94 protein-coding genes, 2 tRNA genes, 2 rRNA genes, 1 other RNA gene and 3 pseudogenes (2 of these 102 running past the window's edge) are annotated in these 115,343 nt (G+C 72.0%); 59 read left to right on the forward strand and 43 right to left on the reverse strand.

Features of this window, described 5'->3' with window-relative positions:
• Positions 1–1,407 (forward strand): 23S ribosomal RNA (locus RV983_RS22420) (it extends 1,716 nt beyond the left edge of the window).
• 84 nt (positions 1,408–1,491) lie between these two features.
• Positions 1,492–1,608: ribosomal RNA gene (gene rrf / locus RV983_RS22425) — 5S ribosomal RNA — on the forward strand.
• A gap of 83 nt (positions 1,609–1,691) precedes the next feature.
• On the opposite strand, the gene RV983_RS22430 is transcribed toward rrf, so the two are convergent.
• The 6 genes from RV983_RS22430 to RV983_RS22455 are packed head-to-tail and all read right to left on the reverse strand — an operon-like array spanning position 1,692 to position 7,173.
• Positions 1,692–3,002, reverse strand: coding sequence for a DUF58 domain-containing protein (locus RV983_RS22430; RefSeq protein WP_475987532.1), 1,311 nt, complete (start codon positions 3,000–3,002; stop codon positions 1,692–1,694).
• A 17-nt stretch (positions 3,003–3,019) separates the two neighbouring features.
• A complete protein-coding gene (locus RV983_RS22435; RefSeq protein WP_475987533.1) occupies positions 3,020–3,988 on the reverse strand; it encodes an AAA family ATPase in 969 nt (322 codons plus the stop codon).
• The gene (locus tag RV983_RS22440; protein WP_475987534.1) at positions 3,985–4,851 is read right to left on the reverse strand and encodes a DUF4350 domain-containing protein; all 867 of its coding nucleotides are present in this window, start codon (positions 4,849–4,851) and stop codon (positions 3,985–3,987) included. The genes RV983_RS22435 and RV983_RS22440 overlap by 4 nt, the downstream gene beginning before the upstream one ends.
• A 32-nt stretch (positions 4,852–4,883) precedes the next feature.
• Positions 4,884–5,225 carry a DUF4350 domain-containing protein gene (locus RV983_RS22445; protein ID WP_475987535.1) on the reverse strand — a complete coding sequence of 114 codons (342 nt, stop codon included), beginning with the start codon at positions 5,223–5,225 and terminating at the stop codon, positions 4,884–4,886.
• Positions 5,226–5,266: 41 nt separating this feature from the next.
• Positions 5,267–5,923, reverse strand: a complete 657-nt coding sequence (locus RV983_RS22450; protein ID WP_475987536.1) for a DUF4129 domain-containing protein — start codon at positions 5,921–5,923, stop codon at positions 5,267–5,269.
• Positions 5,924–5,928: 5 nt separating this feature from the next.
• Complete coding sequence (locus tag RV983_RS22455; RefSeq protein WP_475987537.1) at positions 5,929–7,173, reverse strand: DUF7544 domain-containing protein; 1,245 nt, start codon at positions 7,171–7,173, stop codon at positions 5,929–5,931.
• A gap of 143 nt (positions 7,174–7,316) precedes the next feature.
• Between RV983_RS22455 and mtnA the strand changes: the two genes are divergently transcribed.
• From mtnA to RV983_RS22495, 8 genes and pseudogenes are all read left to right on the forward strand, one after another.
• Complete coding sequence (gene mtnA, locus RV983_RS22460; protein WP_475987538.1) at positions 7,317–8,453, forward strand: S-methyl-5-thioribose-1-phosphate isomerase; 1,137 nt, start codon at positions 7,317–7,319, stop codon at positions 8,451–8,453.
• Between the two features lie 266 nt (positions 8,454–8,719).
• A pseudogene (locus RV983_RS22465) lies at positions 8,720–9,484 on the forward strand (SDR family NAD(P)-dependent oxidoreductase).
• A gap of 273 nt (positions 9,485–9,757) precedes the next feature.
• Entirely contained in the window at positions 9,758–10,447 is a 690-nt protein-coding gene (gene mtrA / locus RV983_RS22470; protein WP_078620260.1) for a two-component system response regulator MtrA, read from the forward strand.
• Position 10,448: 1 nt separating this feature from the next.
• The gene (gene mtrB / locus RV983_RS22475) at positions 10,449–12,449 is read left to right on the forward strand and encodes an MtrAB system histidine kinase MtrB (protein ID WP_475987539.1); all 2,001 of its coding nucleotides are present in this window, start codon (positions 10,449–10,451) and stop codon (positions 12,447–12,449) included.
• A complete protein-coding gene (locus RV983_RS22480; protein ID WP_475987540.1) occupies positions 12,449–14,275 on the forward strand; it encodes an LpqB family beta-propeller domain-containing protein in 1,827 nt (608 codons plus the stop codon). Before mtrB ends, RV983_RS22480 begins: the two co-directional genes overlap by 1 nt.
• 131 nt (positions 14,276–14,406) lie before the next feature.
• Complete coding sequence (locus tag RV983_RS22485; protein WP_475987541.1) at positions 14,407–15,132, forward strand: ComF family protein; 726 nt, start codon at positions 14,407–14,409, stop codon at positions 15,130–15,132.
• A 504-nt stretch (positions 15,133–15,636) separates the two neighbouring features.
• Complete coding sequence (hpf, locus tag RV983_RS22490; protein WP_475987542.1) at positions 15,637–16,320, forward strand: ribosome hibernation-promoting factor, HPF/YfiA family; 684 nt, start codon at positions 15,637–15,639, stop codon at positions 16,318–16,320.
• Positions 16,321–16,503: 183 nt separating this feature from the next.
• Positions 16,504–17,274 carry a response regulator gene (locus RV983_RS22495; RefSeq protein ID WP_475987543.1) on the forward strand — a complete coding sequence of 257 codons (771 nt, stop codon included), beginning with the start codon at positions 16,504–16,506 and terminating at the stop codon, positions 17,272–17,274.
• A gap of 33 nt (positions 17,275–17,307) precedes the next feature.
• Here the strand turns inward: RV983_RS22495 and RV983_RS22500 are convergent, their stop codons facing one another.
• The gene (locus tag RV983_RS22500) at positions 17,308–18,468 is read right to left on the reverse strand and encodes a winged helix-turn-helix domain-containing protein (protein WP_475987544.1); all 1,161 of its coding nucleotides are present in this window, start codon (positions 18,466–18,468) and stop codon (positions 17,308–17,310) included.
• Positions 18,469–18,604: 136 nt separating this feature from the next.
• Positions 18,605–19,195 (reverse strand): GNAT family N-acetyltransferase, encoded by a 591-nt coding sequence (locus RV983_RS22505; RefSeq protein ID WP_475987545.1) that lies wholly within the window; start codon positions 19,193–19,195, stop codon positions 18,605–18,607.
• 217 nt (positions 19,196–19,412) lie between these two features.
• Here RV983_RS22505 and secA point away from each other — a divergent pair, with 217 nt between their 5' ends.
• On the forward strand, positions 19,413–22,214 hold the full coding sequence (gene secA / locus RV983_RS22510) for a preprotein translocase subunit SecA (RefSeq protein ID WP_475987546.1): 2,802 nt from the start codon (positions 19,413–19,415) through the stop codon (positions 22,212–22,214).
• Positions 22,215–22,292: 78 nt separating this feature from the next.
• Here secA and RV983_RS22515 read toward each other — a convergent pair whose 3' ends face one another.
• On the reverse strand, positions 22,293–22,700 hold the full coding sequence (locus RV983_RS22515) for an Rv3235 family protein (RefSeq protein WP_475987547.1): 408 nt from the start codon (positions 22,698–22,700) through the stop codon (positions 22,293–22,295).
• A 135-nt stretch (positions 22,701–22,835) separates the two neighbouring features.
• Here RV983_RS22515 and RV983_RS22520 point away from each other — a divergent pair, with 135 nt between their 5' ends.
• Both RV983_RS22520 and RV983_RS22525 read left to right on the forward strand, forming a co-directional pair.
• Positions 22,836–23,342, forward strand: coding sequence for a DUF6912 family protein (locus RV983_RS22520; protein ID WP_475987548.1), 507 nt, complete (start codon positions 22,836–22,838; stop codon positions 23,340–23,342).
• A gap of 116 nt (positions 23,343–23,458) precedes the next feature.
• A complete protein-coding gene (locus RV983_RS22525; protein WP_475987549.1) occupies positions 23,459–24,112 on the forward strand; it encodes an HAD family hydrolase in 654 nt (217 codons plus the stop codon).
• A gap of 51 nt (positions 24,113–24,163) precedes the next feature.
• On the opposite strand, the gene RV983_RS22530 is transcribed toward RV983_RS22525, so the two are convergent.
• Positions 24,164–24,730 (reverse strand): DJ-1/PfpI family protein, encoded by a 567-nt coding sequence (locus tag RV983_RS22530; RefSeq protein WP_475987550.1) that lies wholly within the window; start codon positions 24,728–24,730, stop codon positions 24,164–24,166.
• Between the two features lie 250 nt (positions 24,731–24,980).
• On the opposite strand from RV983_RS22530, the gene RV983_RS22535 reads away from it, so the two are divergent.
• On the forward strand, positions 24,981–29,966 hold the full coding sequence (locus RV983_RS22535) for an NAD-glutamate dehydrogenase (RefSeq protein WP_475987551.1): 4,986 nt from the start codon (positions 24,981–24,983) through the stop codon (positions 29,964–29,966).
• Positions 29,967–30,081: 115 nt separating this feature from the next.
• On the opposite strand, the gene RV983_RS22540 is transcribed toward RV983_RS22535, so the two are convergent.
• The 8 genes from RV983_RS22540 to RV983_RS22575 all read right to left on the reverse strand — a co-directional run bounded on the left by RV983_RS22540 (position 30,082) and on the right by RV983_RS22575 (position 46,909).
• Positions 30,082–31,608 (reverse strand): hypothetical protein, encoded by a 1,527-nt coding sequence (locus RV983_RS22540; protein WP_475987552.1) that lies wholly within the window; start codon positions 31,606–31,608, stop codon positions 30,082–30,084.
• Positions 31,609–31,730: 122 nt separating this feature from the next.
• Entirely contained in the window at positions 31,731–34,019 is a 2,289-nt protein-coding gene (locus tag RV983_RS22545; protein ID WP_475987553.1) for a bifunctional glycosyltransferase/CDP-glycerol:glycerophosphate glycerophosphotransferase, read from the reverse strand.
• Between the two features lie 46 nt (positions 34,020–34,065).
• Positions 34,066–37,677 carry a CDP-glycerol glycerophosphotransferase family protein gene (locus RV983_RS22550; RefSeq protein ID WP_475987554.1) on the reverse strand — a complete coding sequence of 1,204 codons (3,612 nt, stop codon included), beginning with the start codon at positions 37,675–37,677 and terminating at the stop codon, positions 34,066–34,068.
• A 130-nt stretch (positions 37,678–37,807) separates the two neighbouring features.
• Positions 37,808–40,123 carry a bifunctional glycosyltransferase/CDP-glycerol:glycerophosphate glycerophosphotransferase gene (locus RV983_RS22555; RefSeq protein WP_475987555.1) on the reverse strand — a complete coding sequence of 772 codons (2,316 nt, stop codon included), beginning with the start codon at positions 40,121–40,123 and terminating at the stop codon, positions 37,808–37,810.
• Positions 40,124–40,240: 117 nt separating this feature from the next.
• Positions 40,241–41,158: a carbohydrate ABC transporter permease gene (locus RV983_RS22560; protein ID WP_475987556.1), complete on the reverse strand. Its 918-nt coding sequence runs from the start codon at positions 41,156–41,158 to the stop codon at positions 40,241–40,243.
• An 82-nt stretch (positions 41,159–41,240) separates the two neighbouring features.
• Positions 41,241–43,427 (reverse strand): protein kinase domain-containing protein, encoded by a 2,187-nt coding sequence (locus tag RV983_RS22565; RefSeq protein ID WP_475987557.1) that lies wholly within the window; start codon positions 43,425–43,427, stop codon positions 41,241–41,243.
• Positions 43,428–43,574: 147 nt separating this feature from the next.
• Entirely contained in the window at positions 43,575–44,936 is a 1,362-nt protein-coding gene (locus RV983_RS22570; RefSeq protein WP_475987558.1) for a glycoside hydrolase family 16 protein, read from the reverse strand.
• Between the two features lie 203 nt (positions 44,937–45,139).
• Positions 45,140–46,909, reverse strand: coding sequence for a serine/threonine-protein kinase (locus RV983_RS22575; RefSeq protein WP_475990423.1), 1,770 nt, complete (start codon positions 46,907–46,909; stop codon positions 45,140–45,142).
• Between the two features lie 348 nt (positions 46,910–47,257).
• Here RV983_RS22575 and RV983_RS22580 point away from each other — a divergent pair, with 348 nt between their 5' ends.
• The 3 genes from RV983_RS22580 (at position 47,258) to RV983_RS22590 (ending at position 52,799) form a co-directional block, all read left to right on the forward strand.
• The gene (locus RV983_RS22580; protein WP_475987559.1) at positions 47,258–50,356 is read left to right on the forward strand and encodes an FtsK/SpoIIIE domain-containing protein; all 3,099 of its coding nucleotides are present in this window, start codon (positions 47,258–47,260) and stop codon (positions 50,354–50,356) included.
• A gap of 106 nt (positions 50,357–50,462) precedes the next feature.
• On the forward strand, positions 50,463–51,581 hold the full coding sequence (prfB, locus tag RV983_RS22585) for a peptide chain release factor 2 (protein WP_475987560.1): 1,119 nt from the start codon (positions 50,463–50,465) through the stop codon (positions 51,579–51,581).
• A 318-nt stretch (positions 51,582–51,899) separates the two neighbouring features.
• Positions 51,900–52,799 carry a hypothetical protein gene (locus tag RV983_RS22590; RefSeq protein ID WP_475987561.1) on the forward strand — a complete coding sequence of 300 codons (900 nt, stop codon included), beginning with the start codon at positions 51,900–51,902 and terminating at the stop codon, positions 52,797–52,799.
• A 75-nt stretch (positions 52,800–52,874) separates the two neighbouring features.
• Here RV983_RS22590 and RV983_RS22595 read toward each other — a convergent pair whose 3' ends face one another.
• The gene (locus RV983_RS22595) at positions 52,875–53,066 is read right to left on the reverse strand and encodes a hypothetical protein (protein ID WP_475987562.1); all 192 of its coding nucleotides are present in this window, start codon (positions 53,064–53,066) and stop codon (positions 52,875–52,877) included.
• A 274-nt stretch (positions 53,067–53,340) separates the two neighbouring features.
• On the opposite strand from RV983_RS22595, the gene ftsE reads away from it, so the two are divergent.
• The 5 genes from ftsE to ssrA all read left to right on the forward strand — a co-directional run bounded on the left by ftsE (position 53,341) and on the right by ssrA (position 57,317).
• On the forward strand, positions 53,341–54,030 hold the full coding sequence (gene ftsE / locus RV983_RS22600; RefSeq protein WP_319664533.1) for a cell division ATP-binding protein FtsE: 690 nt from the start codon (positions 53,341–53,343) through the stop codon (positions 54,028–54,030).
• Between the two features lie 40 nt (positions 54,031–54,070).
• Positions 54,071–54,988 (forward strand): permease-like cell division protein FtsX, encoded by a 918-nt coding sequence (gene ftsX / locus RV983_RS22605; RefSeq protein WP_475987563.1) that lies wholly within the window; start codon positions 54,071–54,073, stop codon positions 54,986–54,988.
• A gap of 67 nt (positions 54,989–55,055) precedes the next feature.
• Positions 55,056–56,222 carry a S41 family peptidase gene (locus RV983_RS22610; protein WP_475987564.1) on the forward strand — a complete coding sequence of 389 codons (1,167 nt, stop codon included), beginning with the start codon at positions 55,056–55,058 and terminating at the stop codon, positions 56,220–56,222.
• Between the two features lie 73 nt (positions 56,223–56,295).
• Positions 56,296–56,778 carry an SsrA-binding protein SmpB gene (gene smpB / locus RV983_RS22615; RefSeq protein WP_475987565.1) on the forward strand — a complete coding sequence of 161 codons (483 nt, stop codon included), beginning with the start codon at positions 56,296–56,298 and terminating at the stop codon, positions 56,776–56,778.
• A 152-nt stretch (positions 56,779–56,930) separates the two neighbouring features.
• Positions 56,931–57,317, forward strand: a transfer-messenger RNA (tmRNA) gene (gene ssrA / locus RV983_RS22620).
• Positions 57,318–57,416: 99 nt separating this feature from the next.
• Here the strand turns inward: ssrA and RV983_RS22625 are convergent.
• Positions 57,417–58,550, reverse strand: coding sequence for an MFS transporter (locus RV983_RS22625; RefSeq protein WP_475990424.1), 1,134 nt, complete (start codon positions 58,548–58,550; stop codon positions 57,417–57,419).
• Between the two features lie 207 nt (positions 58,551–58,757).
• Between RV983_RS22625 and RV983_RS22630 the strand changes: the two genes are divergently transcribed.
• From RV983_RS22630 to RV983_RS22650, 5 genes are all read left to right on the forward strand, one after another.
• Positions 58,758–59,735, forward strand: coding sequence for a LysR family transcriptional regulator (locus tag RV983_RS22630; RefSeq protein ID WP_475987566.1), 978 nt, complete (start codon positions 58,758–58,760; stop codon positions 59,733–59,735).
• 694 nt (positions 59,736–60,429) lie between these two features.
• Positions 60,430–61,041: a CGNR zinc finger domain-containing protein gene (locus tag RV983_RS22635; protein ID WP_475987567.1), complete on the forward strand. Its 612-nt coding sequence runs from the start codon at positions 60,430–60,432 to the stop codon at positions 61,039–61,041.
• A gap of 97 nt (positions 61,042–61,138) precedes the next feature.
• On the forward strand, positions 61,139–63,400 hold the full coding sequence (locus RV983_RS22640; protein WP_475987568.1) for a HelD family protein: 2,262 nt from the start codon (positions 61,139–61,141) through the stop codon (positions 63,398–63,400).
• A gap of 365 nt (positions 63,401–63,765) precedes the next feature.
• Positions 63,766–65,187: an NAD-dependent malic enzyme gene (locus RV983_RS22645; RefSeq protein WP_475987569.1), complete on the forward strand. Its 1,422-nt coding sequence runs from the start codon at positions 63,766–63,768 to the stop codon at positions 65,185–65,187.
• Between the two features lie 194 nt (positions 65,188–65,381).
• Positions 65,382–65,663 carry an HU family DNA-binding protein gene (locus tag RV983_RS22650; protein ID WP_018564081.1) on the forward strand — a complete coding sequence of 94 codons (282 nt, stop codon included), beginning with the start codon at positions 65,382–65,384 and terminating at the stop codon, positions 65,661–65,663.
• A 139-nt stretch (positions 65,664–65,802) separates the two neighbouring features.
• Here RV983_RS22650 and murA read toward each other — a convergent pair whose 3' ends face one another.
• Complete coding sequence (murA, locus tag RV983_RS22655; protein WP_475987570.1) at positions 65,803–67,137, reverse strand: UDP-N-acetylglucosamine 1-carboxyvinyltransferase; 1,335 nt, start codon at positions 67,135–67,137, stop codon at positions 65,803–65,805.
• A 252-nt stretch (positions 67,138–67,389) separates the two neighbouring features.
• Here murA and RV983_RS22660 point away from each other — a divergent pair, with 252 nt between their 5' ends.
• The 6 genes from RV983_RS22660 to RV983_RS22685 all read left to right on the forward strand — a co-directional run bounded on the left by RV983_RS22660 (position 67,390) and on the right by RV983_RS22685 (position 74,957).
• The gene (locus RV983_RS22660; protein ID WP_475987571.1) at positions 67,390–67,968 is read left to right on the forward strand and encodes a YqgE/AlgH family protein; all 579 of its coding nucleotides are present in this window, start codon (positions 67,390–67,392) and stop codon (positions 67,966–67,968) included.
• 11 nt (positions 67,969–67,979) lie between these two features.
• Positions 67,980–68,270 (forward strand): DUF3039 domain-containing protein, encoded by a 291-nt coding sequence (locus tag RV983_RS22665; RefSeq protein ID WP_475987572.1) that lies wholly within the window; start codon positions 67,980–67,982, stop codon positions 68,268–68,270.
• A gap of 146 nt (positions 68,271–68,416) precedes the next feature.
• Positions 68,417–70,102 (forward strand): beta-N-acetylhexosaminidase, encoded by a 1,686-nt coding sequence (locus tag RV983_RS22670; protein WP_475987573.1) that lies wholly within the window; start codon positions 68,417–68,419, stop codon positions 70,100–70,102.
• A gap of 262 nt (positions 70,103–70,364) precedes the next feature.
• Positions 70,365–71,258 carry an FAD binding domain-containing protein gene (locus tag RV983_RS22675; protein WP_475987574.1) on the forward strand — a complete coding sequence of 298 codons (894 nt, stop codon included), beginning with the start codon at positions 70,365–70,367 and terminating at the stop codon, positions 71,256–71,258.
• Entirely contained in the window at positions 71,255–72,562 is a 1,308-nt protein-coding gene (locus RV983_RS22680) for a (2Fe-2S)-binding protein (protein ID WP_475987575.1), read from the forward strand. Before RV983_RS22675 ends, RV983_RS22680 begins: the two co-directional genes overlap by 4 nt.
• A gap of 61 nt (positions 72,563–72,623) precedes the next feature.
• Positions 72,624–74,957 carry a xanthine dehydrogenase family protein molybdopterin-binding subunit gene (locus tag RV983_RS22685; protein WP_475987576.1) on the forward strand — a complete coding sequence of 778 codons (2,334 nt, stop codon included), beginning with the start codon at positions 72,624–72,626 and terminating at the stop codon, positions 74,955–74,957.
• Between the two features lie 375 nt (positions 74,958–75,332).
• Here the strand turns inward: RV983_RS22685 and RV983_RS22690 are convergent, their stop codons facing one another.
• On the reverse strand, positions 75,333–75,533 hold the full coding sequence (locus RV983_RS22690) for a hypothetical protein (protein ID WP_475987577.1): 201 nt from the start codon (positions 75,531–75,533) through the stop codon (positions 75,333–75,335).
• 530 nt (positions 75,534–76,063) lie between these two features.
• On the opposite strand from RV983_RS22690, the pseudogene RV983_RS22695 reads away from it, so the two are divergent.
• Positions 76,064–76,222: pseudogene (locus RV983_RS22695) on the forward strand (site-specific integrase); the annotation flags it as partial.
• 163 nt (positions 76,223–76,385) lie between these two features.
• Here RV983_RS22695 and RV983_RS22700 read toward each other — a convergent pair.
• Together RV983_RS22700 and RV983_RS22705 are read right to left on the reverse strand one after the other, a co-directional pair.
• Positions 76,386–76,460, reverse strand: a tRNA-Cys gene (locus RV983_RS22700).
• Between the two features lie 91 nt (positions 76,461–76,551).
• Positions 76,552–77,421 carry an alpha/beta fold hydrolase gene (locus RV983_RS22705; RefSeq protein WP_475987578.1) on the reverse strand — a complete coding sequence of 290 codons (870 nt, stop codon included), beginning with the start codon at positions 77,419–77,421 and terminating at the stop codon, positions 76,552–76,554.
• Between the two features lie 114 nt (positions 77,422–77,535).
• Here RV983_RS22705 and RV983_RS22710 point away from each other — a divergent pair, with 114 nt between their 5' ends.
• The 6 genes from RV983_RS22710 to RV983_RS22735 all read left to right on the forward strand — a co-directional run bounded on the left by RV983_RS22710 (position 77,536) and on the right by RV983_RS22735 (position 83,367).
• Positions 77,536–78,948, forward strand: a complete 1,413-nt coding sequence (locus RV983_RS22710; RefSeq protein ID WP_475987579.1) for an MFS transporter — start codon at positions 77,536–77,538, stop codon at positions 78,946–78,948.
• Between the two features lie 31 nt (positions 78,949–78,979).
• Positions 78,980–79,180, forward strand: coding sequence for a hypothetical protein (locus RV983_RS22715; RefSeq protein ID WP_475987580.1), 201 nt, complete (start codon positions 78,980–78,982; stop codon positions 79,178–79,180).
• A gap of 2 nt (positions 79,181–79,182) precedes the next feature.
• Positions 79,183–79,563 (forward strand): type II toxin-antitoxin system death-on-curing family toxin, encoded by a 381-nt coding sequence (locus RV983_RS22720; RefSeq protein ID WP_475987581.1) that lies wholly within the window; start codon positions 79,183–79,185, stop codon positions 79,561–79,563.
• A gap of 159 nt (positions 79,564–79,722) precedes the next feature.
• A complete protein-coding gene (locus RV983_RS22725; RefSeq protein WP_475987582.1) occupies positions 79,723–81,525 on the forward strand; it encodes a DEAD/DEAH box helicase in 1,803 nt (600 codons plus the stop codon).
• Positions 81,526–81,851: 326 nt separating this feature from the next.
• A complete protein-coding gene (locus tag RV983_RS22730; RefSeq protein WP_475987583.1) occupies positions 81,852–82,517 on the forward strand; it encodes an IclR family transcriptional regulator in 666 nt (221 codons plus the stop codon).
• A gap of 61 nt (positions 82,518–82,578) precedes the next feature.
• Entirely contained in the window at positions 82,579–83,367 is a 789-nt protein-coding gene (locus RV983_RS22735) for a S16 family serine protease (RefSeq protein WP_475987584.1), read from the forward strand.
• Positions 83,368–83,392: 25 nt separating this feature from the next.
• Here the strand turns inward: RV983_RS22735 and RV983_RS22740 are convergent, their stop codons facing one another.
• From RV983_RS22740 to RV983_RS22770, 7 genes and pseudogenes are all read right to left on the reverse strand, one after another.
• Positions 83,393–84,676: an MFS transporter gene (locus RV983_RS22740; protein WP_475987585.1), complete on the reverse strand. Its 1,284-nt coding sequence runs from the start codon at positions 84,674–84,676 to the stop codon at positions 83,393–83,395.
• A 29-nt stretch (positions 84,677–84,705) separates the two neighbouring features.
• Positions 84,706–85,325 (reverse strand): annotated as a pseudogene (locus RV983_RS22745) (winged helix-turn-helix domain-containing protein).
• 79 nt (positions 85,326–85,404) lie between these two features.
• Positions 85,405–86,385, reverse strand: coding sequence for a glycine betaine ABC transporter substrate-binding protein (locus RV983_RS22750; protein WP_475987586.1), 981 nt, complete (start codon positions 86,383–86,385; stop codon positions 85,405–85,407).
• Positions 86,382–87,254, reverse strand: coding sequence for an ABC transporter permease (locus RV983_RS22755; RefSeq protein ID WP_475987587.1), 873 nt, complete (start codon positions 87,252–87,254; stop codon positions 86,382–86,384). Before RV983_RS22755 ends, RV983_RS22750 begins: the two co-directional genes overlap by 4 nt.
• Positions 87,251–88,492 (reverse strand): betaine/proline/choline family ABC transporter ATP-binding protein, encoded by a 1,242-nt coding sequence (locus tag RV983_RS22760; RefSeq protein WP_475987588.1) that lies wholly within the window; start codon positions 88,490–88,492, stop codon positions 87,251–87,253. The genes RV983_RS22755 and RV983_RS22760 overlap by 4 nt, the downstream gene beginning before the upstream one ends.
• Complete coding sequence (locus RV983_RS22765; protein WP_475987589.1) at positions 88,485–89,132, reverse strand: ABC transporter permease; 648 nt, start codon at positions 89,130–89,132, stop codon at positions 88,485–88,487. Before RV983_RS22765 ends, RV983_RS22760 begins: the two co-directional genes overlap by 8 nt.
• Positions 89,133–89,178: 46 nt before the next feature.
• Positions 89,179–89,655 (reverse strand): Lrp/AsnC family transcriptional regulator, encoded by a 477-nt coding sequence (locus RV983_RS22770; protein ID WP_475987590.1) that lies wholly within the window; start codon positions 89,653–89,655, stop codon positions 89,179–89,181.
• A gap of 147 nt (positions 89,656–89,802) precedes the next feature.
• Between RV983_RS22770 and hppD the strand changes: the two genes are divergently transcribed.
• The gene (gene hppD, locus RV983_RS22775; RefSeq protein ID WP_475987591.1) at positions 89,803–90,948 is read left to right on the forward strand and encodes a 4-hydroxyphenylpyruvate dioxygenase; all 1,146 of its coding nucleotides are present in this window, start codon (positions 89,803–89,805) and stop codon (positions 90,946–90,948) included.
• Positions 90,949–91,070: 122 nt separating this feature from the next.
• The gene (locus tag RV983_RS22780) at positions 91,071–92,438 is read left to right on the forward strand and encodes an FAD-binding oxidoreductase (protein ID WP_475987592.1); all 1,368 of its coding nucleotides are present in this window, start codon (positions 91,071–91,073) and stop codon (positions 92,436–92,438) included.
• A gap of 22 nt (positions 92,439–92,460) precedes the next feature.
• Here the strand turns inward: RV983_RS22780 and RV983_RS22785 are convergent, their stop codons facing one another.
• On the reverse strand, positions 92,461–92,952 hold the full coding sequence (locus RV983_RS22785) for an SsgA family sporulation/cell division regulator (RefSeq protein WP_475987593.1): 492 nt from the start codon (positions 92,950–92,952) through the stop codon (positions 92,461–92,463).
• Between the two features lie 414 nt (positions 92,953–93,366).
• Between RV983_RS22785 and RV983_RS22790 the strand changes: the two genes are divergently transcribed.
• The 3 genes from RV983_RS22790 to RV983_RS22800 all read left to right on the forward strand — a co-directional run bounded on the left by RV983_RS22790 (position 93,367) and on the right by RV983_RS22800 (position 96,034).
• Positions 93,367–94,587, forward strand: a complete 1,221-nt coding sequence (locus RV983_RS22790) for an RDD family protein (RefSeq protein ID WP_475987594.1) — start codon at positions 93,367–93,369, stop codon at positions 94,585–94,587.
• Positions 94,588–94,650: 63 nt separating this feature from the next.
• A complete protein-coding gene (locus RV983_RS22795; RefSeq protein ID WP_475987595.1) occupies positions 94,651–95,304 on the forward strand; it encodes an RDD family protein in 654 nt (217 codons plus the stop codon).
• Positions 95,305–95,383: 79 nt separating this feature from the next.
• Entirely contained in the window at positions 95,384–96,034 is a 651-nt protein-coding gene (locus RV983_RS22800) for an RDD family protein (protein ID WP_475987596.1), read from the forward strand.
• Between the two features lie 78 nt (positions 96,035–96,112).
• Here the strand turns inward: RV983_RS22800 and RV983_RS22805 are convergent, their stop codons facing one another.
• The gene (locus RV983_RS22805; protein WP_475987597.1) at positions 96,113–96,394 is read right to left on the reverse strand and encodes a hypothetical protein; all 282 of its coding nucleotides are present in this window, start codon (positions 96,392–96,394) and stop codon (positions 96,113–96,115) included.
• Between the two features lie 355 nt (positions 96,395–96,749).
• Between RV983_RS22805 and RV983_RS22810 the strand changes: the two genes are divergently transcribed.
• Both RV983_RS22810 and RV983_RS22815 read left to right on the forward strand, forming a co-directional pair.
• Positions 96,750–99,071, forward strand: a complete 2,322-nt coding sequence (locus RV983_RS22810) for an immune inhibitor A domain-containing protein (RefSeq protein ID WP_475987598.1) — start codon at positions 96,750–96,752, stop codon at positions 99,069–99,071.
• Positions 99,072–99,146: 75 nt separating this feature from the next.
• Positions 99,147–99,476, forward strand: coding sequence for a hypothetical protein (locus tag RV983_RS22815; RefSeq protein ID WP_475987599.1), 330 nt, complete (start codon positions 99,147–99,149; stop codon positions 99,474–99,476).
• Positions 99,477–99,486: 10 nt separating this feature from the next.
• Here the strand turns inward: RV983_RS22815 and RV983_RS22820 are convergent, their stop codons facing one another.
• Entirely contained in the window at positions 99,487–100,080 is a 594-nt protein-coding gene (locus RV983_RS22820) for an isochorismatase family protein (protein WP_475987600.1), read from the reverse strand.
• 71 nt (positions 100,081–100,151) lie between these two features.
• Positions 100,152–101,486, reverse strand: coding sequence for a nicotinate phosphoribosyltransferase (locus RV983_RS22825; RefSeq protein WP_475987601.1), 1,335 nt, complete (start codon positions 101,484–101,486; stop codon positions 100,152–100,154).
• Positions 101,487–101,567: 81 nt separating this feature from the next.
• On the opposite strand from RV983_RS22825, the gene clpS reads away from it, so the two are divergent.
• The 8 genes from clpS (at position 101,568) to RV983_RS22865 (ending at position 107,346) form a co-directional block, all read left to right on the forward strand.
• Entirely contained in the window at positions 101,568–101,879 is a 312-nt protein-coding gene (clpS, locus tag RV983_RS22830; RefSeq protein ID WP_475987602.1) for an ATP-dependent Clp protease adapter ClpS, read from the forward strand.
• 41 nt (positions 101,880–101,920) lie between these two features.
• Entirely contained in the window at positions 101,921–102,496 is a 576-nt protein-coding gene (locus RV983_RS22835; protein ID WP_475987603.1) for a DUF2017 domain-containing protein, read from the forward strand.
• Positions 102,497–102,887: 391 nt separating this feature from the next.
• Positions 102,888–104,321 carry an amino acid permease gene (locus RV983_RS22840; protein WP_475987604.1) on the forward strand — a complete coding sequence of 478 codons (1,434 nt, stop codon included), beginning with the start codon at positions 102,888–102,890 and terminating at the stop codon, positions 104,319–104,321.
• 83 nt (positions 104,322–104,404) lie between these two features.
• A complete protein-coding gene (locus RV983_RS22845) occupies positions 104,405–104,830 on the forward strand; it encodes a M67 family metallopeptidase (protein WP_475987605.1) in 426 nt (141 codons plus the stop codon).
• A 66-nt stretch (positions 104,831–104,896) separates the two neighbouring features.
• Positions 104,897–105,001, forward strand: coding sequence for a putative leader peptide (locus RV983_RS22850; protein ID WP_475987606.1), 105 nt, complete (start codon positions 104,897–104,899; stop codon positions 104,999–105,001).
• A 124-nt stretch (positions 105,002–105,125) separates the two neighbouring features.
• Positions 105,126–105,413 (forward strand): MoaD family protein, encoded by a 288-nt coding sequence (locus RV983_RS22855; RefSeq protein WP_475987607.1) that lies wholly within the window; start codon positions 105,126–105,128, stop codon positions 105,411–105,413.
• Positions 105,413–106,363, forward strand: a complete 951-nt coding sequence (locus tag RV983_RS22860) for a PLP-dependent cysteine synthase family protein (protein WP_475987608.1) — start codon at positions 105,413–105,415, stop codon at positions 106,361–106,363. The genes RV983_RS22855 and RV983_RS22860 overlap by 1 nt, the downstream gene beginning before the upstream one ends.
• A gap of 230 nt (positions 106,364–106,593) precedes the next feature.
• Positions 106,594–107,346 carry an MBL fold metallo-hydrolase gene (locus RV983_RS22865; RefSeq protein ID WP_475987609.1) on the forward strand — a complete coding sequence of 251 codons (753 nt, stop codon included), beginning with the start codon at positions 106,594–106,596 and terminating at the stop codon, positions 107,344–107,346.
• A 97-nt stretch (positions 107,347–107,443) separates the two neighbouring features.
• On the opposite strand, the gene RV983_RS22870 is transcribed toward RV983_RS22865, so the two are convergent.
• Both RV983_RS22870 and RV983_RS22875 read right to left on the reverse strand, forming a co-directional pair.
• Positions 107,444–108,697: a PTS transporter subunit EIIC gene (locus RV983_RS22870; RefSeq protein WP_475987610.1), complete on the reverse strand. Its 1,254-nt coding sequence runs from the start codon at positions 108,695–108,697 to the stop codon at positions 107,444–107,446.
• 119 nt (positions 108,698–108,816) lie between these two features.
• Positions 108,817–110,142: a PTS transporter subunit EIIC gene (locus RV983_RS22875; protein WP_475987611.1), complete on the reverse strand. Its 1,326-nt coding sequence runs from the start codon at positions 110,140–110,142 to the stop codon at positions 108,817–108,819.
• Positions 110,143–110,282: 140 nt separating this feature from the next.
• Here RV983_RS22875 and RV983_RS22880 point away from each other — a divergent pair, with 140 nt between their 5' ends.
• The 4 genes from RV983_RS22880 to rdgB all read left to right on the forward strand — a co-directional run bounded on the left by RV983_RS22880 (position 110,283) and on the right by rdgB (position 112,440).
• Positions 110,283–110,516, forward strand: a complete 234-nt coding sequence (locus tag RV983_RS22880; protein WP_475987612.1) for a PTS sugar transporter subunit IIB — start codon at positions 110,283–110,285, stop codon at positions 110,514–110,516.
• An 88-nt stretch (positions 110,517–110,604) separates the two neighbouring features.
• Entirely contained in the window at positions 110,605–111,351 is a 747-nt protein-coding gene (rph, locus tag RV983_RS22885) for a ribonuclease PH (RefSeq protein WP_475987613.1), read from the forward strand.
• Between the two features lie 56 nt (positions 111,352–111,407).
• Positions 111,408–111,815, forward strand: coding sequence for a hypothetical protein (locus tag RV983_RS22890; RefSeq protein ID WP_475987614.1), 408 nt, complete (start codon positions 111,408–111,410; stop codon positions 111,813–111,815).
• A gap of 16 nt (positions 111,816–111,831) precedes the next feature.
• Positions 111,832–112,440 carry an RdgB/HAM1 family non-canonical purine NTP pyrophosphatase gene (gene rdgB / locus RV983_RS22895; protein ID WP_475987615.1) on the forward strand — a complete coding sequence of 203 codons (609 nt, stop codon included), beginning with the start codon at positions 111,832–111,834 and terminating at the stop codon, positions 112,438–112,440.
• A 43-nt stretch (positions 112,441–112,483) separates the two neighbouring features.
• Here the strand turns inward: rdgB and RV983_RS22900 are convergent.
• The 6 genes from RV983_RS22900 to RV983_RS22925 form a co-directional block, all read right to left on the reverse strand.
• A tRNA-Leu gene (locus RV983_RS22900) sits at positions 112,484–112,558 on the reverse strand.
• A 41-nt stretch (positions 112,559–112,599) separates the two neighbouring features.
• On the reverse strand, positions 112,600–113,451 hold the full coding sequence (locus tag RV983_RS22905) for an HNH endonuclease signature motif containing protein (protein ID WP_475987616.1): 852 nt from the start codon (positions 113,449–113,451) through the stop codon (positions 112,600–112,602).
• Positions 113,452–113,682 carry an HNH endonuclease gene (locus RV983_RS22910; protein WP_475987617.1) on the reverse strand — a complete coding sequence of 77 codons (231 nt, stop codon included), beginning with the start codon at positions 113,680–113,682 and terminating at the stop codon, positions 113,452–113,454.
• Between the two features lie 26 nt (positions 113,683–113,708).
• On the reverse strand, positions 113,709–114,089 hold the full coding sequence (locus RV983_RS22915) for a hypothetical protein (protein ID WP_475987618.1): 381 nt from the start codon (positions 114,087–114,089) through the stop codon (positions 113,709–113,711).
• Between the two features lie 138 nt (positions 114,090–114,227).
• Positions 114,228–115,085, reverse strand: a complete 858-nt coding sequence (locus tag RV983_RS22920) for a fumarylacetoacetate hydrolase family protein (protein ID WP_475987619.1) — start codon at positions 115,083–115,085, stop codon at positions 114,228–114,230.
• 35 nt (positions 115,086–115,120) lie between these two features.
• Positions 115,121–115,343, reverse strand: partial view of a YidC/Oxa1 family membrane protein insertase gene (locus RV983_RS22925; RefSeq protein WP_475987620.1) — the final stretch only. Its footprint extends 449 nt past the window's final position; the window shows 223 of its 672 coding nt (coding positions 450–672); its start codon lies off the right edge, out of view; it ends in the stop codon at positions 115,121–115,123.

The raw sequence follows: 115,343 nt of genomic DNA on the forward strand, positions 1-115,343 counted from the left end.
CGCCACTCATTAAGGCTGAGACCTGATGCCGAGCCGATTGTGGTGAAGTGGATGATCCTATGCTGTCGAGAAAAGCCTCTAGCGAGTTTCATGGCGGCCCGTACCCTAAACCGACTCAGGTGGTCAGGTAGAGAATACCGAGGCGTTCGGGTGAACTGTGGTTAAGGAACTCGGCAAAATGCCCCCGTAACTTCGGGAGAAGGGGGGCCATTGCTGGTGAGGGGACTTGCTTCCCGAGCTGGTGGTGGCCGCAGAGACCAGCGAGAAGCGACTGTTTACTAAAAACACAGGTCCGTGCGAAGCCGTAAGGCGATGTATACGGACTGACGCCTGCCCGGTGCTGGAACGTTAAGGGGACCGGTTAGCTCTGATTCGTCGGGGCGAAGCTGAGAACTTAAGCGCCAGTAAACGGCGGTGGTAACTATAACCATCCTAAGGTAGCGAAATTCCTTGTCGGGTAAGTTCCGACCTGCACGAATGGCGTAACGACTTCTCGACTGTCTCAACCACAGGCCCGGTGAAATTGCACTACGAGTAAAGATGCTCGTTTCGCGCAGCAGGACGGAAAGACCCCGGGACCTTTACTATAGCTTGATATTGGTGTTCGGTTCGGCTTGTGTAGGATAGGTGGGAGACTGTGAACTCCAAGCGCCAGCTTGGGGGGAGTCAACGTTGAAATACCACTCTGGTCGTGCTGGATGTCTAACCTCGGTCCGTGATCCGGATCAGGGACAGTGTCTGGTGGGTAGTTTAACTGGGGCGGTTGCCTCCTAAAGTGTAACGGAGGCGCCCAAAGGTTCCCTCAGCCTGGTTGGCAATCAGGTGTTGAGTGTAAGTGCACAAGGGAGCTTGACTGTGAGACTGACGGGTCGAGCAGGTACGAAAGTAGGGACTAGTGATCCGGCGGTGGCTTGTGGAAGCGCCGTCGCTCAACGGATAAAAGGTACCCCGGGGATAACAGGCTGATCTTCCCCAAGAGTCCATATCGACGGGATGGTTTGGCACCTCGATGTCGGCTCGTCGCATCCTGGGGCTGGAGTCGGTCCCAAGGGTTGGGCTGTTCGCCCATTAAAGCGGTACGCGAGCTGGGTTTAGAACGTCGTGAGACAGTTCGGTCCCTATCCGCTGTGCGCGTAGGAGTCTTGAGAAGGGCTGTCCCTAGTACGAGAGGACCGGGACGGACGAACCTCTGGTGTGCCAGTTGTCCTGCCAAGGGCATGGCTGGTTGGCTACGTTCGGGAGGGATAACCGCTGAAAGCATCTAAGCGGGAAGCCTGCTTCGAGATGAGGACTCCCACCCCCTTGAGGGGTTAAGGCTCCCAGTAGACGACTGGGTTGATAGGCCGGATGTGGAAGCCCAGTAATGGGTGGAGCTGACCGGTACTAATAAGCCGAGGGCTTGTCCGTAGGTTGCTCGCGTCCACTGTGTAGTTCTGAAACAACGAACCCCGGCTTTTTTGTGCCGGTGCCGGTTCGACAGTTTCATAGTGTTTCGGTGGTCATAGCGTTAGGGAAACGCCCGGTTACATTTCGAACCCGGAAGCTAAGCCTTTCAGCGCCGATGGTACTGCAGGGGGGACCCTGTGGGAGAGTAGGACGCCGCCGAACAATTTTTGAGCCCCGGCTCCCGAGTTTCATCACTCGGGGGCCGGGGCTTTTTTGCGTTCTGGCCACTCCCGGCGACAGCGCTTTTACAGGCGGCCGGCGGCCTTGAGTGCGAGGTACGCGTCTGCCAGGGCGGGGGCGATGTCGGCCGGTGGGGCGTCCACGACGGTGATGCCGTGGCGGGAGAGACGTTCTGCGACGCGTCGGCGTTCTGCGCGGGCCTGCTCCGCCGCGGCGGCCGCGTAGACCGCGTCGATGCTGCCGCGTCCCGCGGCCATGTCCTGAACGCGAGGATCGGCGACGGAGGCGACGAGGACCTCGTGGCGGTGCGTGAGCAGGGGCAGGACCGGCAGGAGGCCTTCTTCCATGGGGGCGGCGTCCAGGCCGGTGAGGAGCACCACCAGGGAACGGTGGGAGGCGCGTTGGAGGACGGTCGCGACAAGCCCCCGCGCATCGGATTCCACGAGTTCGGCGTCCAGCGGGGCCATGGCGTTGACGAAGGCGGGCAGTATGTCGCCGGCGGCGCGACCCTGTACGGAGGCCCGTACGCGGCGGTCGTAGGCGAGGAGGTCCACGCGGTCGCCTGCGCGGCCCGCGAGCACCGCGAGGAGCAGAGCCGCGTCCATGGCGGCGTCGAGCCGCGGTGCGTCGCCTACGCGTCCTGCGGAGGTGCGTCCGGTGTCCAGGACGACCAGGAGGTGCCGATCGCGTTCGGGGCGCCATGTGCGGATGGCGACGGTCGAGCGGCGGGCGGTGGCCCGCCAATCGATGGAGCGGGTGTCATCGCCGGGGATGTACTCGCGCAGCGAGTCGAACTCGGTTCCCTGCCCCCGGACAAGGACTGACGTACGGCCGTCGAGTTCCCGCAGGCGTGCGAGGCGGGAAGGTAGGTGCTTGCGGCTGTGGAAGGGCGGCAGCACGCGAACGGCCCAGGGCACCTGGTGCGAGCCTTGGCGGGCGGCCAGGCCGAGGGGGCCGAAGGAGCGGACGGTGACGCGTTCCGCGTGGCGGTCACCGCGGCGGGTGGGCTGGAGGACGGTGGTGAGGCGGCGGCGCTCACCGGCGGGGACGGTCAGGCTGTGGCGAGAGGAGGTGACCTCGGTGCCGGGGTGCCAGCTGCTCGGGGGCCAGGCGTCGCGCAGGGCGGCACGAAGGGTGCGGCGGTGCGGATTCGTCACGGTGAGCGTGATCTCCGCGATCTCGCCGAGTCGAACTGATGTGTCACCGGTTCGGGTGAAATGGAGCTTTCGCACTGGCGCGGCAAGGGCGAGGTCGCACACAATTCCGAGGAGAAGGAAGCCTTCGACGACCAGGATGCCGTTCCAGCCAGGGAGGAGCACCCCGACAACGAGGGCGCCGATCGCGGCGAGGAGGGCGGTTCGTCCGGTCAATGACATCGGGTCGGCCTGTCGTCTCAGCGGGGCACGGGGACGTGGGCGAGGACCGAGGTGATGACCGAGTCGGAGGTCGTGCCCTCCATCTCGGCCTCGGGGCGCAGTTGGATCCGGTGCCGGAGTGTGGGCAGGGCCAGGGCCTTCACGTCGTCGGGTGTGACGTAGTCGCGACCGGTGAGCCAGGCCCAGGCCCTGGCGGTGGCGAGGAGTGCGGTGGCCCCGCGGGGGGAGACGCCGAGAGCGAGTGAGGGGGAATCACGGGTGGCGCGGCAGATATCGACGATGTAGGCGGTGATGTCCAGCGAGACCGCTGTCTTGGCTACCGCTGCGCGCGCGGCGTCGAGGTCGGCGGGACCGGCGACGGGGCCGATGCCGGCGGAGCCCAGGTCCCGGGGGTTGAAGCCCTCAGCGTGTCGGGTGAGGACGTCGATCTCCGTCTCGCGGGAGGGCAGGGGCAGCACGAGTTTGAGGAGGAAGCGGTCCAACTGGGCTTCCGGGAGGGGATAGGTGCCCTCGTACTCGACGGGGTTCTGCGTGGCCGCGACCAGGAACGGTTCCGGCAGCGGGCGTGGGATGCCGTCGACGGTGACCTGGCGCTCTTCCATGGCCTCCAGGAGTGAGGCCTGTGTCTTGGGTGGCGTGCGGTTGATCTCGTCGGCGAGAAGGAGGTTGGTGAAGACGGGGCCGGCCTGGAAGGAGAACTCGGCGGTCCGGGCGTCATAGATCAGGGAGCCGGTGATGTCGCCGGGCATCAGGTCCGGTGTGAACTGGACGCGCTTGGTCTCCAGGTGCAGCGACGCGGCCAGCGCTCGCACCAGCAGTGTCTTGGCGACACCGGGTACGCCTTCGAGCAGTACGTGCCCGCGGCAGAGAAGGGCCACCACCAGACCGGTGACTGCCGGGTCCTGGCCGACGACGGCCTTGGCGATTTCTGTGCGCAGGGCCTCCAGGGAGGCGCGGGCACTGTCGGCAGTGGGAGCGGCGCTCACGGGGTTGCTTTCCTCTCGTTGCGCAGAATGCGGCGTTCGAGTGCGTCGAGGTCGTCGGCGAGGCGCAGCAGGGCGGCGTCGTCGGCCGGGGGAGGGCCGTACAGCGTGACGTGCGGATCCGTCGCGGGGTCGTCAAGGTGTGCGGCGACCGCTGAGGCGAGGGAGCTCGCGTCGTGCGCCTGGGATGGGGGGATCCCGAGGAGGGGAGCCAGTCGGTCCCGGGTCGCGGTCCGCAGCGCCTCGGCGGCGCGGGCGCGGGCGTTGCCCCGGCGGTAGAGACGGGCGCGCCCTTCGGTGGCCTCCGCGGCCCTCACGGTCGCCGGCAGCCGTTCGGAGACGATCGGGCCGAGTCGGCGGGCCCGCCAGAGTGCGGCAAGCGCGGCGGCGATGAGGAGTTGGATGAAGGTCCAGTTCCAGCCGTCAGGGATGAGGTCGAGGAAGCTCTGTTGGCCGCCGTCGAACGCGGCCGCGTCATCGAGAGAGGGGAGGTACCAGACGAGTTGCGAATGAGCACCGAGGATCTGCAGGGCGAGGGAGGCATTTCCCTGGTCGCCGAGGTTCTCGTTCTGCAGGAGTGCGTGGGTCCCCAGGACGATGACGTCACCGTCGGCTGTCGAAAGACGCACCAGGGTGGGGTTGCCCGCGCTGGTGCGGTAGCACCGGTCGGCATCTTCGGCGGTGGTCGTATAGGCGGTGCCGCCGAGATCGGTGTCGCCCGCGCGGACCGCGGCGGGCAGGTCGCATCCGGCCCTACGGGTCTTGACGGGGGTGGGGCCCGCGTAGCGGACCCCAGGGGCGAGCACGTCGACGGACGAGTCGCTCGGGTCCAGCAGGACCGTGCGGCCACCGCCGGCCTGCGTCATGGCCGTGCGGAGACGCGACTGCTGACGTCCCGTCAGAAGGTCCGGAACGGTGACGAGGAGGGTTGCGTCGGGGCCGACGGCGGCAGCTGACGTCCCGTCAGAAGGTCCGGAACGGTGACGAGGAGGGTTGCGTCGGGGCCGACGGCGGCAGCGGCGTCGTCGGTGGTGGTGACGACCGTGGTGGTCACGCCGCGGTCGAGGAGGAGTTGTGCCAGGGCCCGGCTGCCTGTCGGGTCGGGAGAACGGGGGTCCAGGGCATGGTGGTTCTCACCGGATTGCAGGGCGGCGTAAACGACGCCGAAGAGCGCGAGGGCGAGGCCCGCGGCCAGTACGGCACGCCAGCGGCCCCAGAGTTGACGTGCTGTGGGAGACACGGCGGTACTGGCAGGGTCCGGTGTCGTTGCCGGGGCAGTGGTCACGGGCGGGCGCTCCCGGACGGTGCCGCGGCGGTCTCGGCGAAGCGGGGCTTGGTGCGCCCCACGTGGGTGTCCAGATCGCGGAGGGCCGCGTAGGCCTCGGGACTGCCCGGCCGGTTGCCGTAGGTGACGTCGTCGAAGGTGCGGGCGGCGTCGCGGAGCGCCGCTGCGTGGGCGGGCAGGTGGCGGCCGGCGTCGGCCACAGCCTCGTGGGCGGTGCGGCCTGGGCGGGGGTCGATCACGGCGCGTTCCTCAAGGGAGCGCACGATCGCCCGCATCCGCTCCTGGACGGCCCCGGTCCAGGCGTTGTTGCGGGCGTGTTCCTCGGCCGCGGCCCGGTGCTCCGCGGCGGTGCGCGGCGCCTCGGCGAACAGGCCGCTGCCCGCGGTGGGCTGGGCACGCAGCTTGCCGAGGTGCAGGCGCAGGGCGACGACCAGTACGACGACCAGCACGGCCACCGTCACCAGGCCGACAGCGCCTCCGGGGGCGGACCCGGAGGCACTGTCCATCAGATCGGCGAACTTCCTCCACAGCCACCCCAGGGCGCGCTGGAGGAGGCCGGGGTCGTTCTGGTGGTAGACGGCCTTGGACAGTTCGTCCTCGGCCGCCTCGCGCGCCGGAACGCGCGGGATCGTGACCGGTACGTCCCCCGACACCGGCGTCAGGCCCCGGAGGCCGGACTCGCGCCGGGCGCGCCCGTCGGCTCTCCGTATCCGGTGACGCCGGCCGCACGGGCGAGGTCGATGTCCAGGGCCTCGCGGCGGATGCGCTGGTCCATGTAGAGCAGGGCGGTCACGCCCGCGCTGATCGGGAAGGTGATGGTGGATCCGATGACGGCGCCGATGCCGACGACGATCAGATAGGACCAGCCGAGACCGGCGGAGTTGCCCGACATGAAGGCGGAGAGACCGTCGCCGCTGACGGCAAGGCCCACGATCAGGAAGGGGATCTGGATGATCGACGTGATGAGGTAGACGAGCAGCGAGGAGAGCAACTGGATACCCAGGACCCGCCACCACGAGCCCCGCACCAACTTGACGGAGCGCGCCAAGGACTTGACCACGCCCTGCTTCTCCAGCATCAGCACGGGAGAGGCGAGGCTGAACCGGATCATCAGCCACACGACGACGACGATCGCCGCCAGACCGCCGAACAGCGCGAGGCTGAGCCCGGCGCCGACGGAGCCACCGACGGCCAGTGCCACCCCGGGGCCGATGCCGACGGCCACGATGCCCACCCCTATGAGGGCGATCAGGAGGGTCAGTCCGAGCAGCCGGGCCAGCTGGGGCCGGGCGTCGGACCACGCCTCTCCTGTGGTGACCTGGCGGCCCAGCACGGCTCTGCTGATGACCATGGTGAGCATCGCGGTGGCGATCACCACGCCGAGGAGCGTGATGATCAGGGTGACCCCGGCACCCGCGAGGCTGCCGCCGACGGCGTCCGCGACATCGCTGAGGCTGGGTTCGGGGTTGTTCTCCAAGGCGTTGATGTTGCTGTTGTCACTGAGGGCCAGTCCCTGCAGCAGCACCGAGGCGCCCTGGGTGACCAGGGAGACCACCAGCGCGATGCCCAGCACCGTCCGCCAGTGCGCGCGCATGGTCGAGACCGCCCCGTCCAGGATCTCGCCCACTCCCAGCGGCCGCAGCGGGATGACGCCGGGCTTGGGAGAGGGCGGAAGACCCCAGTGGGGCGGCTTCCAGCCGCGCTGTGCGGTGCCGCCCCAAGTGGGGGGCGGGGGCGGGCTGCCCCATCCTCCGCTTCCGGTGGCCTGCCACTGGCCGGCCGGAGGCTGCTGCTGGGTCCAGTTCGGGGGCGCAGAATCCTGCGGCGTGTCGGGCCCGTTCGGGTGGCCCGGCTCGTCGGAGGGGGAGGATCCGGGCGAGGCCCAGCCCGGAGAGTCGTTCATCATCGCTCCTTCGTTACTGCGCTACCCGATCGTTCAACGCCGGGACGGTGGCAATCGTGCCATGGGGTAAGTGGCCTTGTACCCGCGGATGCGGTATGCCGCAACCGTTCAAAACGTGCTGCCGTTCACGGCAGACTGGGCAGATGGGTGATCAGTACGTGGTATCTCTGGCCAACGAAACCAAGAGGAACCCCGACGAACCGCTTCCGGCGCTGCGCTGGGAGGAGCCGCCGGAGGGGCCCGTCCTCGTCCTGCTCGACCAGACACGCCTCCCCGCGGAGGAAGTGGAACTGGTCTGCACCGATGTGCCCGCGCTCGTCGAGGCGATCCGCACTCTCGCCGTGCGCGGGGCGCCGCTGCTCGGCATAGCGGGCGCCTACGGTGTGGCGCTCGCCGCAGTGCGCGGTTACGACGTCGACGACGCCGCCGAAACACTCGCGCACGCCCGGCCCACCGCCGTCAACCTGGCTTACGGCGTCAAGCGCGCCGTGGCCGCCTACCGCGCCGCCCTGACCGGCGACGCCCACGGCGCTCCCGACCGCGCCGCGGCCGCCGCTCTCACCGAGGCCCGCAGACTCCACGCCGAGGACGCCGAGGCCAGCATCGCCATGGGCAGGAACGGCCTCCAGCTGCTCTCCGAGCTCCTGCCCGGCGGCGGCTACCAGATCCTCACGCACTGCAACACCGGTGCTCTCGTCTCGGGCGGCGAGGGCACCGCCTTCGCCGTCGCCCTCGCCGCCCACCGGCGAGGCCAGCTGCGCCGGTTGTGGGTCGACGAGACCCGCCCTCTGCTCCAGGGCGCCCGGCTCACCGCCTACGAGGCCGCCCGTACCGGCATGGCGTACACGCTGCTCACCGACAACGCCGCCGGTTCGCTCTTCGCCTCCGGAGAGGTCCATGCCGTCCTCGTCGGCGCCGACCGCATCGCCGCCGACGGTTCCGTCGCCAACAAGGTCGGCAGCTACCCGCTCGCCGTCCTGGCCCGCTACCACAACGTGCCCTTCGTCGTCGTGGCTCCGACCACGACCGTCGACCTGGAGACCCCGGACGGGGCGTCCGTCGAGATCGAGCAGCGTCCCGGCCACGAGGTCACGGACGCGGCAGGACACGCCATGGCTCCGCTCGGCACCCAGGCGTACAACCCCGCGTTCGACATCACACCGCCGGGCCTGATCACGGCAATGGTCACCGAGAACGGAGTGATCTCGCCCGTTACCGCGGATGCCCTGGCGGCACTGTGTGCGCCGCGTTCTCCGGATCTCGATCAGGCACGGGGATGATCCCGGGCTGAAACGGGGAAACGGCCCCCTGACCGGCGCATCGACGCGGGTCAGGGGGCCGTCGTATGCCCAGGCTCGCTTCGACACCGCCCCGGCCGAGCGCTCCTCGCGGCAGCCGGCCGGCCCTCGTTCCGCGGCCTGGTACTGGCAGTCCGTGGAAAGCGGATGCACTGGCTGCGCGGGCCGCCCGCCCCTCCACTGGACATGGGGGAGGTCGCCGGCCACCGGCTCGGTCTCCACCGTCGAGCACCCACGAAGGAGTCACTGTGAGCACCCACCAGAAGATCGCCCTCATCACCGGGGCCAACCGCGGCCTGGGACGCGCCGGTGCCCTGTAACTGGCCGCGACCGGAGTCGACGTCGTGATCACGTACCGGAACAACCGGGCCGAGGCAGAGGACGTCGTGGCGGCCATCGAGGGTCTGGGCCGGTCCGCGGCCGCCCTGCGCCTGGACACCAGTGCCGTGAGCTCCTTCGCCGGCTTCGCCGGGCAACTGGGCGGCGAGCTGAAAACCCGCTGGGACAGGACGACCTTCGACTTCCTCGTCAACAACGCCGGTCACGACCTGACGGCCTCCTTCGCGGAAACCACCGAGAAGGACTTCGACGACCTGGTCGACGTCCACCTCAAGGGCGCGTTCTTCCTCACCCAGTCCCTGCTGCCGCAGCTCGCCGACGGCGGTGCCGTCGTGAACGTCTCCAGCGGTCTGACGCGCATCACCGCGCTCGGTCACGCCGCCTACGGCGCCATCAAGGGCGCGATCGAGGTCCTCACCCGCTACCAGGCAAAGGAACTCGGCGGACGCGGTATCCGCGTCAACACCATCGCCCCCGGAGCGACGGCGACCGACTTCGGCGGCGGTGGCATGAAGCACAACGAGCAGGTGCGGACCCGGATCGGCTCACAGGTCGCTCTCGGCCGTATGGGCGAGCCCGACGACATCGGTGCGGCACTCGCCGCGCTGCTCTCGGACGCGAACCGGTGGGTGACGGCGCAGCGCATCGAGATCTCGGGAGGCCAGAGCCTGTGACCCGGTCCGCTGACCGGGTCCCGCGAGGCCCCCCGCGAGTCGGAAGGGCCACAAAGTGACCTTCGTCGGAGAACAAGGCCATACGACCCGTCGCGCACCTCGGCATGAACCTGGCAGGGTGTTCACTGTCCGGAACCAGGTGTCCGGAGCCCGTACAGGCGAGTGACGTCGGCGGCTCCGAAACATCCCAGGTCAACGGCAGATGTCAGTGGACGGAGATCACGGCGGAGTGACGACAAACACCATGGTCAAAGCTATCGATGCGAAAATGGGATGATGGTCGCTATGAAGGGACGCGTCCTGGTCGTCGACGACGACACCGCACTGGCAGAGATGCTTGGCATCGTGCTGCGCGGCGAAGGTTTTGAGCCGTCGTTCGTGGCCGACGGTGACAAGGCCCTCGCTGCTTTCCGTGAGACCAAGCCGGATCTGGTTCTCCTCGACCTCATGCTCCCCGGGCGGGACGGCATCGACGTATGCCGTCAGATCCGTGCCGAGTCCGGGGTGCCCATCGTCATGCTCACCGCGAAGAGCGACACCGTCGACGTGGTGGTGGGCCTGGAGTCCGGCGCCGACGATTATGTGATCAAGCCGTTCAAGCCCAAGGAGCTCGTGGCCCGGGTACGGGCCCGGCTGCGCAGGGCGGAGGAGCCGACACCCGAGCAACTCACCATCGGTGACCTCGTCATCGATGTCGCCGGGCACTCGGTCAAGCGGGACGGGCAGCCGATCGCGCTGACCCCGCTCGAGTTCGACCTGCTGGTCGCGCTCGCCCGCAAGCCCTGGCAGGTCTTCACCCGCGAGGTGCTCCTCGAGCAGGTCTGGGGCTACCGGCATGCCGCCGACACCCGCCTGGTCAACGTGCACGTCCAGCGGTTGCGCTCCAAGGTCGAACGCGACCCCGAGCGCCCCGAGATCGTGGTGACCGTCCGCGGCGTCGGCTACAAGGCCGGACCGGGCTGACATGGCGACCTCGTACGAGCGTGAGCGGCAGGAGAGCCGGCACGCGGACCCGCTCACGGGCCTGCTGCCGGTGCTCCGCTCGTGCGTGCGCTGGGCCCGGCGGCCGCTCCAGCCCGCCACCCGGCTGTGGCGTCGCAACATCCAATTGCGCGTCGTCGCCACCACACTCCTGATGTCGCTGGGCGTCGTGCTGCTCCTCGGCGTGGTCGTGATCGGCCAGGTCAAGAACGGACTGCTCGACGCCAAGCGGCAGACCGCGCAGAGCCAGGCCGTCGGCGGCTTCGCCGTGGCCAAGGAGAAGGCCCGCAACGTCACCGACAGCGGTGACACCGGAACCGACGGGCGCAGCCAGACCGACACCGCGACCTGGCTCAACAACCTCGTCGAACAGCTCGCCAGCGGCGGCCAGGGCGTCTACTCCGTCGTCGCCCTCAGCTCCAACGCCCAGCAGCGGCCCTACAGCGCCCAGGCCGACAGCCCCGGCACCCACGGTCCGCGCGGCTCCGGCGGAGTGTGGCCCGAGGAGAGCGTGCCCGCCGATCTGCGGCAGTCCCTCGACGGCACGCTGGAGGTCTACGAGCGCTACACCTCGATGAAGAGCGACAGCGTCCCCCAGGGGGAACCCGCGCTCATCGTCGGACAGCGCCTCAACGACCCCAACGGCAAGCCCTACCAGCTGTACTACCTCTTCCCCTTCGACCAGGAGGAGAAGACGCTCGGCCTGGTCAAGGGCACCCTCGCCACCGCCGGCATCTTCGTCGTCGTGCTGCTCGGCGCGATCGCCTGGCTCGTCGTGCGCCAGGTCGTCACCCCGGTCCGCATGGCCGCCCAGATCTCCGAACGGCTGGCCGCCGGCCACCTGCAGGAACGCATGAAGGTCACCGGCGAGGACGACATCGCCCGCCTCGGCGAATCGTTCAACAAGATGGCCCAGACCCTCCAGGTCAAGATCCAGCAACTGGAGGACCTGTCCCGGATGCAGCGTCGCTTCGTCTCGGACGTCTCCCACGAACTGCGCACGCCGCTGACCACGGTCCGCATGGCCGCCGACGTCATCCACGAGGCCCGCGAGGACTTCGACCCGGCGACGTCCCGCTCCGCCGAACTGCTCCAGAACCAGCTCGACCGGTTCGAGTCGATGCTCTCCGACCTGTTGGAGATCAGCCGTTTCGACGCCGGTGCCGCGGCCCTGGAAGCCGAACCGATAGACCTGCGCGACGTCGTTCGCCGGGTCGTCGACGGCGCCGAGCCGCTCGCCGAGCGCAAGGGCAGCCGCATCGTCGTCCACGGCGACGAGCAGCCGGTGACCGTCGAGGCCGACGCCCGGCGCCTCGAGCGCGTCCTGCGCAACCTCGTCGTCAACGCCGTCGAGCACGGTGAGGGCCGCGACGTCCATGTCCGCATGGCGTCCGCCGGCGGCGCCGTCGCCGTGGCCGTCCGCGACTACGGAGTCGGCCTCAAGCCCGGCGAGGCCACCCGCGTCTTCAACCGCTTCTGGCGTGCCGACCCCGCGCGCGCCCGCACCACCGGCGGCACCGGCCTCGGTCTGTCCATCGCGCTCGAGGACGCACGGCTGCACGGCGGCTGGCTGCAGGCCTGGGGGGAACCGGGGGGCGGATCGCAGTTCCGGCTGACCCTGCCCCGTACCGGCGCCGACGGCCTGCGCGGCTCCCCGATCGCCCTGGAGCCCGAGGACTCCCGCCGCAACCGCGAACTGAACGCCGGCCCGGCCCACCGCGCCATGCCCGCCGGCGCCACCGCGCTCGGCGTGGCCCTCGAGGGCGCGCCGGTCCCGTCGCGCACCCCGGCCCTGCACGGGGTGCCTGTGTCGCGGTTCGCCGCGCCTGCCATCCCGAACATGCCGCTCAGCCCTCCCCGGCCTCCCGCCGCCGACCCGGCCGCGCTGCCCGGCAACGGCGCCCGCGTCGTCGGCCACCGCGCCGGCAGCGGCACGGCCACCCACACCACCACCACGGACCAGGCGCGGGAGGACGAGAGCTGATGCGCGCGACGGGGGGCGGCCGACCGCGGCCGGTCAAGGCGGGCATGCTCCTGGGCTGCCTCCTCGTGCTGCTCACGGGCTGTGCCTCCATGCCCGACAGTGGTGAAGTGCACCGGGTCGGCGGCGAGCAGCACGCGGACAGCGACCCCCAGGTACGCGTCTACGGGGTGAAACCGCAAAAGGGCGAGACGCCGCGGGAGATCGTCAGCGGATTCCTCGAAGCGACCACCAGTGACGAGGCGAAGTACGACACCGCCAAGCTCTACATGACCAAGGAGCAGGCCCAGCGGTGGAAGCCTGACTCCGGGATCACCATCCTCGCCGACGGCTCCACCCAGGTGCCGGAGCCGGATTCCACGGGCGACGGCAAGGGCGACGACGGCACCCAGATCAGCCTCACCGGTGAGAAGGTCGCCGCCGTCGACGCCCGGCACGCGTACCGCGCGGACGAGGGCACCTTCAGCACCGGCATCCGGCTGACCAAAGAGAACGGCGAATGGCGCATCGCCGGCGTCGGCGACGGGCTCGTGCTGAGCGAGGCCGACTTCAACCGCTTCTACCGCTCGGTGGACACCTACTACTTCGCCTCCCTGGGCCCCGACACCCTCGCCGGGGGCAGGCACCGCGAGGCCCTGGTCGCCGACCCCCTGTACCTGCGCAAGCGCATCAACCCGTTGGGCGCCACCGTCGACGCGCTGCTGACCGGGCCCACCGACTGGCTGGAGCCCGTCGTCGAATCGGCCTTCTCCAGCGGCATCCGCGCCACCAAGGTCACCCTCGACGACACTCAGCGCCTCACCGTCCGGCTCAACCGCGCGCCCGGCGACAGCCTCCGCTGCCGGCGGATGGCCGCCCAGCTCATCCAGACCGTGCAGGGCATGTCCTCCAGCCCCCTGCCGTCCGTGGAAGTGCAGGGCCCCGGCGGTCGCGCCGCCTGCTCCCTGCAGCGCGAGCAGGCAGCCCGTGACTACGCCCCGGAGGGGCTTGCCGGACAGGGCAACGAGCAGTACTTCATCGACGCCGACCACCACCTCGTCAGCCTCAGCGGCGACGGCACCCAGCCCATCACCGTGCCCGGGCCCTTCGGGTCGGGGCCGGTCAAGCTGGGCACCGTCGCAGTGCGCCGCGACGAGCAGTCCGCGGCCGGGGTCACGGAGGACGGCAGCAACCTCTACGTGGCCCCGCTGGACGCCGGCGGGCAACTCGGGGCGGTCGTCGCACGCAGTCGTGCCGTCGACAAGAAGAACCGGCTCAGCGCTCCCAGCTGGGACGGCTACGGCGGCCTGTGGGTCGCCGACCGCGACCCGCACCGGCCCCGGCTGCTCATGTTCCGCGACGGCGCCGGCACACCCGTCGACGTCGCCGTACCGGAGCTCGGCAACGGGCGCATCGAGTCGCTGCGCGTGGCCGCCGACGGCGTCCGTATCGCCCTACTGGTGAGCGAGGACAAGCACACCACGCTGCGGCTCGGCCGCATCGAACGCACCGGGCCCTCCGACGACCCGCAGATCGCGGTCGCCGACCTGCGCCGCGTCACCCCGCAGCTGGAGGACGTCATAGCGGCCTCCTGGGCCGGGGTGAGCCGCCTTGTAGTGGTGGGCCGGGAGACCGGGGGCGTCCCCCAGATCCAGTACGTCGACGCGGACGGCTCGGCCTCCTTCACCCCGAGCCTGCCCGGCATCAGCGGCGTCAAGTCGGTGGCCGCCTCCGAGAACCAGGACAAGCCGCTGCTCGCGGAACTGGACGGCGGCATCTTCCGGCTGCCTCCGGACGCGAACTGGAAGGAAGTCACCCGCAAGGGCACCGCGCCGGTCTACCCGGGCTGAGCCCTCGGACCTCGCTCGCGCGAGGTCTCTTCGCGGTCGTCCGGCCTCCCGCGAAGCTTTACCCACAGGAGTTATCCACAGACCTGTGGATGACCCTGGCGGATGGCGCCCCTACCCGGCATCGTTGAGTCATGCGAGGCCTACGGGGATGGTGGCGCGAAATCGCGGGTCTGGTGCTGCCGGGGGAGTGCGCGGGGTGCGGTGCGCCGCGTACCGGACTGTGCGAGGAGTGCGGGGCGACGCTGTACGAGCCGGGGGCGCGGCGCGTGTGGCCGGACCCGCCGCCCGCCGGGCTCCCGGAGGTGTGGGCGGCGGCCGTCTACGCCGACCAGCCACGCGCCGTGCTGCTCGCGCACAAGGAGCGCGGCGCCCTGGGGCTGGCGCGCCCGCTGGGCGCGGCGCTGGCGGGCGCCGTCTACGCGTCGGTGAGGGGAGGGGGTGGGGGAGGGGCCCCCGAGACCGGGCCGCTCCTGCTCGTCCCCGTCCCCTCCTCCCGCCGCGCCGTCGCCGCCCGCGGCCATGACGCCACCCGCCGCATGGCCCGCGCCGCAGCCGCCGAGCTGCGCAGGGACGGGCTGGCCGTGCGGGCCGCCGGGGTCCTGCGGCAGCGCCGCGCCGTCGCCGACCAGGCCGGCCTCGCCGCACCGGAGCGCCTCGCCAACCTCTCCGGGGCCCTGGAGGCCACACCGGGCGCCGCCGGGCTGCTCGGGCGCACCGCGGCGGTCCTGGTGGACGATCTGATGACCACGGGCGCCTCGTTGGTGGCATCGGCCCGGGCCGTCGAGGCGGCCGGCGGCCGTGTCCTTGCCGCCGCGGTGATCGGCGGCCCGGCTCCGCTGCGCCGCCGAACGGAGTAGCGGGCCGCGCGGGAGAGGGGTGCCGCATCGCAGACCGCGGCACACCGCCCGGGGGTGCGGGGGACCGCGCGCTCCGATGCCCCGGAGCGGGCCCGCGCACCCTCGTGCGCGGGTGGTCACCTCCGCGCGCCGGCAAGCGGAACCCTTCAGGCACCGGCGATGTTGCAGGTCGCGCAACCGCCGTTTCACCCGAACGGAGGTATAGCGCCCCTGGGGGTGCCGACCGTGGTACTCCGGGTCTATGTTCGGTTGTGAGGGACGGAGCTGCCTGAGATGGCCCGCCGTTCCGCGGACCGCGGGTTGTGGTTCACCCACCGTTCAGTGGATGTTGATCTTTCTCCCGGGGGAGGAGGAGGTGAGAGTCGCGGCTTCGCCGCCCCGGAGGAGTCCGGAGGTGCGCGGAGCGGCTACGAACGTCGACGCCGGGCGGGACCTGGTACCCGCCGGCCTCAGCGCAAGGGATCCGTCCTGTGCGAACGGGGCGATCCGGGAACGGAGTTCTGCGTGGACATCGTCGTCAAGGGCCGCAAGACCGAGGTGCCCGAGCGGTTCCGGAAGCACGTGAACGAGAAGCTGGACAAGATCCAGAAGCTCGACGGCAAGGTGATCAGCCTCGAAGTCGAGGTGTCCAAGGAGCCGAACCCGCGGCAGGCGGACCGCTCCGACCGGGTGGAGATCACTTTGCTCTCGCGTGGACCGGTGATCCGGGCCGAGGCCGCCGCTACGGATCCGTATGCGGCGCTCGACCTCGCGGTGAGCAAGCTCGAGGCGCGACTGCGCAAAGCCGCCGACAAGCGCAGGGTGCACCACCGCGGCGGGAGCCGCGCGTCCCTCAGCGTGGCGGAGGCGACGGCCGTCCTGGCCGCCGAGGAGTTCAACGGCACCCGGCCCGTGGAGGAGTCCGCCGCCGGCGTGCCCACCACCAAGATGGGTTCCCTGGAGGTCCAGGGCGAAGGCCCGCTGGTGGTACGCGAGAAGACGCATGCGGCAGCACCTATGACGCTCGATCAGGCGCTCTACGAGATGGAACTGATCGGGCACGACTTCTATCTGTTCATCGACTCCGACACGGAACAACCGAGTGTCGTCTACCGGCGGCACGGCTACGACTACGGCGTCATCCACCTCAAGGCGGACCCTTCCGTCATGGTGGCGCCGTCCGGTGCGGGAGGAGCGCTGCGCCGGTGATGTGACGGTCTCGGGTGGCGCCCCTGGGTGGGAAAGGACCTCCGCCTGGGGGCGTTGCCGTGCCGCGGCATGGAATCATGGCCGGGCAGCCGACTTTCGGGCCGCATCGCCCGATTGGCCTGGCACGAACGTGCACAAAAGCGTGCAACGACCACGGGCGGCCGGCCCGAGGGGGAGGAACCCATGGCCGACAGCTTCGAGCCCACGACGTCCGGCGCGACGGAACCCGGTGGCGGGGCCGTGCGGGACGCGGGCACGAACGGCGCGCACGGCGCGGCCGGTGCGCCGCGCAAGGAGCCCATCAGGGTCCTCGTGGTGGACGATCACGCGCTCTTCCGGCGGGGGCTGGAGATCGTGCTCGCGCAGGAGGAGGACATCCAGGTCATCGGTGAGGCCGGGGACGGCGCGGAGGCGACGGAGAAGGCCGCCGACCTGCTCCCGGACATCGTGCTGATGGATGTGCGGATGCCGAAGCGGGGCGGGATCGAGGCCTGCACCTCCATCAAGGAGGTGGCGCCGAGCGCGAAGATCATCATGCTGACGATGAGCGACGAGGAGGCGGACCTCTACGAGGCGATCAAGGCCGGCGCCACCGGCTATCTCCTCAAGGAGATCTCCACGGACGAGGTCGCCACCGCGATCCGCGCGGTTGCCGACGGGCAGTCGCAGATCAGCCCGTCGATGGCATCCAAGCTGCTCACCGAGTTCAAGTCGATGATCCAGCGCACCGACGAGCGCCGGCTCGTCCCGGCCCCCCGGCTGACCGACCGTGAGCTGGAGGTGCTGAAGCTCGTCGCGACCGGGATGAACAACCGGGACATCGCGAAGGAGCTCTTCATCAGCGAGAACACGGTCAAGAACCATGTGCGCAACATCCTGGAGAAGCTCCAACTGCACTCGCGCATGGAGGCCGTGGTGTACGCGATGCGCGAGAAGATCCTGGAGATCCGCTAGGGGCGGGCCGACGGGACGGGCCGCCCCGTGGGGTCACGCCACGGCGGCCCGGAGCGCTGCCGCCAGCGCGGGGTCGTCCAGCCGCTCGACGCGGACGCTGTCGCAGCCGACCCATTCCGCCGCTTCGCGCAGGGCCTGGGCCATGGGCTCCACGGCGCGCGCGGAGTCGAGGGCGACCTGACGGGCGATCAGGGTGCTGCCCTCGCGGGCCGGGTCGGCGCGTCCGACGAGCCGGCCGCCGGCCAGCAGCGGCATCGTGAAGTAGCCGTGGACGCGCTGGGGTTTGGGGACGTACGCCTCCAGGCGGTGCGTGAAGCCGAAGACGCGCTCGGTCCGCGGCCGGTCCCAGATCAGGGAGTCGAAGGGCGACAGCAGGGTCGTCCGGTGGCGCCCGCCGCGTGAGAGCTCCGCCAGGGCGGCGGGGTCGGCCCAGGCGGGCTTGCCCCAGCCCTCGACCTCGACCGGGAGCAGGCCGGTGCCGGCGATGACGGCATCCACCTGCTCGCCCTTGACGCGGTGGTAGTCGGCGAGATCGGCGCGGGTGGCGACGCCCATGGCCGCGCCGGCCTGGGCGACCAGGCGGCGCAGGCACTCGGCGTCGTCGATGTCGTCGTGGAACAGGGCGTCGGGGACGGCGCGTTCGGCCAGGTCGTAGACCCGCTTCCAGCCGCGGCGCCGGGTGCACACCACGTCACCGGTGTCGAGCAGCCACTCCACCGCGATCTTCGTCTCGGACCAGTCCCACCAGGGGCCGCCGTTCTTGGCGCCGCCGAGTTCGGTCGAGGTGAGCGGCCCGTCGGTCTTGAGCCGGTCCAGCACCGCGGCGACGGAGCGCTCGGCGTCCTGGAGCACGTGCCAGCGGTGGCCGCGAGCGCGGCGTGCCCTGCGGCGGAAGGCGAAGTGCGGCCACTCCTCGACAGGCAGGATGCACGCGGCGTGCGACCAGTACTCGAAGGCGTGGTCCTCGGTCCAGTACGCCGTTTCGACCGCGGTCCTGCCGACAGCGCCCAGCCGTGCGTACGGGATGAGTTCGTGCGAGCGCGCGAGGACGGAGATCGTGTCGAGCTGCACCGCCCCGAGCCGCCGCAGTATCCCGCGTACGCCACCGCGGCGGTCCGGGGCGCCGAGGAACCCCTGGGCGCGCAGTGCCATGCGGCGGGCTTCGTCGGCGGAGAGGGACGCGGGCTTGTTCATGCGCCCCAGCGTAGAAGCAGGGTCCGACAGTCCTTCCTGACGGGCTCGCCCCGGCCCTGTTCGGCTCGGCCCGAAGCGCCCCGGCCCCGTTCGGCTCGGCCCGAAGCGCCCCGGCCCCGTTCGGCTCGGCCCTGGGTCACTCGCCCGGGTACGGCAGGTATGCCGCTCCGCCGCCCATTCCGATGTCGGAGGGCAGCAGCGAGCCGGTCCAGGCGTCGCGCCGGGTCCCCCGGTGGGCGATCCGGGCGCGCAGGGTGCCCTCCATCCGGAAACCCACCTTGAGGGCGACCGCGCGGGAGCCGTGGTTGCCGGCCTCGGCGTGCCATTCCAGCCGCTCGACGCCGAGATCGCCGAGTGCCCAGCGGACGACGGCCTCGGCGGCCTCGGCGGTCAGGCCGCGGCCGCGGTGCTCCTTCACGGTCCAGTAGCCGAGTTCGGCCTGGCGCTGCGCGGAATGCAGGTGCTCCAGTCGCACCAGTCCCATGGCTCCCACGAGGCGTCCCCCGTCCCGGTTGACCACCGCGAAGTTGTAGACGAGGTCGTCGCGCCAGCCCTCGGGGCAGATGCGGCCGACGAAGTCCTCGGCGTGCTCACGGGTGTACGGGGACGGTACCGAGGTCCAGCGCGGGATCTCGGGGTCCTGGCAGGCGGTGAGGACGGCCTCCGCGTCGGCCGGCTCGAAGGGACGGAGCAGCAGGTGCGCGGTGGTGAGGGTGATCGGTTCCATGCGGCCTCCATGTGCGGGAGTATCCGGGAACGGGCGCCGGCCACGACCCGATATCGCCGCTGGGGGTGGCGGTTCGCGGGTGAGAACCGCCCGGCTTGCTGACGGACCTCCCGGCCTGCTGGGGTCCTCGCTTACGATGGCCGTTGCAGCGGGGTGTGACCTGCTGTGCCCAGCGCGAGAACCCGTGCCAGGCCCGACCGGCAAGGAGCCAGCCTACGTGTCCGTCCTCAACAAGATCCTGCGTGCAGGCGAAGGCAAGATCCTGCGCAAGCTGCACCGCATCGCGGACCAGGTCAATTCCATTGAAGAGGACTTCGTCAATCTGACGGACGCCGAGCTCAGGGCCCTCACGGACGAGTACAAGCAGCGTTTCGCCGATGGCGAGAGCCTGGACGACCTGCTCCCCGAGGCGTTCGCCACCGTCCGCGAGGCCGCCAAGCGCGTCCTGGGGCAGCGCCACTACGACGTCCAGCTCATGGGCGGCGCCGCCCTGCACCTCGGTTATGTCGCCGAGATGCGCACCGGCGAAGGAAAGACCCTGGTCGGCACGCTGCCGACGTATCTGAACGCGCTGTCCGGCAAGGGCGTGCACCTGATCACCACCAACGACTACCTCGCCGAGCGAGACTCGGAGTGGATGGGCCGGGTGCACCGCTTCCTGGGCCTGGAGGTCGGCTGCATCCTGGCGAACATGAATCCGGGGCAGCGCCGGGAGCAGTACGCCTGCGACATCACGTACGGCACCAACAACGAGTTCGGCTTCGACTACCTGCGCGACAACATGGCGTGGTCGAAGGAAGAACTGGTGCAGCGTGGTCACTTCTTCGCAGTGGTGGACGAAGTGGACTCGATCCTCATCGACGAGGCCCGCACCCCGCTGATCATCTCGGGCCCGGCGGACCAGGCCACCAAGTGGTACTCGGACTTCGCGCGTCTGGTGACCCGGCTGAAGCCGGGCGAGGCCGGCAGCATGGGCAAGCCGGAGACCGGCGACTACGACTTCGACGAGAAGAAGCGCACCGTCGCCATCCACGAGACCGGCGTCTCGAAGGTCGAGGACTGGCTGGGCATCGACAACCTCTACGAGTCGGTGAACACTCCGCTGGTGGGCTACCTGAACAACGCCATCAAGGCCAAGGAGCTCTACAAGAAGGACAAGGACTACGTCGTCATGGACGGCGAAGTCATGATCGTCGACGAGCACACCGGCCGTATCCTCGCGGGCCGCCGCTACAACGAGGGCATGCACCAGGCGATCGAGGCGAAGGAGGGGGTGGAGATCAAGGACGAGAACCAGACGCTCGCCACGATCACCCTCCAGAACTTCTTCCGCCTCTACGAGAAGCTCTCCGGCATGACCGGTACGGCGATGACCGAGGCCGCCGAGTTCCACCAGATCTACAAGCTCGGCGTGGTCCCGATCCCGACGAACCGCCCCGTGAGCCGGCAGGACCGCGCGGACCTGATCTACCGCACCGAGGAGGCGAAGTTCGCGGCGGTCGTCGAGGACATCGTCGAGAAGCACGAGAAGGGCCAGCCGGTCCTGGTCGGCACGACCTCGGTGGAGAAGTCCGAGTACCTCTCGCGGCAGCTGAACAAGCGCGGCGTGCCGCACGAGGTGCTCAACGCCAAGCAGCACGAGCGTGAGGCGTCGATCGTCGCGCAGGCGGGCCGCAAGGGCGCCGTCACGGTCGCCACCAACATGGCCGGCCGCGGTACGGACATCAAGCTCGGCGGCAACCCGGACGACCTCGCCGAGGCGGAGCTGCGCCAGCGCGGCCTGGACCCGGTGGAGCACGTCGAGGAGTGGGCGCACGCCCTGCCGGAGGCGCTGGAGCGCGCCGAGGCGGCGGTCAAGGCCGAGTTCGAGGAGGTCAAGGAGCTCGGCGGTCTCTACGTGCTGGGCACCGAGCGCCACGAGTCGCGGCGTATCGACAACCAGCTGCGCGGCCGCTCCGGCCGTCAGGGCGACCCGGGCGAGTCCCGCTTCTACCTCTCGCTCGGTGACGACCTGATGCGTCTGTTCAAGGCGCAGATGGTGGAGCGCGTCATGGCGATGGCGAACGTGCCCGACGACGTGCCGATCGAGAACAAGATGGTCACCCGTGCCATCGCCTCCGCCCAGTCGCAGGTCGAGCAGCAGAACTTCGAGATCCGCAAGAACGTCCTGAAGTACGACGAGGTGCTCAACCGGCAGCGCGAGGTCATCTACGGCGAGCGCCGCCGCGTTCTGGAGGGCGAGGACCTGCAGGAGCAGGTGCGTCACTTCATGGATGACACGATCGACGACTACATCACGATCGAGACCTCCGAGGGCTTCGCCGAGGACTGGGACCTGGACCGGCTGTGGGGCGCCTTCAAGCAGCTCTACCCGATCACGGTGACGGTGGACGACCTGGAGGACGCCGCCGGCGACCGGGCGGGCATCACCGCCGAGTTCATCGGCGAGATGGTCAAGGACGACATCCACGAGCAGTACGACGGGCGGGAGCAGCAGCTCGGCGAGGAGATCATGCGCGAGCTGGAGCGGCGCGTGGTGCTGTCGGTGCTGGACCGCAAGTGGCGTGAGCACCTGTACGAGATGGACTACCTGCAGGAGGGCATCGGCCTGCGGGCGATGGCGCAGCGCGACCCGCTGGTGGAGTACCAGCGCGAGGGCTACGACATGTTCAAGGCCATGATGGACGGCATCAAGGAGGAGTCCGTCGGCTACCTGTTCAACCTGGAGGTCCAGGTCGAGCAGCAGGTCGAGGAGGTGCAGGTGGACGCCGGTTCCGAGGACATGGTGCCGACGCTGATCAAGCAGGACGCCCGTCCGGAGATCCGCGCCAAGGGCCTGGAGGCCCCGAAGCGGGCGGACCGGCTGCACTTCTCCGCCCCGACCGTGGACGGCGAGGGCGGCGTCGTGCAGGGCGAGTTCGACAACGGCGACGGCGACAGCGACATCCCCGAGTCGGACGGCCTGACCCGGGCGGAGCGCCGCCGCGCGGCCAAGGGCGGCCGGCGCCGCAAGAAGTAGCGGCAGCTGTAGAGGCATCTCCGCGGCGACGCGGGCGGCCGGGGCCGGACTCCTGCGGGAGTCCGGCCCCGGCGGCGTTCAGCGTGCCTCCACGGCGGTGCAGCGCCAGCAGCCGATGCCGCCGCCCGGCCGGGTGCCGTCGCGCTCCAGGCGGAAGGCGAGGGCCCGCACGATGTCCGGGGCGAGGGCGACGGTAGCGGCGACCTCGATGGCCGTGCCGTCCGGGGAGGGTGACACCCGCGGCCTCCCGAGCAGCCGGGGCGCGTGCCCGCGGGCGACGTAGCCCCAGTCGGCGCGGGCGTTCACCAGGTCCCACAGGCGGTCGTACGCTTCCGGGCGCACGCGTCCCGCGAGGCTGGCGACCGGCCGCCGTCCGGTGAGGACGTCCAGCAGCCGCCCGGCGAACCAGACGTGGGGCGGCAGTGCGCTGACGGTGACGTTCTGTGCGCGACCGGTCGCGGTGGGTGACGGTGAGTTGACAGGCATGGGGACCCCCGTGGTCTACCGATTGGTAACCGGGTTGTACGGGAGCCGCCGCCAGGTGGGGAAGCCGGGCGGGGGCGGCGCGGGAGGCGGGCCGGGATTCACCTATCCGGGGTGCGGCGCACGTATGCTGACGCCATGCGCGTCTATATCCCCACGACCCTTCCCGGCCTGGCCGGAGCGCACAAGGCCGGCGAACTGGGCCCCGCCCCGCTGGACGCCTTCGCGGTCACCCCGAGCCTGCGCGAGTGGTACGTCTCCGACGACATCGAGGAACTGGAGTACGCCGCCCTGACCCGGGCCGCCCAGAGCTCGCTGCGGCAGCTGGCGCTCGCCCCGGACGCGCCGCGCCGCCGTGTGGTGCTCGTGGTGGACGTCGCCGACGCGGCCGTCTCCTTCGACCCCGACCGCGCCCTGGACCCCTCCGCCCTCGGCGCGGTCCGGCTGTCCGCGCCCGTGCCGATGGCGCGGGCCGCGGCCGTGCACGCGGACGCCGACGAGGCCGAGGCGGACATCTCCGCGGCCGCCGACGCCTTGGGCGCGGCCGATGCCGGGGACGACGACGCGCGCTTCACGGTCGACGGCGCCGAGGACCACGAACTGCTCTGGTACGCCACCCAGGAGATCCCCACGCTGATCGCGTGACCCTGGCCGCGAACCGTCTGGAGGCGTTCCCCATGGGCACCGATGTCTACGATGCGGCTTCGTATGTGACCGCGGCACTTGCCTTGGGCCGGGAGGGTCTGGGTACGGTTTCGCATGTGAACGCTCATCTGGTGTGGGACTGGAACGGCACGCTGCTCCACGACATCGACGCGGTGATCGAGGCGACCAACGCCTCCTTCGCCGAGATCGGTATTCCGCGGATCACGCTGGAGCGCTACCGCGAGATGTACTGCGTCCCCGTGCCGAGGTTCTACGAGCGGCTGATGGGGCGCCTGCCCACCGAGGGCGAGTGGGAGGTGATGGACGAGATCTTCCATCGCCACTACTGGGCCCTGGCCGGCACCTGCTGCCTCGCGGAGGGCGCCGCGGAGATCCTGGCCCGGCGGCGGTACGAGGGGCTCACCCAGTCGCTGTGCTCGCTGGCCCCGCACGAGCAGCTGATACCGATCCTGCGCACGCACGGCATCGAGAACCACTTCGTGCGCGTGGACGGCCGCACCGAGGGCAGCCACACCGGCAAGTCAGAGCAGATGGCCCGGCACCTGGCGGCGATGGACGGCATAGCGGCGGGTCGGGTCGTGGTCATCGGCGACGCGGTCGACGACGCGGTGGCGGCCCGGCACGTGGGCGCCCTGGCGGTGCTGTACACGGGCGGCTCGCACAGCCGGGCCAGCCTGGAGAAGGCCGGCGTCCCGGTGGTGGACACCCTGCTCGAGGCCGTGGAGACGGCCGAGGCCCTGGTCGCCTGAGGGCCCGGCCGTCCGGGCCGCACCAGGGCGGCCCCCGGTCCGGCGCCCGCCTCAGGTCACCGGCGCCTTGGCCCGCAGCACGGTCAGGAACTCCCGCATCCACGAGGGGTGGTCCGGCCAGGCGCGCGAGGAGACCACCATGCCGTCCACGACGACGGCGGTGTCCTGGAAGCCGGCGCCCGCCGCCTCCATGTCCATCTCCAGCGCCGGGTAGGCGGTGACACGGCGCCCGCTGAGGGCGCCCACGGCGGCCGTGAGCAGCGGCCCGTGGCAGATCTGGGCGACGGGCTTGTCGGCGTCGAAGAAGGCCTTGAGCACCTTGCGCAGCTCGGGGTCGTTGCGCAGGTACTCCGGGGCGCGCCCGCCGGGGATGACGACGGCCGCGTACGCGCCGGGGTCGACGTCCGCGAAGGACAGGTCCGCCTGCCAGGTGTAGCCCGGCTTCTCGGTGTAGGTGTCGAAGCCCTCCTCGAAGTCGTGCACGACGAACCGGAGCTTCTTGCGGCTGGGTGCCGCGATGTGCACTTCGTAGCCCTCTTCGAGGAGCCGCTGGTACGGGTACATGACTTCGAGCGACTCGGCGGCGTCGCCGGTGACGATCAGGATCTTGGTGGCCATGACCGGGTTTCCCGTCCCTTCCCGTGGCGTGAGTGAACGTCTCGCTACGACCTCCGTACGGTCACCTCCTCAACCTGCACCCACGCGGCCGGACTGTCCAGTTCGTCAAAGATTGGTTCGTGGTTTTGTACACAAAGAGCCCCTGACAGCCCCCCCGGCCGTAGCGATAGCCTTACAGCGTGATCAGCGCTGATCCATCGATCACCACGACCTACGTCACGCAACGGCGCGCGACAGGGAGCATGAGGACATGCAGACCAAGCTGGACGAAGCCAAGGCCGAGCTGCTGGAACGGGCGGCCCGCGTGGGCCCCGGACCTTCGGCGGGGGGAACGCCGGCTCCCGGCCAAGCAGGGACGAAGGACAGTCAGGGCCCGGTGAAGGAGGTGCTGGACTCCTTCCTCCAGCACTACTACCTGCACAGCGCCCCCGAGGACCTGGTCCACCGCGACCCGGTGGACGTCTACGGCGCCGCCCTGTCCCACTACCGCCTCGCCGAGGTCCGCCCGCAGGGCACCGCGAACGTCCGCGTGCACACGCCCTCGGTCGAGGAGAACGGGTGGACGTGCAGCCACACGGTCGTCGAGGTGGTCACCGACGACATGCCCTTCCTCGTCGATTCCGTCACCAATGAGCTGTCCCGGCAGGACCGCGCGATCCACGTGGTCGTCCACCCGCAGATGCTGGTGCGCCGCGACCTGACCGGCAACCTGCTGGAGGTGCTGGAGGCCGTCCCCGGTGACGGCGCCGAGTTGCCGCACGACGTGCTGACCGAGTCCTGGATCCACGTCGAGATCGACCGTGAGACCGACCGCGAGGACCTCAAGCAGATCGGCGCCGACCTGCGCCGTGTGCTGTCCGACGTCCGTGAGGCCGTCGAGGACTGGCAGAAGATGCGCGACGGCGCGCTGCGCATCGCCGACGAGCTGGCCGCGGCCCCGCCGTCGCTGCCCGAGCAGGAGGTCGGCGAGGCCTGGGAGCTGCTGCGCTGGCTGTCCGACGACCACTTCACCTTCATCGGCTACCGGGAGTACGCGCTCACCACGGAGAACACCCCCGAGGGCCAGGAGGACGTGCTCACCGCGGTGCCCGGCACCGGGCTCGGCATCCTGCGCTCCGACCCGCACCACCACGACGCCGAGGGCCGCCACAGCGCCCACCCGGTGTCGCCGTCGTTCAACCGGCTGCCCGTCGACGCCCGAAAGAAGGCCCGCGAGCAGCGGCTGCTGATCATCACCAAGGCGAACAGCCGGGCCACCGTGCACCGGCCGTCGTACCTGGACTACATCGGGGTGAAGAAGTTCGACGCCGACGGCAACGTCATCGGCGAGCGCCGCTTCCTCGGCCTGTTCTCCTCGGCCGCGTACACCGAGTCGGTGCGCCGGGTCCCGGTCATCCGCCGCAAGGTCGCCGAGGTGCTGGAGGGCGCCGGCGTCTCGCCGGACAGCCACGACGGCCGCGACCTGCTGCAGATCCTGGAGACGTACCCGCGCGACGAGCTGTTCCAGACGTCGCCGGACGAGCTGCGGGAGACCGTCACCAGCGTGCTGTACCTGCAGGAGCGCCGCAGGCTGCGGCTGTTCCTGCGGCAGGACGAGTACGGGCGCTACCTGTCCGCGCTGGTCTACATGCCCCGCGACCGCTTCACCACGGCGGTCCGGCTGCGGCTGACGGACATCCTCAAGGAGGAGCTCAACGGCGTCACGGTCGACTTCACCGCCTGGAGCACCGAGTCGGTGCTCTCCCGGCTGCACTTCGTGGTCCGGGTCGCCCCCGGCACACGGCTGCCGCAGCTGAGCGACGGCGACGTCGAGCGGATCGAGGGCCGGCTGACCGAGGCCGTGCGCTCCTGGGCCGACGGTTTCGCCGAGGCGCTGAACGCCGAGTGCGGCGAGGAGCGCGCCGCCGAGATGAACCGCCGCTACGCGCACGCCTTCCCCGACGGCTACCGCGCCGACTTCACCCCGCGCGCCGCCGTCGCCGACCTGCAGCACCTGGAGCGGCTCAACGGCGAGGACTTCTGCCTCAGCCTGTACGAGCCGGTCGGTGCGGCCCCCGGCGAGCGCCGCTTCAAGATCTACCGCACCGGTGCGCCGGTCTCGCTGTCCGCTGTGCTGCCGGCGCTGCAGCGCCTGGGCGTCGAGGTCACCGACGAGCGCCCCTACGAGCTGCGCCGCACCTCCCCTTCGTCGCAGGCCGGCGAGGAGGGCGCGGGCCGCGCCTGGATCTACGACTTCGGGCTGCGGATCGACCCCTCGCTCGGCGATCTCGGGGACGACGCCCGCGAGCGCTTCCAGGACGCCTTCACCGCGACCTGGACGGGTCAGGCCGAGAGCGACGGCTTCAACTCGCTGGTGCTGAGCGCCGGTCTGACCTGGCGCCAGGCGATGGTGCTGCGCGCCTACGCCAAGTACCTGCGGCAGGCCGGCACGGCCTTCTCGCAGGACTACATGGAGGACACCCTCCGCAACAACGTCCACACCACCCGGCTGCTGGTCAACCTCTTCCAGGCGCGGCTCTCCCCGGACCACCAGCGGGCCGGCAGCGAGCTGACCGACGCCCTGCTGGAGGAGGTGGACGCCGCTCTGGACCAGGTCGCGAGCCTGGACGAGGACCGCATCCTGCGTTCCTTCCTCACCCTGATCAAGGCGACGCTGCGCACCAACTACTTCCAGCGCGCCGGGGGCGGCAAGCCGCACGCCTACCTGTCGATGAAGTTCGACCCGCAGGCGATCCCGGACCTGCCCGCGCCGCGCCCGGAGTACGAGATCTGGGTGTACTCCCCGCGCGTGGAGGGCGTGCACCTGCGCTTCGGCAAGGTCGCCCGCGGCGGCCTGCGCTGGTCCGACCGGCGCGAGGACTTCCGTACCGAGGTGCTGGGCCTGGTCAAGGCGCAGATGGTGAAGAACACCGTCATCGTGCCGGTCGGCGCCAAGGGCGGCTTCGTCGGCAAGCGGCTGCCCGATCCGGCGGCCGACCGCGACGCGTGGCTGGCCGAGGGCATCGCCTCGTACAAGACCTTCATCTCCGGGCTCCTGGACATCACCGACAACCTGGTGGGCGGCCAGGTCGTGCCGCCGGCCGACGTGGTGCGCCACGACGGCGACGACACCTACCTGGTGGTCGCGGCCGACAAGGGCACGGCGTCGTTCTCCGACATCGCCAACGAGGTCGCGAACTCCTACGGCTTCTGGCTGGGCGACGCCTTCGCCTCCGGCGGCTCGGTCGGCTACGACCACAAGAAGATGGGCATCACCGCCCGCGGCGCGTGGGAGTCCGTCGAACGGCACTTCCGCGAGATGGGCCACGACACCCAGAACGAGGACTTCACCGTCGTCGGCGTCGGTGACATGTCCGGCGACGTCTTCGGCAACGGCATGGTGCTCAGCGAGCACATCCGGCTGGTCGCCGCCTTCGACCACCGGCACATCTTCATCGACCCCACGCCGGACGCGGAGACCTCCTTCGCCGAGCGGCGCCGGATGTTCGAGCTGCCGCGGTCCTCGTGGGCGGACTACGAGGCCAAGCTGATCTCGGCCGGCGGCGGGATCTTCCCGCGCAGCGCGAAGGCGATCACGCTCACCCCGCAGATCCGCAAGGCGCTCGGCATCGAGCAGCCGGCGGCGAAGATGACCCCGGCCGACCTGATGAAGGCGATCCTCAAGGCCCCGGTGGACCTGCTGTGGAACGGCGGCATCGGCACCTACGTCAAGTCGTCCACCGAGACGCACCTGGACGTCGGTGACAAGGCCAACGACGCCATCCGCGTGGACGGCGCCGAGGTGCGCGCCAAGGTCATCGGCGAGGGCGGCAACCTGGGCCTGACCCAGCTCGGCCGCATCGAGTTCGCCCTGGCCGGGGGCCGGATCAACACCGACGCCATCGACAACAGCGCCGGTGTGGACGCCTCCGACCACGAGGTCAACATCAAGATCCTGCTCAACGCGGTCGTCGCCGAGGGCGACATGACGGTCAAGCAGCGCAACACCCTGCTGGCCGAGATGACCGACGAGGTCGGCTCCCTGGTGCTGCGCAACAACTACGCGCAGAACGTGGCGCTGGCCAACAGCATGGCCCAGTCCGCCAGCCTGCTCCACGCTCACCAGCGCTTCATCCGCCGGCTGGTGCGCGACGGCAAGCTCGACCGGGCGCTGGAGTTCCTGCCCGCCGACCGGCAGATCCGCGAGCGGCTGGCCGCGGGCCAGGGGCTCACACATCCGGAGCTGGCCGTCCTGCTGGCCTATACCAAGATCACCGCCGCGGAGGAGCTGCTCGCCACCGGCCTGCCGGACGACCCGTACCTGAGGCGGCTGCTGGACGCGTACTTCCCGAAGGCGCTCGGCGAGCGCTTCTCCTCGCAGATCGACGGTCACGCGCTGCGCCGCGAGATCATCACGACGGTGCTGGTCAACGACACCGTCAACACCGGCGGCAGCACCTTCCTCCACCGCTTCAAGGAGGAGACCGGCGCCACCGCCGAGGAGATCGTCCGGGCGCACACCGCGGCCCGCGCGATCTTCGGGCTGAGCCGGATCTGGGACGACGTCGAGGCGCTTGACAACGTCGTGCCGGCCGATGTCCAGACCCGCGTCCGGCTCCACTCGCGGCGGCTGGTGGAGCGGGCCTCGCGCTGGCTGCTCAACAACCGGCCGCAGCCGCTGCGGATGGCCGAGACCATCGAGTTCTTCCATGACGGGGTCACCCGGGTCTGGGCCGAGCTGCCCAAGCTGCTGCGCGGCGCGGACCTGGAGTGGTACCAGTCGATCCACGACGAACTGACCGGCGCGGGCGTCCCGGAGGAACTGGCCACCAAGGTGGCCGGGTTCTCCTCCGCCTTCCCGGCGCTGGACATCGTGGACGTCGCGGGCCGCAGCGGCAAGGACCCGCTGGCGGTGGCCGAGGTCTACTACGACCTGGCCGACCGCCTGCAGATCACCCAGCTGCTGGACCGGATCATCGAACTGCCGCGCGCCGACCGGTGGCAGTCGATGGCCCGCGCCTCCATCCGCGAGGACCTGTTCGCCGCGCACGCCGCGCTGACGGCGGACGTGCTCTCGGTGGGGAACGGCTCCTCCACCCCGGAGCAGCGGTTCAAGAAGTGGGAGGAGGCCAGGGGCGCCCTGGTCTCCCGCGCCCGCACCACCCTGGACGAGATCCAGGGGTCGGAGGCCTTCGACCTGGCGAACCTGTCGGTGGCGATGAGGACCTTCCGCACGCTGCTGCGTACGCACCGCTGACGATCCCCGCGGCGGGCCGCGGCACAACGGAAGGGGCCGGGGGACTTCCCCCGGCCCCTTCCGTGTCGGCCGGCGTGCCGGCTTCCGCTCCGGGCTCGGTGCGGACGGTGTCCCGTCACCCGATCCGGTACAGCCGCTCCCGCGTCTTCGGGCCGGTGGCGACCAGCGAGGCGTCCGGCGGGACGGGGGCCGTGGGCGCCGTCATGATCCAGCGGACGTGGTAGCGGCGGGCGATGGCCTGCCGCAGGTCCGGGGCGGTCGTCGGGGCCAGGAAGGTGCGGACGTCGGCCGCGCGGCGCTTCCGCTCCGCCGCGGTGGTCGAGGGGTCGGGCCAGGTGGGCGCGACCAGGAACGCGCCGTAGGCAGGCATGACGTGGGAGGGTCCGTAGGCGTCGGTCAGTACGACGTCTTCGGCCGCCACGTGCCGCTGCGCCCACTGGTAGCTCGGCCAGTGGTTCAGCCGTTGCAGGTGCACCGCCGGCGGCACGAAGCGGGTCGGCACGATCGCGCCCGCCTGCGCCACCAGGCCCACACAGGCCGCCACGGCGGCGAGGGGCGCCAGCACCGTGCGCAGCAGCGTCCACGGCGGGGCCTCGGCGAGTTCGACCGCCAGCGCGAACTGCAGCGGCACCAGCAGCAGTCCGAAGATCCGCCCGTAGGAGTACTCGCCGCTGAACCAGCCGTACGCGGCCACCGCGCAGTCCCCGGCGAACATCAGCACCAGCGGGTCCAGCGGGTTCAGCCGCAGCCGGTACAGCAGCGCCGGCAGACCGGCCAGGGCGAGCCCGTACCACTGCCACAGGTCGCCGTAGAGCTGCCGGTGGATCCCGTCGACGGTCGGGTCGCCCAGCAGCGCGGAGAGGCTGAAGTACGGCCACCAGCCGGCGACCGCGAAGGCGACGGCGGCGGTCAGCGCCCAGCGGCCCAGGATCCCGGCGACGATCGGGGTCTGCTGGAGGCCGAGCACCAGGGCGGCGACGCCGATGACGGCGCCCATCGCCGTGAACGGGTGGACGAGCAGGATGACGCCCAGCAGCAGGCCGAGCCCGGTGTGCAGCCACGGCCCGCCGACGCCCCGCCGCGCGGTGATCGCGGTGATCGCCCACGCCCAGAACGTCAGGCCGATCGCGAACGCGCTCGGGTAGGTCAGCCCGCGGGTCAGCGACTGCAGTCCGAGGAAGCCGCTCCACTCCTTGTGCTCCGGTCCCCACAGCAGCACGAACGCCGCCAGGGCCAGCACCGGCGCCCAGCGGCGCGTGCTGAGGGTGCGGGTGAAGGCGCCGATGCCGCTGACGACCAGGGCGAGGTTGAGCGGGCCGCAGGCTTTCAGCAACTGCCAGCCCGGCACCCCGGTGAGCTTGCTCAGCAGCCCCAGCAGCACCGTGTACGGGGTGAAGTAGGGGCTGCCGGCGCCGGGCATGTCGAGCAGCGGGTTGGACGGGTGCCGCCAGTCCGCCGCGATCCGCTCGATCGCGGCGGCGTGCTGCCCGAAGTCGGCGGCGGGCACGGCGTCCCAGGTCCGCAGGGCCACCACCAGCCAGAACAGGGTGCCCAGAATCAGGTACGGCGAGGGGCGCCGCACCCGGCGCAGCTCGTAGGTCTGGATGCGCCAGTCCCGCTGGGTCGTCAGAACGCCGGTCACGCAGCCCTCCCGGCCGTCGTCAGCTCGTCTCCACGATGTTCGATCGTGGAGCGCGGTGCTGCATCCCCTGTGGGTCCGTACGGGGACGTGTCCCTGCCCGGCCACCCGTTCGTGGGAGGAGGCTACGGCCGACTGGCGGCTTCCTCGGGCACGCCGGTCCGAGGGGCCGTCGGCCGGGGCACGGAGCGCAGCCGGACGGGGGCCGGGGCAGGGGTGCGGGCGTCGAGCGGCACCACGGGCAGCGGCGTCTCGTCGCCGAGGAGGATCCGGCGGACGACGCGTTCGGCGGCCCGCCCGTCGTCGAAGGCGCAGAAGCGGCGGCGGAAGGCCGCCCGCAGCGCGCGGGCCCGCCCGTCGTCGAAGGCGCCCTCGCGGAAGACCCGGACCAGTTCGTCGTCGCTGGTGGAGACCGCGCCCGGGGTATCGCCGGGCGCACCCGACAGCAGGTCGAAGTAGACGCCGCGGGAGGCCTGGTAGACCGGCCAGTCGTCGGCGTGGACGACGATGGGGCGGTCCAGCAGCGCGTAGTCGAACATGATCGACGAGTAGTCGGTGACCAGGGCGTCCGCCGCCAGGCACAGCTGCTCCACGGACGGGTGACGGGACACGTCGATCAGCAGGCCCTCCTCGTGCAGGGCCTTGAGCGCCGGGTCCTCGCCGTGGAAGTAGTGGATGCGGGGCATCACGACGAAGTCCTCGCCCAGCGCGCGGCACACCCGGGCGAGGTCCAGCCGGGGCGCCCAGTCCTTGCGGTAGTCGCGGGTGGTGGGCGCGTACAGGATCGCGGTGCGGCCGTCGGCGAGACCGAGAGCGGCGCGGGCTGCCGCGACCTCGGCGGCGCCGGCGGTCAGGAAGACGTCGTTGCGCGGGTAGCCGGTCTCCAGGTGCTCCCAGGAGGCGGGGTAGACCCGCTCCCACACCTCGCTGGAGTGCGGGTTGGAGGAGACACTGAAGTCCCAGCGGTCCACCCGGGCCAGCAGCTTGCGGAAACTCATGCCCCGGGCGGAGGCGGGGTAGCGCTGCTGGTCGATGCCCATCTTCTTCAGCGGGGTGCCGTGATGGGTCTGCAGATGGACGCTGCCCGGCCGCTTCACCACCTCGTTGGGGAAGTTGACGTTGCTGAACAGGTACGTGGCGCGGGCCATCAGCCGCCAGTAGCGGCGGGTGTGCGGCACCACGGCGTCCACGCCGGCGGGGACCCGGTCCAGGTCGGCCTTGCGGACCACCCACACGCCCCGGACGCCGGGGGCGAGCTCCCTGGCCTTCCAGTAGATCGCGGCCGGGTTGCAGAGCACCCCGCGGTCCCAGTACGCCGAGTACACCGCCAGCCGCGGGTCGAGCGGGCGGCGCAGGTGGTACGCGTACAGGGCGGCCTTGGCGCGCTGTGCGAGCCGGCGCCGCAGCCCGCGCCTGCGGCGGACGAGGCCTCCCCCGACCCGGCCGGGCAGTGCGGCCAGCCGCATCAGGGAGTGGCTGCCGCGGGCCAGGCGGCGGTAGGCGACGGCCTTCTCCGGCGGGGCCCGGAAGCCCTCGGGCAGGTGGCTGCCGTACCAGATCCGCGCCAGCCGGAAGAACTCGCGGCGCAGCCGCGCCGGGATGCGGTCGGGGTTGCCCAGGCAGAACAGGAAGTGGCTGACGGCCCGTTCGAAGAGCACCGGCCGCAGCGGTGCCAGGTGCTCCCGGCCCTCGCCGTCGAGGAACTCGAACAGCCGCGTGTACTGGTCGAAGATGACGAAGTGGTTCCGCCCCGGGCTGCGGGTGCTCGCCCCGCTGCGGCGCTGCCGGTACTCCAGCACCACATGGTCCAGGCAGGAGATGCGCTCCGCGGTGAGCATCGTCTTGTACGAGACCAGAGCGTCCTCGTAGATGCCGTCGCTGAAGGCGAAGCCGTGCCCGCGGTAGAAGTCCCGGCGGTAGACCCGGTTGGAGGTGATGGCGAACAGCCGCAGGAATTCGGGGCGTTCGGTGACCCTGAAGACGTCGGTGCCGGCCGAGGCCAGCAGGTCGCGGGAACGGCTCTTCTCGGCCGTGTCCCACCAGTAGGTGCGCACATGGTCGAAGTAGAGGATGTCCGGGTCGCCGTCCAGGCGCAGCCGTTGCCCGACCACCGCCAGCGAGCCCGGGGCCAGGGTGTCGTCGCCGTCGAGGAAGAGCAGGTAGTCCCCGGTGGCCCGCTCGGCGCCGGTGTTGCGGGCCTGCCCGACGCCCAGGTTGCGCTCGTGGTGCACCGCGACGACCCGCGGGTCGCGGGCCGCGTACTCGTCGGCGATGCGGCCGCAGTGGTCCGGGGACCGGTCGTCGACCACGATCACCTCGAGGTCGGTGACGGGCTGCGACAGGACCGAGTCCAGGCAGGCGCGCAGGTAGCCCTGGACCTTGTGGACGGGGACGATGACGGTGAAGCGGGGCATGGGGATCCTGGGTTCTGTCGGAATCGGTGAACTGCTGCGGTTCGGCTCAGCGGCGTGCGGTGCCCGGCAGGCCGAGGAGGCGGTCGGTGGCGCGGGCGGCGGCCCCGCCGTCGTCCAGGTGGCAGAAGGTCGCGCGGAAGTGGGCGTACGCGTCGGCGCTGTGCCGCGTCACGGTGTCCAGGTCGCGCAGCGCGCCGGCGACGTCGGCGGTGGAGTGCAGCAGCGGGCCGGGCGCCTGGGCCTCGAAGTCGGGGTAGAAGCCGCGCAGCGTGTCGCGGACGTGCTCCAGGTCCGGGACGAGGAAGAGCATCGGGCGGCCGGTGTTGGCGAAGTCCGCGGCGAGCGAGGCGTAGTCGGTGACCAGCACGTCGGCGAGCAGCAGCAGTTCGGCGGCGTCGGGGTGGGAGGACACGTCGCGGACGAAGCCGGAACGGCCGGGCCGCAGCCGGTCGGCGACCATCGGGTGCGAGCGGTACAGCAGCACGTGGTCCCGGCCGAGTGCGGCCTGCGCCTCCGCCAGGTCCAGGTGGGGCGAGCGGCGGTAGTGGCCGGCGTCGTACGCCCGGTCGTCGCGCCGTGTCGGGGCGTACAGCACGACGGTGCGGCCCCGCGGGACGCCCAGCCGGTCCCGCAGCGCGGCGGCGATCTTGTCGCGGTCGTCGGCGAACAGTACGTCGGTGCGCGGCAGTCCGGTCTCGGCGACCTCGCCGTCGAAGGCGAGCGCCGTGCGCAGCGCGCCCGTGCTGGACGCGTTCGGCGACAGCAGGACGCTCCACTGGCGGCCCGGGTCGCGCGGCGGACGCGGCAGGTAGGGCAGGTGGGGGACGCCCGCGCACAGGGTGCCGGCCAGGTCGCGGCCGGTGCGCTTGACCGGTGTGCCGTGCCAGGTCTGGAGCACCCACTGGTCGGGGCGGCGGACGAACCACTGCGGCAGATGCGTGTTGGTGACCACGTAGCGGCTGCGGGCCAGCGCCTCGTACCAGGCCGCGCTGTGCAGGACCACCGGCCGCGCGGTCCCGGGCGGTACGGCCTGGCCGTCCCGCACCACCCACAGGTGCTCCAGGCCGTCGGCCTCGCGGCGGCGCAGCAGTTCCTCGTGGACGGCGCGCGGGGAGTCGCCGCAGTCGCGTCCGCCGAAGGAGCTGTACAGCACGGTCTCGCGGCGCGGCAGGCCCCGGGTGCGCGGGTAGTGCGTCTCGCGCAGCACGCGCTGCCGGTACGGGCCGCGCTGCGGCTCCGGCACGGTCGGCCCGGCCTCCACGAACAGCCGGTCGTGCAGGCGCCGGTCCACGGTGAACGCCTTGCCGCCGGAGCCCGCCGCCATCGGCAGCGCGTCGAACGCGCCGGGGGCCACCCGCACGGGCGCGTCGTGCCCGCCGGCACGCAGCCACAGGTCCCAGCGGCCCTCGGCCAGCGGCACGGTCCCGGCGAGGGTCTCGATGCGGCCCGGGCGCACGGTCACGGTGAAGCGGCGCCCCTCGCGGTGCCGCGCCCGGTCCTTCGGGTCCAGGGGCGCGGCGGTGCCGTCCAGGTGCACGGGGAAGGCGTGCTCGGCGCTGAACGTGCCGTGCCGCAGGACCAGCTCGGTCCGGCCGGGGGCGGTGTCCGGCGCCAGCCGCCCGGTGAGCACGAGGGCGCCCTCGGCGGTCCAGCCGACGGCGTCCACGACCGGCTGGGGCGTGCGGTCGCGCAGCACCAGCCGGCCCGTGGTGTCGGCCTCGACCAGCAGCGTGCGGCGGACGCCGCCGAACCGGGCGTCCGTGCCGAGCGGGTAGTGGCCGGCCGGCAGATCCCCGTCGAGATGGACCGGTTCGGTACGGCCCGGCCGCATCAGGACGGCCTCCCATGTCTCGGTGGTCTCCGGGGCGATCTGCCGGGGGCCGGGTTCCAGCGCGGGCCGGGCGTCCCCGAGGTCGGCGAGGCGCACGCGGACCCGGCGGACGTCGTGGTCCGCGTCCTGAAGCGGATACGTGAGGACCGCCCGCGTCGAGGCGAGCGTCAGGCGCAGCGCGGTGGCGTCCGGCGCGCCGGTGACGTCCAGTTCCACCGTCCCGTCGGAGGCCGCCCGGTGGTCCACCACCGTCCGGGTCACCGGGTCCACCGACAGGTGCAGTCGCCCGGCCCGGTGGTACGGCACCACCCGGGTCCCGTCGCCCGCGGGGTAGGACTGCGGGGAGGCACCCGAACCGGAGTCCGCGGCGCGCAGCCCCGCCGTGCGGATGACGCCTCTCGCCGCGACCACCACCGCGATCCGCCACCGGCCGGGCCGCAGCCGCGCCGGGTCGACGGTGATCTCGAAGCCCGACCAGTCGTAGCAGTGTTCCTCCTGGCGGGAGTTGACGGTCGCGGCCGGTTCCTGGTGGATGCGCACCGGCAGCAGCAGGGCCTTGACCCGGTGCCGCCGCCCGTTGAGAGCCACGGCGGTGATGTGGGCGTCGCCGGGCCGCCCCGCGTCGATGTGGTGCAGGTAGGCGTGACCGCGCAGCACCAGCCGGCCGTTCTCCCGGGCCACCTCGGCGACCTCGGCGTGCACGGACAGGTCCGCGCGACGCAGCCGCACCACGGAGGGGGGCAGCGCCATCGGGGTGCCGTCCGCGGCGGCGACCACCGCGCGCTTGCGCAGCGGCGGGCCGGCGACGGAGAAGCCGGCGGGGTTGGCCCGCTGGTGGTCCAGGAACGCGACGAGGTCGTCGAGCCGGTCCTTGACGACCAGGTGCCAGATGATCCGCTGGTCGACGGGGAGTTCGGGGAAGACACCGGGGTCGGTGCGGGCGAGGAAGTCCCGGCAGCGCGCCATGAACACCCGCCGGTACTCCGGTCCTGCCGTCGGCAGCGCCTCGACGAGGTCCTGCAGGTCGTCGGTGAGCACCGTGCGGTCGTAGGCGCGCTTGTACGCGCCCCAGGCGGGGCGTGCCGGGTCGCCGAGGAAGCGGCTGACCGAGTCGACGGCGCAGATGCGGTCCTCGACACCGCGCACGCCCCGCGCGCCGGTGCGGCGCCGGGTCAGCGAATCGGCGTCGGCCCGCCGGTAGCAGACGTGGTCGCGCAGGACGTCCACGGCCTCGGCGAGGAAGTGCGCGGGGAGGGTGAGCGGGGCTTCCTCGTACGACACGCCCTCGGGGAAGGCGAGGTGGTGACGTTCCCAGAAGTCGCGGCGGAAGACCTTGTTCCAGGCGGCGCGGTCGGAGAGCAGGCCCGGGTCCCGGGTGATGTGGGTGCGCGGCACGTTCCGGGTCAGGTCGCGCCGCGGCCAGGCCTCGGTACGGCCGTCCTCCGTGAGCCGCCAGGCGTTGCCGGTGGCGAAGTCCGAGCCGGAGGCGTCCAGCATCCCCACCAGCGTCTCGTACGCGCGCGGCGGCAGGACGTCGTCCCCGTCGAGGAAGGCGAGGTAGGAGGTGCCGGGATCGGCGTGCCGGACGCCGGTGTTGCGGGCGTGGCCCAGGCCCGCGGCGTCCTGGCGGACCAGCCGGAAGCGGGGGTCGCGGCCGGCGAAGGAGCGGGCGATGTCGGCGCCCGCGTCCGTGGAGCCGTCGTCCACGATCACCACGTCGAGCGCGCCGAGGGTCTGCGCGGCCACCGAGCGCAGGCACTCCGCCACGTGCGCCTCGACGTTGTGGACCGGGACGACGACGGTGAGGCGGGGCGTGCGCGAGGCCATCGGCTGACGTGACCCTCTCCGGGTACGGGCGGCGTGCGGGGACGAGGGGTTCAACTCGCCCCGGCCGCGTCGGTCACCTCCACTGGGCCGAACGGGTGAACCGCCGGGCACTTTCGGCCGCCGGAGGCCGTCAGCCGTCAGCCGCCGGGTGCCGGGTGCCGGGTGCCGGATCGCGGGTCTGGTCGTACACCCCGCCGGACTCCTGCGCGCGGGACCGCTCGTGGGCCTGGACCCGGGCCTGCTCCGGGGCGGGGGCCGGCCGGCGGGCCTCCGGCGGCAGGACCGGGGGCAGGCCGCCCGGCTCGCCCAGGAAGACCCGGCGCACGACCCGCTCGGCCGCGTGCCCGTCGTCCCACGGGCAGTAGCGCGCCCGGAAGGCCGCCCGCAGCCGGGTGGACTCCGGGCCGCGCCAGGCGCCGGTGCGGAGGATGTCGAGGAGTTCGTCAGCGGAGCCGGCGACCGGCCCCGGCGGCTCGGCGGTGATGTCGAGGTAGGCGCCGCGCGCGATGCGGTGGGCCGTCCCGTCCTCGGCGTGCACCACGACCGGCCGGTCCAGGACGGCGTAGTCGAACATCAGGGGCGCGTAGTCGGTGATCAGCCCGTCGGAGGCCAGGCACAGCTCCTGCACGCTCCGGTGCGCGGAGACGTCGAGCACGTTGCCGGGCAGGTCCTCGGGGAGGCCGGTCGCGCACCCGCGCTCCAGGTGCTCACGCGGCGCCCGGTACAGGATCACGAATCCGGGGCCGAGTTCCCGGCCCAGGCGGGCGGGGTCGGCGGGCGGGCGCAAGCCGTGCCGTTGGCCGCGGTGGGCCGGGGCGTACAGCAGGGCGGTGACGCCCTCGGGCAGTCCGAGGGCGGCGCGCAGACGCAGCACGTCGTCCGCGGAGGCCCGGAACAGCACGTCGTTGCGGGGCTGGCCGTACTCCAGGGTGACGTAGCCGGCCGGGTAGGCGCGCTCCCAGACGACGGAGGAGTGCGGGTTGGCGGACAGGCAGTGGTCCCAGCGGTCGGTGTGGGCGAGCATGCGGGCGAAGTCCCGGCCGGCCGAGGCGGCGGGATCGCCCTGCACGTCCAGGCCCATGTGGCCGAGCGGTGTGCCCTGGTGGGTGTGCAGGTTCACCTGGCCGGGGCGCTTGGCGTACGCGTGGGGGAAGTTGACGTTGTTGACCAGGTACGTGGCGCGGGCCAGCGCCGTCCAGTACGCGGGCGAGTCCGGCTGGAGCCGGCGCACCCCGGGCGGCAGCGTGCCGGCGTGCTCGGGCGTGGTGATCCAGGCCGTGCGCAGGTGCGGGGCGAGGCCGCGGACGGCGGTCTCCACGGCGGCGGGGTTGCAGGCGTAGCCGCCGTACCGGTCGGCGGCGAATACCGCCAACTGCGGGTCCAGGGACCGGTGCCGCTGGAGGCGGTAGTGCGTCCGCAGGGCGGCCGCGCGCCCCGCGAGGCGGGCGCCTCCCGCCAGCGCGCGCAGCCGCCGCCGCAGCGTGCCGGCGGCCCGTACGGCGTCGAAGACATGGCGGGCGCCGAGCCGCACCAGCAGCCGCCGGGGCCCGCCGCCGCCCCGGCCCGGCTCCTGCGGCCGCAGCCGGCGCAGGGCGAGGCCGCAGCGCTTGAAGTACGCGGCGCGCGACGAACGGGGCAGCCGGCCGGGGCTGTTGTAGATCAGCAGCAGGTGGTCGGCCATCCGCCGGAAGAGCGCGGGCCGCCACGGATCATGCACGGGATGGCGGTCGAGGAAGTCGAAGAGCCGCTCGTACTGGTCGAAGACGTCGAAGTGGCGGGTGCTGGTGGTGCACAGGATGCTGCCCCGGCGGCGCTGCCGGTAGTGCACGCAGACCCGGTCCAGCACCGCGACGCTCTCGGCGCCGAGCAGCGCCGGGTACGTCCAGGGCACGTCCTCGTACCAGCCGGGCGGGAAGGACAGGCCGCGGCGCTGGACGAACTCCCGCCGGTAGGCCTTGTTCCAGGCCACCGGCAGCAGCCGCAGCAGTTCGGGGCGGTCGGCGAGGGGGCCGGGCGGCGGTCCTTCGTGGGACAGCAGCCGGCCGCGCCCGTCGCCGGCGACGCGGCCGTCCCAGTAGGCGCGGGCGTGGCCGAAGACCAGCACGTCGGGTCCGGCCGTCTCGGCCAGCCGGTCGGCGACGGCCCGCAGCGCGCCGGGGGCGAGGGTGTCGTCGCCGTCGAGGAAGAGCAGGTACTCGCCGGTGGCGTGGGCGATGCCGGCGTTGCGGGCCCGCCCGAGGCCGGTGTTCTCGGCCAGGTGCACGGCGGTGACCCGGCGGTCGCGGGCCGCGAAGGAGTCGATGATCGCGCCGCAGCCGTCGGGGGAGCGGTCGTCGACGGCGATCAGCTCGAGGTCGGTGAAGCTCTGCCCGAGGACGGACTCCAGGCACTCGTGCAGATAGGCCTGCACCTTGTGGACGGGCACGATGACGCTGAACCGGGGCAAGGCAGCACATCCGTAGGATCGACGTACGCGGCTTATGCCCGTTATATCCCGATGGGCGTGCCGCGTCCGGCGACCGTTCCGGCCACGGAGTGTTGCCGGGGCCCCGGCCCCGCGTGCCTACTTCACGGCGCCCGCCATGACGCCGGAGACGAACTGCCGCTGGAAGGCGAAGAAGACGACCAGCGGGACCACCATCGACACGAAGGCGCCCGGCGCCAGGATGTCGATGTTGTTGCCGAACTGCCTGACCTGCTGCTGCAGCGCGACGGTGATGGGCTGCGAGTCGGCGTTGGAGAAGATCAGCGCCACCAGCATGTCGTTCCAGACCCACAGGAACTGGAAGATGCCGAGCGAGGCGATCGCGGGACCGCCCAGCGGCATGATCACCCGCGCGAACAGCCGCAGCTCGCCCGCCCCGTCCAGCCGCGCGGCCTCCAGCAGCTCCCGCGGGATCTCCGCGAAGAAGTTGCGCAGCAGGAAGATCGCGAGGGGCAGGCCGAAGCCGGTGTGGAACAGGACGACGCCGATGATGTCGCCGAACATCCCGATGTCCCCGAACAGCCTGGCCACCGGGACCAGTGCGATCTGCACCGGCACCACCAGCAGCCCCACGACCAGCAGGAACAGCCAGTCCCTGCCCGGGAACTCCATCCAGGCGAAGGCGTAGCCCGCCAGCGACCCGATGACCACCACGAGCAGCGTGGCCGGCACCGTGATCAGCGCGGTGTTGAGCAGCGAGGAGGTGACGGCGTCGTTGCCCAGCAGCTCCCGGTAGTTGGCGGCGGTCAGCTGCGAGGGCGCGGTGAACACCTTCCACCAGCCCGAGGCGGCGATGTCCACCGGCCCGCGGAACGAGGAGAGCAGCAGGCCCACGGTCGGCATCAGCCAGAACAGCGCGACCAGCACGAGGAACACGCGCAGCACGCCGCCGCCGGCCCGCCCCGCGAGGCGCCATCCGCTCAGCGCGGACCCGCGCCGCGATGGCAGCCGCCAGTAGGCCGAGGCAGCTGCGCCGGGCGTCCCGTCCCGCGTCATCCGCTGTTCCGCGTTCAGTGTTACGCCCGGTCTGATAACCGCCGCAATACCGCCCACGCGTACGGCCGTTCGATCGTGACCTTCATGTGACCGGCGAACCGGTCGAACGGGCGAGGGTGCCGTCGGCACGGCGGACGTAGAGGGTGAGGGCTTTCGCGGACCCGGTGAGCGCGGCGCCGGAGTGGCTCGTGGTGCTCACCGGGACGGGCGCCCAGCCGGAGCCCGCGCCCACGGCGGCGGTCAGCCTGCCGCCGTCCGACGGGGCCAGGACGTACAGCCGGCCCCCGGACACGGCGGCCTCCGGGCGGCCGGTCGCGTCCAGTCCCATGACCGGTTCCGAGGGCCGCCAGGCGCCGTTGACATACGGCAGGCGCAGCACGGCCCCGTCCGCCTTGCGCACGACGAAGGCGTCCAGGGTGCCGGAGGCGCGCGAGACCAGACCGGGCGCGGAGGTGATGCGGCCGGCGGTGGGCACCAGCGCCCAGGCGTTCCAGCGGCCGTCGACCCAGGAGGAGGTGACCAGGTCGCCGCTGGAGCGGGCGACCAGATCGATCCTGCCGGGGGCGGAGGACGCGGCGGCCGGGGTGGTGTCGAAGGTGGCGGGCTGGTCGACCTGGTACCAGCCGCCCCAGGCGCCGTCGGTGAGGGTGCGCCGGTAGACCTTGTGGTCGGTGCCGAGCGCGAACACGTCGAGCTGCCCGGCGCGCGAGGAGACGGCGGAGGGGTCGTCGGCGACGCTTATCCCGGTGAGCCGGTGCCAGCCGCCGTCCACCAGGTACCACAGGTTCCGGTCGGTGCCCCGGGTGAAGACGTACGTCGCCCCGGCGGCAGCGACCGCCCGCGGCCGGCCGGTGGTCTCGACGCCGGCGACCGGGAGCGGCGGCAGCGACTTCAGCCCCGACCAGTGCAGTGACGCCTCCCCGGTCCCGTCCGCGGCATCGGCGGCGTCGGCCGGGGACCTGACGGCGCCCTGCGGGGAGGCCGCGGCGCCCGTGGGCGCGGTGGGGGTGGGCGCGTGCGTCGTGGAGTCGCCCGGTTCGCGGTCCTCGCGGCTGGTGGAGCCGCCGTCGTCGGAGCCGGAGGCGGCGATGGCCCAGCCGCCGAGCCCCGCGGCCACCAGGGCCGCCGCCGCGGCGGCCCCGAGCTTGGCCCGGCGGCGCTGCGGCGATTCCGCGACGGCCCGGTGCCGGTGGCGGGGCCGGGTGCCGCGGGGGTCGTCGTCCGCGGTGCGGCCGGCGGCGAGCTCCTCGGCGGTCGGCAGCTTGATGCTGGTGTGCGTGTCCCGGGTGGAGTCCGGTGCGGCGCCCCTGACCAGCGGGACCGCGCCGCGCCGGCGGCCGGCCGGCGGGTCGTACGGCTCGCCGGTGCCCGACCGTTCCGTGCCGAAGCCGCCCGCGTCCTCGTGGTGGTGGTCGCCGGGCGCGTCCACCTCCAGCGGCGGCAGCCCGGCCAGGTCCGGCAGCAACTCCCGCAGCCGTGCGCCCACTTCCGCTGCCGTCAGCCGCGAGGCCGGCGCCTTGGCCAGGCACTGGGAGAGCAACTGCCACAGCTCGTCGGGGAGATCGGGCAGCGGCGCCACCGACTCGGTGACATGGCGGCGCAGCACGGCGCCGGGGTGACCGCCGCCGAACGGGGTGAAGCCGGCCAGCAGTTCGTACAGGACGGTGGCGAGCGCGTAGATGTCGACGGAGGCCCGCGGCGGCAGGCCCTCGATGATCTCCGGGGCCAGGTAGTCCGGGGTGCCGATGATGCGGGTGGCGCGGGTGCGGCGCGGGGAGTCCACCAGCCGGGCGATGCCGAAGTCGGTCAGCAGGGCCGGGGGCGCCCCGCCCGGTCCGGGCGGCGCGGCGGAGTCCAGTAGGACGTTCTCCGGCTTCACGTCGCGGTGGACGACGCCCGCCGCGTGCGCGGCCGCCAGGCCGTCGGCGACGTCGGCGGTGACGGAGACGGCGGCCTCGGGGGCGAGCCTGCGCTCCCGCTCCAGGCGGGAGCGCAGGTCGGTGCCGCGTACGAGGTCCATGACGAGCGCCAGGTCGGAGCCGTCGACCACCAGGTCACGGATTCCGACGATGTGCGGGTGGTGCAGTGCCAGCAGTGCGGTGCGCTCCTGGACGAAGCGGCCGACGAGGTCCTGGTCGGAGGCGAGGTCCTCGCGCAGCAGCTTGATGGCGACCGGGCCCTCGGGGCCCTCGCCCAGCCACACCGTGCCGGCGGACCCGCGCCCCAGCACCTGGTGCGCGGTGTACCGGCTGCCGATCTTCCGTCCCAAGGCTGCTCCGACTCCTCCGACGTGCCGTCGTGTTGGCGACAAAGCTACGCGGATGCGAGCCGGTTGGGGGAACCAGTCGGGGGTGAGTGCGGCTTCTGCGGAAGAAATCACCCTCCAGAAGTCGACAAATCACCAGCATCGGCAGTCTCAGGTGGTGAACGTGAACCAGTTGAGATTGACGAAGTCGGCGGGCTGACCGCTGGCGAAGGTCAGATAGACGTCGTGCGTCCCGGTGATCGTGGAGGTGTTGGCGGGGACCGTCGTCCAGTTCTGCCAGCCCCCGGTACTGCCGACCGAGAAGCTGCCGACGGGGGTCGCGGCGGGGCTGTCCAGTCGTACCTCGACCAGACCGCTCACCCCTGCCGCGGCGCCGGAGGCGACCCGGGCCTTGAACTGGTGGGCGCCGGTGGAGCCGAAGTCGACGGCGTTGTAACGCAGCCAGTCGCCGCCCGCGATCCAGCCGACGTCCTGGCCGCCCCCGGTGTCGGTCGTGGTCTCGGTGGCGGTGCCGGACTGGGCGGCGTACGACTCCGCCTGGAGGGTGCCGTAGGCGCCGGTGCCTCCTCCGCCGCCACCCCCGCCGCTGCCCGTGGAGTTCCAGACCGCCACGTAGTCGACCAGCATGGGCACACCCGAGGCGGTCGAACCGGTCGGAGTGCCGCTGCCCGCGACGCCGTTGGGGAAGGCACCGCCCATCGCCACGTTCAGCAGCACGAAGTGGCCGTGGTGGGTGGCGTTGGCCCACGTCGCCGCGTCCATCTGCGAGGCGTTGACGGAGTGGTACTGCACGCCGTCCACGTACCAGCGCAGCGTCTCGGGGCTGACACTGCGGTCCCACTCGAAGGTGTACGTGTGGAACGCGCCCTGGCAGGCGCTGCCGGGGCACACGCGGGTGGCGCCGAGGCCGTTGGTCTCGTTGCAGGGACCGCCGGGATTGCCGCCGCAGTGCAGCGTGCCCCAGACCTGGTTGATCCCGTTGACGTTCTCCATGATGTCGAACTCGCCGATGCCGGGCCAGTTCTGGTAGTTGCCGCGGTAGTCGGCGCCGAGCGTCCAGAACGCGGGCCAGTAGCCGGCCGCCGCGGCGCCGGTCACGTTCGGCATTTGGATGCGCGCCTCGATGCGGGCGCGGCCGCCCGCGGTCGCCTGGAAGTCGGTGCGGCGGGTCTCGATCCGGGCGGAGGTCCAGCGGCCGGAGCCGTCGCGGACCGGGGTGATGCGGAGGTTGCCGCCGCCGTCCTGCTGGAGATTGGTGCTGTTCGCGGTGTACGTCTGGACCTCGCCGGTGCCCCAGTTCGCGGGGCCGCCGGGATAGGAGGTGCCGGTGTCGGTGATCCAGTCCGCGCTGGAGGGAGCCGACCCGGCGCCGCCGGTGAAGTCGTCGCTCCAGGTCAGGGACCAGCCGGTGCTGGGCGGGGGGACGCTGGCCGAGGCCGGTCCGGCGAGGGCCGCGGCGAGCGCGAGCAGTGCGGCCGCGCCGGCCCGGACGGGAATTTTGGACGCGCGCATGACAAGTCCTCCTGTGGGGAGAGGCGGGGGAGCGCGTGAAGGGGGGGCTGCCCGGGCAGTTCACTGTCCGCCCGGGCTGACGAAGCGTCAAGACGTGGCGTTTGAAAACGCTCTCAGATTTTTCCGCCGTCATCCTCTGAACGCGGGGACGCGGGGACGCGGGGGCGGAGGGGGCGCGCGGTGCACTGTCGCGCCCCCGGCCGCTACTGGTTGGGAGGAGTGCTGCCGGTGGAGTCCCCCAGCGACTTGACCCCGTTCCAGATGTCGCTCACCCACATGGAGACGGTGTCCCACAGGCCCTTGCCGGTGTCGAACCAGCCCTGCAGCGGCCCGAAGTACCAGGCCAGCAGGAAGATGACGACCAGGACGACGATCATCGTGAAGCAGCCCTTGAGACAGCCCAGGCCCGGGATGCGCATCGGGTTGGCGCTGCGCCCGCGCGGTTCGCGGGCCGGCGGCGGCTCGGGGGCCGGCGGCCGCTGCGGCTCGTACCGCCGGGGCTGCGGCTGCTCGTAGCGCGGCGCCGGCTGCTGCGGCCGGGGCGCGTACTGCTGCGGTTGCGGCTGCGGCGGGGCGTACTGCTGCGGTTGCGGCTGGCGGTGCTGCGGCGGGCGCTGGGGCTGCTGATGCTGCGGCTGCTGGTGGGGCTGCTGGGGCGCGTACCCCTGCCCGCCGGGCTGCTGCTGTTGCTGCTGGTAGGACTGCGGGGGCTGCGCGGCCTGCTGGCGGCGCGGGCGGCGGCGCAGGGGGTCCTGCTCGGGGTCCAGGTACTGGATCTCGGTCTGCTCGGCGCGTGCCCGGGCCCGGTTGAGCTGCGACTCCCACGGGTGCGGACCCTGCGGCGCCTCGTTCGGCGGGCCGCCCGGCACCGGGGGCATCACACGGGTGCCGTCGCCGCCGGCCGCGGAACCTCCGGGGATGACCTGGGTCGCGTCGGCGCCGCCCTGGGCCGCGCCGGAGGGCAGCACGCTCGTGGCGGCCGTCGGGTCGTACCCCGCCATCGGCGAGCGGTTCGGCAGCACCTGGGTGGGGTCGGCGGTGCCCGGCGGCACGAGCGGGGTGTCAGGGACGGTCGCCGGCGCCGGGTCGGGCGCGAGCAGCGCGGCCACACCGATGGCGGCCTCGGCCTGGGCCGGGGAGGCGTGGACGCCCACGCCCGCGGCCACCACGCGCAGGGCGCGGGCCAGGTTCTCGGCGCTGGGACGCTCGGCGGGCTCCTTGCGCAGGCAGCGCTCGATGACCGTCCACAGGGGTTCCGGGACGGTCGTGGGGCGGCGCGGTTCCGCGCTGAGATGCCGTTGCAGCACTTCGAGAGCGCTCTCGCCGTGGAACGGCGGGCGACCGGTGACCAGCTCGTACAGCAGGATGCCGGCGCCGTAGATGTCCACCGCGGAGGTCTGCGGGCGGCCCTGGGCGGATTCCGGCGCTATGTAGGCGGGGGTACCCACGAATTCGTGGGTGCGGGTGAGGCCGGGCGAATCGGCCAGTCGCGCGATGCCGAAGTCGGTCAGCATCGGGTGCATCTGGGCGCTGCCGTCGGGACCGGTGACTGTGGCCAGCAGTACGTTGGCGGGCTTCAGGTCGCGGTGCACGACGCCGTCGGCGTGGCTGGCGGCGAGCGCGTCGGCGATGGCCGCGGTCAGCAGGGCGCCGCCCACGGGGGAGAACGGACCGTTCTCGCGCAGGTGCCGGTAGAGGTCCGGGCCGTCGATCAGGTCCATCACCAGGGCCAGCAGGTCGCCCTCGACGACCAGGTCCCGCACGCGGACGATGTGCGGGTGGCGCAGCCGCAGCAGCACCGAGCGCTCCCGGAGGAAGCGCATCACGACGTCGGGGTCGCCGGCGAGCTCTTCCTTGAGCACCTTGATCGCGACGGTCTCGCCGGTGTCCCGCACATGGGAGCGCCACACGGTGCCCGTGGCGCCGCGTCCCAGCGGCTCCACCAGTTCGTATTTGCTGCCTACCGGCCGCACGTCTCGCACTCCCTGGATCTTGGCCTGGTCCGTGGCCTGTGTGCGCCCACTGTAGTGCCGTGTCATGGGAGCGGAGCTCGTTCACGCACGGGGCGGGCGTGGGATAAGGACGCGGAGTACGGTCGTTTGGTTGCTTTTTCCGCCCAATGCTGATCATTCAAGATCGTGAAGGTGGGCACCGGCGGCAGGCTGTCGGTGGCGAGTGGGAGGATGCGCGTGCGGATCGCGGATCGCTGAGCAACGGGAGCCGGTCGGTTCGCTCTTGTACGTGTCGATGTGCCCGGGCACGGTCGGTGGGGCAAGGCCCCTTCCTGCCGTCGGACCGGGCAGAAGGGACCGTGGACGGAGATGCAGATCCGGCTGACCGTTCTCGGGCCGCGCGGCGGCCGGGGGGCGCGCTCCTCCGACGTGCTCGTCACCGCGCCCGTGGGCACCCTCCTGGGGGCCGTGGCGGGTGCCCTGACCTCCGGCACCGGCAGCTCCGGGCAGCCCGCGCGGTCCACAACCTCCCTGAGGTCGCTGCCTCCGCTGTACGCGGGGGCCGAGCGGCTGGACCCGGCCACCGCCGTGCTCGGCGTGCCGCCGCTGCTCGACGGCGCCGTGCTCTCCCTGCACGCGCCCGCCGACGGCCACCACGAGGAGCGCCCCTCCGCCGCCGCCCGGCTCCACGTCATAAGCGGTCCCGACGCCGGCGGGGTCCACCTGCTCCAGGGCGGGCAGATCCGCGTCGGGCGGTCCGCCGACGCGGACGTCCCCCTGGACGACCCCGACGTCTCCCGGCTGCACTGCGCCATCACCGTGGACGCCGGGGGGCGGGTCACCGTCCACGACCTCGGCTCCACGAACGGCACCACGCTCGACGGCCGGCCCGTCGGCCCCCGCGGTGTCCCTCTTGATCCCGGGGCCCTGTTGCGCATCGGCGAGTCCGTCCTCCAGCTGGAACCCACCCCGCCCGGGTCCACGGTGCCGCCGCCTCCGGCGTCCATCCCCGCCGTCCCGGACACCGAGGGCCATCTGCACGTCAGCCTCCCGCCGGCCTCCTGGCCCGAAGGCGATGCCGTGGCCGCCTGGCGGCCCGCGCGGTCCGCGGGTCCCGCGGACCGCTCCGATCGGACCGGCGACGCCGGCCCGTCCGATCCCCTGGGCGGGGCCGCGCCCGACGCCCGTCCCGCCGCGGCTCCCGCGGAGGCGTCCCCGGCACTCGCAGCACCCCCCCGGACGCACGTCGCCGCCGGAGGGGGCCGCCGCGACACCCCGCAGCGCGGCCTGTCCGAGCAGACACGGGTGGTACTGCCCGCGCAGGGCCGCAGGACCGCGGGGCGGGCCGCCGAGGCCGGGAGCCGGATGGCCGGGGCCATAGGAAGCTGGGCCCGGCGGCTGGCCGCGGGGCGTCCCCTTCCCGACGGCACGGGGCCGGGCGGAGCCGTAGGCCTTGGCCACGCCCTCACCGACGCCGCCGGGCTGCGCGACCGCTGGCCCGACCCCGCGGCCGTGCTGCTGACCGCCCTCGGGCCGGGCCCGCGGCTGTGGGAGCGCGCCCCCGGCCACCCCGACTCGCTGACGGTTCGTCTGGGCACCGCCGATCTCCCCGCCGAGGACGGCTACCGCACGCTGCCCGCCGTCCCCTTCACCATCGACCTGCGCGACCCGCACACCCAGGTGCTCGGCCTCGCCGGCCCCCGCCCCCGGCTCACCGGGCTCGCCCGGGCCGTGATCGCCCAGCTGTGCGCCCTGCACGCGCCCGGCGCGCTGGAGATCGCCCTGCTGGCCGCCGACCGCTCCCGCCCCGCGGAACAGCGCGCCGAGGAGTGGGCCTGGCTGCACTGGCTGCCGCATCTGCGCCCCGCCCACGGCCAGGACTGCCGCCTGCTGACCGCGACCGACCGCGAGCAGGCCGAGGCCCGCGTCGGCGAGCTGGTCCGGCGGATCGAGGAGGGCCCGCTCGGGACCGGCTGGGCGACGGCGACCCCCGAGGCGGTCGCGAAGGCCGCCGCCGACCGCGAGGGACCGCACACCCTGCTGGTCGTGGACGGCGACCCGGGCTCGGCCTATCTGGGGGAGGCCGTCGACCGGATCGCCGCCACGGGGCCGTCCGTCGGCGTCCATGTGCTGTGCCTGGCCGAGAGCCAGGAGCGGCTGGCCGCCCAATGCGGCGCCGTCGCCGTGCTGGAGGGCGATGTCGCCACCACCTTGCGCATCGAGCCGCACGGCCCGGAACGGATGACGGTCGAGGCGGTCTCCACCGCCTGGGCCGAGCGTTTCGCACGGGCCCTGGCGCCGCTGCGCGAAGGCGACGCCGCCGCGCCTCGCGTCACCCGCTCCGCGCTGCCGCGCACCGCCCGCCTCCTGGACGAACTGGACCTCGCCCTGGCCACCCCGGCCAAGATCGCCGCCCGCTGGGCCGAGCCCGCGCCCTCCGGCGGTGCCGCCGCGGCCGTCCTCGGTGCCGGCCCCGGCGGCCGCGTCCTGGTCGACCTGGTCACCGAAGGCCCCCACCTGCTGGTCGGCGGCGCGCCCGGCTCGGGCAAGACCGAGCTGCTGCGTTCCGTGGCCGCCGCCCTGGCCGCCGCCGAGCGCCCGGACCGGCTGGCCCTCGTCCTGGTCGACGGCGTCGGCACCGAGCGCGGCGAGGGCCTGCGGGTCTGTACCGACCTGCCGCACGTGTCCACGTATCTGTGCGCGTCGGACCCGGTCCGGATGCGCGAGTTCGCGCAGGCCCTGGCCGCGGAGCTGAAACGGCGCGAGGGGCTGCTGGACGGACTGGACTTCCGGCAGTGGCACGACCGCCACCGTGCGCCGGTGGTGCCGCGCCAGGCCGAACCGAGCCGCGCGCCGGCCGCCGCGGGGGAGACGCAGCCCCAAGGCGCCGTCCGCGTCCAGACGCGCACCGCGGAACCGCTGCCCCGCCTCGTTGTCGTGGTCGACGACTTCGACGCGCTCGTCGCACCCGCCCTGGGCAGCCCCGGACGGCCCGCCGCCGGCTCCGTCGTCCGCGCCCTGGAGAGCGTGGCCCGCGACGGCGAGCGCCTCGGAGTGCACCTGGTCGCCGCCACCGGCCGTCCGGAGCGCACGGCCGGGACCGAGGCGGACGACGCCGCACGGCTGCGCATCGCGCTGCGCACGGAGGAGCCGGAGTCCGCGGCTCTCCTGGTGGCCGTCGAGGAACCGGCCGGCCTGGACGACACCCTGCCCGGCCGCGGCTATCTGCGCCGCCCCGACGGGGCCGTCACCGCCTTCCAGGCCGGCCGGGTCAGCGGCCGCATCCCGCGGACGGCGACCCTGCGCCCCACCGTCGTCCCTCTCGAGTGGGACCGCATGGGCGACCCGCCCACCCGCCGGCCGGTCCGCGAGCTCGGCAACGGCCCCACCGACCTCGCCCTCCTGGCCAGTGCGTTGCAGCGGGCGGCGGAGTCCGCCGCCGCGGATCCCGCGCCGCCGTTGCTCTGACCCGCGGGTGACCGCTGCCGCACCCACCGTGCCCGCGGGGTGCGGCGGCGGGGGTGCGGAGGCGGGACCGCCGATGCTTCGCCGCCCACCCGGTAGGCTGGGGGACGTGGCAGTCCTGGATGTATCCGAAGAGCTCAAGTCCCTCTCCTCGACCATGGGGTCGATCGAGGCCGTTCTGGACCTCGACAAACTGAGGGCCGACATCGCCGTGCTCGAGGAGCAGGCTGCGGCGCCGTCGCTGTGGGACGACCCCGAGGCGGCCCAGAAGATCACCAGCAAGCTGTCGCACCTGCAGGCCGAGCTCCGCAAGGTCGAGACGCTGCGCGGCCGCATCGACGACCTCGGGGTGCTCTTCGAGCTCGCCGAGGCCGAGGACGACGCGGACACCCGCGCCGAGGCCGAGACCGAACTGGAGTCGGTCCGCAAGGCGCTGGACGAGATGGAGGTCCGCACCCTTCTGTCCGGCGAGTACGACGCGCGTGAGGCGCTGGTCAACATCCGCGCCGAGGCGGGCGGCGTCGACGCCGCCGACTTCGCGGAGCAGCTTCAGCGCATGTATCTGCGCTGGTCCGAGCGGCACGGCTACTCGACCGAGATCTACGAGACCTCGTTCGCGGAAGAGGCCGGCATCAAGTCCACGACCTTCGTGGTGAAGGCCCCCTACGCCTACGGCACGCTCTCCGTCGAGCAGGGCACGCACCGCCTGGTGCGCATCTCGCCCTTCGACAACCAGGGCCGCCGCCAGACGTCCTTCGCGGGCGTCGAGGTGCTGCCGGTCGTGGAGCAGAGCGACCACGTCGAGATCGACGAGACGGAGCTGCGCATCGACGTGTACCGCGCCTCCGGCCCCGGCGGTCAGGGCGTCAACACGACCGACTCCGCGGTGCGCATCACCCACATTCCGACCGGCATCGTGGTCTCCTGCCAGAACGAGCGCTCCCAGATCCAGAACAAGGCCAGCGCGATGAACGTGCTGCAGGCCAAGCTGCTGGAGCGGCGCCGCCAGGAGGAGCAGGCCAGGATGGACGCCCTCAAGGGCGACGGCGGCAACTCGTGGGGCAACCAGATGCGTTCCTACGTGCTGCACCCCTACCAGATGGTCAAGGACCTGCGCACCGACTTCGAGGTCGGCAATCCGCAGGGCGTCCTCGACGGCGACATCGACGGCTTCCTGGAGGCGGGCATCCGCTGGCGGAAGCAGCAGGAGCAGGCCGCGGCCGTCTGATCCGCGCTCGCCCCCGACCGCTCATGCCTTCCCTGAGTCTTCACAACTGTCGCCCCACGGGCGGCAGTTGTGCGTTTCAGGTCACAGCAGGATAAGTAATCGGCCGTCATAGCAGCCATACCGGGCAATGCGCCTGCAACGGCCTTGACGGAGCTGTGAATTGTGGGAATGGTGTTGCGTGGTATGCGTATGGCTGGGGCGTGAGCGAACGGGGGCGAGCGCGGGCCGGTCCCATGGTCCGGATCTCGAGCGCGTCCCGTTGGTGCTCCCCCGTGCACGCTGCTCCATTCACGAGAAGCTACTGGGGGTAGTTGCCAGATGAGCAAAAAGAACACGCGGCTGCGGGTGGCGCGCATAGCCGCCGCGGCCGTGATAGCGGCCGGCGCATCGCTGACCGCCGCGGGTGCCGCGCAGGCCGTGGGCCTCGGCATCGGGGTCGACGGCGTCTCTGTCGCGGTCAGCCTCGACGGCGACACCGACGGCACCACCGGCACCGTCACGGGTGGTGTCGACGAGGGCACGACCGACGGTGGCACGACGACCGACGGCGGGGCGACCACGGACGGTGGCACGACGACCGACGGTGGGACGACGACCGACGGCGGGACCACGACGGACGGTGGGACGACCACCGACGGCGGGACCACGACCGACGGCGGGACCACGACCGACGGCGGGACCACGACCGACGGTGGCACGACCACCGACGGCGGGACGACCACCGACGGCGGGACGACCACCGACGGCGGGACGACCACCGACGGCGGGACGACCACCGACGGCGGGACGACCACCGACGGCGGGACCACGACGGACGGTGGCACCTCCGGTGACGGCGGTACCTCGACCGACGGCGGTACCTCCGGCGACGGCGGGACCTCGACCGACGGTGGCACCTCCGGCGACGGCGGCTCGACGGACGGCGGCTCCACCGGCGGCGGTTCCGGCACCGATGGCGGCAGCAGCACCGGCGGTTCGGACGGCGGCACCACCTGCACCCTCGACGGTGACAGCGTGAGCTGCGCGGACAACACCGGCACCGACAACGTGGGCAACGGCGATGTCGTCACTCAGGGTGACACCAAGGAGGAGCTGGCCGAGACCGGTGCCGGCGAGACGATCTTCCTTCTGATCGGTGCCGCCACGATGATCGCGGGCGGTATCGGCTTCCGCCTGATGCCGCGCCTGGTCGGCGGCGGCCGCAACACCATCGCGTAATCACGCGGTTACGTACGGCGAGGGGCCCGAGGCGTCCATGACGCCCCGGGCCCCTTCTGCTGCCGGCGGTTGCCGCTACGCGGTGGCCTCGTGAACCACCCATGCCACGGCGAGCAGCGCCACGAGCAGGGCGATCAGGGTTGCCGGCGTGAGGGCGGCGAAGGGGTTCTCCTGCTGCAGGCGTGCACGGTGGGCGCGGCAGACCGCGCAGCGGCCTTCACTGACGGGGCCGGCGCAGTTGGCGCACACCAGTCGGTCGACTGTCATGTGGTCGCCTCCTCCCATTGCGGCCCCACGGCCGCTCCATGAACAACGCGCGTCGGGGACGGTCCGTTCCCGGTCCTCCCACCACTGTGCCAGTTTCCGGTGCGCCGGGCGCGCCCCACGCAATTCCTGCGACTCCGAAGAGTGACCTGCGTGGCCGATGCCGTCTTTGTCTGCTTTGGCCGGTGAATAAACGCACCAACCCGGACCGCGAACTGCGCGGCCCGTCGGCGTTCGCGTAAGGTCGCCTCCGATCCCCTGTATCCGGAGTGCAACCGTGATCCGATTCGACAACGTCTCCAAGACCTACCCCAAGCAGAACCGTCCTGCACTTCGGGACGTTTCGCTGGAAATCGAGAAGGGTGAGTTCGTCTTCCTGGTGGGCTCCTCGGGCTCCGGGAAGTCCACCTTCCTGCGCCTGCTCCTGCGCGAGGAGCGCACGGACACCGGCACGGTGCACGTCCTCGGCAAGGACCTGGCCCGGCTGTCGAACTGGAAGGTGCCCCACATGCGCCGCCAGCTCGGCACCGTCTTCCAGGACTTCCGGCTGCTGCCGAACAAGACGGTCGCGGAGAACGTGGCGTTCGCGCTCGAGGTGATCGGCAAGCCGCGCGGCACGATCCGCAAGACGGTGCCCGAGGTGCTCGACCTGGTCGGCCTCGGCGGCAAGGAGGACCGCATGCCGGGGGAGCTCTCCGGTGGTGAGCAGCAGCGTGTCGCGATCGCCCGCGCGTTCGTCAACCGCCCGATGCTCCTCATCGCGGACGAGCCGACAGGAAACCTCGACCCGCAGACCTCGGTCGGCATCATGCGCCTCCTGGACCGCATCAACCGCACCGGGACCACGGTGGTCATGGCCACCCACGACCAGAACATCGTCGACCAGATGCGCAAGCGCGTCATCGAGCTCGAGAAGGGGCGGCTGGTGCGCGACCAGTCGCGCGGCGTCTACGGCTATCAGCACTGAACCCTGGCCCTGGACATCGCAAGCCCGCTGAAAGGACATCATGCGCGCCCAGTTCGTGCTCTCGGAGATCGGCGTCGGCCTCCGCCGGAATCTGACCATGACCTTCGCGGTCATCGTCTCCGTCGCCCTCTCCCTCGCGCTCGCCGGCGGCTCGTGGCTCGCCCGCGAGCAGGTCGACTCGATGAAGGGCTACTGGTACGACAAGGTCCAGGTGTCGATCTTCCTCTGCAACAAGAACGACTCCAAGACCGACCCCAACTGCACCAAGGGCGCTGTCACCGAGGAGCAGAAGAAGGACATCGAGAAGCAGCTCAAGGCGCTGCCGCTCGTGGAGAAGTACTTCCACGAGAGCGCGGAGGACGCGTACAAGCACTACAAGGAGCAGTTCTCCGACTCCCCGCTGGCCGATTCTCTGACGCCTGATCAGATGCAGGAGTCGTTCCGGGTCAAGCTCAAGGACCCGACCAAGTTCCAGGTGGTCGCCAGCGCCTTCCAGGGCCGTCCCGGCGTCCAGGAGGTACAGGACCAGAAGGCCCTGCTGGACAACCTCTTCGGGCTTCTCAACGGCATGACGCTGGCCGCCCTGGTGGTGCTCGCGTTCATGCTCGCGGTGGCGATGATGCTGATCGTCAACACCGTGCGCGTGTCGGCGTTCAGCCGGCGCCGCGAGACCGGGATCATGCGCCTGGTCGGCGCGTCCAGCTTCTACATCCAGATGCCGTTCATCATGGAGGCCGCCTTCGCCGGTCTGGTCGGCGGCGGTCTGGCGTGCCTGATGCTGCTCGTGGGCCGCTACTTCCTGATCGACCACGGCCTGGCGCTGCAGACCAAGGTCCCGCTGATCAACTTCCTCGGCTGGGGCGAGGTCGCGCAGGTGCTGCCGCTGGTGCTGGTGGTGGGCATGCTGATGCCCGCGGTGGCGGCCCTGATCGCGCTGCGCAAGTACCTCAAGGTCTGATTCGCGCAAAGGGCGCCGTACGGCCAACTTTCCGTACAGCGCCCGCTTCTCGCCTAGACTGCCCGACGTGCTGAGCCACTGTCTGTCCGGGAAGCCGCGCCGCCTCGGGAGCGCGGCTGCCCTGACCTTGGTGTTCGGCGCGGTTCTGGCCACCGGGGCGGCCACCGGTTCCTTCGGTGACGTCGTCGGCGGGGACCGGCAGGCGCGGAGTTCCACTCGCATCCCGGCGGGCGCGGTGGCCGACACCGACGAGATCGCCGAGGCCATCGCCGACGGCAAGGTCGGCCCGCAGGCCGCGCAGGCCCTGGTCAGCCGCAGCGGCGACCGCTGGTCCTCCTTCTACACGGCGCAGGAGTACGAGGGCTTCCAGCAGTCCCTGGACGGCCGGTATGTGGGGGTCGGACTCTGGGTGCGCCGCGCCGAGAACGGCCGCATCGAGATCGACCGCGTGCAGTCCGGCAGCCCCGCCGCCCGGGCGGGCATCCGCGCCGGCGACCGGCTGCGCACCATCGACGGCACCGATGTCACCGGCCGCCCCGTGACGGAGGTCGTCTCCCGGCTGCGCGGTGTGGGCGACGCCGGCACCACCGTCGCCCTCGGACTGGAACGCGGCGCCCGCTCCTGGCAGGCCGCGCCCCGGCGCGCCCTGCTGCCGACCGAGTCCGTGCGGGTGCGGCACCTGCCCCACCGCATCACCGCCGTCAAGGTCGACGCCTTCACCAGGGGCGCTGCCGGGCAGGTCCGCCGGGCGCTGGCCGCCCGCACCGCGGGCGAGGGCATACTCCTGGACCTGCGCGGCAACTCCGGCGGCCTGGTCACCGAGGCCGTCGGGGTCGCCTCCGCCTTCCTCGACGGCGGCCTGGTCGCCACGTACGACGTCCACGGGCAGCAGCAGGCGCTGTACGCCGCCGACGGCGGCGACACCGAGACCCCGCTGGTCGTCCTCGTCGACGGCGGCACCATGAGCGCCGCGGAGCTGCTGGCCGGTGCCCTGCAGGACCGGGGCCGGGCCGTCGTGATCGGCTCGCGCACCTTCGGCAAGGGCTCCATCCAGATGCCCAGCCGCCTCCCGGACGGCTCCGTCGCCGAGCTCACCGTCGGCCACTACCGGCTGCCCGCGGGCCGCAGCGTCGACGGACGCGGCGTCGAGCCCGACCTCAGGATCTCCGGAGGCACCGACGCCGGTGCCGAGGCCCTGGAGATCCTGGACGGTCTCGGCGCCTCGGCGCGCTGACCTCGCGCACCGTGGCGGCCCGTCGCGAAATCCGGTACCCCGAGCGCGCCCGGAGTGCGAGAATGGCCGCGCTATGGCAAAGGAAACGGGTCGCAAACTGATCGCGCAGAACAAGAAGGCGCGGCATGACTACCACATCCTCGACACGTACGAGGCCGGCCTGGTGCTGACCGGCACCGAGGTGAAGTCACTGCGCCAGGGGCGTGCCTCCCTGGTCGACGGCTTCGGCCAGCTCGACGGCGGCGAGGCGTGGCTGCACAACGTCCACATCCCCGAGTACACGCAGGGGACGTGGACGAACCACTCGGCGCGGCGCAAGCGCAAGATGCTGCTGCACCGGGCGGAGATCGACAAGCTCGTCCAGAAGTCGCAGGAGTCCGGGCACACCATCGTGCCGCTCGCCCTGTACTTCAAGGACGGCCGTGCCAAGGTCGAGATCGCGCTCGCCCGCGGCAAGAAGGAGTACGACAAGCGGCAGACCCTGCGCGAGAAGCAGGACCGCCGCGAGGCCGACCGGGCGATCTCCTCGGCGCGCCGCCGCCAGCGCGACGGCTGACACCGCCGTTCGGCCGGGCCGCCATGACACACCGTCCGGCCGCGCTGTCCGGCCCGCCGGAAATGCGCTGGCCTCGGTGCGTGTTGTTCACGTACGATGGCGGCAGCACCACCGGGCGGTGACGTCGGGTGTGCAGCTTGAAAAATCAACATGGGGATGATCGGTTTCGACTGGGGATGTCGAAGCAGGGGAAGCGAGCCGAGAAAGCGGCAATGATCTCGTAAACCATATGCCGAAAAAAACAATCGCCAATTCTAAGCGCGATGCCTCCACCTTCGCTCTCGCTGCCTAATTAGCAGCTAGCGAAGACTCCGTGGAGTGTCAGCCCGGGGGTGTTCCCGACCCGGATCCTGGCATCAACTAGGGAACTAAACCACTGAGCCCGGCCACGGGACTCGGTGGGAAACCAAACAGTGGCTGAGCCCGTCGGCGGCTTGTCCGCGTGACTGCCGGGGCCGAGAAAAGCACAGCGGACTGCGCTCGGAGAAGCCCTGATTTTGCACCACAGGACGCGGGTTCGATTCCCGCCATCTCCACATCCCTCGGGAGGCGTCGTCTGCCCGCGCACTGCGCGGACGGGCGGCGCCTTCTGTCGTTCCCTGACCAGGCCCGGACCCGGCTCTGGCCGATGTCCTCCGTCACCGCGCGCCGCCGTCCGCGGCGACCCCGGTCCGTACCGGGGCGGCTCGCAGGGTCACCGACGCGATCAGCGCGGCGGCGGCCGAGGCCACGACCGGCACGGCGTACGCGGCGGCCGGGCCCCGGCTGTCCGTCACCGCGCCCGCGGCGAAGGAGCCGGCCGCGATGCCGCCCAGCAGGGCGGTGACGGCGAGGGCCATTCCCTCGTTCAGGCGTCCCGGCGGCACCGTCCGCTGGATGCGCGCCAAGCCGTTGATCATGGTGGGCGCGGTCGCCATGCCCGCGATCAGCAGTGCCGGGGCGAGGAGCCACAGGCCGCCCAGCGTCGCCGCGGTCAGCGGGAGGAGCATGAGACCGGCCATCGAGGCGACGCTCGCCGCGAAACGGTCGCGGGGCGGCCGCAGCCCGTACAGCAGCCCCGCCGCGCAGGAGCCGGCCGCCTGGAGCGCCAGGACGGCCCCGGCGGCCCCGCGATGCCCCTGTGCGTCGGCGAAGGCGACGGTGGCAACCTCCATCGCGCCGAAGACGGCCCCCGTCGCCAGGAACGTGAACAGCACCGGCGGCACCGCCGCCCGCCCCGTGGCCCCCGCCCGCGGACGGGGCACCGGGGGCGGTTCGGTGCCGCGCTGCGCCGCGAACAGCACGATCCCGCAGAACAGCAGCACCGCCCCGGCCGCCGTGCCCGCCTCCGGGAAGAGCACGGTGCACAGGAAGGCGGCCAGCACCGGGCCCAGCATGAAGCAGACCTCGTCCGCCGCCTGCTCGAAGGACTGGGCGACGTGGCGGGCCCGCTCGTCGTCCCGGTACAGGTGCGCCCAGCGGGCCCGGGACATGCCGCCGGTGTTCGGGGTCGTCGCGGTCGCCGCGTACGCGGCGAAGAGCGTCCAGGGCGCCGCGTGCAGGCGGACGCACAGCACCAGGGCCAGCGACCCCAGCGCGGCGAGCGCCGCCGCCGGGACGGCGACCCGGCCCTGCCCGTGCCGGTCGGTCATGCGCGCGGTCCAGGGGCCCACGAGCGCCGTCGCGGCCAGCCCGGTGGCGGTGACGGCCCCGGCCAGCGCGTACGAGCCGTAGGCCGCCGAGATCATGACGACCGCGCTGACCCCGAACATGCCCGCGGGAAGGCGGGCCATGAGGTTGCCGGCGGTGAAGGCGAGGGTGCCGGGCGGCGCGAAGATCCGGCGGTAGGGCGCGAGGCTGCTGATCACCCCACCACCCTCGCCGCGCACCCCTGCGGGGGTCCAACACCTGATCAGCGCCCATTGACGCACTTTTGTTGTCAGTTCTGTCGATGGTGTCAGTGCTGTCGGTCCGCCGGTGGCTGCGTGTTGAATGAGCGGATGCCGCACGACCTCGACCCCCGCCTGCTGCGGGCCTTCACCGCCGTCGCGGAGGAACTGCACTTCACCCAGGCGGCCGCCCGCCTCTACGTCGCCCAGCAGGCACTGAGCCGCGACATCCGGCGCCTGGAGGTCGCGCTCGGCGCGGAACTGTTCGCGCGCACGACCCGCAGTGTGCGGCTGACCGCCGACGGCGAACTGCTGCTGCCGCACGCCCGGCGCGTGCTCGCCGCCCACGACGAACTCGCCGCCGCCTTCGCAGCCGCGGGCCGCCCCCTGCTGGTCGACATCGGTGCCCCGGTCGGCACCGCGCTGCGCGTCCTGGACGAGGCCCGCGCCGCGGCCCCCGAACTGGAACTGACCGCCCGCTTCCACAGCGGCCTCACCGGCGCCGCCGCGGAGATCCTCACCGGGCGCCTGGACGTCTCCTTCGGCCGGGTCGCGGGCCTCGCCCCGGCCGCCGTCTCCCATCTGGACCACCTCCCCGTCCGGTACGAGCGCATGGCCGTACTCCTCCCCGGCGACCACCGGCTCGCAGCCCTGCCCGAGGTGCCGCTCGCCGCGCTCGCGGGCGAGGCGCTGTACGCCGCCGCCGGCAACCCGCACACCGCCGAGTGGACCGATCTCGCCGAACGGCTCTTCGAGGGCCGGGGTATCGCCCTGGCCGCGCCCTTCCCGGAGATCGACGGCAAGGACGAGTTCGTACGCCTGGTCACCAAGCACCGCTGGCCGGTCCTGGCCAGCACCGAGTTCATCGACCTGCCGGGCTTCGTCCTGCGGCCGCTCACCGCCCCCGTCCCGCTCGCCCCCGTCTCCATGGTCTGGCGGCGCGGGCTCCGCCACCCCGGCCTCGACGCCCTCCGCGCCGCCGCGCGGCGGCTTTCCGCCGCCGGCGGATGGCTCACCCGCCCTCCCCACTCCTGGCTGCCCGCACCCGACGCGCACCTCATGACCCCGCCAGGCCCGCCGACGGCGTGACGCGGCGGCGCGGTGAACGCCACAGCGGGTGGTGCACGCCACGGGCGGGCTGCACCGCGGGCGTGCGTGCCACGGTGACGGGAGCTCCTCGCACCGCGCATCGTCCCGCTGCCGGACAGGCGTCGAACTGCTCACCGCCACCAAGCGGTTGACCGGTGCCACCCGCGTCCCAGACCTCGGGGAAGCGCGGTGGGAGCGGCTGCGCCAGGCCGAAGTCCCGAGCCGCGGTCCGGGAGTTCATGACGCCGCCGGGCCGCACGGCGCGCCGCTGCCCGGTTCGGCCGGGCCCTGCGCCGGGCGGGGTCGGAAGTCTTCCGCGTCCCCGTCCACGGCTGGGTGCCGTCGGTCGGCGTCGCCCTCGTCGACCGGCTGAAGGAAGCGGGCGTCGCGCGCTCGACGCCGTCGGCTCCACCAGCGCCCCGGCGTCCTCAGGGCCCTCCGCGTGGGCGTGCTCCCCGCGTGCGTCCCCCGCCGGGCTTCCGAGCCCTGCCGTTTCCGGCCGCCAACCAGGCGGCCGCGTAGGGCCGTTGCGGGTCGCGGGCCGATGCCCTGAGGTCCGGGGCCACGCCGCCGAGGTGGACGGTGTGCCGGGCGCCGTCCTCCCGGCCTCCTGACCCCGTGCGCCGCCCGCGCGGGTGGGTTCCGTTTCGTGCCGGGGCCTCGGGGGAGGACCACCGGAGGAGGTGGCACGGAGATGGGAGCGACCGCGGCGCGGATGCAGCTGCGCTTCGACACGGGACGGACGAGCCTGGACCTCGTGGCGGCCGCGGCGCCGGGTCCTGACCCCGGCTCCGGGGCGGGTTCCCCGGAGCGGCCGGTGAAGTGGCTGGTGGAGTGGCTGCGGGGCGCGGGGCTGGTGCCGGGGGGCACCGAAGTCCCGGCGGACGGGGGCTGGCCGCGGCGGTTCATGGAGCTGGGGGCCGTGGTGGCGCGCCTGGTGGAGGCGCGGCTGGCCGGGCGGACGGCCGACGACGGTGACGTGGAGGCGCTGAACGACGCCGCGCTGGCACCACCGCCCGCGCCGCGGGCGGTGCGCGCCTCGGACGGGACGCTGACCCGGGGGCTCGCGGGTGAGCCGGACTGTGCGGGGCTGCTGGGCGCGGTGGCACGCGACGCCCTGGACCTGCTGACCGACCCCGACGCGGCCGGCCGGCTGCGACGCTGCGAGGGCGACGGGTGCACCCTTGTCTATCTGGACACCTCACGCGGACGCCGTCGCCGCTGGTGCAGCAGCGAGACCTGCGGCAACCGCGAACGGGTGGCCCGCCACCGCAGGCGCGCCGGCGCCACGACGACACGCATCTGACTGGGCGGAAAACCCCTGGTTGGCGTACGGTGGCAGGCTGCTCCGTTCGCGGGGCGCGGCGCATGACGTACGGAAAGAAAAAGAATGGGGGTCCTGCGTGACAGCGGTCCGGGACACGGAGATCGCGGTCGAGCAGACGCATCTGGACCGGGTGTACGACCGGCTCGAGGAGAAGATCCACGAGGCGGAGTTCCTGATGGACGACGCGGTGAAGCGCGGCCAGGTCGGTACGCCGGGCGCGCTCGCGGAGCGCGACGCGCAGGTCTTCCGCGCGGGTCTGCACCTGAACCGGCTGAACGCGGAGTTCGAGGACTTCCTCTTCGGCCGGATCGACCTGCTGCTCGGCAAGGACGGCAAGAAGGGACCCGACGGCGCCTTCACCTCCGTCGATCCGGCCGACGAAGCGGTGCGGCCGGACAACACGGCCGAGATCGCCGAGACCCTGCACATCGGCCGGCTGGGCGTGCTCGACGCCGACTACGCTCCGCTGGTCATCGACTGGCGGGCGCCGGCCGCGGCGCCGTTCTACCGGGCGACCCCGGTCGCCCCGGGCCGGGTGGTGCGCCGCCGCGTCATCCGCTCGAAGGGCCGTAAGGTGCTCGGCGTCGAGGACGACCTGCTGCGCCCGGAGCTCGGGACCGGGCTGCCCGTCGTGGGTGACGGCGCGCTGATGGCGGCACTGGGCCAGGCCCGCAGCCACACGATGCGCGACATCGTCGCCAGCATCCAGGCCGAGCAGGACGTCGTCATCAGGGCACCCGCCGCCTCGGTCACCGAGGTCACCGGCGGCCCCGGCACGGGTAAGACGGCGGTCGCCCTGCACCGCGCGGCGTACCTGCTCTACCAGGACCGGCGGCGCTACGCGGGCGGCATCCTCGTGGTCAGCCCGACGCCGCTGCTGGTGGCCTACACCGAGGGCGTGCTGCCCTCGCTGGGCGAGGAGGGGCAGGTGGCCATCCGGGCCGTCGGCTCGCTCGTGGACGGCGCGGAGGCCACGACGTACGACGATCCCGCGGTGGCCCGGATCAAGGGCTCGCTGCGGATGCTGAGGGTGCTGCGCAGGGCGGCCCGGGGCGCCCTGGAGGACGGGCGCTGCCCGGACCGGCTGCGCGTGGTGGCCTTCGGGCGCCGTCTGGAACTGGACGCCGAGGAGCTCTCGGGGATCCGGCACGCGGTGCTGGGCGGCACGACGCCGGTCAACCTGCTGCGGCCGCGGGCCCGCCGCCTGCTGCTGGACGCGCTGTGGCGGCAGGCCGACCGCCGCTACGACGACCCGGAGATGGCCTCGGACGCGCGGGAGGCCTTCGACGACGACGTGGCGAGCGAGCCGGAGTTCCTGGACTTCCTGGCGGCCTGGTGGCCCGTGCTGACCCCGCGCGGGGTGCTGGCCGCGCTCGCCGACGAGAAGCGGCTGGGGCGCTGGGCACGGCGGGTGCTGACCCCGCCGGAGGTGCGCCGGGTGGCGCGTTCGCTGCGCCGGCTGGACGTCGCGGGCAACGGCGCGCTGTCGGTGCACGACGTGGCGCTGCTGGACGAGCTGGAGTCGCTGCTCGGCCCGCCGCCCAAGGTGCGCAGCCGTGAGGCGGACCCGCTGGACCAGCTCACCGGCCTGGAGGAGGTCACCACCTTCGCCGACCGGATGGCCGGCGGCCGCCGCTCGCGCCAGGAGCGGCTGGACGCCGAGCGCACGGAGTACGCGCACGTCATCGTGGACGAGGCGCAGGACCTGACGCCGATGCAGTGGCGCATGGTGGGCCGCCGGGGCCGGGCCGCGACCTGGACGGTGGTGGGCGACCCCGCGCAGAGTTCGTGGACGGACCCCGACGAGGCGGCGCTCGCCCGCGACGAGGCCCTCGGCACCCGCCCGCGACGCCTGTTCACGCTGACGGTGAACTACCGCAACCCCGCCGAGATCGCCGACCTCGCGGCCAAGGTGCTCGCGCTCGCCATGCCGGGCAGCGAGTCGCCGCGTGCGGTGCGGTCCACGGGCGTGGTGCCGCAGTTCGCCGTGGCGGCGGGCGGCCGTGTGGGCGAGGCCGTGCGCGCCGAGGCCGAGCGGCTGATGGGCGAGGTCGAGGGCACGGTGGGTGTGGTCGTGGCCATGGGACGCCGCGAGGAGGCCCGGCGCTGGCTGGCGGGGCTGGGCGAGCGCGTCGTGGCGCTCGGCAGCCTGGAGGCCAAGGGGCTGGAGTACGACGCGACGCTGGTCGTGTCCCCCGCGGAGATCGCGGACGAGTCGCCCGCGGGACTGCGGGTGCTGTACGTCGCCCTGACCCGCGCCACGCAGCGGCTGACCGTGCTGTCGAGCGGGCGGGACCTGCCCGACGCGAACGGCGTACCGGACCTGCTGCGGGACTGACGAGGACACAAAGCGGCGGGGCGCCCTTCGTGGAGAAGGGCGCCCCGCCGTACGACTGCGACACCGACCCGCCATGCTCGCCTCGCGGCAAGTGGGCGCTCGAAGCGCCTAAGGTTGGGCCCGGGGGCTTGGATCGAGCCGGTGCCTTGTCCAATCTAACAAACGATCCGCGATTGTCATTCCGTACGCGGCATTCGATATGACGGCGTCGCGGCGGCCCGGCGAACACTGAGCACGCATGCGTCCCACGGCTCCGCCGTTGATCCGGCGTTCTGCGGTAAGGGCCCCCCGGTTTACCCATACCCGCCGGTAGGTGGCAGCATCGAGGGCGCACAGCAAGCGACAGCGGAAGAGGAACAGCGGCCATGGCAACGGCGCCGAGCGTCTCGTACTCAATCACGGTGCGGCTGGAGGTGCCCGCGAGCGGATCCGCGGTCAGCCAGCTCACCACGGCCGTCGAAGCTTCTGGCGGCGCTGTCCACGGCCTGGACGTCACCGCGTCGGGTCACGAGAAACTGCGCATCGACGTGACGATCGCCGCCACGTCCACCGCGCACGCGGACGAGATCGTGGCGAAGCTGCGCGAGATCGAGGGCGTGGCGATCGGCAAGGTGTCCGACCGTACGTTCCTGATGCACCTCGGCGGCAAGATCGAGATGGCGTCCAAGCACCCCATCCGCAACCGCGACGACCTGTCCATGATCTACACGCCCGGCGTGGCGCGGGTCTGCATGGCGATCGCGGCCAACCCCGAGGACGCTCGCCGCCTGACCATCAAGCGCAACAGCGTCGCCGTGGTCACCGACGGCTCCGCGGTGCTGGGCCTGGGCAACATCGGCCCCAAGGCCGCCCTGCCGGTCATGGAGGGCAAGGCGGCCCTCTTCAAGCGCTTCGCCGGCATCGACGCGTGGCCGCTGTGCCTGGACACCCAGGACACGGACGCCATCGTGGAGATCGTCAAGGCGATCGCCCCCGGCTTCGCCGGCATCAACCTGGAGGACATCTCCGCGCCGCGCTGCTTCGAGATCGAGGCGCGACTGCGCGAGGCCCTGGACATCCCGGTCTTCCACGACGACCAGCACGGCACCGCCATCGTGGTCCTCGCCGCGCTGACGAACGCGCTGCGCGTGGTCGGCAAGCAGATCGGCGACGTACGGGTCGTGATGTCCGGCGCGGGCGCCGCGGGCACCGCCATCCTCAAGCTGCTGCTGGCGGCCGGTGTGAAGCACGCGGTGGCCGCCGACATCCACGGCGTCGTGCACAGCGGCCGCGAGGACCTGGTCGGCGCGGGCCCGGAGTCCGCGCTGCGCTGGATCGCCGACAACACCAACCCCGAGGAGATCACGGGGACGCTCAAGGAGGCCGTGCGCGGCGCCGACGTCTTCATCGGCGTGTCGGCCCCCAACGTCCTCGGCGGCGAGGACGTGGCGGCGATGGCCGAGGACGCGGTCGTCTTCGCGCTGGCCAACCCCGACCCCGAGGTCGACCCGGGCCTGGCCCGGGAGACCGCCGCGGTGGTCGCCACGGGCCGCAGCGACTTCCCCAATCAGATCAACAACGTCCTGGTCTTCCCCGGCGTCTTCCGCGGCCTGCTGGACGCGCAGAGCCGGACGGTGAACACCGAGATGATGCTCGCGGCGGCCACGGCCCTCGCGGGCGTGGTCACCGAGGACGAACTCAACCCGAACTACATCATTCCGAGCGTCTTCAACGACAAGGTCGCCGGGGCCGTCGCGGGTGCCGTCCGCGAGGCGGCCAAGGCGCAGGGCCTCACCGCGACCTCCTGACGACGCAGCGTCATCGGGCCGTATGAGAGACGCTTTTTGTGTGACTCTCCCGGGTGCCGGATTGGCGTTTCCCCCAGAAATGGGGGCAGGATGCGTACCTGGGCGGTGAGGGCCGCACCGCAGAAGCGCCAACGCGACTTCAATGCGCCTTCCCCGACGGTCGACGTTGGGGGATTCCATGCAAGGAGAACTAGATGAACCGCAGTGAGCTGGTGGCCGCGCTGTCCGAGCGCGCCGAGGTGACCCGCAAGGACGCCGACGCCGTTCTGGCCGCGTTCGCCGAGGTCGTCGGCGAGATCGTCGCCAAGGGCGACGAGAAGGTCACCATTCCCGGCTTCCTGACCTTCGAGCGCAGCCACCGTGCCGCTCGTACCGCGCGCAACCCGCAGACCGGGGACCCGATCCAGATCCCGGCCGGCTACAGCGTCAAGGTCTCCGCGGGCTCGAAGCTCAAGGAAGCCGCCAAGGGCAAGTAAGGCCCCAGGTGTGCGAAAGGGCGACCTCCCGGCTGGGGAGGCCGCCCTTTCGCACACCTGGAGCCCGCTGGGACCCCGGCCGGCCGCTGGGGCCCGGAGGGACCCAGGAGGGCCTGCGGGGCCGCCACGGCCCCGCAGGTCAGCTCGCGGCGGGCAGCTCGACCTTGGCGCCGAGCTTCTCGAGCTTCTCCATGAAGTTCTCGTAGCCGCGGTTGATCAGGTCGATGCCGTGCACCCGCGAGGTGCCCTGCGCCGCCAGGGCGGCGATCAGGTACGAGAAGCCGCCGCGCAGGTCCGGGATGACCAGGTCGGAGCCCTGGAGCTTCGTGGGGCCGCTGACGACCGCGGAGTGCAGGAAGTTGCGCTGGCCGAAGCGGCAGGGGGTGCCGCCCAGGCATTCGCGGTAGAGCTGGATGTGGGCACCCATCTGGTTCAGTGCCGAGGTGAAGCCGAGCCGGGACTCGTAGACCGTCTCGTGGACGATGGACAGGCCCGAGGCCTGCGTCAGCGCCACGACCAGCGGCTGCTGCCAGTCGGTCTGGAAGCCGGGGTGGACGTCGGTCTCCAGCGCGATGGCGTTCAGCGGGCCGCCGGGGTGCCAGAAGCGGATCCCGTCGTCGTCGACCTCGAAGGCGCCGCCGACCTTGCGGAAGACGTTCAGGAAGGTCATCATCTCGCGCTGGCTGGAGCCGCGGACGTAGATGTTTCCCTCGGTGGCCAGGGCCGCGCAGGCCCAGGAGGCGGCCTCCAGGCGGTCCGGCAGGGCGCGGTGGTTGTAGCCGCCGAGCTTGTCCACGCCGGTGATGTGGATGCTGCGGTTGGTGCCCATCGTGATGATGGCGCCCATCTTCTGCAGGACGCAGATGAGGTCCTCGATCTCCGGCTCGATCGCGGCGTTGCCCAGCTCGGTGACACCCTCGGCCAGGACGGCCGTCAGCAGCACCTGCTCGGTCGCGCCGACCGACGGGTACGGGAGCTCGATCTTGCAGCCGCGCAGCCGCTGCGGGGCCTCCAGGTACTGGCCCTCGGGGCGCTTCTCGATGACCGCGCCGAACTTGCGCAGCACGTCGAAGTGGAAGTCGATCGGCCGGCCGCCGATGTCGCAGCCGCCCAGGCCGGGGATGAACGCATGCCCCAGACGGTGCAGCAGCGGGCCGCAGAAGAGGATCGGGATGCGCGAGGAGCCCGCGTGCGCGTCGATGTCGGCGACGTTCGCGCTCTCGACCTTCGACGGGTCGAGCACCAGCTCGCCGGACTCCTCGCCCTCCTGCACCGTCACGCCGTGCAGTTGGAGCAGGCGCCGCACCACGCGCACGTCGCGGATGGAGGGCACATTGCGCAGCCGGCTCGGCTCGCTGCCGAGCAGGGCGGCCACCATGGCCTTGGGCACGAGGTTCTTCGCGCCGCGCACATGGATTTCACCCTCCAGCGGGGTGCCGCCGTGGACGAGCAGTACATCGTTAAGGCCGGTCATTGCTCTCGCGTTCCTGGAGAGGGGCAGAAATGAGGCGGGGTCCCCGCAGGCACCGGAGAGAAATGGTAATCGGCCTTCCATGCCCGCGGTCAGGGCTGTGAGGTCCCACTCATGTAATGGCTTCGCTACAGCACCCTGCGCGGTCGTGCGGTGGCCGTGGGTTGCCGGAACGGCTGTCCCGGGAGCCTCAGGAGTACCTGAAGCGCCGCATTGCCACCCCGCGCGGATGAGTAATGCGGGATTATGTTGGCCATGACCGAAGTGTCATCGCTCACCGGCAGGCTCCTTGTCGCGACGCCCGCCCTCGCGGACCCGAATTTCGACCGGGCGGTGGTGCTGCTCCTCGATCACGACGAGGAGGGCTCCCTGGGTGTCGTCCTCAACCGTCCCACACCGGTCGGTGTCGGTGACGTCCTCGAGCCGTGGGCGAATCTCGCCGGCTCCCCGCAGGTGGTCTTCCAGGGCGGCCCGGTCTCCCTGGACTCCGCGCTCGGCCTGGCGGTCGTCCCCGGGGAGCCCAGGGACGGCGAGGACGGGGAGCCGCTGGGCTGGCGCCGGGTGTTCGGCGCGATCGGCCTGGTGGACCTGGAGGCGCCGCCCGAGCTGCTGGCCGCCGAGCTGGGCTCGCTGCGGATCTTCGCCGGGTACGCCGGATGGGGGCCCGGCCAGCTGGAGGACGAACTCGGCGAGGGCGCCTGGTACGTGGTGGAGTCCGAGCCCGGGGACGTGTTCTCGCCCGATCCCGAGCAGCTGTGGCGTTCGGTGCTGCGGCGGCAGCGCAGCGAACTCGCGATGGTCGCCACGTACCCGGACGATCCGTCTCTCAATTAGGCTTGCGTGCCATGAGCACTCTTGAGCCCGAGCGCGGGGCGGGCACCGGCACCCTCGTCGAGCCGACCCCGCAGGTGTCGAACGGCGATGGCGACCACGAGCGCTTCGCGCACTATGTGCAGAAGGACAAGATCATGGAGAGCGCGCTCTCCGGATCGCCGGTGGTCGCGCTGTGCGGCAAGGTCTGGGTGCCCGGCCGCGACCCGAAGAAGTACCCGGTCTGCCCCATGTGCAAGGAGATCTTCGAGTCCATGCCCGCCGGTGGCGGCGGCGGGGACAAGGACAAGAGCGGCAAGAAGTAGCCGCCGCGGGCCCGGACGGGTGCGGCCGCCGGAACGGTGCGGCCGCACCTTTCGCGTTGCCCGCGCCCGGTACGGCGGGCGGCGCGGGCGCCAAGATGGCGTGAATGGTCTATGCCAATCTCGCCCCGCCCGGCAGGATGGGCGCCATGGATCTCATCCCGGCGCCCGCGGAGGCGCACCGGCACGCCGACATCGGTCACTTCGAGCTGCGTCCCGGCACCTCGCTGTCCGCCGGCCCCGGGGCCGGGCGGACCGCCCGCTGGCTGCGGTCGGCCCTCGGCGCGGCGACCGGCTTCGCGCTGCTGCCCGGTGACGGCGGGGGCGACGGATCGATCACGCTGAGCCTGGACCGCGAGGCCGCCGCGGAGCTCGGGGCCGAGGGCTACCGGCTGTCGGTGGCCCCCGGGCAGGGTGTCCGCATCGACGGCGGAGGGGCCGCGGGGCTGTTCTGGGGCGCGCAGACGCTGCGTCAGCTGCTGGGGCCCGAGGCCTACCGCCGGGCACCGCTGGCGGGCCGCTCCTGGCGCCTGCCGTACTGCGACATCGCCGACGCCCCCCGCTTCGCGTGGCGCGGGGTGCTGCTGGACGTCGCGCGGCACTTCATGCCCAAGGACGTCGTCCTGCGCTACGTCGACCTGCTCGCGGCGCACAAACTCAACGTCCTGCACCTGCATCTGACCGACGACCAGGGCTGGCGGGTGGAGATCCGCCGCCACCCGCGGCTCACCGAGGTCGGCGCCTGGCGCACCCGCACCAAGGTGGGCCTGCGCGAGTCGCCGCTGTGGGACGAGCGCCCGCACGGCGGCTACTACACCCACGACGACATCCGCGAGATCGTCGCGTACGCCGCCGAACGGCATGTCACCGTCGTCCCCGAGATCGACATCCCCGGGCACTCGCAGGCGGCCATCGCCGCCTGCCCCGAACTCGGCGTCACCGACGTGGTCGACACCACCGCCCTGCCGGTGCTGACCGGTTGGGGCATCAACCCGAACGTCCTGGCCCCGGTCGAGAGCACCCTGCGCTTCTACGAGGACGTGCTGGCCGAGGTCCTGGCGCTCTTCCCGTCGACCTTCGTGCACATCGGCGGCGACGAGTGCCCCAAGGACCAGTGGAAGGCCTCGGCGATCGTCCAGGCCCGGATCAAGGAGCTCGGGCTGCGTGACGAGGACGAGCTGCAGAGCTGGTTCGTCCGGCACTTCGACCGCTGGCTGGCCGACCGCGGCCGGCGCCTCATCGGCTGGGACGAGATCCTGGAAGGTGGCGAGGAGCGCCGGAAGGGGGAGCGGGCGCCCGGGGACGAGACGACGGAGTACGGCCTCACGCCGGGCGCGGCGGTGTCCTCCTGGCGGGGCTACGAGGGCGGGATCGCGGCCGCGCGGGCGGGTCATGACGTCGTGATGTGCCCGGAGTCACAGGTCTACCTGGACTGGCGGCAGGCCCCCGGCGACGACGAGCCGGTGCCGATCGCGCACGTGCGGACCCTGGAGGACGTCTACCGGTTCGAGCCGGTGCCGGACAACCTGAGCCCGCGCGAGGCCGCGCACGTCATCGGCGCGCAGGCCAACATCTGGACCGAGACGATGGACTCCGTGCGGGCGGTGGACTACATGGCGTTCCCGCGGCTGGCCGCGTTCGCCGAGACCGTGTGGAGCCCGTTGCCCGCGCCCGCCGAACGGGACGTCGAGGGCTTTGTCGCGCGAATGGCCACCCACTACGGGCGACTTGACGCACTGGGGGTCGAATACCGGCCGCCGGGCGGCCCGCTGCCGTGGCAGCGGCGGCCCGGAGTCGTCGGACGTCCGATCGAGGGACCGCCCCCGATCGTGTGAGCCGGGCCACAACCCGCGGCCCCGGCAAGCCCGGGGCTGGCAGGGTGGATTGGTCAAACATCGCAAGACTTGTGAAGGGTGCTATTTCACCTGTGAGATGACGAACGGTGCAAAGCGGACTGATGCCCATCCGGAGGGCGGGCTATCCTTTGCGACCCTCGCGTTGATCACCCCGGAAGATGTGCCAGAGTTGCCACGTCCGGGCTGTCAGCACGTACCGTACGGCTACCGCGCCGCGGACAGCCGGGGAAGGGGCAGCTGCGTGAGCACGTACGCACGGCAGGCAATGCGCAATGTCGCGTTGCCGTCCTCGCTCGACGAGGCCGTGGCGGCCTTGGCCGCCGCGCCCGCCGCCGTGCCCGTCGCCGGAGGCACCGACCTCATGGCGGCCGTGAACGCCGGGCTGCTGCGCCCCGCGGGACTCGTCGGCCTCGGGCGGATCAGCGAGATCCGCGGATGGCAGTACGCGGACGGCGCCGCACTCCTCGGCGCCGGCCTCACCCACGCCCGGATGGGCCGCCCGGACTTCGCCGCGCTCATCCCCGCCCTGGCCGCCGCCGCGCGCGCCGCCGGCCCCCCGCAGATCCGCAACGCCGGCACGCTCGGCGGCAACATCGCCGGCGCCGCACCCGCCGGCGACTCGCTGCCCGTGCTGGCCGCCCTGGAGGCCTCGGTCGTCGTCGCCGGGCCCGGGGGCAACCGTGAACTGCCCGTCAGCCACCTGCTCACCGGCCTGGACCCGCTGCGTCCCGGGGAGCTCCTGGCGTACGTGCGGGTCCCGCTGCTGCACGCGCCGCAGACCTTCCTCAAGGCCACCGGCCGTACCGGGCCGGGCCGCGCGATCGCGTCCGTGGCCGTCGTTCTCGACCCGGCCCGCCGGGGCGTACGCTGCGCGGTGGGAGCTGTCGCACCGGTGCCGCTGCGGCCGCTCGAGGCCGAACGCTGGGTCGCCGGGCTGATCGACTGGGACGGCGAGCGGACGCTGGCACCCGAGGCCCTCACGGCCTTCGGGGAGTACGCCGCAGCCGCCTGCATCCCCGACCCGCTGCCCGCCCCCGACGGCACCCCGGCCCCCGAACTGCCCGCCGCGGCCCTCCAGCTGCGGCGTACGGTGGCCGCACTGGCCCGCCGTGCGCTGGGGAGGGCACTGGCATGAGCGACGACGTGTACGACGACAGGACATCGGACGGGCGTATGAGCGACCAGCCCCCCTTGGGGACTCCCAGTCCGGAGGACGGGGGATTCGCCCCCGGTCACGGGGTGTGGCAGCCCGTGCCCCACGGCGAGTACGACGCCGACCAGACCATGCACGTCTCGTTCGCCGCCCAGCTGTCCATGACCGAGCCGGGCGCCGATCCGCTCGCCGCCCCCGGCCACGGCTACGCCCCGCAGCCCCCGCAGGGCCCCGCCGGCATCCCGGTCACCGTCGGTACCCCGGGACCGGCCGGCCCGGCGCCGGGTGAGGATCCGGCGACCACCTGGGCCATCCCCGTCGTGCGCGACGGACAGCCCGAACACATGGGTGACCTGAGTGACACCGGTGGTTCGGGCGACTCGGGCGAGTACTCGGTGGGGGCCTTCGCGGCCCCGCCCGAGCACGCCCCCTGGGCGGCCGGTGCCGCCCCGCAGACACCGCCTGTCGCGCCGCGCTCCGAGGGCTGGTCGCTGCCGCCCGACGCCACCGGCCAGTGGAAGCTGCCGATCGCCCCGGACGGCACCGCGGAGGAGTCCGGTGAGTACCGGCTGCCGGACACCGCGCCCACCCCGCCCGCGGCCGCCGAGCCGCTGCCGGCGCCCCACGACGGTCCCGGGGACCCCGGCACGGACGCCGCCGGCGACGAGGCCGGAACCGAGGAGCCCGGAGCCGACGAGCCGGAGGACCCGCACAGCGAACACCCGCAGGCCTCCTACGTCCTCAACGTCAACGGCGCCGACCGCCCTGTCACCGACGCGTGGCTCGGCGAGTCCCTGCTCTACGTCCTGCGCGAGCGGCTGGGGCTGGCCGGCGCCAAGGACGGCTGCGAGCAGGGCGAGTGCGGTGCCTGCTCGGTCAAGGTCGACGGCCGGCTCGTCGCCTCCTGCCTGGTGCCCGCCGCGACCGCCGCGGGCTCCGACGTCCGCACGGTCGAGGGGCTGTCCGCCGACGGCCGGCCCTCGGACGTGCAGCGGGCGCTCGCCGAGTGCGGGGCCGTGCAGTGCGGCTTCTGCATCCCGGGCATGGCGATGACCGTGCACGACCTGCTGGAGGGCAACCACCACCCCAGCGAGCTGGAGACCCGGCAGGCCATCAGCGGCAACCTCTGCCGCTGCAGCGGCTACCAGGGCATCCTGGAGGCCGTCCGCACGGTCGTCGCGGAGCGCGAGGAGGTCGCGGAGGCGGCCGACGGCGCCGACGGCGAACCGGCCGCGGAGGCCGTCCGCGTCCCGCACCCGCGCCCCTCCACCGGAGGCCCGGCGTGACCCCGCACAGCCACCGCACCCCGCACCCCCCCACCCCTCGCGGCAGCGAAAGGTACGCGCGATGACGGGCCCCGACGCCGCGACGGCCACTCCGGCCATGGGCACCTCGGCGGCCGCCGCCGAGACGCCGCCCGCCGACGCGCACCCCCACGGCATCGGCGCGTCCCTGGCCGCCGCCGACGCGACCGCCAAGACCCAGGGCACCTACCCGTACGCCGCCGACCTGTGGGCCGAGGGCCTGCTGTGGGCCGCCGTGCTGCGCTCCCCGCACCCGCACGCGCGCATCGTCGCCATCGACACCGCCGAGGCCGTCGCGATGCCCGGCGTGCGCGCCGTGGTGACCCACGAGGACGTGCCCGGCGACGCCATGCACGGCCGCCGCGTCGCCGACCGCCCGGTCTTCGCCAAGGACACCGTCCGGCACCACGGCGAGGCCATCGCCGCCGTGGCCGCCGACCACCCCGACACCGCCCGGCTGGCCGCCGCCGCCATCCAGGTCGAGTACGAGGTGCTGGAACCCGTCATCGACCCCGAACGGGCCTTCTCGGCGCCCCCGCTGCACCCCGACGGCAACCTGATCCGGCACATCCCGCTGCAGTTCGGCGACCCGGACGCGGTCGGCGAGGTCATCGTCGAGGGCCTGTACCGGGTGGGCCGCCAGGACCCGGCCCCGATCGGCGCCGAGGCCGGCCTCGCCGTGCCCCGCCCCGACGGCGGCGTCGAGCTGTACGTGGCCTCCACCGACCCGCACACCGACCGCGACCTGGCCGCCGCCTGCTTCGGCCTGGAGCAGGACCGCGTCAAGGTCGTCGTCACCGGCGTGCCCGGCGCGATGGGCGACCGCGAGGACTCCGGCGTGCAGATCCCGCTCGGGCTGCTCGCGCTGAAGACCGGCTGCCCGGTGAAGTTCGTGGCCACCCGCGAGGAGTCCTTCCTCAGCCACAGCCACCGCCACCCCACGCTGCTGCGCTACCGCCACCACGCCGACGCAGAGGGCCGGCTGGTCAAGGTCGAGGCCCAGGTGCTGCTGGACGCGGGCGCGTACGCCGACACCTCCTCCGACGCCCTGGCCGCCGCCGTGGCCTTCGCCGCCGGCCCCTACGTCGTCCCGCACGTCTTCGTCGAGGGCTGGGCGGTGCGCACCAACAATCCGCCCTCGGGCCACGTACGGGGCGAGGGCGCGATGCAGGTCTGCGCGGCCTACGAGGGCCAGATGGACAAGCTCGCCGCCAAACTCGGCCTGGACCCGGCCGAGATCCGCATGCGCAACGTCATGGCCACCGGCGACCTGCTGCCCACCGGGCAGTCCGTCACCTGCCCGGCGCCCGTCGGCGAGCTGCTGAAGGCCGTGCGTGACGCCGACCTGCCGCCGCTGCCGGTCGACGACGACGAGTCCGAATGGCTGCTCCCCGGCGGCCTGGAGGGCGCCGGCGAACCGGGCGCGGTGCGCCGCGGCGTGGGCTACGCGCTCGGCATGGTGCACATGCTCGGCGCCGAGGGCACCGACGAGGTCTCCACCGCCACGGTGCGCGTCCACGACGGCGCCGCCACCGTCATCTGCGCCGCCGTCGACACCGGCCAGGGCTTCGCCACCCTCGCCCGGCAGATCGTGCAGGAGGTCCTCGGTATCGAGGACGTCCGCGTCCTGCCCTCCGACACCGACCAGCCCCCGGCGGGCGCCGCCGCGCGCGGGCGCCACACCTGGGTCTCCGGCGGCGCCGTCGAACGCGCCGCCAAGATGGTGCGCACCCAGCTTCTCCAGCCGCTCGCAGGGAAGTTCGGCATGTCCGCCGAACTGCTGTCCATCGCTGACGGCAAGATCACCAGTTACGACGGCGTGCTCTCCACCACCGTCGAGGAGGAGCTGGCCGGCAAGGAGCTGTGGGCCACCGCGCAGTGCCGTCCGCACCCCACCGACCAGCTCGACGAGACCGGCCAGGGCGACGCGTTCGTGGGCCTCGCGTTCTGCGCCGTGCGCGCGGTGGTCGACGTCGACATCGAACTCGGCGCGGTCCGCGTCGTGGAGATGGCCGTCGCGCAGGACGTCGGCCGGGTCCTCAACCCCGCACAGCTGCGGGCCCGCATCGAGGCAGGCGTCACCCAGGGCGTCGGCATGGCCCTCATGGAGGACCTGCGCGCCCCGCGCGGCATCGTCAAGCGGCCCAACCTCACGGGCTACACCCTGCCCACGGCCCTCGACGCCCCCGCGGTGCGCATCGTCAGCCTCGTCGAGGAGCGCGACGTCCTGGCCCCGTTCGGCGCCAAGGCCGCCAGCGCCGTCCCCGTCGTCGTCTCCCCGGCCGCCGTCGCCTCCGCCGTCCGCGCCGCCACCGGCCGCCCGGTCAGCCGCCTGCCGATCCGCCCCCAGCACGCGGTGGTCCGCCCCCAGGCGTGACCTGACCGCGTGCGGCGGGGAAAACCCCGCGCCGCCCCGCCGACGACAACCAGACACGGACCGGCGCCGCGCTGGTGCGGCGGCTGCTCACCGGCCGGCGGTTCCCGCGATGGGCGCGCCTGCCGATCGAGCCGGTGTCCTCGGCGGGCACCGAGAACGCCGTCTACCGGCTCGCGACGACATGGCGGTCCGCCTGCCCCGGAGGGAGGGCGCCGTCGGGCAGATCGGCTTGAACACGCTCTGTCCGCGAGGGCGGCGTCGGGTCCGCGCCGACAAAGGGCGGCGCTACGGTGATTGCCTTTCCCGCGCACCGCTGCGCCGCGTAGACGCGCCTGGGTGGGGCGCAGGAGTTCGCCGCTCGGTGAGACGTTGTGGTCAGTCGATCAGACGCACGCTTGCACCGATCTTCTTCATGCACGCGTCGTCGTATGCCAGCAGGGTGACCACGCCGTACGGGTCGGCCTTGTACTCCGCCGCCATGGTCCAGCCGCGTTGCTTGAGGATCACGCGGATGTCGTAGATCCCGCCGGATCTGTCCTTGCGCTTCACCGGCTCCTTGTTCCTGCTGCCAGTCACGCTCGCGCAGTTCGCGCACCACCGCGTCGTAGCGGTCGACGGCGATCGTGGTGGTCTCTTTGCCGAAGGTCTTGAAACCGAGGCCGCACGATTGCGGCGTGCCCGCCGGAGCGTCCTCGTTCATGCCGGAATTCCGGTTCGCTCGGCGGCACTTCCGCGTCCGCCGCCGAGGTGTCGAGGTCCGTCCGCACGACCTGCTTCGTGAGCGGTCCGGTGCCCTTGGGCCGGGGCGACACCGGAGCACCAGCCGCCCCGGTGCCGGCGTCGCCTGTGCCGCAGCCCGCGGCTCCCAGCGCGATGACCGCTAGCGCCACAGCAGCCCACTTCGTCCCGCGCACAGTCGTACCTTCCCCCCAGGTCGCGGGGCCATATGCCCCATGATCAAGGAGGAGTCTGTCACTCGCAGGAGTGCAAGGGTGAGCGGTTTAAAGGCCACGAGTTCAACAGTGGCAAAGGAAGACCCTCCGGATGCCTCCCGGGTGGGGGAAACCCAGTCCGCCGAGTGGCCGGCGGCCCACGAAAGTGAGGGCCGGCTTGTCGACTTGCTGCGCACCCACCGAGAGGCGCAGGACGCGGAACGGAAGGCGGCTGAGCGATGGGTGGAGGTTCTGCGCATTCTCGGGGTGCCCGAACGTGCCGGCATGGGTCTCATGGGATGGTCGACAGCGGCCATGGCCGCCCGCTGTCAGACGGCCCGATCTGGAGGCCCGTGATGGACGGGCCGGATGACGGCGACGACGGTGCAGCCGGCGTGCTCGTACCGGCCAACTGAGACGGAAACTGAGACGGACGAACAAGGGGGGCGGCACCTCTTCCGAGGTGCCGCCCCCATTGCCTGCCTGGTCAAGGCGGTGGAGGCCGTGGCGGGAATCGAACCCACGTAACTCGATTTGCAGTCGAGCCCCTGAACCACTCGGGCACACGGCCGGGCGTCGTTGACGTACTGCGACCATAGGCGGCCCCGCCCGGGGTGGGTCAACGGATGGGGCGGGGCCGCAACAGGACTGCCATACGCCGTTCATGAGGGGCCGGGAGCTGTCCCGCCTGCGAGGAACTCCTCCACCACCGGGCGGAACAGCGCGGGTTCGTCGACCCAGGGGTAGTGGCCGACGGTGTGCAGGGGCCGCAGGCGGGCGTGCGGAAAGGAGTCCGCGACGAGCTCGCCGGCGTGCATGCCGGTGACCGCGTCGCGGTCACCGGTGAGGACGAGGACCGGGCAGGTCACCTCGCGCAGCCGGGCGAGGAGGGCCTGCCGGGCCTGCTCGTCGACGCCCTGCCAGAAGCCGGCGCGGGGGACCGGGTGGGTCTGGGTGCCCTCGGCGGCGGCGTGGGCGCGCTGGGGGGCGTCCCAGCGGCCGTACGCCATGGGGGCGACCTGCAGGAGGAGTGCGCGGACCCGGCCGAGGTCGTCGGCGCTCTCCAACTCGCCCAGCGCCGCGACCGCCTCGGGCCACCAGGGCTCGCCGGCCCGGCCCTCGAAGATCGCGCGGGCGTCCTCGGGGAGGACGCCCTGCAGTCGTGAGCCGGGCGTGACCAGGATCAGGTGGGTCAGCCGGTCCGCGTACTCGGCGGCGTACGCCTGCGCGGTCGCCGCGGCGGCGTCGTGAGCGAGCAGGGCGAATCGCTCCAGACCGAGGTGGCGGCGCAGCGCCTCCACGTCCTGGGCGAGCCGCGGGAAGGAGTACGCCAGGGGGTCGGCGGCCGGCGCGGTGTCCCCGGTGCCGCGGCTGTCCGGGACGACGAGGCGTCTGACGGTGTCCAGCCCGGCGAGGTCGCCCAGGTACGCGGCGTCGCGGCCGGGCCCGCCGGCGAGCGCGAGGAGCACCGGGCCCTCGCCCTGGTCGCGGTAGGCGATCTCGGTTCCGTCGTACGAAGTGCAGTGCGGCATGGCGTACGCCTTCCCGGCCCGGCGCCGGCCATCTCCGGTCCTAGGCCGAAAGGCCGACTCCGGCGTTGATGGACGCCAGGGGCAAGACGCGTCTACGCCCCTTACCCTGTCGAGGTGACGACCGCCGAAGCCGAGCCGATTCCCGGCAATCAAGACATATCCCTCCTCGTTGAGCCGGACACCGGCACCGACACCATCCTGGGCAGCCGCTACCGCGCGCTGACCCTCGCCATGGTCTCGGTCGTTCTGCTCATCGCCTTCGAGGCCACGGCCGTCGGTACGGCCATGCCGGTCGCCGCGCGCGAACTCGACGGGTTGCCGCTGTACGCCTTCGCCTTCTCCGGCTTCTTCACCACCTCTTTGTTCGCGATGGTCGTCAGCGGCCAGTGGTCGGACCGCAGCGGCCCGCTCGCGCCGCTCGTCACCGGCATCGGCGCGTTCGCCGCCGGCCTGCTGATCTCCGGTACCGCGCAGTCGATGTGGGTGTTCGTCCTCGGCCGCGCCGTGCAGGGGATCGGCGGCGGGCTCGTCATCGTCGCCCTGTACGTCGTCGTGGGCCTGGCCTATCCCGAACGGCTGCGGCCCGCCGTCATGGCCGGCTTCGCCGCGTCCTGGGTGGTGCCCTCCATCGTCGGCCCGCTCGTGGCGGGCACGGTCACCGAGCAGTTCGGCTGGCGCTGGGTCTTCCTCTCCATCCCGGTCCTGATCGTGCCCCCGCTGCTCATCGGCCTGCCCGCGATGCGCCGGATGCCCGTCCAGCCGCCTCCGGACGACCGCCGCGCCCCCGACGGCCGCCGCATCCGGCTCGCCCTGGCCGTCTCTGCGGGCGCCGGCCTTCTGCAGTACGCCGGGCAGGACCTGCGGCCGCTGTCCCTGGTCCTCGCGGCGGCCGGCGCGGCCCTCATCGTCCCGGCGGCATTGAGACTGCTGCCGCGCGGCACGTTCCGCGCGGGGCGCGGGCTGCCGTCGGTGGTCCTGCTGCGCGGCGTCGCCTCGGGCACCTTCCTCGGCGCCGAGACCTTCGTGCCGCTCATGCTGGTCACACAGCGGCACCTGTCGCCGACCCTCGCCGGGCTCTCCCTCGCGTCCGGCGGCATCACCTGGGGCATCGGCTCCTGGATCCAAGGCCGCCCCCGCCTCGAACCGTACCGGGACCGTATGGCCGTCATCGGCATGTTCCTCATGGCCTCCGCCATCGCCGGTGTCGCCCTCCCGCTGGTCGACGCAGCCCCGGTCTGGAGCGCGGCCGCCGCGTGGGCCGTGGGCGGCCTGGGAGCCGGCCTGGTGATCTCCTCCCTGAGCGTCATCCTCTTCAAGCTCTCGCCTCCCTCCGAGGCCGGCGCCAACTCCGCCGCGCTCCAGGTCTCCGACGCCCTGTCCAGCGTCGTGCTCGTCGCCGCCGCCGGCACCACGTTCGCCGCCCTGGGCGGTGCGACGGGAGCCTTCGCCGCCGTCTTCCTGCCCATGTCCGTGCTCAGCCTCGCGGGCGTCGCCGTGGCGGCACGGCTCCGGCCGAAATCCGGGTGAGCCGAACGCGCCGGGCGGCTACCGTCGCGGTGTGAAAGAGCTGACCCTCGTCTTCACCGACGCCGAGTGGGAGTCCCTCGACGACCTGGCCGACGCGCACGGCGTCACGGTCGCCGAGCTCGTGCGCACGGCGGTACGCGCCTACCAGGACGCGGAAGCGGCCCGCGCCCAGGCATCCGGGGCGTCCCTCGCGGATGCCCACGCGGATCTGCTGCGCAGGCTCGGGGAGTGAGCGTGCGCCACCTCACTGTGGGCGAGGTCACGGAGCTCGCCCGGTTCGCGTGCGGCGGAGAACCGCCGGCGGTGCGCGACCCCGGGCTGCTCGCCTCGGCCGTCCACCGGCCGCGCGCCCGCATGTTCGGCGTCGCCGCGTACACGGATCTCCACGCGTGCGCGGGCGCCCTGCTGCACGGCATCGCCGCCAACCACCCCCTCGTCGACGGCAACAAGCGGACCGCGTGGCTCGCGACGGCGGTCCTCCTCGACCTCAACGGGGTCGATCTGCGATCCGCCGACCAGGACGCGGCCTACGATCTCGTCATCTCGGTCGCCTCCGGCGCGGTCGCGGACCCGCATCGCATCGGCGAGGCCCTGCGCTCGTTGGCGCCCCGGTAGCCGCGCGCTGCGCTTCGCTGTCCCGGGTTTTCCCCGCCCGCCCTCCCTCCCCCAGCCTCCGGCCGGGGTACCCGCGAGGGAGGGCAGGGAAAGAACCCGGCCGCCACCCACGGGTACGCTGTGACGGCCCCCCCGCCCCCCAACCGTCACCCGGAGACCGTGACTACCACCGCCCCGCACAACGCCAGCGCCTCTCATCACCTCTCGCCCGCGTTCCCCGGACGCGCCCCCTGGGGCACCGCCGGCAAGCTGCGTGCCTGGCAGCAGGGCGCGCTCGAGCGCTACGTCGAGACGCAGCCGCGCGACTTCCTCGCGGTCGCGACCCCGGGCGCCGGCAAGACGACCTTCGCGCTCACCCTGGCCTCGTACCTGCTCCACAACCACCTGGTGCAGCAGATCACCGTGGTCGCCCCCACCGAGCACCTGAAGAAGCAGTGGGCGGAGGCGGCCGCGCGGATAGGCATCAAGCTGGACCCGGAGTACAGCGCGGGCCCGGTGGGGCGGGACTACCACGGCGTGGTGGTCACCTACGCGGGCGTGGGCGTCCGTCCGATGCTGCACCGCAACCGCTGCGAGCAGCGCAAGACCCTGGTGATCCTGGACGAGATCCACCACGCGGGCGACAGCAAGTCCTGGGGCGAGGCGTGCCAGGAGGCGTTCGAGCCGGCGGCCCGCCGGCTCGCGCTGACCGGGACGCCGTTCCGGTCGGACACCAACCCCATCCCGTTCGTGACGTACGAGGAGGGCAACGACGGCATCCGCCGTTCGTCCGCCGACTACACGTACGGCTATGGCAACGCGCTCGCGGACGGCGTCGTCCGCCCTGTGATCTTCCTCTCCTACAGCGGCAACATGCGCTGGCGGACGAAGGCCGGCGACGAGATCGCCGCGCGCCTGGGCGAGCCGATGACGAGGGACGCGATCGGGCAGGCCTGGCGCACCGCGCTGGCTCCGACGGGTGACTGGATCCCCAATGTGCTGCGCGCGGCGGACGTGCGGCTCACGGAGGTCCGCAAGTCGATCCCGGACGCGGGAGCGCTGGTGATCGCCACCGACCAGGAGTCGGCGCGGGCCTACGCCAAGCTGATCCGGGAGATCACTGGGCACAAGGCGACCCTCGTGCTCTCCGACGACGTGGGCGCCTCGTCCCGCATCGAGGAGTTCACCTCGAGCGACGACCGCTGGATGGTGGCCGTCCGCATGGTGTCGGAGGGCGTCGACGTGCCGCGCCTGGCGGTGGGTGTGTACGCCACGACGATCTCCACGCCGCTGTTCTTCGCGCAGGCCGTGGGCCGCTTCGTGCGGTCGCGGCGCCGCGGCGAGACGGCGTCGGTGTTCGTGCCGACCATCCCGATGCTGCTGGACTTCGCCAACGAGATGGAGGTGGAGCGCGACCACGTCCTGGACAAGCCGAAGAAGGAGGGCGAGGAGGACCCGTACGCGGAGTCCGAGAAGGAACTCGCCGAGGCCGAGAAGCAGCAGGACGAGGACACCGGCGAGCAGGACATGCTGCCCTTCGAGGCGCTGGAGTCGGACGCGGTCTTCGACCGGGTGCTGTACGACGGCGCCGAGTTCGGCATGCAGGCACATCCGGGCAGCGAGGAGGAACAGGACTACCTGGGCATCCCCGGCCTGCTCGAACCCGACCAGGTGCAGATGCTGCTCCAGCGGCGGCAGGCGCGGCAGATCGCGCACAGCCGCAAGAAGCCGGACGCCGAGGCGGATCTGCTGGAACTGCCCGCCGAGCGGCGCCCGGTGGTCAGCCACAAGGAGATGCTGGAGCTCCGCAAGCGGCTCAACACCCTTGTGTCCGCGTACAACCACCAGAGCGGCAAGCCCCACGGGGTGATCCACAACGAGCTGCGCCGGGTGTGCGGCGGCCCGCCGAGCGCGGAGGCGACGGCGGGTCAGCTCAACGAGCGCATCAAGAAGGTCCAGGAGTGGGCCACCCGGATGCGCTGACCGTCGGTCGCGCCCGGTCCCGCCCGTCGGACGGAAGTGACGCCCCGTCAGCCATGCTGTGAATCTTGCGGTGTGATGCGCCGTTGGCTGAAGGATTTACGTTCGACGGGTCGCCATGCCCGGCCGCATGACCGGATTGTGGACGAAGTCTTCCGCTGAGCGGTACGCATCGCTACCGTTCCGGTCACGCAACGCGCCGTGGCAACGCAGCCTCGGGGCGCAGCCGGTACCGCCAGACCGACCGGTGGCTTCTCCGCGCTCTGCCGCGGGACCGGCAGTGCTTCCCGCCGTGAGAGAAGTGCCACCACTCACGAGAAGGGGGCGTCGTGACCGCGGAGACGTCTCAGACGCTCGACCGGGGCCTGCGGGTCCTGAAGCTGCTGGCCGACACCGACCACGGGCTCACCGTCACCGAGCTCGCCATGAAGCTGGGCGTCAACCGCACGGTCGTCTACCGTCTGCTGGCCACCTTGGAACAGCACTCGCTGGTCCGCCGCGACCTCGGCGGCCGGGCCCGGGTCGGCCTCGGCGTCCTGCGCCTGGCCCACCAGGTGCACCCGCTGCTGCGCGAGGCAGCGCTCCCCGCGCTGCGCTCCCTGGCCGAGGACATCGGCGCCACGGCCCACCTCACCCTGGTCGACGGTACCGAGGCGCTGGCGGTGGCGGTCGTCGAGCCCAGCTGGACCGACTACCACGTCGCCTACCGCACCGGGTTCCGGCACTCCCTCGACCGCGGCGCCGCGGGCCGCGCGATCCTCGCCGGGCGCAACACGCAGCCGTACGCACCGGATCCCCGCTGTGCCGAGGGGCCCGCCTACGTCCTCACCCACGGCGAACTGGAGGCCGGCGCGAGCGGCGCGGCGGCCCCGCTGGTGGGCGTACCCGGGATAGAGGGGAGCGTCGGGGTGGTCATGCTCTCCGACTCGGTGCCCGAGCGGGTCGGGCCGCGGGTCGTGGAGGCGGCGGTGGAGGTCGCGGACGCCCTGCGCTAGGGCCGGCCGCGGGGGAGGGCTGTGGCACGTCCCACCCGGCGCGGTGAACTACATTCACCCCATGTCCTTCGCCACCGCCCGCAGCCGGACCCTCGCCGTGTGCGCGGCCCTCGTCGTCGCCCTGCTGGCGGTCGCCGCGTTCGCGCCCCTGCCGATCTCGATCGTCGTGCCCGGGCTGACGGCCGACGTGCTCGGCAGCGACCAGGGCAAGCCGGTGATCACGGTCACCGGCACCCCGACGCGCGGCACCTCCGGTCAGCTGCGGATGACGACGATCGCCGCGACGAACCCGGACGCCGTCGTCCGTTTCGGCGATGTGCTGAAGGCGTGGTTCGCGACCGGCCAGGCGGCGATGCCGCGGGACGCGGTCTACCCGACCGGCGGCAGCGTCAAGGAGATCGAGAAGCACAATCAGGCGGAGATGACCGAGTCGCAGGACGCCGCGACGACCGCCGCGCTGGCGCACCTCGGGCTGTCGCCGTCCAAGGTGAAGGTCGGCCTCCACCTGGCGGACGTCGGCGGCCCGAGCGCCGGGCTGATGTTCAGCCTCGGCATCATCGACAAGATCAACGGCAACGGCCACGGCGGCGACCTCACCGGAGGCCGGCGGATCGCCGGTACGGGGACGATCACGCCGGGCGGCGAGGTCGGTGCGGTCGGCGGTGTGCCGCTCAAGGAGCGGGCCGCCCGGCGCGACGGCGCGACCGTCTTCCTCGTTCCGAAGGGCGAGTGCGCCGACGCCAAGGCCGAACTCCCCAAGGGGCTGCGCCTGGTGCCGGTGACCACGCTCGACGGCGCGATCGACGCCCTGAAGGCGCTCGGCAGCGGCGGCAAGGTCCCCACCTGCTAGGGCGGCGGCCGGCAGGGCGGCCGCCCTACACGCGCTTGGCGTCCATCGTGCGCCAGGAGGGGAAGACCAGCGGGCACAGCGTCGCCGCGAGGTACACGGCACCGACGGCGAGCAGTGCGGCCGGCAGCCCCACGCCGTCCACCAGGTAACCCGCCGCCAGGCCGCCCATCGGCGTGGTGAGCAGCACCCCGGCGCCCAGGGTGCCGAGGGCGCGGCTGCGCAGTTCGTCCGGGACGTGCTCGAACGTCACCGTCGACAGGATCGGGTTGAGCGCGCCCGCCGCCAGGCCGGCGATCACCATCGTCACCGCGAGCGCGCCCCCTCCGGGCACCAACGCGGCGACCACGAACCGCGGCGCCCCGCACAGCAGGAAGCACACCGTGTAGACCGGCCACCGGAGCAGCCGGTGGCCCACCGCGCCGTACGCCAGTGCCCCGGCGAGAGCGCCGGCCCCGAAGAGGCCGGAGAGCAGGCCGAGCTGGACCGATCCGCCGAGCTCCCGCTCGGCGTGCACGGGAAGCAGCACCGAACTCCAGCCCACGTCCAGCCCGTTGGTGACCATGACCATCAGTGTGATGGCGAGCAGCAGCCGGCTCCGGACGAGGAAGACGTACCCCTCGCGCAGTTCGGCCCGGTACGTGCGCAGGGAGACCGGCTCCGCGCCGGCGACCGGTTCTGAGCCGGTCAGTCCGCGGATGCCGAAGGCGATCAGCAGCGCGGAGACCCCGAAGGTCGCCGCGTCGACCAGCAGCACCGCCTCCGCCCCCAGGACGGCGATGAGTACCCCGCCCAGCGAGGCTCCCAGCATGCGTGCCCCGCGCGAGGCGCCGTCGAAGTAGCCCGCGGCGCGTCCCAGCGGCGTCCCGGCCCGCTCGGCCAGGACGGGCAGCAGCACTTCGCGGGCGGTCTCGCCGGGGGCGTGGAGGAGCCCGCTGACCGCCATCAGCGCGCACAACTGCCAGAAACGCAGCACCCCCGCGAAGTGCAGCAGCGGGATGGCCGCCACGGCGACCGCGCACACCGCGTCCGAGACCACCGACGTCCTGCGCCGCCCGAAGCGGTCGATGACCGGTCCGCCGCCGATGGCGGAGATCACGACCGGCAGGGTCGCGCAGAAGGCCGCCAGCCCGGCGCGGGCGGCGCTGCCGGTGGTCTGGAGCACGAACCACGGCACGGCCAGCATCGTGAGCGCGTTGCCGCTGATCGACACGACGTTGGCGGCGAGGACCAGGCGCAGCGGCCGCCGGTCGGGCGCCGCGGGTACGGCGGCCGTCGCGGCGCCGTCGGATATACCGGTTCCGGTGTCCATGGTTCTTGCCCCGTTGTTCGTTCGGCAGCTCAGTCCGCGGGTCGCGGAAAGAGGTGCAGATGGACGCGGACGGACTCGGCGCCGGGATCCTCCGCGGCCGGATCGCGGTAGCTCTCCAGCACCGCGTGCAGCTCGGCCCCCAGCGCGCGGGCGCGCGCGGGCGTGAGCCGCAGGCTGAAGTCGCTGAGGTCGAAGCTGCTGCTCCACTCGTCGGACCAGTCGTCCATCGCCGTGAGCCAGGAGTCCAGCTCTGCGGTGTGGTGCATGGCGACCGCCCGGGCGAACAGGGCGATGGCGCCCCGCACTTCGGGGTCCGGGTGGGCGAGGAACTCCCCGGCGTCGAAAACGGTGCCCCGGTGCGCGGCCTTCCACCAGCGCTCCCGGGCCGTGCCGCGCCCCGGATCCTCCTCGACGAAGCCGTGCGTGGCCAGTTGGCGCAGGTGGTAGCTCGTGGCGCCGCTGGACTCGCCGAGCCGAGCCGTGCCGCGAGCCCGGACGCGGTGGCGGGCCCGTGCTCGCGGAGCGCGCCGAGCAGCCGGATGCGCAGCGGGTGCGCGAGCCCGCGCAGGGTGCGGGGGTCGAGGCTGACGACCGCGGGGTCCGGTTCGGGGCCGTCGGCGCCGGGGGCGGGGGCGGGGTGGGGCGGCATGAGGCCACAGTGGAAGTTGCCAAGACATCTTTGCAAGGCTTTCTTTGCACCGCTCTGCCCGGCGCTGCCGCGCGGGCGCTCACCCCTCCTTGATGAAGCCCTCCTTGACCAGCCAGTCCTTCGCCACCGCGCGCGGGTCCTCGCCCTGGACGTCCACCTTCGCGTTCAGTTCGCGTCCCACGGCCGTGGTCAGCTTCCGCGAGATCGGGTCGAGCAGTCCCCGGATCGCGGGCCAGCGCTTGAGGGCCTTGCTGTTGACGACGGGGGCGGCGTCGTAGTTGGGGAAGAAGTGCTTGTCGTCCTCCATGACCTCCAGGTGCAGGGAGGCGATCCGGCCGTCCGTCGTGTAGACCTCGCCGAGCAGGCAGGACCCCGGCTTCGGGATCTGCGTGTAGATGACCCCGGTGTCCATCTTCCTGATGTTGGAGGCGGGCACGTTCATGCCGTACGCCTTCACCATGCCGGGCAGCCCGTCGTCGCGGGAGGCGAACTCGTTCTCGACGCACAAGGTGACGGCCGACGGGTTCTTCCGGGAGAGCGCGGCGACGTCGGAGAGGGTCCGCAGGCCGTGGGGGCGGTTCTTCGCCCGGGTGGTGGCGAGGGCGTAGGTGTTGTCGAGGGTGGACGGCGGCAGCCAGGTGATGCCGTTCTTGAGGTCGGCGTCGTGGACGGCCTGCCACTGCGCCTGCGGATCGGTGATCGGCTTGTCGTTGCCGAGGTAGGTGATCCACGCGGTGCCGGTGTACTCGTACATGGCGTCCGCGTCGCCGGAGCGGACGGCCTCGCGGGCCCCGATCGAGCCCTGGATGTTGGTCCGGTCCAGGACGTCGGCACCGGCGGCCTTGAAGACCAGTCCGATCATCGAGCCGAGGATGATCTGCTCGCTGAAGCTCTTGGATGTCACCGTCAGGGACGCCCCCTTCAGCGGGAGGCCCTGGCCGACGCTGCCGGGACGGACGTCGTCCGCCAGCGGGCTGCCGCTCTTGAGCCCGCAGCCCGGCGCCGCGGCCAGCAGCGCCGCGCACGAGGTCAGGGCCACGGTCGTGCGCCGGCGCGTCATGTGTCCTCCAGGCCGCGCGGGCGCATCATCTGCTCGGCGAGCGAGGCGAGCCAGTCCACGAGCAGCGCGAGCACCACGGTCAGCACCGAGCCCAGGATCAGCACCGGCATGCGCTGGGTGACGATGCCGGTGGTGATGATGTCGCCGAGGCCGCCGCCGCCGACGAAGGTGGCCAGCGTCGCCGTGCCGACGTTGAGCACCAGCGCCGTCCGCACCCCGGCGAGGATCAGCGGCACGGCCAGCGGCAGTTCGACCCGCGACAGCGTTCCCAGCGCCGACATCCCGATGCCGCGCGAGGCCTCGACGAGCGTCGGGTCGATCGCCCGCAGGCCCGCCATGGTGTTGGACAGCACCGGCAGCACGGCGTAGACGACCATGCCCACCAGGGCCGTACGCGGCCCGATGCCGAGCCAGATCACCAGCAGCGCCAGCATCCCGATGGCCGGGGTCGCCTGCCCGACGTTGGCGACCGCCGTCACGACGGGCGCGGCGGCCCGCAGCCTCCGCCGGGTCAGGGCGGTGCCCAGCGGGATCGCGATGACCAGCACCCAGAAGGTGGACCAGGCGGTGAGCTTGATGTGCTGCCACAGCCGCACCTGGACGGTGTCGCCGGCCAGGGCGTTCTCGGCGATGGAGTCGAGGTGGACGCTGCTGATCCACCCATAGGTGGCGATGAGCACCGCGGCCAGCACGGCGGGGGTGACCACCAGGTGCCGCCAAGTGAGCCGCCGCCGGGGCGGTGCGCCGGCCGCGGGGGGCTCGTCGGGGCGTTCGCCGTCCCCGGGGGGCTCGGCGAGGGCGGCCGGCCCACGGGCGGGCGGGGGGCCGGGGAGGCCGGAGGCGCCCGCGGAGTCCCGGCGGCCCGTCATGCCCGCGCTCCCGGTTCGTGGTCGGCGCCCTCCTGCTCCGCCCGGGTCTGCGGGCCGCGCAGCTCCTCCAGGTCGTGCCGGTGCTCCAGCGCCGCCAGCCGGTCGGCCTCCAGCATCTCGTGGACGGAGTTGAGCAGCGTCTCCATGTCCACCACGCCGGTGAACTCCCCGCGCCGGCCGGTGACCGCGACGCGCCCGCTGCTGTCGGTCAGCACCGCCTCCAGGGCGTCCCGCAGTGTCGCGTCCCGGGTGACCGTGTCGCCCACGAGGGTCCCGGCCCGGGCGAGGGAGCCCTTGGCCCGCATCAGGTCGCCGCGGCGCAGCCACTTGTAGGGGCGGCCCTTGCCGTCCAGCAGCAGCAGTTCGTTGGTCAGGCTCGACGCCCGCAGCCGGTCGAAGATCGACTGCAGGGGGTCGTCCACGCTCACCGTCGGGAAGTCGGCGACACCCACGTCGCGGACCCGGGTGAGGTTGAGCCGCTTCAGGGCCGCGCCCGCGCCGACGAAACCGGAGACGAAGTCGTCGGCCGGATTGGTCAGGATCGCCTCAGGGGTGTCGAACTGGGCGATGTGGGAGCGTTCGCGCAGCACGGCGATGCGGTCGCCGAGCTTGATGGCCTCGTCGAAGTCGTGGGTGACGAAGACGATGGTCTTGTGCAGTTCGTGCTGGAGCCGGATCAGCTCGTCCTGGAGGTGGTCGCGGGTGATCGGGTCGACCGCGCCGAAGGGCTCGTCCATCAGCAGCACCGGCGGGTCGGCGGCCAGCGCCCGCGCCACGCCCACCCGCTGCTGCTGGCCGCCCGACAACTGGCGGGGGTAGCGGCCCCGGAACTCGCGCGGGTCCAGGCCCACCAGGTCCAGCATCTCGGCGACCCGGTCCCGTACCCGGGCCCTGGACCAGCCGACCATCCGCGGGACGAGTGCGATGTTCTCCGCGACCGTCATGTGCGGGAAGAGCCCGGAGGACTGGATCGCGTAGCCGATCTTGCGCCGCAGCTTCACCGGGTCCATGTCGGTGACGTCCTCGCCGCCGATGCGGATGCGGCCGGAGGTCGGCTCGATCAGCCGGTTGATCATCTTCAGGGTGGTGGACTTGCCGCAGCCGGACGGCCCGACGAAGATCACCGTCTCGCCCGCCTTGATCTCCATGGAGACGCTGTCCACGGCCGGTTCGGCGCTGCCCGGGTAGCGCTTGGTCAGCTGTTCCAGTTCGATGGTCGCGCCCGCCGCCTCAGCCACGGATCCCCCTCGGGATGGTCAGCCGCCCGATCAGCACGTAGGCGGCGTCGAAGAGCAGCGCGAGGACGACGATGCCGATCGTGCCGGCCAATACCTGGTTGAGGGCGTTGGCGCTGCCGAGCGAGGCGATGCCGCGGAAGATCTCGTTGCCCAGACCGGGCCCGGAGGCGTACGCGGCGATCGCGGCGATGCCCATCAGTATCTGGGTCGCCACCCGGATGCCGGTCAGGATCGGCGGCCACGCCAGCGGCAGTTCCACCCGGGCCAGCGCCGCCGGGCGCGACATGCCGATCCCGCGGGCGGCGTCCACCAGGGCCGGGTCGACCCCGCGCAGGCCCACGATGGTGTTGCGGACCACCGGCAGCAGCCCGTACAGCGTCAGCGCGGTGACCGTCGGGGGGACACCGAGGCCCAGCCAGGGGATCAGCAGACCGATCAGCGCCAGCGAGGGGATGGTGAGGATCGTCGCGGTCGAGGTGACGGCGAGGCCCGCCGTCCAGCCGCGGCGGTAGCTGAGCACGCCCACCGCCACACCGATGGCGGTGGCCAGCACCATGCACTGGAAGACCAGGCTGGCCTGCTGGTAGGCGTCGATCAGCAGTTGCTCGTGGCGGCTGGTGAGGTACTCCCAGAAGCTCATCCGGCCTCACCACCTGCCTGCCCTCGCCCGCCGCCGACGGCACCGATCACGGATCCGCGTCCCGTGCCGCCTGCTCGACCAGCGGAATGATCCGCAGCGGGACCGGATTCTCCATGACGATCGCCGTGGCGGCCCGCACGATGCCATCAAAACCCACAACCCGGTCGATCACACGTTGGAGATCGGCGTTGGACCGGGCCACCAGGCGGCAGAGCATGTCCCCCTCGCCGGTCGTGGTGTGCAGCTCCAGCACCTCCGGCACGGCCCTCAAGTGCGCCCGCACATCCGGGCCTTGGCCCTGCTTGATCTCCAGCGTCGCGAACGCCGTCACGGGATAGCCGAGTGCCGCCGGGTCCACCTGCGGGCCGAAGCCCCGGATCACTCCATTGGCCTGAAGCCGGTCCAGTCGTGCCTGCACGGTGCCGCGGGCGACGCCGAGCCGCCGTGAGGCCTCCAGTACGCCGATCCGCGGCTCCTGCGCGAGGAGCGCGATCAGCCGTCCGTCCAGTCCGTCGATGCCCATGGTCCGTCCGCCGGCCCCTCGTGTTCGTCGCGGTGACAGTGGTCACTCTGTGCAGAATGCCGCCCGGTAGGCCCGAACCGCTGTACAGATTGCGCACTCGTTCAGGGAACTATTGCGCAGCTTGGCCCCCGGAGCGAGGCTGGCGCCATGACTGAGACCCTGGATCACACTCCCGGCACCGCAGGCGACGCCGACCCGTTCCCGGTGAAGGGGATGGACGCGGTCGTCTTCGCGGTGGGCAACGCCAAGCAGGCGGCGCACTACTACTCGACCGCCTTCGGCATGAAGCGCGTCGCCTACTCCGGACCGGAGAACGGCAGCCGCGAGACCGCGTCGTACGTGCTGGAGTCCGGCGGCGCCCGGTTCGTGTTCACCTCCGTCGTCCGCGCCGCCGGTGACCACGGCCGCTTCCTGGAGCAGCACGTGGCCGCCCACGGCGACGGTGTCGTCGACCTGGCCCTGGAGGTCCCCGACGTCCGCGCCGCGTACGACTACGCCCTCGCGCACGGCGCGACCGGGCTGGAGGCGCCGCACGAGGTCTCGGACGAGTACGGCACGGTCGTCCTGGCCGCCATCGCCACCTACGGCGAGACCCGCCACACGCTCGTGGAGCGCGGCGGCTACAAGGGCCCGTACCTGCCCGGCTACGTCGCCGCCGAGCCGATCGTGGAGCCCCCGGCCAAGCGCTTCTTCCAGGCCATCGACCACTGCGTCGGCAATGTCGAGCTCGGAAAGATGAACGACTGGGTCACCTTCTACAACCGCGTCATGGGCTTCACGAACATGAAGGAGTTCGTCGGCGACGACATCGCCACCGAGTACTCCGCGCTGATGTCGAAGGTCGTGGCGGACGGCACGCTGAAGGTCAAGTTCCCGATCAACGAGCCCGCGATCGCGAAGAAGAAGTCGCAGATCGACGAGTACCTGGAGTTCTACGGCGGCCCCGGCGTGCAGCACATCGCGCTGGCCACCAACGACATCGTCGCGACCGTGCGCGCGATGCGCGCGGCGGGCGTGGAGTTCCTGGACACGCCCGACTCCTACTACGACACCCTGGGGGAGTGGGTCGGCGACACCCGCGTGCCGATCGACACGCTGCGTGAGCTGAAGATCCTCGCAGACCGGGACGAAGACGGCTACTTGCTGCAGATCTTCACCAAGCCCGTCCAGGATCGCCCGACCGTCTTCTTCGAAATGATCGAGCGACACGGTTCGATGGGCTTCGGCAAGGGCAACTTCAAGGCCCTCTTCGAAGCGATCGAGCGCGAGCAGGAGCGCCGCGGCAACCTCTGATCCCTTCGCCGTGAATTCCGGCGCCGGACCGCGCCCCCGCGGGGGAGGGCGTGGGCCGGCGCCGGTCACCCCGCCCGGTCGTCGTCCTTCCGCGCCGCTCCCGGCGGTGCGAGGCTGTGTGCATGGGTGATCTCATCGAACGGCTGCGTGCCGGCCTTCCCGCCGGGGCGATCCTCACCGACCCCGACGTCACCGCCTCCTACGCCCACGACATGGCGAGCTTCTGCCCGGCCGGAGCACCGGCCGTCGTCGTCCAGCCGCGGACCGTGGAAGAGGTCCAGCACGTCATGCGGACCGCCACCGCACTGCGGGTGCCCGTGGTGCCGCAGGGCGCCCGTACGGGCCTGTCCGGCGCGGCCAACGCGTCCGAGGGCTGCGTCGTGCTGTCGCTCACCAGGATGGACCGCGTGCTGGAGATCGACCCCGTCGACCGGGTCGCCGTCGTCGAGCCCGGCGTGGTCAACGCCGCCCTGTCGCGGGCCGTCGCCGAACACGGGCTGTACTACCCGCCGGACCCCTCCAGCTGGGAGCAGTGCACCATCGGCGGCAACATCGGCACCGGCTCCGGCGGCCTGTGCTGCGTGAAGTACGGCGTCACCGCCGAGTACGTGCTCGGGCTGGACGTGGTGCTGGCCGACGGGCGCCTGATGCGCACCGGGCGCCGTACCGCCAAGGGCGTCGCCGGCTACGACCTGACCCGGCTGTTCGTCGGCTCCGAGGGCAGCCTCGGCATCGTCGTCCGCGCGATCCTCGCGCTCAAGCCGGCCCCGCCCGCCCAGCTCGCGATGGTCGCCGAGTTCCCCTCCGCGGAGGCCGCCTGCGCCGCGGTGTGCGCCGTCATGGCCGGCGGCCACGTGCCGTCGCTGCTGGAGCTCATGGACGGCACCACGGTGCGCGCCGTGAACGCCATGACCGCCATGGGCCTGCCCGAGACGACGGAGGCCCTGCTGCTGGCCGCCTTCGACACGCCCGCCCCGGCCGCCGACCTGGCCGCGGTGGGGGAGCTGTGCCTGGCCGCGGGCGCCACGCAGGTCGTCCCCGCCGAGGACGCCACCGAGTCCGAAATGCTGCTCCAGGCGCGGCGGATGGCGCTTCCCGCGCTGGAGCGGGTCTCCACGGCCACGATGATCGACGACGTCTGTGTCCCGCGCGGCCGGCTGGCCGCCATGCTCGACGGGGTCGCGGCCATCGCCGCCAAGCAGGAACTGACCATCGGGGTCTGCGCCCACGCAGGCGACGGCAACACCCACCCCGTCGTCTGCTTCGACGCGGACGACCCCGAGGAGTCCCGGCGGGCCCGGGAGTCCTTCGACGAGATCATGGCGCTCGGTCTCGAACTCGGCGGCACGATCACCGGCGAACACGGTGTGGGCGTGCTGAAGAAGGAGTGGCTGGCCCGCGAACTCGGCCCGGTGGGCATGGAGATGCAGCGCGGCATCAAGGAGGTCTTCGACCCGCTCGGCATCCTCAACCCGGGCAAGCTCTTCTGATCCGGCGCCGGGCGCCCACCCGCTAGGCGTCCGGCGACTCGTCCAGCCCCGACCAGGGGTCGCGCAGCCACAGCTCGTCCCGCGGTTCACCAGCCGTGCCGGCGGTCGGGGCCAGCAGCTCGTCCAGGCGCTCGTCCATGGCCAGGTGGTCCAGCTCCGTCCCCGGCGGCACCACGCGCAGCGTGCGTTCCAGCCATGCGGCCACCGGCATGGAGGCCGCCTCCAGCAGCGCGTTCCCGTCCGGCGAGCTCAGCGCCATGCAGATGACGCTGCGCCCGTCGGTCTTGGTCGGCCAGATGCGCACGTCCCCGTGGCCGCTGGGCCGGAACACCCCCTCGACGAGTAACTCCCGGGCGAAGGTCCAGTTCACCGGGGACTGCGACCCGATGTGGAAGGCGATGTGCACGGCGAAGGGGTCCTCGACCCGGTAGGCCAGCCGGGCCGGTACGGCGATGCTGCGCTCCGGCGACAGCACCAGGTTCATCTCCAGTTCCCGTTCCACCACGGTCTGCATGGCGTCGTCGTCCTTTCCTCGGCACAAGGCCCCTGGCGGTACTGCGCGGCGAGGTGCTGCGCGGGGCCCGCACCGGGAGAGAGCGCATTTGGCACTCACCATTACGCGGCTTCCCATGATCGAGAGGATTTTTCCCGAAGATATGGCGACAGGTGCATGCATGCGATACACACATGGTTCGCCGGTCGCGGCACGGCACACCGGACGACGGGTCCCCTACTTCCCTGAGCTGTCGTCAGGCGGGCAGCGTAGCCGGTCCGGTGCGATGAAATGCCCCGGAATGCCGATCCCGGCCCGGGGCTCGTTTCTTTCTTCCGGGCGATGCGTTCTTCGTTAATGTCCTCCTTGGACCGCCGGAGGCGGCGGGCCGGTCGAGCGCGTGGTCGTGATGGGACGTGATGGGAGTTGCCACCGATGACCTCCGGAATCAGCGGCGGGGGTGTGCCCGGCCCCGGGTACTACCCGGACCCGTCCATCCCGGGCTACATCCGGTACTGGAACGGTTCCTCGTGGGTTCCCGGCACGAGCCGCCCGGCGCCGCAGCCCGGTGAGAACCTCGCGCCGCCCACGGGCGCCCCGCTGGCGGTGCCCGGCCCGGCGGTGGCCGCCGCCCCTCCGGCACCGGTGATGCCCGCCCCGCCCACGCCCCCGGTGCGCCGCACCCCCGCCGTGGACGAGTCCGGCCCGATGTTCCTCGACGAGGACCCGCAGGCGCCCGCCGCCGAACGGGGGCCGGCCGCCTCGGAATGGGCGGCGGACCCGGCGCGGCAGGAGCCGTCCCCACGGGTGTCGTGGGGCGCACAGGAGCGCGGGGGCGCGCCCCAGGCGTCCGCGTCCGCCCCCGCGTCCTCGCCCACTCCCACCTCCGTGTCCGCGCCCGCTCCCGCACCTTCGCCGGTCCCGGCGCCCCCGCCGGCCCCCGGACCCGCCCCCGCCCCGGCGATCGCCTCCGCGCCCACCGCCGGCGCCCCCGTGGCGCGGAGCGCGAACCCCGTGCCCTGGGCCCAGCAGGTGCAGGAACTGGCCCGTCAGGGGCAGCCCCAGGTGCCCGCGCAGAGCGGCACCGGCGGCGAGGCGCCGGGTGCGTCCGGCGTGCCCGCGCCGTGGCGGCCCGTCGCCGAGGACCCGTTCGCCTCGGCGCAGGAACAGGCCCGCCCCGGCTCGCTCGGCAAGCGCCTGCTCGCCCGGGTGATCGACTCGCTGGTGATGGGCGCGATCGTCGCCGCGGCCGCCGTGCCGCTGGGCACCGCCGCGTACGAGCACATCCAGGACAAGATGGACGCCGCCCGGCTGACCGGCGAGACGGTCACCGTGTGGTTCATCGACGGCACGACGGGCACGCAGCTCGGCATCATCCTCGGTGTCGCGCTCGTCGCCGGTGTGCTGTACGAGGTGCTGCCGACCGCCAAGTGGGGCCGCACGCTGGGCAAGAAGCTGCTCGGTCTGCGCGTCCTGGACATCGACAGCCAGTACGAACCCGGCTTCGGGCAGGCGCTGCGCCGCTGGCTCACGCACACCGTGCTGGACGTCCTGGTGATCGGGTTCCTGGGCCTGCTGTGGTGCGTCTTCGACCGCCCGTGGCGCCAGTGCTGGCACGACAAGGCGGTGCGCACCTTCGTGGCCGGGGACCGCTGAGGAACATCACCCGAACGGACCACGCCGGAGGCGTCCCCGCGGCGTCCGGGTTTCACTCGGGGCATGAGCACCGACCGGCCCGAGGACCCGTCTCCGAAGCCGCCCCAGGAGCCGCAGCAGCCCTCCCAGCCGCCGCCGTCCGGGACTCCGCCGGCGGGCGGCGGGCCGTACGACCAGCCGCCCCCGGTCTACCCCGGCGGCCCGTACGGCGGCGGTCAGCAGGGCGGTCCGTACGACAGCCCGTACGGCGGTGCGCCCACGCCCGACCCGCTCGCGGGGATGCCGCCGCTGGCGCACCGGGGCCGCCGGCTGCTCGCCCGCATCGTCGACGGACTGATCATCGGCATCCCCGTCTACGCCATCACCTGGGGCTTCTGGGGTGCCTACGACTACCGCAGCGGCTACGGCCAGGGCTTCGCCGAGGGCGTCATCTACGCGGTGGTCTACCTCGTCTACCAGGTCCTGATGCTCACCCGGTACGGGCAGAGCCTGGGCAAGAAGCTGCTCAAGGTGCGGGTCGGCATGCTGGCCGACGGCACCAACCCCTCGACCGCGGCGGCGCTCAAACGGGAGTCGGTCTACGCGCTGGTGCCGATCATCCCGTGCTGCGGCTCGATCTTCTGGATCGTCGAGGTGCTGTGGTGCACGTGGGACAAGCCCTACCGGCAGTGCCTGCACGACAAAGCCGGGCAAACCATTGTGGTCTCCGCGGCCTGAGACATCACCATGACGATCGTCGCAGGGCCGTGACGTATTGCCACTATGCGGCGTCTTGCCCGGCTGATTTACTCACTCTATGAGTTCGAATCAACCGCCCGGTTACGGTTACCCGCAGGGCGGCTCGGGGGGTCAGGATCCGTACGGCCAGAATCCGTATGGCCAGCAGCCTCATCCCCAGGGCCAGAACCCCTATGACCAGCAGCCGCCGCCGTTCCCGCAGCAGCAGCCCCCGTCGCCCTACGGCTACCCGCAGGCGCCGCCCGCCGGTTACGGCCAGATGCCCGTGGACCCGGCCCTGGCGGGCATGCCGCCGCTGGCCGACAGCGGCCAGCGCTTCCTCGCGCGCCTCATCGACCTGGGCATCTTCATCGTCCTGTTCATTGTCCTGATGGTGGTGACGGGCACCTCGGTCACCGACACCGGCCCGTTCCTGGGGATCGAACTGGTCGTCGGCCTGTGTGCGTTCTTGTACGAGGCGCTGATGCTGCAGTCCACCGGTCAGACGGTGGGCAAGAAGGTCATGAAGATCCGCGTCGCGAAGCTCGCCGACGGCAGCCCGCCCGGATCCGCGGCCTGGGGCCGCGCGGCGGTCTACTCGTTCATCAACGTCGTTCCCTGCGTGGGCGTCATCCTCTGGCTGCTCAACGTGCTGTGGCACCTGTGGGACAAGCCGTACCGCCAGTGCTGGCACGACAAGGCGGCCAAGACCGTCGTCGTCAAGATCTGACCGACGGCAGCACGCATACGACGGCCCCGGAGCGAAGGCTCCGGGGCCGTCGTCGTGCCGGGGCGTGCGGCGAACCGCTCAGTGGTTCAACGAGTGCTCCTCGATGCGGGGTTCGGCGGCGCTGCGCACCCGCGGGCGCGGGACCGGCGTGGCGGCGGCCGGAGCGCCGGCGCGGGCGCGGCGGGCGGCGGCCGGCATGGGCGCCGTGACGGCGACCAGGACGCCGAGCAGCAGCCCGGCGGCCGCGATGACCGCGACGCCGGTGCCCGAACGTGCCTCGGACAGCAGCAGCATCGCCAGGGTCGAGAGCACCACGGTCGCGGAACCGTACGAGATCTGGGCGGGGTTGGGACGTGGCATGGCAGATCCGTCCTTGTGTACGTCGAGGGTGTCGAAGCGTCGGCCAGGGCGGTCTTACGGATGGTTCAGAGGTGGCACGCCATCCACCGACTCTACGTTTCGGGATGCCCGGACGGAACGTCCGGTAAGCGTGACCTAACCCACGGTGCGGAAGCATGGGGGGCGCAAGGGGTCGCATCGCGATCTCCCGGGGGCCCAACGTTGCTCGCTGCCCGACCGCTTGGGCAGGGCGGAACGTCCGCTATGCGCAACGGACCGGTCGCTCACCGTACTTGGTGGTCATAAGCAAGTCAAGATCTGTCTTTTCTCGCGTCACTCCGGTGCAATGGCCTCACCCTAGGGAGGTCAAATCACAGTGATAAGCCACCGACGGACCATCAGATCCGCCGCTCTGGCCGTGGCGATCGCCGCAATAGGTGCCGGCGCCTTCCCCGTCGCGGCAGCCCAGGCCGACTCTCAGGCCGCCGGCGTCGTGCGCAAGGACCCGGCTCGGGCGGAGCGTGTCGCGCACGATCTGAAGGGCCCGCTCAGCGAGCGTCAGGCGTCCCAGCGCCAGCAGGCGATCGAACAGGTCATATCCGGCAAGTCCAAGGTCGAGGACCGCGGCGCCTCGGGCGTGGTGAAGCTCGGCAAGAACAAGTACGTCGAGCTCAAGCGCGAGAAGACCGACAAGATCTTTGTGATCCTTGCCGAGTTCGGGAACAAGACCGACCCCGCGTACGGCGGCACGACCGGCCCCGCGCACAACTCCATAGCCAAGCCCGACCGTCGCAAGGACAACAGCACGGAGTGGCAGGCGGACTACAACAGCCGGCACTTCCAGGACCTGTACTTCTCGCACTCCTCCAGCAAGGAGTCGGTGGCCAAGTACTACGAGAAGCAGTCCTCCGGCCGCTACTCGGTCGCCGGCGAGGTCGCGGACTGGGTCAAGGTCGACTGGAACGAAGCCCGTTACGGCAGCAACAAGTGCGACACCTGCACCTGGAACCTCGTCGCCGACGCGGTGAACAAGTGGGTCGCCGGGCGCAAGGCCGCCGGTGACTCCGCCGCCCAGATCAAGGCGAAGCTGGCCGAGTACGACCAGTGGGACCGCTACGACTACGACGGCGACGGCAACTTCAACGAGCCCGACGGCTACATCGACCACTTCCAGATCGTGCACGCCGGCGAGGACGAGTCCGCCGGCGGCGGCGCCCAGGGCGAGGACGCGATCTGGGCCCACCGCTGGTACGCCTTCGGTACCGACGCGGGCGCGACGGGCCCGGTCGGCAACCGGCTCGGCGGCACCCAGATCGGCGACACCGGCGTATGGGTCGGCGACTACACCGTGCAGCCCGAGAACGGCGGCCTCGGTGTCTTCGCGCACGAGTTCGGCCACGACCTCGGTCTGCCGGACCACTACGACACCACCAACACCGCCGAGAACTCCACCGGCTTCTGGACGCTGATGTCCTCCGGTTCGTGGCTCGGCACCGGCAAGGACGCCATCGGCAACCTGCCCGGCGACATGACCGCGTGGGACAAGCTCCAGCTGGGCTGGCTGAACTACGCCACCGCCAAGGCCGGCACGAAGTCGGCCACCACCCTCGGTGTCTCGGAGTACAACACCCCGAACAAGCAGGGTCTGGTCGTCACGCTCCCCAAGAAGACCGTGGTCACGCAGCTGGCGACCCCGGCCGAAGGCACCAAGCAGTGGTGGAGCGGCAGCGGTGACAACCTGAGCAACACCCTCACCCGCGATGTCGACCTCACCGGCAAGTCCTCCGCGAGCCTGGCCCTCAAGGGCTGGTACGACATCGAGGAGAACTACGACTACCTCTACACCGAGGCGTCCACCGACGGCGGCGCCACCTGGACCGCGCTGGACGGCACGATCGGCGGCGCACCGCTGCCGCGCGACGCCAGCGACAAGCCGGCTCTGACCGGTACCGCGGACTCGTACCAGGACATGGCGTTCCCGCTGGACGCGTACGCGGGCAAGTCGGTCAAGCTCCGCTTCCGTTACCAGAGCGACGGCGGCGTGGCCCAGAAGGGCTTCCTGGCCGACGCGATCACGCTGACCGCCGACGGCGCCACCGTGTTCAGCGACGGCGCCGAGAACGGTGACAACGGCTGGACCGCCGACGGCTTCACCGCCAAGGGCTCCACGTTCTCCTCGGAGTACCCGCAGTACTACATCGCGGAGAACCGGCAGTACGTCTCGTACGACAAGACCCTGAAGGTCGGCCCCTACAACTTCGGCTGGGCCGCGCCCAAGGAGAACTGGGTCGAGCACTACGCGTACCAGAACGGCCTGCTGGTCTGGCTGTGGGACACCTCGATGAGCGACAACAACGTCAGCGCGCACCCGGGCGCGGGCAAGATCCTCCCGATCGACGCCCACCCCAAGCCGCTGCTGTGGAAGGACGGCACGCTGCAGCGCAACCGCGTGCAGGCCTACGACTCCACGTTCACGAGGTCCCGCACCGACGCCATCACCCTGCACAAGAACGGCGTCGCCACCCGGATCGCGAGCCAGCCCGGCAACCCGGTCTTCGACGACAAGAACACCTACTGGTCCTCCGCGAACCCGACCGGCGGTGTGAAGGTGTCCCCCACCAACACCCGCATCACGGTCGTGTACGAGACCAGGGACGGCAGCACTATCACGATCGCGGTCGGCCCGTCCCGCAAGTGATCACGCATCGCCCGAAGTGACCGGATCGGCCCCCGTCCCCTGGTGGACGGGGGCCGATCCGCAGATCATGTGCTTATGGCCAGCGGCGGGTTCACCAGGCTCCCGAGCGGCGACGTCATCGTCGCCCTCCGGCTGCCCTCGCCCGGGGGCACCCCGGACGACCACATACGGGTGATCGTCGTCTCCGCGAACCGGCAGCGCGCCCTCACCCGGCTGCGCAACCTGGGCTTTCGCACCGCCCGTCTGGCGGGCAACCTCGAGCCGCCGACCGGCGACGAGATCAACGCCGTCCTGCACCACCCCGACGGCCTGGTCTGGCGGCGTATCCCGGCCGCCCCCGCAGAACCCTGGCAGTCCATCGCGGCCCTGCTGGGCCCGACCGCCCGGCGCCCCGCCACTCGCTGAGGGGCAGGCGCTACGCCGCGCCCATGACCGGCTTGCCGGTCAGCTCCGCGCCTGCGGCCCGCAGCTCGTCCGTCGCCCGGTCCGTCGTCTCCCGCATCACCCCGGCCGTCAGGTCCAGCAGCACCCGGGTGCGCAGGCCCGCGCGGACCGCGTCCAGCGCGGTGGCCCGCACGCAGTGGTCGGTGGCGATGCCGACCACGTCGACCTCGCTCACCCCGTGCCCGCTCAGCCACCGCGCCAGGCCGGTGCCGTTCTCGTCGGTGCCCTCGAAGCCGCTGTACGCGCCCGAGTAGTGGCCCTTGTCGAAGACCGCGTCCACCGCGCCCGAGGCGACCGCCGGGGCGAAGTTGGGGTGGAAGCCCACGCCCTCGGTGCCGGCCACGCAGTGCACCGGCCAGGTGTGGATGTAGTCCGGCCGCTCGGAGAAGTGGTCGCCCGGTTCGATGTGGTGGTCGCGGGTCGCCACGACGTAGCGGTAGCCGGCCGTGCCGTCCCCGATGAGGTCGGTGATCGCGGCGGCCACCCCCGCGCCGCCGGCGACAGCGAGGCTGCCGCCCTCGCAGAAATCGTTCTGCACGTCCACGACGATCAGTGCCCGGTGCATCAGGGGTCCGTCCTTCCGTTGCTCGCGGTCCATCGACTGTACGTACCGCGCCCTGTCCGCGGCAGGGCGCCTCAGTAGGTGACGTACTCCGTGGGCAGCGCCGGCTCGCCGCGGGAGAGCTGGGTGGCCGACAGCGGCAGACCGGCGCGCGCCTCGACGTGCCGGGTGCGCGCGGCCTCCAGCGGCTCCCGGGCGACGACCTCGCCGCCGGTCACCAGCGGCACCAGCAACTGCCGGTCCGCCAGCGCCGCCGGCACCGGCCCGGTGCCGACGACCTCGGCCTCCGCTACGCCGTCGGCGTCCAGCCGGCGCGCCGCCCACTTGCGGCCGCCGACGCTGGTCTTGCCGCCCATCGACTTCTTGGCGACCGGCACCAGGGGCGCGTCCGGGGCGTCGGAGGCGGCGCGGGCGACCAGCTTGTAGACCATCGAGCAGGTCGGGTGGCCGCTGCCGGTGACCACGGAGGTGCCCACGCCGTACGCGTCCACCGGCGCCGCCGCCAGCGAGGCGATGGCGTACTCGTCCAGGTCGGAGGTCACCACGATCCGGGTGTCCCTGGCCCCGAGGTCGTCCAGTTGCTGCCGCACCCGGTGGGCGAGCAGCAGCAGGTCGCCGGAGTCGATGCGCACCGCGCCGAGCTCCGGGCCGGCGATCTCGACGGCCGCGCGGACCGCCTCGGCCACGTCGTAGGTGTCGACCAGCAAGGTGGTGCCGCGGCCCAGGGACTCCACCTGGGCGGTGAAGGCGTCCCGCTCGTTGTCGTGCAGCAGGGTGAAGGCGTGCGCGCTGGTGCCGATGGTGGGCAGGCCGTACCGGAATCCGGCGGCCAGATTGCTCGACGAGACGAATCCGCCGACGTAGGCGGCGCGGGAGGCGGCCACCGCCGCCAGCTCGTGCGCCCGGCGGGCGCCCATCTCCATCAGCGGACGGCCGGCGGCCGCCACGGCCATCCGGGAGGCGGCGGCCGCGATGGCGCTGTCGTGGTTGAGGACCGACAGCACCACCGTCTCCAGCAGGACGGCCTCGGCGAAACTGCCCTCCACCCGCAGGATCGGCGAGCCGGGGAAGTACACCTCGCCCTCCAGGTAGCCGAGGACGTCGCCGCGGAAGCGGTAGTCCGCCAGCCACTTCAAGGTGGCGGCGTCCACGACCTGCTCGCGTTCCAGGAAGCCGAGGATGTCCGCGTCGAAGCGGAAGTTCGCCACCGCGTCGAGCAGGCGCCCGGTGCCGCCCACGACTCCGTACCGCCGACCTTCGGGCAGCCGGCGGGTGAACACCTCGAACACCGAACGGCGGTCGGCCGCACCGCTGCGCAGCGCGGCCTGCAGCATGGTCAGCTCGTACCGGTCGGTGAAGAGCGCGGTGGAGGGGACGGCCACGGGCAGCCCCAGGTCTGCAGAGCTCATGGCGAGGATGCTACCCCCAACTCTCGTCAGAGTGACGATTTCTCGGAGCCGGTTTCCCTGCGGGCGGGCTCTGGTGACAGCATGGGTCCCGTGAGTGTCGCCCCCGCAGAGATCGAACGGACCGAGTCGAGCGAGGCCCCCTTCGCGGTGCCGTCACCGGACGTTCCCTGGGTGACCGTCGTCCACAACGACCCGGTCAATCTCATGAGCTACGTGACCTACGTCTTCCAGGCGTACTTCGGCTACCCGAAGGACAAGGCCACCAAGCTGATGCTCGACGTCCATCACAAGGGGCGGGCCGTGGTCTCCAGCGGCACCCGCGAGGAGATGGAACGCGACGTGCAGGCGATGCACGGATACGGGCTCTGGGCCACGCTCACCCAGGACCGCTGATCACCCCACCGCCGAGCACCATGAGGACGGCTGAGACACACATGCCCGGGTACTTCGAGTCCACGCCCGGTGGGACCGCCGCCGTCGCGCTCGACGAGGTCGAGATCTCCATCCTGCGCAACCTGGTCGTCCAGCTCCTGGAGCTGATCGGGCCCGGGGACAGCGACGGCGGCACCGGCGACGGCGAGCCGGCCGACCCGTTCGCCGGGCTCTTCGAGGACGGCCCGACCAAGCCCCCGCGGGACCCGGCCCTGGCCCGGCTGTTCCCCGACGCGTACGAGGAGACGGCCGACTCCGCGGAGTTCCGCCGCTTCACCGAGAACGACCTGCGCGCCCGCAAACGCGGCGACGCCCTCGCGGTGGTGCGCAGCCTCGACGCGCTGAACCCGGGCCGCAGCGGGGGAGCGGTGCTGACCCTGGGCGAGGCCGGGGCCCTGCAATGGCTCGGGACCCTCAACGACCTGCGGCTGACCCTGGGGTCCCGGCTGGAGGTCACCGACGACGAGGAGAACGAGCTCTACCACCTCCCCGACTCCGACGAGCGCAAGCCGCTCGTCCTGGCCTATCTGTGGCTCGGGGGCCTTCAGGAGAGTCTGGTGGCGACCCTCCAGGTGTGATCGAGGCGTCCTCCGCCCGGGGGCTCCGTCCGGGGGCTCCGTCCGGGGGACTCAGCCCTCTCGCCGCTCACCCTCCGCTCGTCTCCCGTGCGCCCGTTGTCCGCTCAGGGGATGCTCGAATCCGGATAGCGATCACGTCACCGCGGCCGGGGGCATTCCCGTTCGGCGCACCTTTTGTCCGCTTCTTCCTGGGGCGTGTGACACATTTGCGCTGCGTGCCCGACGCCCGCCCCGTGATACGAATCCTCGACCACCGGCCATGACGCCACCCCAAGTCGCGGTCGGTCGCGTGGCCGGTCGACCCCGGCGTGCACCTCCAACCATCCGGGGGGATCGGAGCCCGGTCCGAGCCGTACAGGGCCGGCCGGGCATGGAGAAAGGCACAGCAGACATGACCTCGACGCAGGTCGAGCACGAATCCGGCAGCGGGGCCGAGGGAACCGCGACAGCGGAGGGCTACAAGCGGGCACTCAACGCCCGCCAGGTCCAGATGATCGCCATCGGCGGCGCCATCGGCACCGGCCTCTTCTACGGCTCCAGCACCGGCATCGCCACCATCGGACCCAGCCTGATCGCCTGCTACGCCGCCGCCGGCGTGGTGATCTTCTTCATCATGCGGGCCCTCGGCGAGCTCCTGACCTACCGCCCCACCTCCGGCAGCTTCGCCGACTACGCCCGCGAGTTCTTCGGGCCGTTCGCGGGCTTCGCCACCGGCTGGTCCTACTGGGCCCTGTGGGTCACCGCCTGCATGTCCGAGGTCACGGCCGCGGGCGCGTACCTCAACTTCTGGTGGCCGTCGATCCCGGTGTGGTCCACCGCCGCCGTCGCGCTCGTGGTGCTCTTCGTCGCGAACCTGGTCTCGGTCAAGCTCTTCGGCGAGCTGGAGTTCTGGTTCTCCACCATCAAGGTCACCGCCATCATCGCCATGATCGTCATCGGCGTCGGAGTGCTGACCTTCGGCTTCTCCGCCGCGGGCGACACCGCCTCGGTCACCCACCTGTGGGCCGACGGCGGCTTCGCGCCCAACGGCGCCTGGCAGGCCATGCTCGCCATGCAGGGTGTCATCTTCGCCTACCTCGGCGTCGAGCTGGTCGGCATCACCGCGGGCGAGGCCGAGAACCCCCAGCAGACCCTGCGCAAGGCGATCAACACCCTCCCGGTGCGCATCGGCATCTTCTACGTCGGCGCGCTGATCATCCTGCTGTCGGTCTTCTCCTGGACCAACTACACCCCCGGCGTCAGCCCGTTCGTCCAGGTCTTCGCCCAGGTCGGCATCCCCGGCGCGGCCGGGATCATGAACTTCGTGGTCCTCACCGCCGCCCTGTCCTCGTGCAACTCCGGCATCTACTCCACCGGCCGCATGCTGCGCGGCCTGGCCGCCAACGGCGAGGCTCCCCGCCCCATGGGCAACCTCAGCGGCCGGCACCTGCCGCTGCCCGCACTCGTCGGGTCCACCCTGGTCATGGGCATCGGCGTGATCGTCAACGTGGTTTCGCCCGGCAAGGCCTTCCTCTACATCACCTCGGTCGCCACCTGCGCGGGGCTGTGGACCTGGATCATGATCCTTGCCGCGCACCTGCGGTACCGGGCCAGGGTCCGCGCCGGGCTGCTGCCCGCCTCCGACTTCCGGATGCCGGGCGCCCCCGTCACCAACTGGCTGGCCATCGCCGCCCTGCTGCTCGTCGTCGTCCTCATGGCGATCGACGCCGACACCCGGCTCGGCCTGTACGTGTGGCTCGTGTGGTCGGCCGTGCTCGCCGTCGGCTACCACGCCGCCAAGCGGCGCACCCCCACCGACGCGGCGCTGGCCCTCGCCCAGAAGTAGCCCCGCGGACCGGCCCCCGGCCGGTGTCCCGGCAGTCGGCCTCCCTCCTCCCGTACGGGGGCCGACTGCTTATCCTGGCGACCATGCTGACCCTCACCCGTGCCCTGCACGACGCCCTCGTCGCCCACGCCCGTGCCGACCACCCCGACGAGGCGTGCGGCGTCATCGCGGGGCCGGCCGGCACCGGCCGGCCCGAGCGGCACATCCCGATGCTCAACGCGGCCCGCTCGCCCACGTTCTACGAGTTCGACTCCGGGGACCTGCTCAAGCTCTACCGCGACATGGACGACCGCGACGAGGAACCGGTCGTCGTCTACCACTCGCACACCGCCACCGAGGCCTACCCCTCGCGCACCGACATCTCCTACGCAGGCGAACCGGGCGCGCACTACGTGCTGGTCTCCACCGCCGACACCGACGATGCCGGGCCCTTCCAGTTCCGTTCCTTCCGGATCGTGGACGGCGAGGTCACCGAGGAACCCGTCGAGATCGTCGACTCCCGCACCTGAGACGGCCTCGTCCGCATCATGGGACGGCCGTCTCTGCCGGCCGGGGGGAATCGATACGATGACCCCATGGTTCTCCACGACGTGAGCGACAACGCGCCGGGCACCCTGCTCGTGGCGCGGCTGTACGTCGACTTGTGCCGCCTCGCCGGCGCGGCATGTCCCCGCCCCTGACGCGCCGACCGCCCCCGCTCGCGCGCTCCGGGCCGCCCACCGGACCCCGTCCGCCGGGCCGCGCACACCGGGACGCCGCACCGCCGCCCGCACCACACGACGCCCCTTCCGACTGGAGCCCCGCATGGCCATCGAGGTCCGCATCCCGACCATCCTTCGCAGCTACACCGGCGGCGCCAAGGCCGTCGACGGCAGCGGCAGCACGATCGACGAGCTCCTCACCGACCTCGACAGCCGCCACCCGGGCATCCGCGAGCGCATCGTCGACGCCGCCGCCGGCGGCGAACTGCGGCGCTTCGTGAACGTCTACCTCAACGACGAGGACGTCCGCTTCCTGGACGGCATCACCACCAAGCTGACCGACGGCGACAGCGTCACCATCCTGCCCGCCGTCGCGGGTGGAATGGCCTGATGCGGTACGACAGCCCGCTGGCAGCCGTCGGCAACACCCCGCTGGTACGGCTGCCGCGCCTGTCCCCGTCCGCCGAGGTCGGCGTCTGGGCCAAGCTGGAGGACCGCAACCCCACGGGCTCCGTCAAGGACCGCCCGGCCCTGCACATGGTCGAGCAGGCCGAACGCTCCGGACGCCTCACCCCCGGCTGCACGATCCTGGAGCCCACCTCGGGCAACACCGGCATCTCGCTGGCCATGGCCGCGAGGCTCAAGGGCTACCGCATGGTCTGCGTCATGCCCGAGAACACCTCCTCCGAGCGGCGCGAACTGCTCACCATGTGGGGCGCCGAGATCATCCCCTCCCCGGCCGCCGGCGGCTCCAACACCGCCGTGCGCGTCGCCAAGGAGCTCAGCGCGCAGCACCCCGACTGGGTGATGCTCTACCAGTACGGCAACCCCGACAACGCCGGCGCCCACTACGCGACCACCGGCCCCGAGATCCTCGCCGACCTCCCGTCCGTCACCCACTTCGTCGCCGGGCTCGGCACCACCGGCACCCTCATGGGCGTCGGCCGCTACCTGCGCGAGAAGGTGCCCGGCGTACAGATCGTCGCCGCCGAGCCGCGCTACGACGACCTCGTCTACGGACTGCGCAACCTCGACGAGGGCTTCATCCCCGAGCTCTACGACGAGTCCGTCCTCACCACCCGCTTCTCGGTCGGCTCGGCGGACGCCGTCGCCCGCACCCGCGAACTGCTCCAGCAGGAGGGCATCTTCGCCGGTGTCTCCACCGGCGCCGCCCTGCACGCCGCCCTCGGCGTCGCCCGCAAGGCCGAACGCGCGGGCGAACGGGCCGACATCGTGTTCGTCGTCGCCGACGGCGGCTGGAAGTACCTGTCGACCGGCATCTACACCGCCGAGTCCACCGAGGCGGCCGTCGCCGCCCTGCACGGCCAGCTCTGGGCCTGAGCCTCACGCCCCCCAGCGGCGCCCCCGTCCCGGCGAAGTTCCGGCGACGAGGGCGCCGTACTGGTGATTCCGCCCACAACGGGGCTCCGCAGAGGAGCAAGGGCAGCCCGAGCGCCTTACGCTCAAGCACATGGCGGGTCGCTCCCGCCCTCCCCCCATTCCCGTACGGAATGGGGCATCGTGGCGCGCCAACGCAAGACCCCCGGAACAATCCACGGAGGTTTCTGCACATGAAGCTCACCGTCGTCGGCTGCTCGGGGTCGTTTCCGTCCGCGGACTCGGCCTGCTCCAGCTACCTCGTCGAGGCCGACGGCTTCCGGTTGCTGCTCGACATGGGTAATGGCGCCCTCGGCGAGCTGCAACGCCACTGCGGTCTCTACGACCTCGACGCCGTCCTGCTGAGCCATCTGCACGCCGACCACTGCATCGACATGCTCGGCTACTTCGTCGCACGCTACTACCGTCACGAGGGCGGCCCCGCCCACGCCATCCCCGTCTACGGACCGGAAGGCACCGAGCGCCGCCTCGCGAGCGCCTACGGGGACGTGCCCGACGAGAAGTGCATGAGCGAGGTCTTCGACTTCCGCACCCTCGGCCCCGGAGCGTTCCGGCTCGGCCCCTTCACCGTCACCGCGGACATGGTCAGCCACCCCGTCGAGGCCTACGGCTTCCGCATCGAGCACGCCGGCCGCACCCTCACCTACTCCGGTGACACCGGCCGGAGCGATGCCCTGCTGACCCTGACCGAGGGCACCGACCTCTTCCTGTGCGAGGCCTCCTTCACGCACGGCAAGGAGGACATCCCCGGCCTGCATCTCAACGGCCGCGAGGCCGGCGAGTACGCCGACCGCGCAGGCGCCGGCCGCCTCGTCCTCACCCACATCCCGCCGTGGACCGACCCCCAGGTCAACCTCGACGACGCCCGCGCGGTCTACGACGGCCCGGTCGAGCTGGCGAAGGCGGGCGCGGTCTACGAGATCTGACGGCCCCGGCACGCACGAGGCACGGATGAGGCACGGATTAGGCCCCCGGAACCTGGTCGGTTCCGGGGGCCTCGTTCATGCGGCGCGGGCGCGGTCGCTAGGCCTTGGTGAGGTCCTCGATCTCCTCCTCGGGCTCGCGGCCCGGGGTGGGGAGGTTGAACTTGACGATGGTGAAGCGGAAGACCACGTAGTAGATCGCGGCGAAAGCCAGGCCGATCGGGATGATCAGCCAGGGCCTCGTGTCCCGGCTCCAATAGAGGGCATAGTCGATCAGTCCCGCGGAGAAGTTGAAGCCCGCGTGCACTCCCAGTCCCCACGTCACGGCCATGGAGACCGCGGTGAGGACGGCGTGCACGGCGTACAGCAGCGGCGCGACGAACATGAAGGAGAACTCGATCGGCTCGGTGACACCGGTGACGAAGGAGGTCAGGGCCAGGGAGATCATCATGCCCAGGACGGCCTTGCGGCGCTCGGGGCGTGCGGCGTGCGCCATGGCGAGTGCGGCGGCCGGCAGCGCGAACATCATGATCGGGAAGAAGCCCGACATGAACTGCCCCGCCGTCGGGTCGCCGGCCAGGAAGCGGCCGTAGTCGCCATGGGTGACCACTCCCGCTGCATTGGTGAAGTCGCCGAGTTGGAACCAGGCCACCGTGTTGACGAACTGGTGCATGCCGATCGGGATCAGCGCGCGGTTGACCAGCCCGAACAGGCCCGCGCCGACAGAACCGAGGCCGGTCATCCATTCGCCGAAGTTGCTGATGCCGTCGCCTATGGGCTCCCACACCAGGCCGAAGAAGACGCCGACGAGGAGGCCAACGAACGCCGTGATGATCGGCACAAGGCGGCGGCCGTTGAAGAAGCCGAGCCAGTCGACGAGCTTGGTGCGGTGGAACCGCTGCCACAGCACCGCCGACAGCAGGCCCATGACGATGCCGCCGAGAACACCCGGGTTGTTGAAGGTCGCGAGTATGTCCGCGCCCTTCTGGATCTTGGCGTCGGTGACCGGGAAGGCCTCCAGCACCTTGGAGTAGACCAGGAAGCCGACGAGGGCGGCGAGCGCGGTCGATCCGTCGGACTTCTTGGCGAAGCCGATGGCCACGCCCACACAGAACAGCAGCGGAAGGGCACCGGTGAGGGCGCTGCCCGCCTTGTCGAAGACGGACGCGACCGTGTCCCAGCCGAGGCCGTCGGCCCCGAAGACATCGGGCTGTCCCAGCCGGACCAAGAGGCCCGCCGCCGGCAGGACGGCGATCGGCAGCTGGAGGCTGCGGCCGATCTTCTGCAGGCCCTGGAAAAGGCCGGAGCCCCGCTTCTTCGCCGCGGGAGCCGCCGTGGGGGTGGCGGTCGTCATGGAGGTCCTCCTGGTCTGAACCACTCAGTGGTGTAGACCAGTCTTAACACGCACTTGACGCGCAGAGGAACGTTTGGCTCCGTGTGGTCTAGACCACATGTCGGAGTGTGGTGCCTCCGCTACGCCTTGAGGTTGTCCCGTGCCATCTCCTCCGCGACCTCCTCCGGCTCCCGCCCCGGCGTCGCCAGGTCGAACCGCGTGATCACCAGCCGGAAGAGCACGTAGTAGACCGCCGCGAACACCAGCCCGATCGGGATGATCAGCCACGGCCTGGTCGCCAGCGACCAGTTCACGACGTAGTCGATGAGGCCGGCCGAGAAACTGAAACCGTCGTGCACCCCCAGTGCCCAGGTGACCGCCATCGAGACGCCCGTCAGCACCGCGTGGATCGCGTACAGCGCCGGCGCGATGAAGAGAAAGGAGTACTCCACGGGCTCCGTGATCCCCGTGACCAGCGAGGTCAGCCCCACCGACAGCATCAGGCCGCCGACCTCCTTGCGGCGCTCCGGGCGGGCGCAGTGCGTGATGGCCAGCGCCGCGGCGGGCAGCGCGAACATCATGATCGGGAAGAAGCCCGACATGAACTGCCCCGCCGTCGGGTCGCCCGCCAGGAACCGGTTGATGTCCCCGTGCGCCACCTGGCCGTCCGGCTTGGTGAAGTCGCCGAACTGGAACCACACGAAGACGTTCAGGAATGTGTGCAGGCCCACCGTGAGCAGGGCCCGGTTCGCGACGCCGAAGATGCCCGCGCCCCACGACCCCAGATCGCTCAGCCACTGGCTGAAGCTCGTCAGGCCGTCACCGACCGGCGGCCACACCCACAGCGACAGTGCCGCGAAGCCGATGGCCACGAAGGACATGATGATGGGGACCAGCCGCCGCCCGTTGAAGAAGCCCAGCCAGTCCACCAGCCGCGTGCGGTGGTAGCGCTGCCAGAAGAAAGCGGTCAGCAGCCCGATCACGATCCCGCCGAACACCCCCGGATTCTGGTACGCGGCGGGGGCCGCCGCCGAGGGCGTGCCCGGTGGGATGCAGGCGCCGCTGATCATGCTGGCCTGCACGAAGACCGTTCCGCGCGGGCAGTCCTGCGGGAACTGGTGCAGCACCCCGTAATAGACGAGAAAGCCCACGACAGCCGCCAGCGCCGTCGAACCGTCCGCCTTCTTCGCCATGCCGATCGCGACACCGACCGCGAACAGCAGCGGCAGCCCCAGCGAGCCGTCCAGCAGCGCGCCGCCCGCGCCGTTGAACACCCTCGCCACGTTGTCCCAGCCCAGACCCTCGGCGCCGAACACATCGGGCTGCCCCAGCCGGTTCAGGATGCCGGCCGCCGGCAGTGCCGCGATGGGCAGCTGCAGGCTGCGCCCCATCTTCTGCAGCCCCTGGAAGAGCGTGCCCGTCCACCTGCGGCCGGGGCGCGGACCTGCGGCGGCGTCCGAGCTCATGGGCACTACCTCCTGGCGGGTAATGTGGTGTAGACCAGTTGAGGCGCGGCTGTGTCTGTGATGCATCCCCGCAAATGCGGTCCACACCTGCACTACCGTGTGAAATCGGACCGAACGGCCGAGACAACCAGGAGCTACAGATGGCCAGCAAGGCAGAGAAGATCGTCGCCGGGCTCGGCGGACTCGACAACATCGAGGAGATCGAGGGCTGCATCACCCGCCTCCGCACTGAGGTCGCCGACCCCTCCCTCGTCGACGACGCCGCGCTCAAGGCCGCCGGCGCCCACGGCGTCGTCAAGATGGGCAACGCCATCCAGGTCGTCATCGGCACCGACGCCGACCCCCTCGCCGCCGAGATCGAGGACATGCTCTGACCCCGGCCGCCGGCCACTGATCACCCGCAAGGGGCCCGTTCCGCAACCGGCGCGGGCCCGCGGTTCACTTGCGGCTAGGCTCGTCGCCATGTCTCGTATCGACGGCCGCACACCCGACCAGCTCCGCCCTGTCACCATCCAGCGTGGCTGGACCAAGCACGCCGAAGGATCGGTACTCGTCTCCTTCGGCGACACCAAGGTCCTCTGCACCGCCTCCGTCACCGAAGGCGTGCCCCGCTGGCGCAAGGGCAGCGGCGAAGGCTGGGTGACCGCCGAGTACTCCATGCTTCCGCGCTCCACCAACACCCGCGGCGACCGCGAATCCGTACGCGGCAAGATCGGCGGACGCACCCACGAGATCTCCCGCCTCATCGGCCGCTCCCTGCGCGCCGTCATCGACCACAAGGCGTTCGGCGAGAACACCGTCGTCCTCGACTGCGACGTCCTCCAGGCCGACGGAGGCACCCGCACCGCCGCCATCACCGGCGCCTACGTCGCCCTCGCCGACGCCGTCACCTGGATGCACGGCCGCAAACTCCTCCGTGCCAAGGCCCAGCCGCTGAAGGGCACCGTCAGCGCCGTCAGCGTCGGCATCATCGACGGCGTCCCCATGCTCGACCTCTGCTACGAGGAAGACGTCCGCGCCGAGACCGACATGAACGTCGTCTGCACCGGCGACGGCCGCTTCGTCGAGGTCCAGGGCACCGCCGAAGGCCAGCCCTTCGACCGCAAGGAGCTGGGCTCCCTGCTCGACCTGGCCGTCGGAGGCTGCGTCGAACTCGACGCACTGCAGCGCGCGGCACTCGAAGAGCTCGAACAGATCACCAAGAGCTGACCAAGAAACGGTCGGGCGAACGCAACCCAGCGACGGGCCGGTGCGTGTCTACTGACATGCACTCACGCACCCGCCGCCGCCTCGCCGCACTCGTCGTCGCCACCGCACTCGGCGCCGCCGCCCTCACCGGCTGCGGCGCCGCCGACGCCGTCAACGCCGTCGACAAAGCCCTCGACTGCGCCACCGTCGCCGCCCAGGTCGCCGGTGACGTCCAGAACCTCCAGAACGCGGTGAGCAACGCGGGCAACAACCCGCAAGGTGCCGCCGACGCGCTCGACCAGATCGCCGACCACCTCGCCACCCTCGGCAGCAAGACCGACAACGCCGACGTCACCAAGGCCGTCGACGACCTCCGACAAGCCGTCGAGACGGCCCGCGCCGCAGCCGAAGCCGGCCAGGCCCCCGACATCGCCCCCGTCGCCGACGCCGCCGCCGGGCTCTCCAAGGTCTGTGCTCCCGGCTGACCGGGATAATCGGACCATGCCGCACACCCGTCTGGTCCTCGCCACCCGCAACGCCCACAAGGTCGCCGAACTCCACGCCATCCTGGCCGACGCCGGACTCGGCGTGGAACTCGTCGGCGCCGACGCCTACCCCGAGATCCCCGACGTCAAGGAAACCGGCGTCACCTTCGCCGAGAACGCCCTCCTCAAGGCCCACGCCCTCGCCCAGGCCACCGGACTGCCCGCCGTGGCCGACGACTCCGGCCTCTGCGTCGACGTCCTCGGGGGCGCCCCCGGCATCTTCTCCGCCCGCTGGGCCGGCAAGCACGGCGACGACCGCGCCAACCTCGGCCTTCTCCTCGCCCAGCTCTCCGACATCGACACCCCCCACCGCGCCGCCCACTTCATGTGCGCCGCCGCCCTCGCCCTCCCCGACGGCACCGAACACGTCGTCGAGGGCCGACTCCTGGGCACGCTGCGCTTCGGCCCCGAGGGCGCGGGCGGCTTCGGCTACGACCCGATCCTCCAGCCGCTGGGCGAGTCCCGTACCTGCGCGGAGATGACGCCGGAGGAGAAGAACGCCATCAGCCACCGCGGCCAGGCCTTCCGGGCCCTGGTGCCGGTGGTGCGGGAACTGGTGGGGTGAGACGACGAGGGCGCGGCACCTACAGGTGCCGCGCCCTCAGCGGTGGGCCCGGTGGGACTCGAACCCACGACACACCGGGTCTAAGCCGGAGTCCTCTGGCCAGCTGGGATACGGGCCCGCTGGGCCAACTCTACTGGCTCGGCCCGCTCACCTGCCCGGTCATGAGGCGCCGGGCCGCCCTCGCCGGGCAAAAGTGGCGGTCTGGCTGTGGCAGGAGGGGCACAGATACCGGAGATTGCCGATCCGGTTGTCGAGCCGGTCCCCGTTGATGTGATCGATCTCCAACGCGATGGGCAGGCTCTGCCACACGGGCCCCGTGCCGCAGGCGCCGCACACGTAGGTCAGGCCCGTTTCCTGCAACGCCCGGTGGAGCAAGCGGCGGCTGGTGCGCGGGCTGTCCGATGGGAGCAGCCGCAAGATGTCCGCGGCGGGCTTGCGCCTCTGTGACGGGACACCGCGAGCATGCGCCTGCCCCGTGAAGTGCGCGTTGGACAGGCCCTGTTCAGCGATGGCCTGTTTGATCCTCCTCCTGGATGTCCCGTTGTCCGGCAGACCGAGGCTCCGGACCACGCCCGCGAGGCTTGTCGACCCGGCGACCGCCGCGCGAATGTCGTCAACACCGAGGGTGCGGGGCCTGACGGCTGGCCCCTGCGCGAAATGGGAGGTGTCGACGCCGAAATAAGCCGGCCTGCGGGCGATGTGCCGGTAAGCGCTGTCGTACGGGGCCACGTCCAGGTGTTCGAGGATCTCCCGGATGGAACCGCAGCGTGACGCGGCCTCCTCAAGGATCTTCTTCGTGTACCTGCGAGGTTGCTTACGTGGCAGTGACTCATCGATGAAATGCCCTGTGTCGATGCCGTAGTGCTTCGGGCGCTCCCTCAAATACCGCAGGGGGCCGCTGCCGAGCGGTTGCCCGAGTCGCCGGAGCATGTCCACCGGACCGCGGGACTCTGCTGCGCAGGACGTGAGGGAGGCCCGGGCATAGCCCGGGCTGTCGTAGAGGCGCGACATCTACGAGACCGCCCCCCGGCGCTTGCGGCCGCGATATGTGTCGGTGGTCGCATGGCAGTTGGGGCAGAGCAGTCGCAGGTTCTCCTGCCGGTTGTCCCACCAGTCCCCGTTGACGTGGTCGACTTCGAGGCGCAGCGGCTTGCCGTTCCACTGCGGCCCGGTGCCGCACATCGCACAGTTGTCCTCGACACCGCTGCCGAGCAGGTGCCTGCGCAGCCGGGCGCTGGGCATCCGTCCGTCCTCGGGTGCTCCGCGGGTCAGTCGGTCGCGCAAGGGGATTCCGGCGCGGCGCGGCGGCCACCGGGGTTCAGGATGAAGTGCGAGGTGTCGATGCCCAGGCGCGCGATGCGGCGGCCGATGTGCGCCTGATTACCGCCGACCGGGCTGATGCCGAGTCGTCGTACCACGTCCGCGATGCTGGTCGACTCCTGGACGACGGCCCGCAGCCGCCGCTCGGTGTGGCGAACCCCTTCCGGCTCGAAGTGTGTGCAGTCGATCTCCCAGGCGGCGAGCAACTTGCGCAGGTAGGCGCGGCTGCCGTTCGTGGGTGTCCCGCCGAGTGCGGTGATCACCTCTGAGAACGACCGGCAATCGGCAACCGCCCGCTCGACGAGCTCCCGTGTGTACCTGATGGGCATATGTCCCCCCATCCGATCTGGTGTTGCACTTTCGCACGGAATAACGACCCGTTCGTACGACGGTTACGCCGTCCGGGAATACGCCAAGGGCGCCCGGCACACGTTGTGCGGGGCGCCCTTCGGGGAGGGCCGGGAGACCTAGGCGTCCTTGAGGACCTGGCGCTGGTGGCCGAGGCCGTCGATCTCGAGCTCGACGACGTCGCCGGCCCGCAGGTACGGCTTGGGCTCGGGTTGGCCGAGGGCGACGCCGGCCGGGGTGCCGGTGTTGATGACGTCGCCGGGGTAGAGGGTCATGAACTGGCTGAGGTAGCGGACGACTTCGGCGACCGGGAAGATCTGGTCCGCCGTGCTGCCGTCCTGCTTGAGGTCGCCGTTGACCCACAGCCGCAGGCCGAGGGCCTGGGGGTCGGGGACGTCGTCGGCGGTGACGAGCCAGGGGCCGAGGGGGTTGAAGGTCTCGCAGTTCTTGCCCTTGTCCCACTGGCCGCCGCGTTCGATCTGGAAGGCGCGTTCGGAGACGTCGTGGGCGACGGTGTAGCCGGCGACGGCGGCGAGGGCTTCCTCGGGGGAGGCGGCGTAGCGCAGTTCGCGGCCGATGACGACGGCGAGTTCGACCTCCCAGTCGGTCTTGAGGCTGCCGCGGGGGACGAGGACGGTGTCGTCGGGGCCGACGACGGTGTCGGGGGCCTTCATGAAGAGGATCGGCTCGGTGGGGATGGCGGCGCCGGTCTCGGTGGCGTGGTCGTGGTAGTTCAGGCCGATGCAGACGATCTTGCCGATGCCGGCGAGCGGGGGGCCGGTGCGCAGGTCGTCGGCGTCGAGGGCGGGCAGGCTGCCGGTCTCGGCGGCCTCGCGGATGCGGTCGAGGGCGGCGGGGTCGGCGAGGAGGGTGCCGTCGATGTCGGGGGTGAGGGCGGACAGGTCGCGCAGGACGCCGTCCTGGTCGAGAAGGGCCGGGCGTTCGGCTCCGGCGGGGCCGACTCGCAGCAGCTTCACGAGACTCTCCGGTGGGTCGAGGGATTACGGCGGGTTCATTTCCGATGGGGACGGTCATCGGAGGTCTTGGGTGATCCTCCAGCGGAGGGGGTGTCGCCCGCAACCCCCTTCCCATGGTGTGGACGGCGCAGCCAGGCGCGCTCGGCGGCGGTCCAGGTGGTGGACGTGGCGAGGTAGAGCCCGGCGGCCGGCGGCATGACCGCGGCGCTGATCAGGGTGGCGAAGGAGAGCAGCGGCAGGTGCCGGGCGAGGCCGGTG

Source organism: Streptomyces sp. RLA123 (assembly GCF_056270165.1).

What these genes read in the sequence shown, in the direction of transcription:
- RV983_RS22890 (WP_475987614.1), top strand. Translation starts at nt 111,408, where the DNA reads ATGCACTCACGCACCCGCCGCCGCCTCGCCGCACTCGTCGTCGCCACC.
- mtnA (WP_475987538.1), top strand. Translation starts at nt 7,317, where the DNA reads ATGGGTGATCAGTACGTGGTATCTCTGGCCAACGAAACCAAGAGGAAC.
- RV983_RS22595 (WP_475987562.1), bottom strand. Translation starts at nt 53,066, where the DNA reads ATGACAGTCGACCGACTGGTGTGCGCCAACTGCGCCGGCCCCGTCAGT.
- RV983_RS22780 (WP_475987592.1), top strand. Translation starts at nt 91,071, where the DNA reads ATGGGTGATCTCATCGAACGGCTGCGTGCCGGCCTTCCCGCCGGGGCG.
- RV983_RS22740 (WP_475987585.1), bottom strand. Translation starts at nt 84,676, where the DNA reads ATGGACACCGGAACCGGTATATCCGACGGCGCCGCGACGGCCGCCGTA.
- RV983_RS22800 (WP_475987596.1), top strand. Translation starts at nt 95,384, where the DNA reads ATGAGTTCGAATCAACCGCCCGGTTACGGTTACCCGCAGGGCGGCTCG.
- RV983_RS22875 (WP_475987611.1), bottom strand. Translation starts at nt 110,142, where the DNA reads ATGAGCTCGGACGCCGCCGCAGGTCCGCGCCCCGGCCGCAGGTGGACG.
- RV983_RS22480 (WP_475987540.1), top strand. Translation starts at nt 12,449, where the DNA reads ATGCGCGCGACGGGGGGCGGCCGACCGCGGCCGGTCAAGGCGGGCATG.
- RV983_RS22870 (WP_475987610.1), bottom strand. Translation starts at nt 108,697, where the DNA reads ATGACGACCGCCACCCCCACGGCGGCTCCCGCGGCGAAGAAGCGGGGC.
- RV983_RS22840 (WP_475987604.1), top strand. Translation starts at nt 102,888, where the DNA reads ATGACCTCGACGCAGGTCGAGCACGAATCCGGCAGCGGGGCCGAGGGA.
- RV983_RS22485 (WP_475987541.1), top strand. Translation starts at nt 14,407, where the DNA reads ATGCGAGGCCTACGGGGATGGTGGCGCGAAATCGCGGGTCTGGTGCTG.
- RV983_RS22705 (WP_475987578.1), bottom strand. Translation starts at nt 77,421, where the DNA reads ATGCCGCACTGCACTTCGTACGACGGAACCGAGATCGCCTACCGCGAC.
- RV983_RS22440 (WP_475987534.1), bottom strand. Translation starts at nt 4,851, where the DNA reads ATGACGCAGGCCGGCGGTGGCCGCACGGTCCTGCTGGACCCGAGCGAC.
- clpS (WP_475987602.1), top strand. Translation starts at nt 101,568, where the DNA reads ATGGGTCCCGTGAGTGTCGCCCCCGCAGAGATCGAACGGACCGAGTCG.
- RV983_RS22685 (WP_475987576.1), top strand. Translation starts at nt 72,624, where the DNA reads ATGACGGGCCCCGACGCCGCGACGGCCACTCCGGCCATGGGCACCTCG.
- RV983_RS22650 (WP_018564081.1), top strand. Translation starts at nt 65,382, where the DNA reads ATGAACCGCAGTGAGCTGGTGGCCGCGCTGTCCGAGCGCGCCGAGGTG.
- RV983_RS22790 (WP_475987594.1), top strand. Translation starts at nt 93,367, where the DNA reads ATGACCTCCGGAATCAGCGGCGGGGGTGTGCCCGGCCCCGGGTACTAC.
- RV983_RS22860 (WP_475987608.1), top strand. Translation starts at nt 105,413, where the DNA reads ATGCGGTACGACAGCCCGCTGGCAGCCGTCGGCAACACCCCGCTGGTA.
- RV983_RS22625 (WP_475990424.1), bottom strand. Translation starts at nt 58,550, where the DNA reads ATGGCCCGCCTTCCCGCGGGCATGTTCGGGGTCAGCGCGGTCGTCATG.
- RV983_RS22590 (WP_475987561.1), top strand. Translation starts at nt 51,900, where the DNA reads ATGAGCAAAAAGAACACGCGGCTGCGGGTGGCGCGCATAGCCGCCGCG.
- RV983_RS22630 (WP_475987566.1), top strand. Translation starts at nt 58,758, where the DNA reads ATGCCGCACGACCTCGACCCCCGCCTGCTGCGGGCCTTCACCGCCGTC.
- RV983_RS22505 (WP_475987545.1), bottom strand. Translation starts at nt 19,195, where the DNA reads ATGGAACCGATCACCCTCACCACCGCGCACCTGCTGCTCCGTCCCTTC.
- RV983_RS22815 (WP_475987599.1), top strand. Translation starts at nt 99,147, where the DNA reads ATGGCCAGCGGCGGGTTCACCAGGCTCCCGAGCGGCGACGTCATCGTC.
- smpB (WP_475987565.1), top strand. Translation starts at nt 56,296, where the DNA reads ATGGCAAAGGAAACGGGTCGCAAACTGATCGCGCAGAACAAGAAGGCG.
- rdgB (WP_475987615.1), top strand. Translation starts at nt 111,832, where the DNA reads ATGCCGCACACCCGTCTGGTCCTCGCCACCCGCAACGCCCACAAGGTC.
- RV983_RS22735 (WP_475987584.1), top strand. Translation starts at nt 82,579, where the DNA reads ATGTCCTTCGCCACCGCCCGCAGCCGGACCCTCGCCGTGTGCGCGGCC.
- RV983_RS22660 (WP_475987571.1), top strand. Translation starts at nt 67,390, where the DNA reads ATGACCGAAGTGTCATCGCTCACCGGCAGGCTCCTTGTCGCGACGCCC.
- mtrA (WP_078620260.1), top strand. Translation starts at nt 9,758, where the DNA reads ATGATGGTCGCTATGAAGGGACGCGTCCTGGTCGTCGACGACGACACC.
- RV983_RS22850 (WP_475987606.1), top strand. Translation starts at nt 104,897, where the DNA reads ATGGTTCTCCACGACGTGAGCGACAACGCGCCGGGCACCCTGCTCGTG.
- RV983_RS22855 (WP_475987607.1), top strand. Translation starts at nt 105,126, where the DNA reads ATGGCCATCGAGGTCCGCATCCCGACCATCCTTCGCAGCTACACCGGC.
- RV983_RS22635 (WP_475987567.1), top strand. Translation starts at nt 60,430, where the DNA reads ATGGGAGCGACCGCGGCGCGGATGCAGCTGCGCTTCGACACGGGACGG.
- RV983_RS22645 (WP_475987569.1), top strand. Translation starts at nt 63,766, where the DNA reads ATGGCAACGGCGCCGAGCGTCTCGTACTCAATCACGGTGCGGCTGGAG.
- RV983_RS22680 (WP_475987575.1), top strand. Translation starts at nt 71,255, where the DNA reads ATGAGCGACGACGTGTACGACGACAGGACATCGGACGGGCGTATGAGC.
- RV983_RS22820 (WP_475987600.1), bottom strand. Translation starts at nt 100,080, where the DNA reads ATGCACCGGGCACTGATCGTCGTGGACGTGCAGAACGATTTCTGCGAG.
- RV983_RS22915 (WP_475987618.1), bottom strand. Translation starts at nt 114,089, where the DNA reads ATGCCCATCAGGTACACACGGGAGCTCGTCGAGCGGGCGGTTGCCGAT.
- RV983_RS22670 (WP_475987573.1), top strand. Translation starts at nt 68,417, where the DNA reads ATGGATCTCATCCCGGCGCCCGCGGAGGCGCACCGGCACGCCGACATC.
- RV983_RS22750 (WP_475987586.1), bottom strand. Translation starts at nt 86,385, where the DNA reads ATGACGCGCCGGCGCACGACCGTGGCCCTGACCTCGTGCGCGGCGCTG.
- RV983_RS22455 (WP_475987537.1), bottom strand. Translation starts at nt 7,173, where the DNA reads ATGAACGACTCTCCGGGCTGGGCCTCGCCCGGATCCTCCCCCTCCGAC.
- RV983_RS22665 (WP_475987572.1), top strand. Translation starts at nt 67,980, where the DNA reads ATGAGCACTCTTGAGCCCGAGCGCGGGGCGGGCACCGGCACCCTCGTC.
- RV983_RS22570 (WP_475987558.1), bottom strand. Translation starts at nt 44,936, where the DNA reads ATGCGCGCGTCCAAAATTCCCGTCCGGGCCGGCGCGGCCGCACTGCTC.
- RV983_RS22865 (WP_475987609.1), top strand. Translation starts at nt 106,594, where the DNA reads ATGAAGCTCACCGTCGTCGGCTGCTCGGGGTCGTTTCCGTCCGCGGAC.
- RV983_RS22770 (WP_475987590.1), bottom strand. Translation starts at nt 89,655, where the DNA reads ATGGGCATCGACGGACTGGACGGACGGCTGATCGCGCTCCTCGCGCAG.
- RV983_RS22845 (WP_475987605.1), top strand. Translation starts at nt 104,405, where the DNA reads ATGCTGACCCTCACCCGTGCCCTGCACGACGCCCTCGTCGCCCACGCC.
- RV983_RS22430 (WP_475987532.1), bottom strand. Translation starts at nt 3,002, where the DNA reads ATGTCATTGACCGGACGAACCGCCCTCCTCGCCGCGATCGGCGCCCTC.
- RV983_RS22795 (WP_475987595.1), top strand. Translation starts at nt 94,651, where the DNA reads ATGAGCACCGACCGGCCCGAGGACCCGTCTCCGAAGCCGCCCCAGGAG.
- RV983_RS22785 (WP_475987593.1), bottom strand. Translation starts at nt 92,952, where the DNA reads ATGCAGACCGTGGTGGAACGGGAACTGGAGATGAACCTGGTGCTGTCG.
- RV983_RS22910 (WP_475987617.1), bottom strand. Translation starts at nt 113,682, where the DNA reads ATGCCCAGCGCCCGGCTGCGCAGGCACCTGCTCGGCAGCGGTGTCGAG.
- RV983_RS22550 (WP_475987554.1), bottom strand. Translation starts at nt 37,677, where the DNA reads ATGGCCTCGCGCACGCCCCGCCTCACCGTCGTCGTCCCGGTCCACAAC.
- RV983_RS22580 (WP_475987559.1), top strand. Translation starts at nt 47,258, where the DNA reads ATGCAGATCCGGCTGACCGTTCTCGGGCCGCGCGGCGGCCGGGGGGCG.
- RV983_RS22500 (WP_475987544.1), bottom strand. Translation starts at nt 18,468, where the DNA reads ATGAACAAGCCCGCGTCCCTCTCCGCCGACGAAGCCCGCCGCATGGCA.
- hppD (WP_475987591.1), top strand. Translation starts at nt 89,803, where the DNA reads ATGACTGAGACCCTGGATCACACTCCCGGCACCGCAGGCGACGCCGAC.
- murA (WP_475987570.1), bottom strand. Translation starts at nt 67,137, where the DNA reads ATGACCGGCCTTAACGATGTACTGCTCGTCCACGGCGGCACCCCGCTG.
- RV983_RS22560 (WP_475987556.1), bottom strand. Translation starts at nt 41,158, where the DNA reads ATGACGCGGGACGGGACGCCCGGCGCAGCTGCCTCGGCCTACTGGCGG.
- RV983_RS22905 (WP_475987616.1), bottom strand. Translation starts at nt 113,451, where the DNA reads ATGTCGCGCCTCTACGACAGCCCGGGCTATGCCCGGGCCTCCCTCACG.
- RV983_RS22835 (WP_475987603.1), top strand. Translation starts at nt 101,921, where the DNA reads ATGCCCGGGTACTTCGAGTCCACGCCCGGTGGGACCGCCGCCGTCGCG.
- RV983_RS22805 (WP_475987597.1), bottom strand. Translation starts at nt 96,394, where the DNA reads ATGCCACGTCCCAACCCCGCCCAGATCTCGTACGGTTCCGCGACCGTG.
- RV983_RS22825 (WP_475987601.1), bottom strand. Translation starts at nt 101,486, where the DNA reads ATGAGCTCTGCAGACCTGGGGCTGCCCGTGGCCGTCCCCTCCACCGCG.
- RV983_RS22755 (WP_475987587.1), bottom strand. Translation starts at nt 87,254, where the DNA reads ATGACGGGCCGCCGGGACTCCGCGGGCGCCTCCGGCCTCCCCGGCCCC.
- RV983_RS22880 (WP_475987612.1), top strand. Translation starts at nt 110,283, where the DNA reads ATGGCCAGCAAGGCAGAGAAGATCGTCGCCGGGCTCGGCGGACTCGAC.
- RV983_RS22530 (WP_475987550.1), bottom strand. Translation starts at nt 24,730, where the DNA reads ATGGCCACCAAGATCCTGATCGTCACCGGCGACGCCGCCGAGTCGCTC.
- RV983_RS22515 (WP_475987547.1), bottom strand. Translation starts at nt 22,700, where the DNA reads ATGCCTGTCAACTCACCGTCACCCACCGCGACCGGTCGCGCACAGAAC.
- ftsX (WP_475987563.1), top strand. Translation starts at nt 54,071, where the DNA reads ATGCGCGCCCAGTTCGTGCTCTCGGAGATCGGCGTCGGCCTCCGCCGG.
- mtrB (WP_475987539.1), top strand. Translation starts at nt 10,449, where the DNA reads ATGGCGACCTCGTACGAGCGTGAGCGGCAGGAGAGCCGGCACGCGGAC.
- RV983_RS22520 (WP_475987548.1), top strand. Translation starts at nt 22,836, where the DNA reads ATGCGCGTCTATATCCCCACGACCCTTCCCGGCCTGGCCGGAGCGCAC.
- RV983_RS22495 (WP_475987543.1), top strand. Translation starts at nt 16,504, where the DNA reads ATGGCCGACAGCTTCGAGCCCACGACGTCCGGCGCGACGGAACCCGGT.
- RV983_RS22535 (WP_475987551.1), top strand. Translation starts at nt 24,981, where the DNA reads ATGCAGACCAAGCTGGACGAAGCCAAGGCCGAGCTGCTGGAACGGGCG.
- rph (WP_475987613.1), top strand. Translation starts at nt 110,605, where the DNA reads ATGTCTCGTATCGACGGCCGCACACCCGACCAGCTCCGCCCTGTCACC.
- RV983_RS22765 (WP_475987589.1), bottom strand. Translation starts at nt 89,132, where the DNA reads ATGAGCTTCTGGGAGTACCTCACCAGCCGCCACGAGCAACTGCTGATC.
- RV983_RS22545 (WP_475987553.1), bottom strand. Translation starts at nt 34,019, where the DNA reads ATGCCCCGCTTCACCGTCATCGTCCCCGTCCACAAGGTCCAGGGCTAC.